The following is a 115343-nucleotide window of genomic DNA, read 5'->3' on the forward strand; positions in this document are numbered from 1 at the left end:
TCGTGAAGGGGCTGGGCATTTCCTTTGCGGTGCCGCTGCGGGGGCCATTGTACAACCGGCATGTCAGGTTTGCCGGGGAAAGCGGCATATTCAGCGAATCGCCGAAGCCCCTGCATACCCGCCGTACGAAGGGAAGGTATAAGGAGCTGTACATCACCCAGACAGATGGCGGCGCCGTGCAGTTTGATCCGGAAGAGGACGCCTATTTCCTTCGCTTATTGGATGATTCGGCCGCCTGGGACAGCTACAAGCTTGTGCAGGACAGCCCGGAGCATTATCGGATTTCCAAGCGTACGGCGGAAGGGTGCAGCTGGGTCAAGGTAACGGAGGGGGAACAGGCCGGAGGGCTCGGTTATGTTGGCGGCGAAGGCGGCGGGTTTGCGGCCGGGCTGAAGGACTTCTGGCAGAAGTCTCCCTCAGGCATGGAAATTCATGCAGCGACTGAGAATGAGGCCAGGTTCATCGTATGGCTCTGGTCGCCTGATGCGGAGGCGATGGATCTCAGGCATTACGATACGAAGACCCATGTGGAATCGGCTTATGAGGGCGCCGAGGAGCTGCGGGCAACGCCTTACGGGATCGCGAACACGAGCGAGCTGATGATTTGGGGCACGGAGGGAACGCCGGATTTGACTCAGCTTAGGAGCATGGCGGAGGAGACGGCTGCTCCCGCCCGGCTTGTCTGTGAGCCGGCCTATTATTATGAAGCGGACGCATTCGGCATTTGGAGCCTGCCCGACCGAAGCACGCCTGCGAAAGCTTATTTGGAGGATCGGCTGGATGGCATTATCGCCTTCTACCAGGCCGAGGTGGAGCAGCGGAAGTGGTACGGCTTCTGGGATTATGGCGATTTTATGCATAGCTATGACCCGGTTAGGCATGTATGGAACTATGACATGGGCGGCTGCGCATGGCAAAATACGGAGCTTGCCCCGAACATATGGCTCTGGCTGATGTTCCTCCGCTCTGGGCGGGCCGACATATTCCGCATGGCTGAAGCGATGACCCGGCATACGAGTGAGGTCGACGTCTATCATTTCGGTGAATACGCGGGACTTGGCTCGCGGCATAATGTGATGCACTGGGGCTGCGGCTGCAAGGAAGCCCGGATTGCGATGGCTGGCCTGCATCGCTATTACTATTATTTGACCGGTGACGAGCGAATCGGAGACATTCTGGACGAGGTGAGGGATGCCGATTATTCCACAGTTACGTTAGATCCGATGAGGGCCTATTTTCCAAAGGATGAACATCCAACGCATATTCGGGTCGGGCCAGACTGGGCGGCATTCTGCTCCAATTGGATGACCCGCTGGGAACGCTTTGAGGACACCGCATACCGGGATAAAATTGTGACGGGCCTGAACTGTATCAAAGCTGCTAATTTCCGGCTTATCTCGGGTCCGACTTATGGATATGATCCGAAATCCGGAGTGCTGACGAGTATGGGGGATGACAACTGGGGGCGTCATTTGGCGATATGCATGGGCGGGCCGCAAATTTGGTTCGAGCTGGCGGAGATGCTTGAGGATCCCGAATGGGAGGATATGCTGGCCGAGTTCGGCGTGTTCTACAACTTGCCCGATGAGCAGAAGCTCGCGCTGACAAATGGAGCGATTGGCCGCAATAAGCTGAGATTCGAGCACCCGGTGCTCAGCGTGGCAATTGCCGCCTATGGCGCTTATTACCGCCAGGATGCTGGGGCAGCGGCCCAGTGCTGGGCGATTCTGCTTGGCAACAGCTTTGCACGTATCCGCCTGCAGGAGGAGGCAGTGCCTGTTACTCATATGGACGGCCTGCTGGAGATTGATTGGATAAATACAAACGAGGCTTCGCAATGGTCTATCAATACGATTATCAGTTTAGAACTGATCGCCGACAAATTGCCGTCACACATGCCGGGGCTAGAGGCAGAGAATGAGGGGCAGAGACAAACATAGAAATAGGAGTACAAGCAGCAGAAGGAGCTGAAGCAGGCATAGGCGCAGGTGCACAGTCAATCAGAGGAAAAATAGAAGCCGTGGCGGGGAGGCGGGTTTAGTGAATAGCAGCAGGAGCGGCTTGATTCCGCAGCAGTGGGAGCTGCTGTACTCCAATCCGCTGAATTCTGCAGAGGATGTGGCGGAATTTCGAATGGAAGGGGAGGGAGAAGTCACATTTCCTAGAGGATGGATGCGTCTGGAGAGCACCCGCAGCGCGGCCGAGGGTCAGAAGGCTAATATAGTATTTTGGTGTCCAGAGGAGCTGCCCGCGGATGTCGCCATTTCCTGGCGTTTTCGGCCGATCCGGGAACCTGGGCTGGCTATATTGTTTTTCAGCGCCAAGGGAGCGGATGGGCAGGATTTATTCGATCCGACGCTGCCGCGCCGCACGGGCGAATACGAGCAGTACCATCATGGACGGATAAACGCTTTTCATATCTCATATTTTCGCCGCATGTGGGCGGAGGAACGGCAGTTTCATACTTGCAATTTAAGAAAGAGCTATGGTTTTCATATGGTGGCCCAGGGTGCTGATCCTTTGCCGGGAGTGCTCGATGCCGCTGATTATTATCACCTGCTGGTTGTAAAAAAGGGTTCATTGATCACGTTCGCCATCAATGATCTGCAAGTGCTGTCCTGGAAGGACGACGGTGCGGCTTATGGGCCGCTGCTTGGCGGAGGGAAGCTGGGCTTCCGGCAGATGGCGCCGTTGATCGCGGAGTATGCCGAGCTCAGCGTATACGGGGCTCCGGCCGAGAAAGGAGGCAGTCAATAATGACGCTGCCGCATATTTATTTTTGTTATCCCCAAGGAAAGCACAAGGCGCTTACGATGAGCTATGATGATGGGCGGAGAGCGGATGAAAGGCTTGTCGGGATATTTAATCGCTACGGTGTGCGCGGCACATTTCATATTAATTCCGGGCTGCTGGGAGGTGAGGATCGCCTCACGGCGGAGGAGGCCGTCGCGCTGTATCAGGGCCATGAGGCGTCTGTACATACTGTCCGGCACCCCACTTTGGCTCGCTGCCCTATGGAACTGGTCGTAGAGGAAGTGCTCGAAGACCGCAAAAATCTGGAGCGGCTGTTCAACGTAACGGTGCGGGGGATGTCTTATCCTAACGGCTCGTACAATGAGCAGATCAAAGAGCTGCTGCCGCAGCTGGGGATTGAATATGCACGGACGGTGCAATCGACCCGGGGCGGCTTCGGACTGCCTGAGGATTGGCTGGAATGGCGGGCTACCTGCCATCATAACGACCGTCTGCTGGAGCATGCGGAGACTTTTGTAAGGCTGCATAAGCGGCAGTATCTCTATTTAATGTATGTATGGGGCCATAGCTATGAATTCGATAACGATAACAATTGGGAGCTGATTGAGCAGTTTTGTGAAATGGTTGGCGGGCGGGATGATATTTGGTATGCGACGAACATTGAAATCGTGGACTATATGAAGGCTTGTCAATGGCTTAAGGTTGCCGCGACTCGGGAATTTGTACATAATCCGGGGGCGTCGCCGATTTGGCTGGATGTGGACGGAAGGATCGTTGAGGTTCCCGGTGGAAGCCGGGTGAGCTTGATGATCTGATGGATTGAGGCAGAGCGTTCAGAGCGAAAGTACAAAAATGCCGAAGAGAACTGGAAGGAAGGGGAAAAGTTATGGAACTTTCAGCTAACACGGGAGGAAATCGTCAAACTTTTCAACTGGCATGTATCGATATTAGCGCCTCCGGCCCAAGATGCAAAATGCTGCTCGGCGACCTGAACGGAGATGGACGTGCAGAACTGCTGCTCGTTCAGCCCGATGACCGTCAGGATGTGCGTTACATCCCCCATCAGGTGCAGTGTCTGACGGCATATGATCTAACTGGTAAAATACTGTGGCAGCAGGGCAAGCCTAGTCTGGAGGCAGGAAGCCAGGGCTCTGATTATCCGGCGCAAATTTATGACATTGACGGCGACGGCCGTCTGGAAGTGCTGTGCGTTATGAATGACCGATTCCATATTATTGATGGATCGACAGGGGAAATTAAAGAGGTGCATGACTTGCCGGACCCGCATGCGCATGACTGCATCATGATCGCCAACTTATCCGGCGGCGAGTATGCTTCGGATATTATTCTCAAGGACCGCTACCATCGTATGTGGGCGCTAAACCGGCACTTTGAGCTGCTCTGGACGCATGCGGGGAATGTCGGGCATTTTCCCTGGGCGAGTGACTTGAATGGCGATGGTTTCGACGAAGTAATGGCCGGCTACGATTTGCTCGACCATCGAGGCCAGGTACTGTGGAGCTGCCACGGTCTTGATGATCATGCCGACTGCATATGGATCGGAGATGTGGACGGCGACGGAATACCGGAGCTGGTCATCGGCGGCAGCGTTACGGTGATGTATGACAGAGACGGGCGTGAACGATGGAGATATGAAGGATCGATTGAGTCGCAGCATATTGCATTGGGCAGATTCAGGCCCGAGTTGCCGGGGCTTCAGGTCGCCGGACTCGATCGGATGGTTCGCGAGGATGACGGTAAAGATCTAAAGGGAAAAGACGCGTTATTCTTAGTCGATAACGAAGGCAACGAACTGTGGAAGGAGGAACGTACGACGAGCGGCTGGCTAACCATTGCCGAAACGTTAAGCAACTGGCGTCCAGGAGCGCCGGATTACATTCTTGCCTACCGCCGGGGAGGGGGAGTGTACCCAGCCCTGTACGACGGTTACCAGAACATCGTGGCCGAGTTTCCTCATGAGGGCTATGCGGTTCATGGCGACCTTCTCGGACTTGGGACCGAGCAGGTTGTCATCTATGATGATGAGCTGGCGGTGATTTACTCCAGCGAGGAAGCAGACTTATCCGCTTCGCCATCCGGTGTGTCCTTACCTCATCCAAAACGGTGGTACAATTCCACTCTTTATCCGGGAGGAGAAATAAATGCAGGCCTATTTTCCCGCACATGATGCGATAGCAAGGCATACTGCAGGAGGGCATACGAAGCGCGTGCTCGCTGCTGTGGCCAGCCGCCATATTGGCGCTCATCCGCCGGAGCCCCTTATGTACCGGGTTCATTCCCGCCGGGGCTTCCGCCGTTTGGAGGATTGCCGTTACGACATGGACTTGATGCAGCGCTGGCCGGAGCTGTCTGCCGGGCAATTTGTCTATGTATGGGCCATGCTGTGGGCGGAGCAGGACGGGGAGACCCCATTTGCGGTCAGCTGTTATAGCCCGGTTAAAATTTATATCAATGGAAGCCTGGCCTTCCAATCGAATTTGAATGATGACGTATTTCCGGATAGGCGCGCCTTTTTCCGCGCCAAAACGAGGAAAGGGCGCAACGATATCGTCCTGGAATTCGTCGCGGTTGAGACCGGCTGCGGTGGAATCTTTGGGACGGGCAGTGTCAAAGGAGCGCCCATGCATTTCTTGAATCCCACCCGTGCAGGCCGGGGCTGCGAAGGCTGGGTATACAGCAGGCCGCAGCAGGCGCGCTGGCGTACATTGCCAGGCTGGAGAGGCTGCCATCCAGTGGAGAGCATGCCAGGTTCGCACGTTCTTGATCCGGGGGATGATTCTGAGCAGGGACTGCACAAGCTAAAGCTGAATCATACCGATCCCTTTGCCCCTCTTCTGCTGGATCGCGACGGTGTTCCAGCCCCTGATCGTTTGAATGAATGCGGCGAATATACCGCATGGTACCCACAGGACGAGTGGACGCCTGAGGAGCTTAGAAGCGGATGCTTCCACCGTCTGTTGGGCGTAAAGCCGGGAGCAAAAGCGTTTGCCTGGTGCAAGCTGGAGCTGCGCGGGGCATTGCGGGCCGATCTGCGGCTTGAAGGACGGTATGCAGGAAAGATTGCCGTTTACGTTGGCGGCAAGCTTGTATTTCAAGGCAAGGAGGAGAGCGGGCGGATCGATATTTCGCTGCAGGAGATCCGATTCGGGACGCAGGATCTCGTTGTAGAGTCCACTTGCGGCGGGGAAGACTGGGGTTTTGAATTTAACGAGCCTCAAATCGCTTGCGCATCTTCGCCGCAGGCTGTCCTTCGGTTGGTACGGCCTTACCCTATTGAGGGAATGAGAGATCACTGGCTGTATCTTGGAGCATTTTCAGCAGAAAATGCCCCCTCGGCTGCAGAGGTGCCGGCGATAGATCGGTTGTTCGGTCAAGGGCAGGAAGCGACTTATTGGCGGGTGGATCGGCCGGAATGCTGGGTGAGGCCTTATCTGGAAACTCCCCTTTACGGCAGATGGAATTATCCACTGGGCGTAACGCTTTATGGACTGCTGAGAACGGGAGCGGCGTTGTCAGCACCGCACTATACGGAATATGCCGCCGGGCATATCGAGCAATGCAGCAAGTGGCATGATTATGCCGAGTGGGATCGCAAACAATACGGGGCGCCGGGATTGAACCATCAGCTGAGCCTGATCGACTCTCTGGACGATTGCGGCTCCTTTGGCGCCGCGATGCTGACGGCAAATAAGCTGCGTCCCTTATTGGGAGTGGAGCGCGCGGCCGCCCACATCGCCCATTACATCACGCACGTACAGGATCGTTTGCCAGATGGGGCGTTCTACCGGACTCGCGGTACCGTTGATTTCATGAAGGGCACGATGTGGTGTGATGATTTATATATGAGCACTCCATTCCTGTCCAAATATTATGAGCTTACAGGAGACGGGCGTTATTTGGACGATGCGGCTTTACAGTTTTTGCGATATAAAGAGCGCTTATTCATTCCTGAGCTAGGCATCATGCATCATGTGTTTGATGATAAATTCGGCAAACCAAACGGTGTTCCCTGGGGGCGGGGGAACGGCTGGGTCATTTTCTCGCTGACCGAGCTGCTGACGATTATGCCGTCAGAGCATAAACTGCGGCCAGAGCTGCTGAAATTTTACCGCGAGCTTAGCGAGGGCTACCGCAAGCTGCAAAGCGAAAACGGGATGTGGCATCAGGTGCTGACAGACAGTGAGTCCTATGCCGAGGCTTCCTGTACGGCGATGTTCATCTACGCTTTTGCTCACGGGGTTCGGCATGGCTGGCTGGAAGAGCAGGACTTATATTTGGAGGCGGCCGTAAGAGGCTGGGAGGGACTAACCGAGACATGCATTGATAAGCACGGCAACGTATACGGCGTATGCCGCGGATCAGGGTATTCGTTTAATAAGCTGTACTATAAAGAAGAGCTCGACTGGCAGCTGAATGATACGCACGGGATCGGCATTGTGCTTCTGGCGGGCATAGAAATTGTCCAATTGGAGTCCGAGCTTGTTGAATAATGATAATTGCTTGCAAATATGGTACCATATTTATTGGCTGTTTATTTACGCATGCTCAAGCCTTTAGGTGTGGAGGGATCATTATGCAAGACGAATATACGCGCAAGCTGGAGGACCAGAAAGGCCTGTTCAAGCAGCTCGGCATCAAGCTGGACGCCCTGACGATCCATGAGAAAGATTTCGACGTGAAGATGCGCGGGTATGAGAAAGAGGAAGTAGACCGTTTCCTGGATGATATTATCGTTGATTATGAAAGATTTTACGATATCATCACGGATTTGTTGGATAAATATAAGGAGCTCCAGCGCCGCCAGGCTTATCTTGAAGAAGAGAAGAAGGCGTTGTCGATCCGCAAGGTGAATACCGATTCCGGCAGCGTGATTGAGCGTCAGCTCGTAGAGGACGGCATCCGGCAAATGGAGCGCAGCCTGGAGCAATTCAAACTGCATATTCGCAAGGAATTTGATGTATAAGAGGGACTGGTGCTCGAAGCGCCGGTTCTTTTTTTGTATAAAAAAAGCCCGCTTTGCGCAACATTTCACTAAAGGGTCGTTCCATTCACAGGATGTTCATGCATTCTTCATTGCACAAAATGGGGGGATATGGTATTATATATTTAAGATTTAGATCTAGTCTAAATTTAAAATAATTTAAAAATGAAATTTTTAGGGCTAGGCTGACGAGAATCAATCCTATTTTGATGATTGAATGGAGGAATTACTAATGTCAAACCAAGTGCTGACTGAAACTAACCAAACTCTGCATCAACAATTGAACCTGCAAATCGCTAACTGGACGGTGTTGTATACCAAGCTGCATCATTTCCACTGGTACGTGAAAGGTCCTCAATTTTTTACGCTGCATGAGAAGTTCGAGGAGCTGTACAATGAAGCGGCTGGCTACGTCGATGAAATTGCTGAGCGGCTGTTGGCAATTGGCGGCGAACCGATTAGTACGCTAAAGGATGCTTTGGCGCACACGACGATTTCCGAAGCGGCAGGCAGGCAGTCCGCAGAAGAGATGGTTGCGGCTGTGATCACTGATTTCGAATCGATTAGCCAAGAGCTGAAGAGTGGAATGGAAGCCGCAGAGCAGGCTGAAGATGAAGCGACTGGGGATCTGCTGCTTGGCATGCTGTCGGCTTTAGACAAGCACAGATGGATGCTGAACGCATATTTGGGTAAGTAAGTTCATAGGCACCTAGATGGAACCTGTTCGATTAGGATCATATCCTAGCCGGACAGGTTTCTTCAGGTGCTCTATAAAGGGGGAATATACCGTGCTCAAAATCAAAAGAATCTATGAGGATCCCGCTTTCGAGGATGGCAAGCGCATACTAGTGGACAGAATATGGCCTCGCGGCATCAGCAAAGCCGAAGCTAAGCTCGACTTATGGATGAAGGAGGTTGCCCCGAGTACCGGGCTGCGGAAATGGTTTGCCCACAAGCCTGAACGGTATGCCGAATTTTCCAAGCGTTATGAGCAGGAGCTGGCTGCGCAAGAAGCTAAAGTGTATATCGAGCAATTGCGTTCCTGGATGGAGAGCGAAACGGTCACTTTACTGTATGCAGCTAAGGATCAGAAGCATAACCATGCACTTGTGCTGCAGGAAGTGCTGGAACGCAAATAATGTGCAGCGATCACACAGCCCCTGGCTATCCTAAGTAGGCTATTACTGGTTATTGTGCGGCCAAACGCCGCATGTCCCGAAGCTGGACATTCGAGCTGTAAGTTGCCGATTTGCTCCTTAATTTGAAGGCAGGATAGCTCTCTTCTGCATCAAGCCACAGTGTATCCTCATAGAAAATTTGGTGCTGTTGATCGACGACAAAGGACAAGGCTCCGGCATCAATCGGAAGATCAAACTGACCTTTCTCGTCTTGGATTAGCAGTGTATTTATGCCGTCACATCCGCAGCCTTCCGTGTCATAGTATAGCTTGATCACACCGGGCTGCTCCCCTAATTTCTCCTGAAGTCTGCGTTCCGCCAACGGCGATATTTCCAATTTAATCATTATTACTGCTCCTTTCTTTATTTTAAATATATAAGATGTACTCTACTGGGAACAACAGCGATCATAGGAACATTTTACGTACTGCTTACATCCCTTTTTATAGTTTAACTCATAATCCATTCCCTTTTCCCTTGTTTTGATTATAGATATTATTTTTTATTCCATCAAATCCCCACTTTTTACAATGTTAAATTATAATAGTAAGCAGATTGGATTTATCCCCTATGGGGCGAATTTTTGGAATGGATGGTGATTGTAATGGACGTATTGTCAGCAATTGAGAAACGGAGAGAGATTACAGCGTATAAGGATATTCCGATTTCCGAGGAGGATTTGAGCAAGCTCAAGACGGTCTTGTATCAATCTCCTACCGGAAACAATTTGCCCTCAAGGGAATTTATTCTGATTACGAATAAATCACTGCTGGCGCAATTGAGCAAGACAACGCCTTATATGCGGTGGCTGGAGCAGGCTGCTGCTGGTGTAGCTATTATCGGCCGCGAGGAAGTGAGCAAGTATTGGCTGCAGGACGCCTCCATCGCTGGAGGATACTTGTGGCTGGCCGCGACATCGCTTGGACTTGGGGCTGCCTGGGGAGCGGTCTATCATGCAGAGGATCAGCAAGAATCTGCCCAGCGGGAAAGCTATGTGCGAAACTTGCTGGGTATCCCGGAGAAGTATCGTGTAGTAGCCATCCTGGGATTGGGTTATCCGGCCAGCGATCCGCCGCCGAAAGAAATGTACGCTGAGGATGCGGTGTTCCATTTGAATGGCTTCATTGTACGGTAATTGTAGGCGCACATAGGAGTACAGCTCCCAGCATGCGGTGCTTTACTGCATGACGGCGGCTAATGCGCAGGGCTACTCATTTTTTTCTAGGTCGACTACATTGTCGCGTAAGCTTTCCATGGGGAGTGATGTATGGGAAGCTTACGCTTTTTTGTTGATTTCTTAAACTGCCCTCATGTCCAACAAAATTAACTGGATTTTTGGTATTTAAAATATGCGATCTAGCGAAAAGTGTACAATTAGCTGGATTTTGTGTCATTAATACCAGGTTTTTTAGTCAGATGATGTTATTGAATTGTTTTTTAGTACATGAAATCCATCTAACTCTATAAATTGTTCCATTACACTATAATTAAGTACACAAAACGCAACTAAATCCGATCCAGGCTACACAGAGGGCACAGGCTGCAGTAGGGTGATTCTAATCCTTTTTTTAATTTGTGACGAAAATCACAAGCTGAACATATAAATCCTCTACAATAAAAATAAGCTGTAGTTCAAATGAAGAAACGAGGTGCTTGTATGGGGAGCGTGAATACTTTACAGGAATTCTCTTATGACGATATGAAGAAGATTTCAAGGACAGCATTGGGAGACGCGGTGCCGATCGAGCTCTACAGAGCTATTCGCCTCATCGGCATGTACCAAGGCCTACCGATGAAAGGGAAGGGAACGACATTGACGGTTGGCCGGAAAATCGGTGAAAGCCTGCCCGTACAGTCCGTGCAAGAGCTGCTTGATTTATTCCGAGAGCTGAAGGTGGGAGATCCGCAAATTGTTCTTGAAGAAGAGAACAAACTTCATATTGCGGTGAAGGATTGTTTTTGCGTAGGACTGCCTGAGATCGAAGGGAATCTGGTTTGCGATTTGGAAGGAGCGATTATGGAGGGTGCGCTTAGCAAAATGATGGACAAAAGAGTGTCCGTCAGGGAAATCAAGTGCAATGTCAATGGCGACGATTGCTGCGAGTATGAGGTGCGCCTCTAGAAATGATACAAGCAGCGCCTAACACAGCATCAAATGCAGCATTAAATGCAGCTTCATAATTATAAGGAGGAGAGTCACGATGGAGAAGAAAAATCTTGCTCAATATCTAGAATATGTGGACAACAAATTTACGAAGCGTATTGTTTTTAAGGAAGAGGACAACGTTATTTTCGTATTGAACTTTGCTCCAGGAGTGGAGCTGCCGACACATAAGCACCCGGGGGCCAACGTGTATATATTGGTACTTGAAGGTGCTGGTGAAGTAACGTGCAATGGACAGCCATCAGCGGTTGCCAAAGGGGATGTCCTTCATATTACCGGGGACAAGGATTTCTCTTATCGCAGCGGGGAGTCAAATTCCAGCCTGTATGTTGTGTTGACGAAGACTCCGAACGAAGACTACGCCAAGAATGTTTAAGGCAGTGCCAGCCTACTTGAACTGATATGAATAGAGCTGGTTCCAAAAAAATGGTGAACACGAGGTTGTCCTCTGTTCACCATTTTTTATTTTTTTGCCGAGTGAACAACAGCATCAGGAATGAAATGAAAATGATCGTAATGGTCCAGGCCCAGGCTAAATCGGTATTCCCCGTATCGACCGCGACATAGATGGCTGTGGGAAGCGTCTGGGTTTTGCCTGGAATATTGCCAGCGAACATGACGGTGGCTCCAAATTCCCCTAATCCCCGGGCAAACCCAAGAATATAGGCCGTAATCAGAGATTGCTTGCTAAGCGGCAGTGTAATATAGCGGAATACTTGCCACTCGCTGGCTCCGCTGGATCGCCCCGCATCCTCCAGCTCTCGATCGACCGAAGCGAACGCAGATTTCATCGTCTGGTAAACGAGCGGAAACGAGACGACGATGGAGGCAATGACCGCTGCCCACCAAGAAAATATGAGCGGTGAGGAGAATAGCCATTCAACGGCACGGCCGATCCCGCTCCTTCTGCCCAGGAGGACGAGCAGCAAAAAACCTATCACCGTCGGGGGCAGAACCAGCGGAAGCATAAGTATGGTCTCCAGTGCAATTTTGCCCTTCCATGTCCGGCTGGCCATCCAGCGGGCTATGGCTGTGCCGAGAATCGTGACCAGCACGCTGGACAGCAGGGCGACTTGCAGGGATAGGCGGATCGGCTGCCAAAATTCATGCCATGGTATTTGCATGCTTATAAGGACTGTGCCGGAGTGAAGCCGTACCTAACAAAAACATCCAGCGCTTCTTGGGAGTGAAGATAGTTGTACAGCTCCGCCGCCTCCTTGCCATGTTTAGTGGACTTGATGACGCCAACTGGATACTCGACAGGAGTATAAATCGCAGGATCAACGGGAAAGGCGATCTTTACCTTTGCAGAGGTCAGCGCGTCAGACTCGTAGACAAAACCTGCATCGGCATTGCCGGTCTCTACATATTGCAGAACCTGCCGAACATCCTTGGCTTGAACCACTTTAGGCTGAAGGATGTCCCACAGCCCGGCGGATATTAGAGCTTCTCTAGCATAGCTTCCGGCAGGAACGCTTTCTGGAATTCCTACTGCGATCATTTTAATGCGGGTGTCCTTCAAGTCTTCCATTCCCTGAACCTCGTCTAATTGGTCATCAGGTATGACCACGACAAGCTTATTTGTCAGCAGATTCATGTGCTGCTTGGCATCAATGATGTTTTGATCCAGAAGAAGATTCATATTGTTAGCTGCTGCCGAGAGAAATAAATCGACAGGCGCACCTTGCTCGATTTGTTTCTGCAAGGCGCCGGAGCCCCCGAAATTAAACGTGAGCTTAACGGCAGGATGCTGTGCTTCATAGGAGGCTTGGATTTGTTTCATAGCGTCGGTAAGGCTTGCTGCCGCTGAAATGGTTAATTCCACCTGCTCATCGGAAACGGTGCTGCAGCCGGTAAATACGAGGGATATGAATAGGAAGGCGGGAAAGATTCGCAGGCTTCTCATACGTACAAACTCCCTTTCAAATAATGATCCAGTATCGTTAGACGATTTGCGTTTCATTATAAGTGGTTGCGGCCCGGGGAGTAAACCCTTTATGCCCCAGAAAAGCCGATTCCAGAGAGAAAGAGGGATTTCCCCGAAACGATATCAGGACTTCCCCTTATAGGAATGAGAATGGCTCCCTTTCATAATGAATGTATAAGAATAGACAAATTATTGGTTCCCGCCTATCTTTGTCATTCTGCAGAAGGAGTGATTCATCCAGTGAAACGTAAATTCGGACTGAGATTTTTCAAACCGATAGAAAGCTACTCCGAGAATTGGTCGATTCTTGAAGAGAAGGATCGCACTTGGGAGAATATGTACCGCGGGCGTTGGGCGCATGACAAGGTCGTCCGCACGACGCACGGCGTTAATTGCACCGGCTCCTGCAGCTGGAAGGTATTCGTGAAGAATGGAATCATTACCTGGGAGAACCAGCAAATCGATTATCCGTCATGCGGCCCGGATATGCCGGAGTTTGAACCGCGCGGCTGCCCTCGCGGCGCTTCATTTTCCTGGTATGAATACAGTCCGCTGCGTGTGAAGTATCCATATATGCGGGGCCGGCTCTTGAGAATGTGGAAGCAAGCCCTGAAGGAAACGACCGATCCGGTAGCCGCTTGGGCAAGCATTGTGGAAAATCCCGAAAAGGCAAGATCCTACAAGCAGGCCCGGGGTAAAGGGGGCCATGTCCGTGTATCCTGGGAGGATGCAACGCAACTGATTTCGGCGCAGCTCATTTACACGATCCGCAAGTATGGCCCGGATCGGATTGCCGGCTTTACGCCGATTCCTGCGATGTCGATGATCAGCTACGCATCGGGAGCCCGATTCATCTCTTTATTGGGCGGCGAAATGCTTAGCTTCTATGACTGGTATGCCGACCTTCCGCCCGCCTCTCCGCAAATATGGGGCGAGCAGACGGATGTACCGGAATCTAGCGATTGGTACAACTCAGGTTACCTGATTATGTGGGGCTCTAACGTACCGCTTACGCGTACACCAGACGCTCATTTTATGACTGAGGTTCGCTATAAAGGCACCAAAGTGGTGTCCGTGGCGCCGGACTATGCCGAAAACGTCAAGTTTGCAGACAACTGGCTGGCCCCGAATCCAGGGACGGACGCGGCGATTGCCCAAGCGATGACCCATGTTATTTTGAGCGAGTTCTATCATGAACGTCAGGAGCCGATGTTCCTTGATTATGCCAAACAATATACAGACATGCCGTTCCTTATTCTTCTGGATCCACATGAAGGCAGCTACAAAGCAGGGCGCTTCCTGCGGGCCAGTGATTTAGGGGATGCATCGCAGCATGCGGAGTGGAAGCCGGTCATTCTCGACGAAGCCACAGATGAGATTACGGTTCCTAATGGAACGATGGGGCAGCGGTGGGAGAAGGACAAGAAGTGGAACCTGATTCTGGAGCGCGAAGACGGAACGAGGGTCAAGCCGGCGCTGTCCGTAGAGGCTCATGGCGCACAGTGGGAAGAGATGGTGTTCCCGTTCTTTGATCAGTCCGGAAATGGAACGTTCAAGCGTTCGATCCCAGCCCGGAAAATCCAGCTGGCCGATGGCACAGAACGTCTAGTTGTTACCGTATATGACCTAATGCTGAGCCAATATGGCGTGCGGCGCAGCGGCAGTGAACATGAGGCAACCGGATATGATGACGCATCCACACACTATACGCCCGCATGGCAGGAAGCGATCACAGGGGTCAAGTCATCCATCGTCATTCAAATTGCCCGTGAATTCGCCCAGAATTCATTGGATACAGGGGGACGCTCTATGATTATTATGGGCGCCGGGATTAATCACTGGTTTAACAGTGATACGATCTACCGTTCCATTCTGAATCTGGTCATACTGACCGCATCACAAGGTGTGAACGGCGGCGGTTGGGCGCATTATGTAGGCCAGGAGAAATGCCGTCCGATCGAAGGCTGGTCCACGGTTGCCTTTGCCAAGGACTGGCAGGGCGCTTCGCGCCAGCAGAATGCTACATCTTTCTTCTATTTTGCAACGGATCAATGGAAATACGAGGAGACGGGTACGAATTCATTGAAATCGCCTACCGGGGGAGAGGTTCGTTACCAGCATCCTGCGGACTACAACGTGCTTGCTGCTCGTTTGGGCTGGCTGCCGTCCTATCCGCAGTTTAACAAGAGCAGCCTCGCCTTTGCCGAAGAAGCTGGAACAACAGATCACGGCAGCATTATTCAACACACCTTGGATCAAATCATATCCGGAGACACCAAGTTTGCTATTGAAGATCCGGATGCACCGGAGAATTTCCCGCGCACCTTATTTGTGTGGCGTTCGAATCTGATATCCAGCTCGGCGAAGGGGCAGGAGTATTTCATGAAGCACTTGCTCGGTGCCGCAGATGGGCTGTTGTCTACGCCGAATGAGGAGGAGAAACCTGAAGAGATCACCTGGCGTGAAGATGTTGAAGGAAAGCTGGATTTGCTCGTCGCCTTGGATTTCCGGATGACATCGACGCCGATGTATGCCGATATTGTGCTGCCTGCGGCGACCTGGTATGAGAAGACAGATTTGTCTTCTACAGATATGCATCCGTTCGTGCACCCGTTCAACCCGGCGGTCGATCCGTTATGGGAATCCCGTTCGGACTGGGATATTTACCGGACGATTGCCAAAGTTTTCTCGGACATGGCGAAGGAGCAACTTCCCGGCGTATATAAGGATGTCGTAACTACGCCGCTTGTCCATGACTCTGTGAATGAAATTGCCCAGCCATACGGAGTCATCAAGGATTGGCATAAAGGGGAGATTGAACCGATCCCCGGCAAGACCATGCCGAACCTGACCATTGTCGAACGCGACTACACGAAAATTTATGACAAATATATTACCCTTGGACCGAATTTAAGTACGGGCAAGGTGGGGGCGCACGGTGTCAGCTTCTCTGTTGCCGAGGAATATGAGGAATTGAAACGCATCAACGGCACTTATCATGACGCTTCGATCAAAAATGGGCTGCCAAAGCTCCAGACCGCTCGCCACGCCGCAGACGCCATCCTGAATCTGTCGTCCGCGACGAATGGCAGGGTATCCCAGCGCGCATGGGAATCGGCGGAGCAGGATACGGGCGTCGCGCTTAAAGATATTTCCGCCGACCGGGCAGCTGAGCGAATTACGTTCCAGAGCATTACGGTACAGCCGCGCGAAGTCATTCCTACCCCGGTATTCAGCGGATCCAATAAAATGGGGCGGCGTTATTCCCCATTCACCACGAATATCGAGCGCCTTGTTCCATTCCGCACGCTTACAGGCAGACAGCATTTCTATATCGATCATGAGCTGTTCCTGCAATTTGGCGAAGCATTGCCGGTCTATAAGCCGACCTTGCCGCCCATGGTGTTCGGCCCTCGGGACAAGCAAATTACCGGCGGCACGGATTCGCTTGTGCTGCGCTATTTAACGCCGCATGGCAAATGGAATATTCACAGCATGTATCAGGATAATCTCCATATGCTGACCTTGTTCCGCGGCGGCCCGACGGTCTGGATCAACGACGAGGATGCGGCTGCCCATCAGATTCAAGATAATGATTGGCTTGAAGTGTACAATCGCAACGGCGTTGTTACAGCGCGGGCTGTCGTTAGCCATCGCATGCCGAAAGGCACGATGTTCATGTATCACGCGCAGGATAAGCATATTAACGTTCCAGGCTCCGAGATTACGAAAGAACGCGGCGGAAGCCACAATGCGCCGACGCGAATTCACGTTAAGCCAACGCAAATGGTAGGCGGCTACGCCCAACTCAGCTATGGCTTCAACTATTACGGACCGATCGGAAACCAGCGGGATGTCTATGTTGCGGTCCGTAAGATGAAGGAGGTTGACTGGCTTGAAGATTAAAGCGCAAATCGCCATGGTCATGAATTTGGATAAATGCATAGGGTGCCATACCTGCAGCGTGACCTGTAAGAGCACTTGGACGAACCGTCCAGGCGCGGAATACATGTGGTTCAACAACGTGGAGACGAAGCCGGGCATCGGCTATCCGAAGCGCTGGGAGGATCAGGAGCAATATAAGGGCGGCTGGACGCTGAAGAACGGCAAGCTTGAATTGAAATCCGGGAACAAGCTGTCCAAGATCGCCCTCGGCAAAATCTTTCACAACCCGGATATGCCTGAAATGAAGGATTATTACGAGCCGTGGAACTACAACTATGAGCATCTCACTACTGCGGGCGAGAAGAAGCACCAGCCGGTGGCCCGTCCGAAGTCGGCCATTACGGGCGACCACATGGAGCTGGAATGGGGCCCCAACTGGGAAGACGATCTGGCGGGCGCCCATGTTACAGGGCCGAGGGATCCGAACATCGAGAAGATCGAAGAAGAGATTAAGTTCACTTTCGAGCAGGCCTTCATGATGTATTTGCCGCGTCTTTGCGAGCATTGCCTGAATCCGAGCTGCGTGGCGTCCTGCCCCTCGGGAGCGATGTACAAGCGCGATGAGGACGGCATCGTCCTTGTCGATCAGGAGGCCTGCCGCGGCTGGCGTTATTGCATGACAGGCTGCCCGTACAAAAAAGTGTATTTCAACTGGCAGACAAATAAGGCGGAGAAGTGCACCTTCTGCTTCCCGCGGATCGAAGCCGGGCTTCCGACGGTATGCTCCGAGACATGTACAGGACGTATCCGCTACCTCGGCGTATTGCTGTACGATGCCGACCGTGTGCAGGAGGCGGCTTCTATGCCGGACGAGAGAGATTTGTATCAAGCTCAATGCGACTTGTTCCTTGATCCGAATGATCCCGCCGTCATCGCGCAGGCCCGTGCAGACGGCTTAACGGAGGAGTGGATCGAGGCGGCGCAGAACTCACCGGTTTACAAGCTTGCGATCGAATATAAGCTGGCCTTCCCATTGCATCCGGAATACCGGACATTGCCGATGGTATGGTACGTTCCACCGCTGAGCCCGATCATGAATTACTTTGAAGGCAAGGATTCGATTCAGAACCCGGATATGATTTTCCCGGCGATTGAAGAAATGAGAATGCCTATACAGTATTTAGCGAATATGTTAACCGCCGGCGATCCTGAGCCTGTAAAAGAATCGCTGCAGCGTCTGGCGATGATGCGTTCATATATGAGATCCGCGCAGACGGACAAAGCCTTTGACGAGGGACGGCTGAATCGACTGGGATTAACCGCGCACCAGACCGAGCAAATCTACCGTTTGTTAGCTATTGCCAAATATGAGGACCGGTTCGTAATCCCGACATCACATAAAGAAACGTATTTGGACACTTACCACGCCCAGGGCTCTGCGGGCTTTGGGATGGATTGCGGGGGCTGCGGAATTAGCGGATCATCTGGAACGAACAGTGCGAAACAAGAAGATCATTTCTATGGGGGAATATGGCGTGATTAATATCGAGAAGCTGTATGAATACAAGCATATATTCGGTTTTTTCGCCCAGCAGTTAACGTACCCGGAGAAACTGCATTACCATCCGTCCATCGTCGAAGAGCTGCTAACCCCCAATGACCCGGCTTATGAGCCTGTGAGGAGATTTTGGGATTTGATACATGGCTTCAGTATGGAGCAAATGGAAGAGCTGTACGTACAGACCTTTGATTTTCAGAAGGATTCAACCTTATATATGACTTATTTTAAATTTGAAGATACCAAGGAACGCGGGCAGATGCTGGCCAAACTGAAAATCCTGTATCAGATGTTCGGGCTGGAAATGCCGGATCATGAGCTGCCCGATTATTTGCCGCTGATGTGTGAATTTATTTACGCTGCGAATTGGCAAGCTAACGCGCAAGCCGAGAAGGATTTTAGCGTGTTGGCAGGCGTTATTGAGGATGGCACCTATCATTTGCTGAAATCGCTGGAAAAGAGTGAGAACCCCTATTATCACCTGATCAAGGGCTTGCGGGAAACGCTTAAGGCTTGCGTCAGACAGGAGGTGCAAAACGAGCAATGAGCTTATGGGATCAATTTCTGTGGGTGATTTTCCCGTATCTTTGCCTCGTAATATTCGTTGTGGGCCATATCTACCGTTACCGCCATGATCAATTCCACTGGACAGCCAAGTCCAGCGAATTTATCGAGAAGAAGCATCTGAGGCTCGGCAGCTTGATGTTCCATCTTAGCATTATTCCCGTTGCCTTCGGACATATCGCCGGCTTGGGAATCCCTAAAGAGTGGGTACAATCTCTCGGGATTAATGATCATCTGTATCACCTCGGCGCGACATATATCGGGGGATTATTCGGATTCATCACATTGGGAGGAATGCTGCTGCTGACCGCCAGGCGCCTGACGATTAAAAGTGTGAGAAGACTAAGCTCCGCATCGGACATTATCGTAAATCTGGTATTGTTATTTATTGTCATCATGGGCATGTACAGTACAATCGTTACGAATGCCGTCCAGCCTGACTTCGATTATCGCTCGACAATATCCGTGTGGTTCCGGAATTTGTTCATCCTTCGTCCTGAAGCTGGCTTAATGGCAGATGTGCCGCTTTCGTTTAAAATTCACATTTTGGCCGCCTTCTTCATTTTGGGGATGTGGCCATTTACTAGGCTCGTTCACGTCTGGAGCGTTCCATTGAATTATGTGGGGAGAAGTTATATTCTATACAGAAAGAACCGTAAACAAGGAATGTAGAGAGAAGGCTTGATGCCTTCTTTCTTTTCAATAAGCAGGGGTGTAAACAGGATGAAGGATGAACCTAATTTTGATTGTCAGCAAGCGATTGATTCCCTTCGGGAACGATTTGCTTTTGATTTTGTCTCGATTGCGCTAGTCCAGTCTGCAGCCGATCAATTTGTGCTGACCTGGCAGTACGCATCAGGCAATTTGAACGAACGCTACAAACGGATTGTACTGCATTCGGGCAAGGGAATCGCTGGTATGGTGTTCAAGACGGGAAAGCCGATGATCATTCAAAATATAGCCGAAGAACTCGATCCTAACGATTTATTCAATTATCCGATTATCGTCGCGGAGCAGCTTCAAACCGTATGCGCTGTCCCTCTATGGAAGGAAAGCCGCGTGGATGGCGTGTTGTTGGTAGGCTTTCGTGAAGGAAACCGTTTAACATCTGCCTTGCTCGATGAATTCAGGCAATATATAGACCCGTCATTCGGCCCCTATTTCACCAGAGAGCTGATAGAGGAGTGAGTCCTTTGCCCGATATCTCCATGTCCGATCTGCTAGGGAGCATGTATAAGAACAGCAGCGAGGCCATATTTTTCGTTAATTCAGAGGGAGAAATCCTCCATATGAACCCGGCCGCGGAGAATATCCTGGATCTGGATGTGATCGAACAGATGCATAAGGGAGAGGCGGTCTCGATTTGCAATTCCTGTGCCGGATATATGAGTGAAGAGGCGATGATCTCCTGTGTAAATTGTTTTTTGAGAAATACGAAGGAAGACTTCTCCTCCTTTCAAGTGTATTTGAATACGCGGGGCAAAGGGCTCGTTCCCTATGCAGCAAGCTTCCATGTGATCGATGAAAAGGAAGGCATCCGCGTCTTCATGCTGCTTAACTTAACGAAGCAATACCGGACTCAGGAAATGCTGTACCAGACCAATATGACCAAATATGTGATCAAAGCGCAGGAGGACGAGCGCAAGCGGATTTCGCGCGAGCTGCATGATAGTGTTGCGCAGGAGCTGTTAAGCTCCCTCGTCGATTTGCGCGTTCTCAAATATATGAATGCCGATGAGGTCGTACTGAACAAATTACAGCAGACAGAAGCCTCATTAACCCGGCTGCTCGATGATATCCGGCGGCTGGCTGTGGAATTGCGTCCGGCGTCATTGGATGATTTCGGACTGGAGGCGGCTTTTCGCTCCCATTTCAAATGGCTGGAGAAAAACTACGGGCTGCTGATCGATTTTAAGGCTGAGCTATCCGCTGCTAGATACAGTAATGAGATGGAGACCGTCGTTTACCGGATTTGTCAGGAAGCGGTACTGAACGCGCTAAAATACGCGAATACAGATGAAATCCAGGTCAGGCTGTTTGAAGAGGACCGCGAGCTGCAGCTCATTGTACAGGATGCAGGCTCAGGCTTCCAGATGAACACGAGGGACCCTAAAGGAACAGGGCTCGGCTTGTTCGGTATGCGGGAGCGTGCTGAGCTTGTGCATGGCCAATTGATTATTTTATCGGAGGTGGGCGTAGGTACGACGATCCATCTGCGTATTCCATTGTCGCCAAACGAAGGAGGGGATACGGAATGAAAATTGTCATCGCCGACGATCACGCCGTCGTTCGGAGCGGCTTCTCCATGATTCTGAATTATCAGCCCGACATGGAGGTCGTGGCTACCGCTGCGGATGGGATCGAGGCGTATCAAATGGTTGCCAAGCATAATCCTGATGTCTTATTGATGGATTTGAGCATGCCGCCGGGTGAAAGCGGATTGATCGCGACAGGTAAGATCAGCAGCGATTATCCCGACACGAGAATATTGATTCTCACCATGTACGACGATGAGGAGTACTTGTTCCATGTGCTCAAGAACGGGGCCGCAGGCTATGTATTGAAGAATGCGCCGGATGAGGAGCTGCTGACAGCGATTCGCACCGTTCATCAGGGGGAAACGTATATTCATTCCAAGATGGCGACCTCCCTTGTCAGGGAGTTCATTAAGAAGGATCAGGAGTCCAGCGACTCCGACCCTTTTAATCTGTTAACCAAGCGGGAGATAGAAGTGCTGCCACTGGTTGCCAAGGGCTACGGCAATAAGGAAATCGCCGAGAAATTGTTCATTTCAGTCAAGACGGTGGAGGTGCACAAGGCGAAAATCATGGAGAAGCTGGGCTTAAAGAGCCGCCCGGAATTAGTGGAGTACGCCCTCAAGAAGAAGCTGCTCGATTTTTAATCCTATATAAGAGGAACTAAAAAATAGGATGCAGGCAAGGGAGGAAAATGATTCCGGAGAAACTGAAAGCTTTCTGAAAGAAAGCTGCATCGAGAGCATACGCTTGTGGTCGCCTTTGTGACTGGATTTTTACCTTTTATGAATCTGTATAAGACATTATCCGTACTTGCCCCACCATCATTCAATAGTTCAACTTATATAAAAGCGCACAAATATAGGGAATTCCTCCGAAGGATCAGGGGATTTCCCTATTATTTTTCTCCGCGTACTGCATTTACAATAGAGATGGGAATCAATAATTCAGTACGCAGGAATTAGGTGATCTGATGATTAGAAAAATGCAGCTGCCCTTGCAAACGATGAATTTAGTGCTTGGCTTTATGGTGTGGGTGATTATTTCGGCGCTCATTCCATTTATTAAAGAAGATATTCAAATTCCAGCGGAAAAGCTGGCAATTCTCACGGCGATCCCCGTTGTACTAGGGTCGGTTCTACGAATCCCTTTCGGGTATTACGCCAATGTATTCGGAGCCCGTATCGTCTTCTCGGTCAGCTTCGTTCTGCTGCTGTTCCCGGTATTCTATATTAGTGCAGCCTCTACGTTTACCGATTTAGTCATCGGCGGTTTGTTTCTGGGGATTGGCGGCGCCGTATTCTCAGTGGGTGTAACGTCTTTGCCGAAGTACTATCCGAAGGAACGGCATGGGCTGGTCAACGGCGTGTACGGGATTGGCAATCTGGGTACGGCGATTACTACGTTCGCTGCGCCGGTCATCGCAACACAAGTAGGCTGGTCTTTGACGGTAAAGCTCTATCTCGTTCTGCTATTGATTTTTATCGCATTGAATATATTGTTTGGTGATCGCAAAGAAGTCAAAGTGAAGACCCCGATTATGGATGAAATCAAGGCCGTCTATAAAAGCGATAAGCTATGGTTGTTCTCGCTCTTTTATTTCCTCACATTTGGTTCGTTTGTGGCCTTCACTGTATACTTGCCTAATTTTCTGGTCTCGCATTTTGCATTGGAGAAAGTGGATGCAGGGATGCGGACGGCCGGATTTATCGCTCTGGCTACGTTTATGCGTCCGGTCGGCGGATGGCTTGGCGACAAGTTCAAACCGTTAATTCTATTGATGGGTATTTTTCTGGGGCTGACCCTTTCCGGAATATTGTTGGCATTCTCGCCTTCAATCGGGCTATATACCGTAGGCAGCTTAACTATAGCGGTTTGTGCAGGGCTGGGAAATGGCGTTATATTTAAGCTTGTTCCGCAATACTTCAACAAGCAGGCGGGAACCGTGAATGGTATCGTATCGATGATGGGTGGTCTAGGAGGCTTCTTCCCGCCGCTCATGCTCTCTATGATTTATTCCATGACCGGACAGTACTCGATCGGGTTTATGGCTTTATCCCAAGTTGCTCTGGCAAGCTTGATTCTGGTCATATGGATGTATTATCAGGATCGGCTAGTCATGTCCAGCAAAGTGTTCCGCTATACAGGGCAAGGCATTCTAGTTACCGATTCAAGGGGAACGATTAGAAGTGTTAATCCTGCCTTTACCAAGCTGACGGGTTATGCCGAGGAAGAGGTTGTCGGCCATAAGCCGAGTATTTTAAAATCAGGAAGGCAATCCAAACCATTTTACGAGGAAATGTGGAGTACAATTAGAGCAACGGGCCAATGGCAAGGAGAGATTTGGAACCGCCGGAAGAACGGAGAAGAATACCTGGAGTTTCTGACTATCAATGCAGTTAAAGACGACTCAGGCGAAGTCGTTCACTACGTTGGGTTGTTTAGCGATATTAGTGTACAGTGAAATAAGGGCGACTGGTCATTCGGCCGGTTGCTCTTCCCTATTTTGGCGTATAAGGTGGCTGTATAATGAAACGGTATGAGATTGCCGAGGGGCCTATAAATATTCAGAAAGCTATAGATTTGGTACTACATCCAGGTGCAGGCGCGGTAACGACGTTTACGGGGCATGTAAGGGAATGGACACACGGCGTCAGAACGATATACTTGGCTTATGAGGCTTATATTCCGATGGCGGAGAGGAAGCTGGCGCAAATCGGTTCTGAAATTGAAGAGAAATGGCCGGGTGCACGTGTGGCGATAGCCCATCGCATCGGTGAACTGCATATTTCCGATATTGCCGTTGTCATTGCGGTATCGTCACCGCATCGGAAGGCAGCTTACGAGGCCAATGAGTATGCGATTGAACGCATCAAAGAAATGGTGCCGATCTGGAAGAAGGAAATATGGGAAGACGGCGAGGAATGGATCGGAGATCAGAGGAAGAAGCCTGAACAAGGGGGGAATAGAGAATGATACGAGTGCTCTATTTTGCGGGTCTGCGCGATTTGACAGGAAAGTCAGAGGAACTCATTGACCGTCCGGGGTGGACGGTTCGGGAGCTTACGGACTGGGTTGAAGCAGCTTATCCGGAATTTAAGCATAAAAACGTATTTGTCGCTGTGAATGAAGAATATGCTCGTCCAGATGATGTCATTCAGGCCGGGGACACGGTGGCTATGATACCTCCGGTGAGCGGCGGTTAACCGCTGCGGCAATGTAGGACTTGCAGGGAGAATAGAGAGGGGCAAATGTGAAATGACTACTGAACCTATCCGCGATCAACTGAATCGGCCTATCCGCGATTTGCGCATCTCAGTAACGGATCGCTGCAATTTTCGCTGCACCTACTGTATGCCCAAGGAAATTTTCGGAGACGATTATCCATTTCTGCCGAAAAGCGAGCTGCTGACGCTGGAAGAAATCTGTGATGTTGCGCAGTTGTTTGCTTCGCTTGGTGTGAAGAAGATTCGGTTAACAGGCGGGGAACCTTTGCTGCGCAGAAATTTACCGGAACTCGTTGGCAGGCTGGTGAACATGGAAGGGATTGAGGATATCGGTCTGACTACAAACGGCCTGCTTCTGAAGCAGTATGGCCAAGAATTGTATGATCAAGGTCTCCGAAGAGTGAATATTAGTCTGGATGCCCTAAATCCGGAGCTGTTTGCATATATGAATGGGCGCGGAATTAAACCGGCTGCTATTCTTGACAATATCGAGCATGCTAGACAGCTAGGCTTTCAAATCAAGGTGAATATGGTAGTGCAAAAAGGCGTAAACGATCAGGAGATTCTCCCTATGGCCGCCTACTTCAAAGAGAAGGGGATTACGCTATGCTTCATCGAATTTATGGATGTCGGCAACGATAACGACTGGAGTCTGGAACGCGTTGTAACCAAAAGAGACATCTATGACATATTGACCAGGGTGTACGAGCTGGAAGCCTTGGAGCCGCATTATTTCGGCGAGGTGGCGCAGAGATATCGATATAAGGACGGCGAAGCCGAGATCGGCTTTATTACCTCGGTGTCGGAGTCGTTCTGTTCGACCTGCACCCGTGCAAGACTGTCATCGGAAGGGAAGTTCTATACCTGTCTGTTCGCCTCACAGGGGTTTGATTTGCGTGAGCTATTACGGGGAGGCGCATCCAAGGACGAGCTGCTGACAGCTATTCGGAGTGTCTGGGAGCAGCGGAGCGACCGTTATTCGGATGAACGAACGGACCAGCGGGTCCGGCAGCGTAAGAAAATCAATATGTCCTATATTGGCGGTTAAAAGAAATGCAGTGAGGAGAAGAGGTCTAGGCGTGTGAAGAAGCAGGGGATCGTAATCCCCCATGAACATGGGGGCTGGGCCATGGTCAGCGTTCCATTCGTGATTGGAATGATGGCGGGGCGGCCGCAGTGGATGCATCTGCCATTATTTCTGGCATGGCTCTTTCTATACTTATCGTCGTATCCGTTTCTGCAATCGGTCAAGCGCAAAAAAGAACGCAGGCGCTTGATCATTTGGGGCGTGATTTATAGCGCTATTGCGCTGGTGTGTCTGATACCGGTTCTGCTCAGCTTCCCGAAGCTGCTCTATTTCGGGCCGATATTGCTTGTCCTGCTGATGATCAATTTATGGCATGTGAAGCAAAAGTCAGAGAGGGCTGTGATGAATGATCTGTGCGCTGTTCTGATCTTCTCGATCGGCGGGGCTGCCGCCTATTGGTTTGGCGGGGGCGGATGGGATCGCACTATGCTGCTGGTCGTTGTGTTCAACGTGCTTTTTTTTATGGGCAGCGTATTCTTTGTGAAGTCAGTATTCCGCGAGCGATTGAATGGGCGCTGGATCGCATGGGCCAAAGGATTTCACGTACTGTTGCTGATCATTCCCTGGCTGCTGGGTTTGCCGTGGATGACGATCGCCTATTTGTTTCCTTTGGCCCGTACTATTGCTTATGCAGGAAAAACTTTGCGGCCCATGAAAGTGGGAATCATAGAAATTATCAGTTCTGTCCAATATTTGCTGCTTACGATTGCTGTGCTTTAGGCATGCTTGCTGTTTCGATAATCTCTCGGCGGGTTAATTTGTACCGTCAACGCAAATCGTATCGATAGATAAGGAGAGAACGCGAAATGAAACCCAATTTGCAAACAAAAGAACTGGATCATAAATTTAAAAAAATTACGGTGACCGTAAATGGAGAATCTCTAGGTTACGACATCTTGCTGGATAATGTCACCTATGTTCCGGTTGCCAAATCGTATATCATCCGCCGCTGATGTTTTGATTTCTTTAGAGCGGGTAATACAATACCGTACCCGATGCGGTACCTTACAAATACGATAAGGAGTGAACCAAACATGGCTAACAACAATCGTGACGGTAAGATGAGCTTGGAAGAAGCAGGACGCAAAGGCGGCGAGGCTACAGCCCGCAATCATGACAAGGAGTTCTATCAGGAGATTGGCAAGAAGGGTGGCGAAGCTACCGCTAAGAACCATGATAAGGAGTTCTATCAGGAGATCGGACGCAAAGGCGGTGAAGCTACCGCTAAAAATCACGACAGAGAATTCTATCAGGAAATCGGGAAAAAAGGCGGAGAAGCCCGCAGTAATTCCGATAATGATGATGGAAAGATGAGCCGTGAGGAAGCGGGCCGTAAAGGCGGGGAAGCCCGCGCTCGTCAGCGCAGAGACAAATAATAGCGTGCAATTTTTAGATCGAAAGATAGTTTATATATGAGTACGCCATTGGCCTAAGGCCAAACAAGATGGCCTCTGAATGGTTCAGAGGTCATCTTGTTGTTTTTAGCACAAAATTATATTTTGAAGCGTTCGATCATGCGGGGATCGATGAGCCCCGTCGTAATGTTGGCGCAGCCCAGCACCTCAATGCCGGCCGATGTTTGGATTTGGCGGTAGGCGGTCTGGTAGCTGAATACGCCGATCAGTGACCCGATCATAAGAAGCAGGCCGATGACCGCTAATGTGATTTTGCGAGCTAATCCTATGCTGTAGTAGTTCTCCTATCATTAAATTGTATGATTGATATACATAAGTACATTATAAATCTGAAATGTTTGTTGAATAATAACGGCAAGTATGCAAATGTGACAAAAAAACAAATATTGAGAATAAATTCACAAGGAGGATGAGCATGTCTGTGGAAGAAGAGAAATGGCGCCTGTTTGTTGCTGTGGCATTGCCGGAATCTGTCAAAAACCAGCTGCATGCCTGGTGCCTGGAGCGCCGCAAAGACTGGAAATTCCGTAAATGGGTGCATCCGGCGGATTATCATATTACCTTGCAATTTTTAGGAGATACTCCCGTTACTCGTGTTCAGGCCCTATTGGACGGTTTGCGGGAGGCTGCTGCTGAAGCCCGGCCTTTCCGGCTGGAAGCAGCCGGGATTGGAGCCTTCGGGCGTCCTGATCAGCCTCGGGTACTGTGGTGCGGCGTAGATGGCGACGTAGACGCTCTCCGCCATCTTCACAGCCGCGTTATTGCGGTGAATGCCAGGCTGGGATATGTGCCAGAGGAGCGGCCATATGCCCCGCATATTACACTGGCCCGCAAATTTTCAGAAGGAGAAAAACTGCGGGATCCCCTGGCAAATAAAGGATTATCCTTTGGGGATTGGACAAATGACACCATTATGTTGTATCGTACTAGGGTAACCGTAAGTCCGATGTATGAGGTAGTAGGGATCGTATCCATGCGGAAATGATTCCCATGTTTCTCCGTTAGCCGTAGAACTTTAATAAGGAGAGCCTTCCCTTTCGGAAGGCTCTTTATGTCGAATAATTAAGAGATATTATTCAAAACCTCTTTTTTCGGTTACATAGTTGAAGGAGTCATTTCAGAGATATTGTAATTGTAGGAGGCCATATGTATATTTTCAGACAGAATCGTTACGTCGCGCTTTTAATTAGTGCTATTCTAGTATGTTCAGGGTCGATTTCTTTATTATGGGGCCGCATGGATAATAGTGAGAATCGTGCTCGGCCGATCGAGCTTTCATCAAATAGTATTTCCGTAATTGTAAAGCAGCAGGATCGGAATCTCTCTGCCGCAACAATTGACGCATCCCTATCTCAGGAGAGGCGTATTTATCGACCCATTGTGCCGTTAATTTCCATGCTGCCGATGAAGAAGCAAGGCGAAACCAAGGCAAGTCAGCCATATCAGCTTTTGTTTACACGCAATTGGACTGCAGCGGAGCAGGCTCTGGTGCAAGAGAAGACGGCGAAGGCCGAGGCGTCTGCACAAGCAGCAGAAGCAATAGATATGTCTCATCCCCCCAACCAAATATACTTCACCCGGACAGAACTACTTAGTCAGGCAGACAAGGATCAGGCAACCAGGCACTACGTTCTGACGGATGAAGAGCTGCATCTCCTTCACAAAATTGTGATGGCAGAGGCAGAGGGCGAACCGTACGAAGGCAAGGTGGCAGTTGCCAACGTTGTCTTAAACCGGCTGCGGTCCGCCAATTACCCCGACACGATTAAGGAAGTTATATATCAAAAATCGCAATTTAGTCCTGTGCAGAACGGAAGAATGGACCGTGTTACTCCGAACGAGGATTCTATTCGTGCTGTAACGGAAGCTTTGCATGGACGGAAGGAGGTGTCCGACGACACCTATTATTTCCTGGCGTTATCTTTGGCTACGGATTTAACGGTTGCTCATACGAAGAGTAAATCGAAGGAAATCGGGAATCATACTTTCTATAAATAAGCGTATCCGAGCTCGGGTTGAATGGAATTCTCCCGGAGCAGCTTAATCACGTTCTTGGCGCAGCAATCCGGCTCATAGGCTTGGGGGCGCAGCTGGCTAATTTTATCATGAAGCATTGTATTGCGCGAAGGATTCGTAATCGCAGAGAACCATTGATCGATAATCTCCGGAGAGGACATATCCATGCCGTATCCGTGGCTGACGAAATATTCGCGGTTCTTCTCCTCCTGTCCAGGAATCGATTCAAAGAACAGCATCGGTATGCCTTTAGCCAATCCCTCGGTACATGTCATGCCGCCCGGCTTCGTAATCAGGATATCGGAGGCGTCCATCCATTTGCTGACTTCATGGGTGTGTCCGATGATTGTAATATTCTCGTGCATCATCTCCGGGCAAGCGCGCAGCTTCTCTGTCAGCTTGCCGTTGCTGCCAGTGCAGCAAATGATTTGTACCTTGTCGCGCCAGGCGATGAGCTTGTCGATAAGCTCTTCCTTGAAATGCAGCCCCCATCCGCCGCCCATAACGAGAACGGTAGGCATTTGCTTGATGCCAAGATCTTTTCTGGCGGACGCTTTGTCCTGAATGCTCCAGAAGTTGGGATGAACGGGAATCCCGGTGACCTGGATGGTATCCGGGTTGACCCCACGCTGCTGAAGCAATGTTTTAACTTCCAGTGTGGATACGAGATATTGATTCACCTCAGGACTAATCCAGGCGCCGTGGGCATCGTAGTCCGTAATTAGGGTATACAATGGTATGCGAAGGCCTGACGCACGGAGTCTCGCGACGACGGCATTTGGAATCGGATGTGTGCAGACGATGACATCCGGCTGAAGCTGTCCGATTACATCGGATGCATGCTGATAGAACATTTTATGCAGGGCCAGCCGGGTTAACCGCCCGACTGGCTTTTCGTATTTTTTCCGGTAGAGCATTCCGACCAGGGAAGGGCTCGTATTTACGGTAACCCGGTAAGCAGACAAAATCCACGGGGCGATAATCGGATTAAGGAACGAGCCGAGCTCCATCACCTTCGTCTTTGCGTCCGGCCACAGCTTTCGGATGCCAGCAGCCAGAGCATGACCGGCTTGGGTATGGCCGCTTCCGAACCCCTCCGATAGAATCAGCACTCGTTTTTTGGACATGTTATCACCTGCTTTAAGAATAGATCCGTCCCGAGCGGGGCGGTTATTTGCGTGTCTAAATAGCTTCGTAATGTTAATACCTGGTTATAGTTTATAAGGTTGCGGCTGGAAACAAAAGAGTCCGCAGACTGGCCGGCAGCTGGACTTAAGTCGGGGAAAAAGCTGGTGCCAAAAAAAATGTTGCAAAGCAATAATCGAAGTGCTAAAGTGAAAAATGACCGAATGACCGGAAATGACTTTTAGTCAGTTTTGAATCAATGACCGGTATAAACATTACTTTAAAGGAGGTGATGATCATGGCAATAGACCGTAGACAGCAGGTGATCGAGGCGGCGGAGAAGTCCTTTGCCTTGTTCGGCTACAAGGCAACAACGATGGATCAAGTAGCTAAAATCGCGAATGTGGGGAAAGGGACGATTTATACTTTTTTTACGAATAAGGAAGAGCTCTTTGATGAAATACTGCGATCCGTCATTATGGAAATGAAACGGATCACCGAGACAGAGGTGAGCGAGAATAAATCCTTCTTCGAGAACGTGTACCACTCCATGGACCTGCTCCTGGAATTCAGGAGGGAGCATGAACTGCTGATCAAGCTGTTCCAGGAGGTGCGCGATTTCGGCACGCCGCAGGCTCGTGAAGGTTTGCAGCGGATCGAGGATGAAATACTCCGCTATCTGGAGGGCAAAGTGGCGCGCGCTGCTCAGCGCGGGGAAATCCGGGCGCTCGATCCGAAGGTTGTCTCCTTCGTGATGTTCAAGCTGTATATTGCGCTCACCTCGGAATGGAACAAGCGGGAGGAGCCGTTAAGCAAGGAGCAAATTAAAGAATTTGTCCGCATGTTCCTGGCAGGAGGGCTATCCCCGGAGTAAACGATAGAGCCACGCATAGACAAATAAATATTAAATAGAGATAGAGATATAAAGGAGAGAAGCTAAAGTGAAATCGATGTCGGTGTTTTTTAAGGATTTGGGAGCTTCTTTCAAGAAACCAAAAGTGATTATTCCTATATTGGTCGTCCTGTTCATTCCTGTGTTATACAGCGGAATGTTCCTGACGGCATTCTGGGATCCTTACGGTAAAATGAACGAGCTGCCCGTAGCTGTTGTAAACGAAGATGCTGGTGCCGAATATGAAGGCAAATCGCTGCAGGTTGGCCACGACCTGGTCGATGAGCTGAAGAAAAATGATGACTTCTCTTGGAGATTTGTCACCCGAGAGCAGGCGGACAAAGGAATGAAAAATAACGAATATTATATGAAGATCGTCATTCCAGAGGACTTCTCGTCCAAGGCGACGACCTTGATGGATGAGCAGCCTCAGCCTGCCAAGCTCATATTCGAGCCGAATGAAGGCTATAATTTCCTGGCTTCGCAAATCGGCGGCACCGCCGTAAAGGAAATCAAATCGAAGGTGTCGGCTAAAGTTACGGAAGCTTATACGGAAACTTTGTTTGACCAGGTTGAGAAAATTTCCGGCGGCTTAAGCGATGCCGGTTCTGGAGCAAGCACAATTAGCGACGGTGCTGTACAGCTGGATGAGGGAGCATTGAAGCTCAAAGAGAACTTGGCCAAGCTGGTCCAGGGCACAAGCCAGCTGCAAAACGGCGTAACGCCCTTGGAGGAAGGCGCCGTCACGCTGAGCAAAGGCGCCAAGGATCTTCAAGGCGGAGCCTCCAGCCTCGCCAGCGGCCTGAGCCAGCTGTCTGCCGCGCAGAAGCAGCTGGAGGACGGCGCGGTGAAGGCACAGGAAGGCGGGGCGCAGCTGAATACGGGCCTGCAGGCTTCTCTGCAAGGCGCCGAGAAGCTGCAAGCGGGCCTGACAGCCGCCGAGCAGGGCAGCGCGAAGCTGCAAACGGGGCTCGAAGCCTCGCTGCAAGGCAGCGGCCAAGTGGCCGAAGGCGCCAAAGGCGTAGCGCAGGGCCTTGAGCAGCTCGCGAAGGCAAGCCCCGATTTGGCCGCCAGCCCTGAGCTGCAGAAGCTGATCGCGGCGAGCAAAGCGGTGGCTGAAGGCAGCCAGCAGGTTGCTGCCGGACAGCAGGAGCTGGTGCAGGGCGCGCGTGAATTGCACGGCGCCCACGGCCAGCTGCTGCAGGGCAGCGGAGAGCTGGTGCAAGGCCAGCAGCAGCTCGCTCAGGGCGCTAGCCAGCTGGCCAGCGGGCAAGAGCAGCTGGCGAGCGGGCTGAAGCAATTCGGCGCGAAGCTATCGGAGGCTGCGACGGGCGGCCAAAGCCTGGCGAGCGGCGCTGCACAGCTAAGCGGCGGGGCCGAGAAGCTGCAGGGCGGCGTCGGCCAATTGTCCGGCGGCGTCAGCACGATAGCGAGCGGCTCCAAGCAGCTGGCGGGTGGCGCTGGAGAGCTGAAGGACGGCATGGATAAACTGGCCTCCGGCTCCGGTGAGCTGGCAAGCAAGCTGAACGAAGCCGCCGAGCAAACCTCCGGCGTGAAGAAAAGTGATGAGCTGGTCAATATGTACGCGAAGCCAATCGAGATCGAGGAGCATAAAATCAATGAGGTTCCGAACTATGGCACCGGCTTCTCGCCTTACTTCCTGTCGCTGGGCCTGTTCGTCGGAGCATTGATCTCTACGCTTGTTGTACCGACCAGAGGTTCTTCCGTATCGGAGGCGACGGGTTGGAACCGGTTCGTGAGCCGGGCACTCGCCTTCACGGGCATGAGCTTGATCCAATCGCTCCTGTCCGCGGCGCTCATGCTTTACGTACTCAAGCTTGAGGTGCAGAGCGTGCCGCTGTTCTATGTCTTTACTTTTGCGACCAGCCTAAGCTTCATGTTTATTATTCAGGCTCTGGTGACCTGGCTGGATAATCCGGGGCGCTTCCTGGCCATTCTGATGCTGATCTTCCAGTTGACGACTAGCGCAGGCACGTTCCCGCTAGAGCTGATTCCAGACTGGATGAAGGTTCTTAACCCGCTCTTGCCAATGACTTATAGCGTTACCGGCTACAAAGCGGTTATTTCCAGCGGGGAGCTCGGGGTTGCTTGGGAGAATATCGGCGTCCTGGCGGGCTTTGGTGTTGCGTTCCTGATTCTCACCATGCTGTATTTCCTGCGCCGTGAGCAGCCGAGCGCTGCGAGCATGACAACCGCCGAGGCTTAAGCGGATCAGGCCGCGCTAGACTAACTAATTTTATTCACTTATATACGATGAAAAGACAGCCCAAAGCGGGGGATTCACCCTGCTTCGGGCTGTGCTGCTTTTTTGGACTTCTTGTTCGAGCTCGGAACGGGCACTGTTACAGCAGTGGGCTGCTCCATCTGGCTCGAGCCGTTCAGCAGGCCGCCTTCTACAATAACAAGCTTGGCTACGTGCACGTTGCCTTCCACCAGCCCGCTGCTCGTAATCGTCAGCCGCCCTTGCGAGGCGATATCTCCGACGACCTTGCCGGCTACGATAATGTCCGCGCCTTTAATATTGGAATGCGCCTCCCCGGTTTCGCCGATGACGACCTGCCCCTGGCAGTGAATTTCCCCGCGGAACGAGCCTTCGATCCGGAGGCTCGCCTCGCACTCCAGCTTTCCCTCGGCAACGCTGCCCTGGCCGATCAAAGTACCCTGCCAGCCGGCTACTTTTTTATGATCCTTCAACATATTTTATCCTCCGTTCATGAATGGGATGTATTATTGCAAATAAGACAGCGGGTTGACTTTCTTGTCCCCTTTAACGATCTCAAAGTGCAGATGGGGGCCCGTGCTTCGGCCCGAGTTGCCCATCTTGGCAATAGTCTGCCCTTTCTTGACCGTATCTCCCTCGGATACCTTGATCTCGCTGAGATGCATATACCAGCTTTGCAGTCCGTTCGGATGTTGAATTATAATGTATTTGCCCCTTGAGCGGTTGCTTTCCGCGGCAATGACTTTACCGGCCGCCACAGCATAGACCGGGTCGCCGATTTTACCGGCAATATCGATCCCGGCATGAAAGGCAGCCTTTCCCGTAAAGGGGTCGGTCCGGTAGCCGAAATTCGAAGTGAGGCGGGTAGACAATGTCGGCCACTCGGAAGGGGTTCCCGAAATGGAATACTGAGTTTGCTTGGCCTTTTGCAGTGTTGTAGGCACATTTTTCTCGATTTCATCCAGCATCGCGCTGATCTCCAGGAAATCGTCGCTCGTCTCCTGAGCCAATTCTTCAATTTCCTGATCGTGTACGGCAATGAACTCGCCGCCCCTGCCTAAGGATTCATCCAAGGACAAGGAGGAGAGGGAGGACAGCTTGCCGGCATCACCCTTACTTCCATACTTATCTATAAAACTTTGCAGCTCTGCTTCCAGCTCGCTTACCCGTTCCATGCGGTCCATCAGTTCTTTGGATTGTCCGGACAAGGTAATGACCTGACTTTGCAGCCGCTGGATCGCTTCGTTTTTGTCGGTGACGATGGCTTCGAATTTAAGATTTTGCAGCCTTAGCGTATCCTCCAGGCGTGAAATGGTGTGCCCTGACTGCATTTGCAGGCTGATAATCAAACCGGAGATGGATAACAGAGCAGCGATCGGCACAGCAATCACAAACGGTTTCGATACCTGGATTTGCTTGACAGGCTGATTCGCTTCCCGCAGAACAAGCAGTGTCATGCGATGGGGTAAACTAGCACTTCTCATGGCATCTCCTTCCCGTAGATTTGATAGCTTCTATTACTTTATCTATTCCCGCGTCTCTTAAAACATGTCAAAAAAGTCATCTTGTCTCATATAGTTAGTGTTTATTGTCAATGCTGAGTGGAGGAAGGTGAAGTGAATGTGGTGGCTGGCTTTCGTACTTATCGCGTTTATTTTTCAAATCGCTACGATTCTAATTCTTGAATTTCGCAACCCGAGCAAAGCTGTAGCCTGGATGGTGATTCTGTTCCTGTTCCCGGTCATCGGCTTCATCCTGTATTATTTCGTGGCTCAGGATTATAAGAAGCGGCGAAAGCTGCGGCGCCGCGGGTCCAGAGTGTTTCAGGAAATCAGGGCCAAGCTATGGCAGCAAGCCGCCATCGTCGAAAGCATAGAGGAGATGAGCAATCCGGAGTATCGCCATCAGGAACGGTTATTCGGTCTTCTTACGCATATTTCGGAGAGTCCTATTACGGGCTGCAACAAAACCAAGGTATTGACGGATGGCGAGAAGACTTTTGCGGCGATGCTGGCAGCGATGGAGCAGGCGCAGGATCACATACATATGGAGTCTTATATTTTTCGTGCGGATGGTATAGGACAATCGTTCAAGAGGATGATGCTCAGGAAGGCCGGGGAGGGTGTAAAAGTCAGGCTGATTTGCGACGGACTCGGCAGTTATCAATTGAACAGCTCTTTTGTCAAAGAGCTTCAGGACGGCGGAGTGGAAGTGTACTTTTTTCTGCCTCCGCTGATTGCCACGCTGGATCGGAGGGTTAATTACCGGAATCATCGAAAAATACTTGTCGTCGACGGGACGGTCGGCTTCATCGGCGGGCTTAACGTCGGGGACGAATATTTGGGACTGGACGGCAAGCTGGGCTATTGGCGCGATACGCATTTGCAAATCAGCGGAGACGCAGTGTATTTTTTGCAAAATGCATTTCTGGCCGATTGGCGGCTGGCCTCGGGACAGCGGGTCAATCATCCTGAGCTGTATCCGCAGCATCACTGCAGGGGCAGTGAGCAGGTGCAGATCCTGACTAGCGGCCCTGATCAGCATTGGGATGCGATACAGGAAATGTGCTTTGGTGCAATCGCCGTCGCTAAACGCCGCATTTGGATTACGTCGCCTTATTTCATTCCCGACCCCAGCATCTACAATGCGATTAAGACCGCAGCGGTTAGCGGTGTTGAGGTGAACATTATTATTCCGCACGAATCCGACAGTCGAATCGTGAAGCTGGCATCGCTCTCTTACGTCGAGGAACTGCTTCAATCGGGAGTAAAGTTCTATCAATACGAGAAAGGGTTCATACATGCGAAGGTGATGATCGTGGATGATTTGCTGGCCACAGTGGGAACGGCGAATATGGACATGCGCAGCTTTTTCTACAATTTCGAAATGACGGCAATTCTGTTCGATCAAGCGCCGATTTCCCGTTTAAGCGAGGATTTCTTGAGGGATCTTGCCGAGAGCCGGGCTATCGATTTGAAGGCATTTGCCCGCCGGCCGAAGCTGCAAAGGGGGCTGGAGCTGCTGTGCAGGCTGCTCTCCCCGCTGCTCTGACCGGGGCCGGAGAGCGGGAAGCAAACCTCTGAAGCGCCTTTACCGCAGATGCTGAAGGATCAGCTGGACGGATTGCGGCGGGACGTCTGCAAGCAAATCGCCTTTTTGCTTCAAACGCTCCCCAATATTGTGCAGGTTGAAATCGGAGGGCAGCGGATTGCTGCGCACCTCGTCCCAGGTTAAAGGCGTCGATACGTTGGCCGTAGGACGTGCCCGGGGTGTATACGGCGCAGCTAGCGTCTTTCCGCCATAATGCTGCAAATAATCGAAATAAATTTTGTCTCCCCGATCCTTCTTGAGCCGTTCGATGGTGAATAGTTCCGGATATTTCTCCGTAGCATAGCGGGCTACGAACTGTCCGATCAGCCGCAGCTCGTCAAACGTTACGCCGTATTCGACCGGCACGATGATTTGCACGCCGGTAGCCCCGGAGGTCTTCGGCACCGACTGAAGACCCAAGGAGGCCAGAATGTCTCCGACATAGGCCGCGGCCTCCATAATGCGAGGCTCCTCCTCCCGCGACGGGTCCAAATCGATCATCCATTCGCACGGCAGCTGTTCGTGAACATAATGCAGCGACGGATGGAATTCAATGCACGCTAAATTGCCGAGCCACAACAGTACCGGCAGGCTGTCCAGTACGACGTAGTCTACTCCCTCATGCATCGATGTGCGGACGAACGACGGCAGCGGTTCAGGGGCATTTTTCTGGTAAAAAAACTTGCGCCCCACCCCGTCCGGATACCGGATCGTCGTAAGCAGACGGTTCCGGCAGTAACGGAGCAGATAGGGAGAGATTTCAGCAAGCTTCTCCAGATAGAGCTTCTTCGTAATTCCCGCCTCGGGCCACAGCAGCTTATCGGGATTGGATATAGTGACCTCCTCACCCTCTACGACAATCGTACCTTTCGTCGTTCTGGACATGAGCATGCTCCTTGTCATGAATGGATTTCCTTATTTTCTATTAGGCTTACCCAATTTAAGCGAACTTAACACCACTAGAAGCGGCACCCTTTACATAAGAATGGAAGTAACCCGGCATGGGCAGACTTGGACAATGAAGCATAGAAATGGCGGTACGCTGCCGCCGGTTTGTATTAGTGACCGGATCGCAGAACAAGGGCAGGGAGGAATGGAGGATGGAGCTGAAGCCGGTAGTCCCTTTTGAACCGGTACGTACGGAAACCCTTCCGGCAGGGCCGGAATGGATAGCGCAGGTGAAATGGGATGGGGTGCGTATACTCACCTACTACGACGGAGATATGACGCGCCTGATTAACCGCAAGGGCAATGAACGGAGCAAGCAGTATCCCGAGTTTATGAATGTCTCATCCTATTGCCGCGCGGATTCGGTCATTCTGGACGGAGAAATGATTGCGCTTGCCGGAGACAAGCCGTCCTTCCACGAGGTCATGAGGCGGGACAGTCTGCGTCGCGAAGCGGAAATACGCTTTGCCCTCAAGCAGATTCCTGCCATATATATGATTTTTGATGTGCTGTATCACAACGGAGAGTGGGTGACAGGACGTTCTCTGGCCGACCGGCAGGAGCTGCTGCAAGAGATTATTATTCCCAGCGGAACGGTTCAGCTTGTTCCGAGCTACACCGATGGAGAGCGGCTGTTTGCTGTCATGAAGGAGCGGGGCTGGGAAGGAGTCGTCAGCAAACGCCTGGATAGCACCTATGCCTTGGGCGGCAAAGACGGGCGCTGGCAAAAGCTGAAGCTCGGCTATGATTTATATGCGGTGATCGGCGGCGTAACCTATCGGGATGGTGTGATGAATGCACTGCTGCTGGGTTTGTATGATGAAAGCGGGCAATTTGTGTATATAGGTCATACGGGCAGCGGCAAGCTGAATCAGCCGGCATGGCGCAGCCTGGCGGAGCAAATATCCGCCCTGACGGTGAAGGAGCGCTTCTTTCACAACATCCCGCAGCGGATAAAGGGAGCGGTCTGGACCCGGCCGCTGCTTACGGTGAAGGTGCAGTTCATGGAGTGGACTCCCGGCGGAACGATGCGCCACCCCGTATTGCAGGGGATGGCCGACGTGCCGCCGGAGAGCTGTACGGTTACGCAGGGGATATAGTGTTCAGGAGATGGTTTTCTTCGCTTTGCTTGTTGTTCTCTTCTTCGGCTTTGGAGCAAGCTCGTCGTTTTGCGGAGCATCTTCACCGCCTGCCCCCGCGGCTGGTTTCTTAGCCGCCGTTTTGCGGGTGCGCTTGGCCGGTCCAGGATCGGTGACGACGGGCTTGACCGCCTCGATGCTCGCCTGCAGTGCCGCCATCAGGTCGATGACATTGGTTTGCGGTTTGGCTGGGGCCAGGCTGATCTCTTCTCCGGCAATCTTTTGCTCGATGAGATGCAGCAGGGATTCGCGATAATCGTCGGTATATTTCGCCGGCTCAAAAGGTGTGGACAACTGTTCAATCAGCAGCTTGGCCATGGACAGCTCTTTATCGTTTACACTGATGTTCTCCGGCAGATTGGGCACTTGCGCGATCGGCCGGATTTCATCCGGGTAGAAGATTGTCTCCACGGCCAGGCAGCCTTCCATGACGCGAATAGCTGCCAGACTGCTTTTGGAGCGGATCGCGATTTTGGCAATGCCGATTTTCCCGGACTGGTGCATCGCTTCCAGCAGCAGCTGATAGGCGTTCGACCCCGCTTGATCCGGGGAGAGATAGTAGGTTTTCTGGAAATAGATCGGATCGATTTCGGTCAAATCTACAAAGTCCAGAATCGTGATCGTTTTTTCGGTCTGGGCCGACAGCTGATCCAGCTCCTCTTTTTCAAACAGGACGTACTTGCCCTTCTCGTATTCATAGCCCCGGGAAATCTCCTCCCAGGTTGTATCCTTGTCGCAGGTTGGACAACGCCTTACATAAGAGATCGGGCTGCCGCAGGCGGTATGAATATATTTCATGGAGATGTCCTTGTCCTCCGTGGCGGAGAACATTTTGACCGGGACATGTACAAGCCCGAAGCTGATCGCACCCTTCCATACGGTATGCATTTTGAGTTTGCTCCTTTCCGTGTTCCATATTTATTTTTTGGCGGGCTGGCTGTGTATGATGATGACGAGTTCGACGCGAAATATGCGCGTAGTACCAAGGAAACTGACGAACTATCTCTATCATAGTATGGTCCAGTTTGGCTTCTCATAACCGGGCGCCCCCGGCCTAAGTTGTTGCGGGTCATGCGGCAGACCGATATAATGGGGACATACATTTTGCGTATGTAAAGGTGGTTGTATCGTAGTGGGATTGGATCAAGCTTCGGCCGAATGGGTGTACGAGGCGAAGGATTTGGAAGGGACCGGGCAGCTCGCAGCATTTCTTGCCGCGCGGGCGACGCCGGGAACGGTCATTGCCCTGGACGGTGATTTGGGTGCGGGGAAGACGGCTTTTTCCCAGCTGTTCGCGAAGCATTTGAAGGTTCGGGATACGGTAAACAGTCCGACTTTTACCATCATTAAAGAATATGAGGGCAGATTGCCTTTTTATCATATGGATGTGTACCGGCTATCGCTGGAGGAAGCGGAGGAGCTGGGACTGGACGAATATTTCTACGGCAGCGGCGTGACGCTGGTGGAGTGGGCTAGCATTATCGACGAAATTATGCCGGAACAGCTGCTGCGCATATATATAGAAACCGGACCGGGCTCGGAGCGTAAAATGCGTTTGACGGCCCAGGGAGAACCTTATGGGCAATGGATCAAGACCTTGAGACAGAATGGAGCTGCACCTAAATGAAGCATACAATAGAGCCGCGCCAGCGGTTATTGGCGCTGGATACGTCGACGTCGACGCTGGCCGTCGCCGTGATGGAGGGCGGCAAGCTGCTGGCTGAACGGAATATTAAGGCGGAGCGGAATCATTCCGCTTATTTAGTGACGGCGATTGAGGAAGCGATCGCCGCAGCGGGAGTGGGCAAGCAGCAACTGGACGGCATCGCCGTCGGAGTGGGGCCGGGCTCCTATACTGGAGTCCGTATCGCCGTTACGACGGCCAAGACGCTGGCCTGGTCCTTGGGTTTGCCGGTATCCGCCGTCTCGAGTCTGGCGGCGATTGCGTTTGGCGCTTTGGCCAGGGGAACAGGCCAGGCTCCAGAGCAATTTGCTGAGGTTATTGCTCAGACAGCCGATGATGCGTCAGCCTGCAGCGAAAATAACTTAGCGTATGGGCGCGATGACGATAAAGATCTTTCGGCAGGAGCAGAGGCGGCGGAGTATTCTGCCCAGCACTGGATTGTTCCGCTGATCGATGCCCGGCGCGGACAGGCTTATACTGCGCTGTTTAGCGCAGCAATCGGGCAAATACCGCGCCGGCTGGAACCGGACGCGATCCGGCTCGTGGCCGATTGGCGGGACGAGCTTGCCGCCCGGCTTCAGGAGCTGCCTTCTGGTCAAAGGCCGGCTGGCGTATGGTTTGTTGGCGACATTGAGGTCCATGAGGCCGCGGTTGAGGAGCTCCGGCCTTTTTTGGGAGCCGAGCTGCATATCGTCGGCTATGAGCTGGAAGGGGCCTGGCTTGGCCTTATCGGTTCGGAGCAGCTTCTCTGCGGAGCCCATGACGATGTTCATGCGCTGGAGCCGAATTATACCCAGTTAGCGGAAGCGGAAGCGAAGAAGCTTCGTTAGCATTTCATGAGGGGGCCGGATATGGAGTCAGCAAAGTCGATACAAATGGATAAGGTGACCTTTCGTCAGATGACGCTTGAGGATATTCCCGATGTTATGGTCATCGAGCACGAATCCTTCACCTTGCCCTGGAGCGAGGAGGCATTTCGCAGCGAAATGACTCTCAATCATTTCGCCAAATATCTGGTGTTGGAATACGAGGGGAGCCCGATCGGGTATGCCGGCATGTGGACGGTTCTTGACGAGGCGCATATTACTAATATCGCCGTGAGAACGGCCTACCGCGGTAATCATTTGGGCGAGCTGCTGTTCCGCAGGATGATTGATTGGGCGGGCGAGCTAGGCATGCGCCGGATGACGCTGGAGGTGCGCGTTACGAATCATTCCGCCCAGTCTTTATATAGGAAGCTTGGATTTCATTCTGTCGGCACCCGCAAAGGGTATTATTCCGACAATCAGGAGGATGCGCTCATTATGTGGTGCGAGCTGCCTGAGCGGGAGCCGCAGGCAGGCGAAGAGGAAGGAAGCGAAGAAGATTGGATTTGAAGCAGGATTGTTATATATTGGCGGTCGAAACAAGCTGTGACGAGACATCCGTAGCCGTCGTGAAAAATGGGACCGAGGTGCTCTCGAATTTAATTGCGAGCCAGATCGAGACGCATCAGGCATTCGGCGGAGTCGTGCCGGAGGTGGCGTCCCGGAAGCATGTGGAGAGTATCACGCTCATGCTGGAGGGAGCCGTCCGGGAGGCCGGCATTTCCCTCCAGGACTTATCAGCCGTGGCTGTGACGGAAGGTCCCGGACTTGTCGGCGCTTTGCTGGTAGGCATTATGGCAGCCAAGAGTCTGGCCTTTGCCATCGATAGGCCGCTGATCGGAACGCACCACATTGCCGGGCATATTTACGCGAACCGGCTGGTGCAGGAAATTCAATATCCTTCGATTGCGCTTGTCGTGTCCGGCGGGCATACCGAACTTGTACTGATGGAGCGGGAAGGCAGCTTCAAGCTCATCGGCCGCACAAGAGACGATGCTGTCGGGGAGGCTTATGACAAGGTGGCGAGAGCGCTTGGCTTTCCTTACCCCGGCGGCCCGCATGTCGACAAGCTGGCGCTTGAGTCGGAGACCGTCGAGGTGCTTCCGCGGGCCTGGCTGGAGCCGGATTCCTACGATTTCAGCTTCAGCGGGCTGAAGTCGGCTGTGCTGAACGCGGTTAATCAGCATAAAATGCGCGGGGAGGAAGGATATGGCCCAGCCATAGCCCGCGGTTTTCAAGAGTCGGTCATCGAGGTGCTGGTGGAGAAAGCAATTCGCGCGGTACATTCGACAGGAGCGGTACAGTTATTGCTCTGCGGCGGGGTTGCCGCGAACCGGGGGCTGCGGACGGCATTAGCCGAGAGGTGCGGGAAGGAGCGGATCGATCTGGTCATCCCTCCTTTGAAATACTGCACAGACAACGCCGCCATGATTGGGGCCGCAGCCTACTTGAAATGGACAAGCGGCGAGTTCTCCAGCTGGGAGCTTAAGGCGGAGCCGTCAATTACACTGGAGTCCTGGTCTGTGAGCGCCAGCCCCGGGGAAGGCAATGTTTAGCCTGATGGAGGAGCACAAATTAAATGAAGAAACACAAAAGGGCTGTCCTTTTTGAATGGGACAACCCTTTTTTTTACGCCGAACGAATATTAAGATTTCTTCTCTGATTTCTTTTCTGAAGTGGCAGCGGCCTCCTTGCTGGCGCTTGGTGCGGTTTCCGGCTGGCTGCTCATGCGGCTGCTGCCTTCAAAAACGCTGCCTTCCTCGATAGACAAGCTGGCGACCTCGATGTTGCCGAACAGTTTTCCCGTCGCCGTAATGGAAAGCTTGCTCTTCGTCTGAATGTCCCCGGTCACAGTACCGGCAATAATAACGTTGCGCGCGGAAATATTAGACTTCACTTGTCCTTTCTCTCCGATCGTCACATCGCCTTTGCACTCAATATCCCCCGTTACCTTTCCTTCGATCCGGATGCTCGCATCCGATTTAATATTGCCTTCGAAGCTGCTGCCCTCGCCTACCAGTGTATCGGTCGTATCGGGATCTAATTTCACGGGAACGGCCTTGCTTTTGAACATTATTCATCCTCATCCTTTTCCGGTTTGATTAAATATATTTCAGGGTCGACCATCACACCGTTTTTCACCACTTCAAAATGCAGATGGGGACCTGTGCTGCGCCCGGTCGAACCTAGTGTGCCGATCACATCGCCTTGCTTCACCTTTTTTCCTTTTTCCGTTGAAATTTCATTAAGATGCAAGTAATTTGTTGATAAGCCAGACGGGTGGCTAATGGTGACGTAATTGCCGCGCGAGGTGCTGTATCCGGCTTCGGCGACGGTTCCGTCAGCCGCGGCGTAAATCAAATCGCCGATGTTTCCTTTGATGTCCAGGCCGTTATGCAGCGTCAGCTTGCCAGTAAACGGATCGAGCCGCTTGCCGAACGGCGAGGTGGTTGTCAACGAGTCCGCAGGCCAGAACGTCGGTAATATGCGCATCATTTTTTTGTACTCTGTTACAGCTTCTTTGGTTTGTTCCAGCCTTGCCTGCAGAGCGGGCATTTCCTCCAAAGATGCGGATATGCTCTCTCGCGTCTCTTCAATAAGGGAGTCGACATCCTCTTCGCTCAGAGGGATGAGCTCGCCGCCCATGCCTTCCGTACTCCATCCGCCGTCGGAATTTTGCGATGACGAAGCCGAAGCGGACTGGATTCCGCTCCCTGCGCGTTCTCCGTTCGTAATGGATTTCAACTCGGCCTCCAATAGCTCAAGCTCCGTCATTTTCGTTTCCAATGTTTTGGATTTCTCGGAGAGCTCCACCAGTTGAAGCAGCAAGCGGTCGATTTCCTGTTCCTTATCGCTGACGGTCGCTTGAAGCTGCTCCGAGGACGCCGTAAGCTTGGCTTCCAAAGCGGCGATCTTAAAGGCATGGCTCCGGTTCAGCGTGAAGAGGACGAGCGCTGTAACGAGCAGCACGGCGGCGGCGACTAAGCCGGCAAGCAAATATGTAGAAGTCATTTTCAGACGAAAGACCGGCTGTGAGCCTTCAGGAACGACGAGAACAGTATAACGTTGGTTCTTGCGTTTAAATCCGAACTTCATAGCTTCCTCCTGAATCTTGTACATTATGTTTCATGTAACATAACATAAAATCACAATCTCAAAAGAACGAGAGACGGTCCTCTTCGTTCACCAAAAGGTACTATTCGGCAAATCATTCCAATAATCCTGTCGGTAAGGAAAATATTATCGAAAATTTTTGCGAAACTGTGAAATTTGTCGAAAATGCCGCGAGTGAACCTGGAAAATGGGCAGGTTTGCAACTTTTTAGGTGAAAGGACTGTTTAATAAAGTAGATTTTGCTGGAATACATACGGAGCCAGGGAGGGAAGGCAGAATGAGTGAAGCGTTGAAGCCTGTAAGACGATCTAAGCTGCGGGTCTGGCTTGGCACGCGATATTATCGGTTTAGGCGGTATATGGAATGGTATCTGGGCAAAGACAAAATAGCCGGCACCCGCAGCCGTAATTTGCTGCCGCATGTCATTTCCGAGCATCAAAGCCCCTTGCTGAGACAGCTGAAGGATGTCGATATGTGGCTGCAGCACAATAAAATTACGAATCTTAAATTGGCGGTATCCCGGATCGACGGCTTGATTTTGCAGCCAGGGGAGACGTTCTCCTTTTGGAGGCAGGTAGGCAAACCAACCCGGCGAAAAGGCTACGTTGACGGGATGGTCCTCCATTATGGTAAATTTAAGCATGGGGTAGGCGGAGGGCTGTGCCAGCTTACGAATTTGCTGTACTGGATGGCGCTTCATTCTCCTCTAGAAATACGGGAGCGGCACCGCCACAGCTATGATGTATTCCCGGACTCCGGCCGCACCCAGCCTTTTGGCAGCGGGGCGACATGCTCGTACAATTATTTGGACTTGAAGCTTTATAATCCTGGCGATGAGCCAGTACAATTGCATGTATATTTGAATGCTGAGAATCTCGTGGGAGAGCTACGCGCAGTAAGTCCTTCCTTGTACCGGTATGAAGTCTACGAGCGGGAGCATCGGATTACGCGCGAATACTGGGGCGGCCATATAAGGCATAATTTGATCTATCGCCGTGTCTACAACTTGGACGCCGAACTGATCGAAGATTGTTATATTACCGAGAACCATGCACTGATGATGTATGAACCGCTGCTTGAAGCCGGGGATATCCCCAAAAGCGAAGAGAGCGATGGCGTGAAGTGCTAAATTGCTATTGGCGGATATTACTCTAAACTATGGATGCTAATGCGTCAAAAAAGGAGCGATTGAAAAACGATGAGCTATAAAAATACTTTCATCAAAGTATCGCCGGATTGCCCTGTAACCAGCAGCGTCGTTCCACAGTATAAAACGAGCAATAAGCCGATTCACGTTATCCAGTATGAGCTCTTGATCCGTTATCCTTACCGGTATACGCATGAGCAGCTGTTGTTCGAAATTCATATTAGGCATAAAAACATCCCGGCCGATGAGCTTGAAACGAACCGCCAGCAAATTTGGGATGCGCTGTTCAGCAAATCGCATGCCTGCCTAAGGGCTTCCCAGCTTCCGAAAAAATACGGCTTTGGCGTCCATTATGACGCTGAAGGCCGGATTGCCATCTATGGCATGGAGACGCCTGAATACGAACGTTTCATACAATCCGGCGATGAGATTACGCTGCTGAACGGGATGAGAAGCCGGCGCGAATAGGCTGCGAAAATATCATTCCGGGGCTGTTCGAACGGAGCTAGCTATTGAATTGGGGAAAGGTGACCATACAATGGAAGAAATCAAAGGAACATTAATTACAGTTGAAACGCTGCTGCAGGATTTAAAACAGCTAGGCGTGCAAGAGGGGATGACGCTGATCGTGCATTCCTCGTTCAAATCCCTGGGGCAATGGGTGCTCGGGGGACCGGTATCCGTCATTCTCGCTTTGGAGAAGGCGGTAGGGGTGGATGGCACGTTGGTTATGCCGACGCATACTCCGGATTTAAGCGATCCTTCAGGGTGGGGGAATCCGCCGGTCCCAGAGTCTTGGTGGGAGACGATTCGGGCAGAAATGCCTCCTTTTGACGAAGACATGACGCCATGCGAATGGATGGGCGTGATTCCGGATACCTTTCGCAAGCAAAGGGGTGTCATGCGCAGCAGCCATCCTCAGGTGTCTTTTGCGGCCTGGGGAGCAAATGCTGGCGATATTGTGACAGGGCATGATCTTGACAACGGACTTGGCGAGCATTCGCCGCTGGCCAGGATCTATGACCGCCATGGCTGGGTGCTGCTGCTGGGCGTTGGACATGGAAGAAACACATCTCTTCATCTATCAGAGCACCGGGCAAGCTATTCCGGCAAAAAAATAGTGGAATGCAAGGCTCCTATTACGAAGGAAGGCGTAAGAGAATGGATTCGCTACATGGATCTGGACTATGAATCGGCTGACTTTGACCGGCTGGGGGCAGATTTTGCGCGTTCAGGCGGGCGGATCATCCGCGGACAAATCGCCAGTGCCAGCGTGATGCTAATGCCGCAGAGAGAGCTTGTGGACTACGGCGTCCAGTGGCTGGAGCAGCATCGTCGCTAGCGCGGTATGGCAAGGCTGCTTGCAAGCTTGCAGGAGGAAACTCGGAGTAGTGGGCACAGTTCGGATTGGCGGAAGCGCATAGCGGGTGTCTGCTGAAGCGCCGCGGATTGGCTAGCGAGCAATGTGCTCATTTGTGGGCGGGCCTGTAGTAGGCAGGGTGAGTAGTGTGTGCACAGGTGTGGGGGAGCCGAGGGTCGGTGAGCGATGTACCCCTGAGCCAGTTGTGGTTAGGTGAGCAATGTGCTCATGCCGGGTGAGTGTGCAGTTGTGCTGGCTGCGGATTACTAACGGACACAGGTTCCGCTATTTCAGATAAATTGCCCAAAATAAAGGATTAACGGACGCAGAGGACCTTATTTGCTTATAAGCAATCCAATTTTAGCTGATTATTGCTTAATAAGGCTCCCTGGGTCCGTAATAGGATGAAAATCGCCGAAATGATCGAAATAACGCCTTCTGTGTCCGTTAGCAATTTGACCACCGTCAAGTAACGCCGGCCAGCGCTAGCTTGATCATTACTCAGCCTACTACACTAGGCGAAGGTGAAAAGACGCCGATAGGGAAAAGTACCGAAAATCGTGGAGCAATATCAATCTGGACCCGATACCTTCGAGGAAAGGGAACCAATCGTCGATCCCAGACCATTCATTAAACCAATTAACCATTATGCTTAAATCACAAATAGCTGCCGGGGATCCCGGCAGCTATTTTCTCTTCAAGCCTATATAAGAAAATTAAAGAATCCAGTTCGAGCAGTGCGTCCGCGTGATGCCGTCATAAGTTACGGCAAGCTTCAGCTTGTAGCGGGAAGCTGCATGGCAATCCCCGGCTTCGTCGCCGTTTAGTGCATCGCCATGATCAAAGGCTCCGGTGCTGCTCATCACCTGACCACTATAGCCAGGGGACTCATTCCCCAACCGTGAACCGGCTAGGCAGACGCGCTGCACTTCTTCGCCGCCGCGCGGTACAATGCCCGTTACGGTCGCCTCGTCCAGCAGGTGATCGTCTTCACTGTAGAGCGAGATGGTCAGCGCATAGCGGCAGCTGCAGCGCCCGTCGATGCCGAGCAAGCCGACCTGGGCGACTAGCGGCTTCTCCGGCAGCAGCCCGCCGCGCTGCAGAGATGGGCGAATGCGCAGCCGATCCGGCGCAGCGAGCTCCAGCTGCATCTCCCCGTTCAGGGCGCGGCAGCGCTCGGCCGTAAACTGCAGCGAATGCCGGCCCGCCTCGAGCGGGATATTCTCTGCGGCATAGCGCAGGGATCCGCTCCCGTTCTCGGCCGGCGTCAAGCAGATCGGCCCTGGCAGCTCGCGCCCGTCGATGCTGAGCCGAAGCATCGGCTTATCGCCCGGCTTCACGATGGCCGCAAGCTTCAGCGTATACAGGCCGCTCTGCTGCACAAAAATATCCAGCTTCTCTTCGGGGGAGGTGCAGCAGCAGCCTAGAACGCCGGGCACAACGAACGGATCGAAGCCATCCCGGTCGGCCTCCTGCGCGGACCATGGCGCCGTTCCAGCGGTCAGCCCGTTGTAATAGCTCTCCGGCGGGCCGAGCAGGCTTGGCTTCTGACCGCCGGTGTCGATTACGAGCTTCTGCAAGACGACGATCGGATCGACCATCCAAAGGCGCAGCGTATGATAGCCCGGCTGCTCGATAAGGTGCCGCGTTGTGCCGGTACGGATGTTATAAATGACGCTTTGCTCCCAGTCGCGTTCATCGAATCCCCCGTCAGGCAGCTTCGCGATCAGTTCGGCAATGTGCACGGGTCCGTCATCGAAGGAGACGCCGATCCGCAGCCCCTGACCAGGTACAAAATCAATGGATGGAGCAGCATACAGCGTGACGCTAACCTCCCCCGTACTCGTCATGTACACGGGATATTCCAGGCTCGGCGAGTTCCCAGTATCCGGCTGCTCTGCACTAGACCCGGTTACCGGTAATACGGCAACCGAGGATAAGGTGCGTCCGTAGCCTGCAATCGGTTGCCACTCCGCACCGTTTGCACTGCGGCTTGCGGAGTAATGTTCCGCCTCGATAGCGATAACGCCGCCCGTTTCGATATGGCCGATCAGCGAGTCGCGGGTTGGCTCGGCAGGATGGAAGACGACGACTTGCACCGCGACTTCTTCCCCCGTTGGGCCGCTGATCATGATTTCGCTTTGCACATCATTACCGACTGGCGCAGCAGTCCAGTCGATATCGACCCAAATCCGCTTCTGCGAGACGACTTCTGCTGCGGTCAGGGACAGCCTGATCCAGGGAGCTCCTGCCGCCGCGCGGAAAGTGAACGGCTCTGTGCCCTTATTGAAGACCTCGATGTACCGCGCCTCCCTGGTAAAGCTATCGAATGCGGGCAGCCGGCATACCGTATTGGCCTGCGGCCATACGTCGGCCGAGCCCTCTACAGCAACTCCCATCTCAAAGTATTCCTTTCCTTCGACCGTGCCTGTATCCGGGATAGTGTTCACCGGCGGCTGGTTCCAGTAGGTGTATCCGATATGGGTCTGATCCATCAGGTGATCCCATTTGCCCTGCGAGAGCATTTTATTGTAGGCCAAAGTCAGCTCGCGATCGGCTTCAAAGATCAGCTCCGCCTCCCGGGCGGCGATGTTGGCCGCCCTTCTTCCTTGACGGGCATACAAGCGGCTTCGCGCGGCCTGCAGATGCAGCTCCAGCATTTGCGCGGAAGCCTTGGCCGGATAGAGGGCTAATTGGAAAAAGGCGTTCCGCAGCGGTTCCGGCAGCTCTTCATGCAGCTGCTCTGCTTGGCTGGAAATGGCCTTCAGCTCTGTAACCGCCAGCTCCGCTTCCCTGTAATCCGTCAGACTGTACAGCTCTACAGCGTTCAACAGCTCGGGTTTGATTCTACCATTGAACTTGGCATAGCCTGTCAAAATCTCTGCTACGGCTTCGCCATACTTGGCGCCGAATTGTTGTTTTGCCCAATGGACGGTACATTCCCAGGCATTGTCCTTTGTAAATTGCGAAATATCCCAGGCCATGCGGAGAAAATATTCCATCGGAAATTCCAGCGGTTTCAGGTCGCCTACATTGACGATCCAGATGCGATCTGCACCGTATTCGTAGGCTTTGTGCATTTGCTCCCAAATTTTTGGAGCCGGCACGGTGTTGATCCATTTATAGGAGCGAGGTCCACCGACATAATCGAGATGATAATAAATGCCAGCTCCCCCCGAGCGTTCCCGTTCCTCTGAAGTAGGGACGCGCCGCAGGTTGCCGTGATTGTCATCGGACCAGAGCAGTGTAACATCATTGGGCACGCGCATGCCGTGCTCGTAATAATCCTGTACTTCCTTGTACAGCGCCCACAGCTGCGGAACTTCAGACGCGTCGCGGCCGGTTTGTTCGGCAATGATCTCCCGCTGGTCGCTGACGATTTTCTCCAGCAGGGCGATTTTTTCCTCAAAGGTCAACTGCCCGCTCATCGCTTCGTCCCCATCGCCGCGCATGCCGAGCGTGACGATGCTCTCGTAGTCCCGGCTGCGGCGGATGCCTTCCTCCCAAAAGCGGTAAAGCACCTCTTCGTTGATTGAATAATCCCAAGGGCCCTGCTTATGCTTCTTCCAGTCCCCGTGCGGGCGCAGCATCGGCTCGTGATGGGAAGTTCCGATGATGATGCCGTACCGGTCGGCCATTTCGGCGTTCAGAGGGTCATCCTCATAAAACGTGTTGTCCCACATCGCTGGCCATAAATAATTCGCTTTCAATCTAAGGAGCAGTTCGAATATTTTCTCATAGAATTCATGGGTAAAGTCACGGAAATTCGCTCGTACCCAAGCCATGAGGGACGGCCCCTCGTCATTGAGGAATATTCCTCTGTATTTTACGGATGGTTCTCCCTGTTTATAGGTGCCGGGTTGGATGTAAAGACTGCCGCGCCGGGCGACAGGAACATCAGCCCACCAGTACCAGGGCGACACTCCGATTTTTTCAGACACATCGTAAATGCCAAAGATGGTTCCCCTCTTGTCACTGCCGGCGATGACCAGCCCTTGCTCGATGCCTGGCAGGGGGCTGGCTACCGTCTGGATGACGAAGGATTCCCACTTCCCGGCAACCTCGCCTGCATCCAGCTTGCCTTCCGCGATCAGCGCGTCAATGACCGGGCTTTTGCCGATCGTACCTATTAGGACGGCGTGCCCAGCCAGCAGCTTGTGATCATGCATGAGCATGGGGCTGCGGCCGGACACCCGTTCCATATCCGCCTGAAGATCCTTCGCTGCCCGGACGACACCGGCATGATCCTCATCGGACACGTAGATGTCTGCGGACGCTCCCTCGTGAACGAGCTGAAAGGCGCCGTCGCCGCTAGATTGCTGAATAACATAATTTTCGCTGAACATGATATCCCTGCATACAAAATGGTATTCATCCGAGTCCGGAATGTGATTCAGTATATAAGATCCCCGCATGGGTCCGGGAGGTTTAAGAACAACATGTTTAATTGCATGGGGAAAGTACTAAAGTTTTCAAAGCTTGATTATACTCCCGAATAAGCCATGAAGCCGCCGTCCACCGGAATGACCGTTCCGGTAACGAAGCCGGACGTGTCCGCATCGGCGAGCCAGAGCAGCGTGCCCAGCAGATCCTCCGGTACGCCGAAGCGCCGCATCGGCGTGTGCGTGATAATTTTGTGAGAACGCTCGGTTAGCGAGCCATCCTCATTGGTAAGCAGATTGCGGTTCTGTTCCGTCAGGAAAAATCCGGGCGCAATCGCATTGACGCGGATGCCCGATTCCGCCAAATGTACGGCGAGCCACTGCGTGAAGTTATTGATCGCCGCTTTCGCTGCACTGTAAGCCGGCACTTTAGTCATTGGGCAAGGTGCGCTCATTGAAGAAATGTTCAGCACGACTGCTCCTGGACGGCCGAGCATGGTTTTGGCGAACACCTGCGTAGGAATGAGGGTGCCGACGAAGTTCAAGTCGAATACCGTTCTTACTCCAGGAATGCTCAGGTCGAAGAAGGTCGTGATGTCGGGATTTTCCAAATCCTCGGAGCGGAAAATTTCGTTAGTCGTGTTGGCGCTAGGCTGATTGCCGCCGGCTCCATTGATCAGAATATCGCAAGGGCCCAGCTGCTCCCGGACAATCTTCTCCGCTTCGCGGACACTGGCCTCGTCGGTAACGTCGCAAGCGACGGCGATCGCCTGGCCGCCGCTCGCATGAATCGCTGCTGCAACCTCTTCTCCCTTCTCCTTCGTCCGGTTAAGAATCGCGACCTTGACTCCCTGCCGGGCGAGCTCCTGCGCCATGGCCCGGCAGAGCACGCCGGAGCCGCCGGTAATGACCGCAGTTTTCCCCTCAAGGGAAGAATGCTTAGGCAATGCACACATGTTAATTCCCCTCCCCAGCGCTTGCGTTAGAGGATTGCGCCTGCTGTCTCGAATAGGCGTCCCATAGTCCCCATAAGTACATGATTCCGAGGGCGCGGTCATACAGTCCGTATCCCGGACGGCATTGCTCACCCCAAATATGTCTGCCATGGTCAGGACGGCAGTAGCCTGTGAAATCGGTGTCATAATACGCTTTCACAACGCCGCTGATATCGACCGTGCCGTCAGAGGTTTTATGGGAGGTCTCGATGAAATCCCCATTATCCATGACGCGAACGTTACGGATATGCGTAAACGGAATCCGCCCCTGGAATTCGTGGATCATGGAAATGATGTCGTTGCTTGGCTTGGCTCCGAGCGACCCTGTGCATAGCGTAATACCGTTGGCCGGGCTGTCATGGAGCGACAGCAGGCGGCGGAAGCCGGCTTGGTCGTTCAGGATTCGCGGCAATCCGAAAATTGCAAACGGCGGATCGTCCGGATGAACCGCCATCAGGATGCCGTTTTTCTCGGCGACGGGAACGATTCTGTCTAGGAAATATTTGAGATTGTCCCATAAATCCTCTTCCGTAACGTCCCGGTATGCTTCAAACAAGGAAGTGAGATGTGCGAGACGTTCCGGCTCCCAGCCTGGCATCGTAAGATCACTGTTCTGATTGATGATTTTTACGAGTTCGAATGGATCTACACCGTCTATTTTCTCCTTCTCGAAGAATAGAGCGGTTGAGCCGTCTTCCAGCTCTTTGAACAAATCCGTTCTGGCCCAGTCGAATACTGGCATGAAATTGTAGCAAATGACCTTAACGCCGATTTGGGCCAGATTCTCGATTGTGCGAATGTAATTTTCGATATATTGATCCCGGGTCGGAAGCCCGAGCTTAATATCCTCGTGGACGTTTACGCTCTCGACGACTTCCGTATGCAAGCCATGCTTGCCGGCTAAGTCGCGGATTTCCTGAATCCGCTCGAGCGGCCATACTTCTCCGGCGGGCACATCATGAAGTGCCCACACGATACCCTCTGTTCCAGGGATTTGTCTAATTTGATCCAGCGTAACTGTGTCATTGTTCTCGCCGAACCAGCGAAATACCATACGCATGCCTTCACCGCCTAATGAATTTTTGTTTGGTTATTAAAATAATCGGGAAATTTCTCCTGCAGCAGGCCGAGATTATAAATGCTAAGAGCCAGATGGGTCTGCATCAGGCGCTCTGCCAAGGCTTCATCCTTTCGGCAAATCGCTTCATATATATCGCGATGCTGCTCGAATAAATGATTCCAATGGGGATCGGTTCTCATCCACAGGATACGGCTCCGGTTCAAATGAGCGTTCATTTGTTGAATGACACCCCAGGTCCCGAGCTTGTTCACCCCTTCGAACAAGATACGGTGAAATTGCTCATCCAACTCGAACATGGCCATCCCGTCGTGCTTCATGAGGGATTCCCGCTGCAGGGACAAGTTGTTGCCGAGTTCTTCGAGCAGCTTCTCGGGGAATTGCTTGCAAGCTAGCCCGACCACGGCCCGCTCCAGCTGCTCCCGCATAAATTGGGCTTCCATAACGAGGTCCGGATCAATCAGGGACACCCGCGTGCCGCGCTGCGGAAGCACTACCACCAGTCCTTCCTGGGCAAGCCGGACAAAACTCTCCCGCACGGGAGTACGGCTCACATTAAAAGTGATCGACATTTCCTTCTCCGACAACGTAGTTCCCGGAGCCAGCTCCATATTGACGATTTGCTTCTTTAATTCGTTGTACACGGTATTCCCGGCCGATTCTTGCATAGGGGGATTCCATCCTCTCAATCGATCACCTCCTTACTCCTTCCATACTACCACACTTGTATGGTAGTATGGAACTGGTATTAATCAATAATTATCATAGTGAATAGGATGCAACGAATATATTCTGTCAGGGGGATGGAAATGACACATTTTCACACGGAAAACTTGCTGCTTACGAGCAATAGTGCAAAAAAGTTGTACTTTGAATATGTAGCAGGAATGCCAATTTACGATTATCACAATCATTTGAATCCGGCAGATGTGGCGGCGAACAAGCAGTTTCGCAATTTGACGGAGCTATGGCTGGATGGCGATCATTATAAATGGCGGGCGATGCGCTGGCTGGGCATTGATGAATCGCTCATTACGGGAGAGGCAGGGGACCAGGAGAAGTTCATGGCTTGGGCCCGTGCTGTTCCACGTCTTGTCGGCAATCCGCTCTACCATTGGAGCCATTTGGAGCTCGCCCGTTATTTTGGCATTGAGGAGCGGCTGAGCGAAGAGAATGCCGAGGAAATCTGGCATCGCTGCAACGAGCGTCTGCAGGAGAAGTCACTTCGCGCGGCAGGCATACTAGAGCAGTTCGATGTACGGGTGGCGTGTACGACGGATGATCCAGCCGACAGTTTGGCGGCGCATGGGCAAATTGCAAACAACGGGGAGATTACAGCCAAGGTTCTGCCGACCTTTAGACCGGACCGGGCTTTGAATATTACGGCTCCGGGATTCCAGGAATATATGACAGAGCTAGGTCAGGCGGCCGGCTGCGCGGTTGAGAGCTACGAGGATTTGTTAGAAGCGCTGAAGAACCGAATCGATTATTTTCATGCGAAAGGCTGCCGCTTGTCAGATCATGGATTTGGGGCTTTCCCTTTTGAGCGAACGACGGAACGGGAGGCTGGACAAATTTTTGCCAAAGCGCTCCGCGGAGAAATGTTGACGGAATCGGAAGAAAATCGCTATCGGACGTTTACGCTGCTTCGTTTGGGTGAAATGTATTATGACCGCGGCTGGGCTATGCAGCTGCATATTGGCGCCATCCGCAACAATAATGAGCGTATGCTGAAGACGATCGGCAAGGATAGCGGGTACGATTCCATCCTCGATTATCATTTGGCGGCATCTTTGAACGCATTTTTGAATGAATTGGAAACGGGCAACCGCTTGCCTAAGACGATTGTTTATAGTCTTTACCCTTATCATTATGAAATGCTTGCGACAACGATCGGCAATTTCCAATCCGGCGAGAGCGCTGGCAAGCTTCAGCTTGGCTCAGCCTGGTGGTTTAATGACCAGAAAGAGGGAATGCTGCAGCAGTTGAAAGCGTTGTCCTCCATTGGGGTCATCAGTACCTTCGTCGGCATGCTGACAGATTCGCGCAGCTTCATGTCCCTGCCAAGACATGAATATTTCCGGCGTGTCCTATGCCGGTTATTCGGGGAGTGGATCGAAGAGGGAGAGTTGCCGGCGGATTATGATTATATTGGCAGCATCGTTCAGGACATCTGCTATCATAACGCAGTCCGATATTTTGGAATTTCCTTATCATAACGTTGACAGCACCACCAACATCATGTGCCGGCTGTATGAATTGCAGCCGGCAGAGAGGAGGCAAACCGATGGAACTTCATCGTGTCATTCTTGTGGATGATGAGGTGTTTACGAGGAAGGGATTAATCAAGTTAATCGATTGGGAGGCTAGCGGATTTCAGATATCCGGTGAAGCTGACAACGGGGAGGACGCGCTGGAGCTGATCCGGTCCCGGCGTCCCGATCTGGTTATCACCGATATTCGCATGCCGGTATTGGATGGACTGGGGCTGATCCGTCAACTGATCGAAGAGGATGAGGAGCCGCCTGCGTTTGTCATTATTAGCGGTTTTGACGATTTTAGCTATGCCCAGCAGGCGGTTCGCTACGGAGTTCATGATTTCATTCTCAAGCCGATCGATGAGGGCGAATTCACCGAAATGCTGCGCAGGCTGAGCGGCCGGCTTCAAGAGGAGCGGGAAGGGAAGGAGCGGGAGCTGCGGCTGGAGAATCAGGCGATGATCGAGTCGATTATCAGGAATGAAGCCGGGGAGCAATTCATCTCGAATTGGGAGGAGCAGCTGAACCTGACTAGCGGCGATTGCCTGTATTATATGTTCGTGGAACTGAATGATCTGCATCCGTGGCGGCAGGAAGGAGAAGAGCTGCCTCTTTACCGTTTTATGGAGCAGGTGGAGGAAGCGCTGCAGGATATCGTAGGCGGAGAGCAGTCGCTTTACCTTCATGAGCACCGCAGCCGTGTCGGGGTGATCGTGCCTGAACGCCTGCTAAAGCCGTTCCATAACAACATCCGTTCGTTTGCAGAAGCGCTTCACACCAGGATAAAGGTCCGGGAGGGGCGCATCTTTATATATACCAGCTGCCCGGTTCAGGGGTTGGCTGGCCTTCGCCGTGCGTATGAAAGCGCCAAAGAGGCATTGTTATATAAATATGTTCACGACCATGACGGCATCGTGGTTCATAACCAAACAAGCGAATGCACTGTGCAGTATGTGCCGGTCGATCAGGAGCTATACCATCGCTTGATTGAGCAGATTGAGGAATATCGTCTGGAGGAGCTTGGACGTTCGATTAAGCAGATGTTCCGGCGTTTTCAAGAGAAGCGATATGCTCCTGAGGCCGTGAAGATGAATATTCACCAATGCGTCCTCGGCGTAATCGACATTATTCGCGGCATGGACGGAGACGAGCGGTCGCTTGTCTCGCTCGACCCGATTGTCGGCTGGCATGATTTGAACTTGTCCCTGCAGGAGCTCCAGCGTCTTTTTACCGCTTTTGCCGAGGAGAGCGGCCAGTATATCAGCGTACTGCGCAAGGAGCAGCAAAAGGGCGGTATCCATAAAATCCGCGCTTATATCGAGGAGCATTACCACGAGAATATTAGCTTGAAATCGATTGCCGCCAAATTTTACATGAACCCTGTTTATTTAGGACAATTGTTCCGCAAAACCTATGGCGTGTATTTCAATGATTTTTTGCTGCAATTAAGAATAGGCGAGGCGAAGCGGCTGCTCCGCCAGACAGATATGCGCATATATGAGGTCGCCGACCGCGTAGGCTTCAGCAATCCCGATTATTTCGTGACACAGTTCGAGAAGCTGGAGAAGCTGACGCCGAGCGAATACCGTTCGCGGCTGGTGAAGGGAGGGGCGTCCGTCAGGACGGGACGATGATACCCAATTTGAATAATGTCCGGCTGCGGGACAAGATGCTGCTGCTCTATTTTCTATGCGTGTTCGTGCCGATACTGCTTACGAATTTCATTTTCTATAACGTGACTACAACGAGCGTAAAAAATCAGCGGATGCAGGACATTTCCCGGGCACTGGAACAAGTCAAGAACGAGTTTCTTCAAGAAGTGGAAGATACCCTGCAGGTATCTTCCGTTTTTTATACCGATCATCTCCTGAACGAGATCATTGAGACGGAATACGAGCATCCTGCCGAGTATGTGGAGGCCTATGACTCTTACTTGCGGCGGATTATCAACACCTCCAGCCCGGCTTATAATTCCGTGGAGGCAATCACCGTATATGTCGATAATCCCACGCTGCTGTACTCGGGCGGCATTGTCTACATTGATCAGAACGTCAAGGAGCAGGATTGGTACAAAAAAATATCCACAGCCAAGCAGTCCGCGCCGGTTTTTATGCGAACGGGTCGGGATGGCCAGCTGGATACGTTTAGCGTCATCCGCCGGATGGATTACTATTATTTTTCGCGGCAAAAGAACGGGCATTTCCTGAAAATCGATCTGCGCATGCCGGTTATCCGGCAAATATTTAATAATTTGAATTTACAGGGGCGCATTTACCTGCTGAATGAGCGGGGGGAGGTTGAATATTCGAACGACGCCAACCTCGATTTGCATGCAGGCGCCATCCCTTTCAATCAGGTCGTCGCCCCGGAGAGAACGATCGAATTTCTCAAAGATTACGGGCAGAGCAATAATTTGAACGGCTGGAGCATTGTGGGGAGAATTTCCGAGGATGAAGTATTCCAGGAAGTCAGGCAAAACCGAAATTTCATCGTGCTGCTAACCTGCCTCAATATTCTGCTGCCGACCTTGATCATCGTTTGGATCACCCGATCGCTCAATGTAAGGCTTATCCGTATTTTGAAGCATATGAAGAAGGTTAAAAACCAGCATTTCGAAACGATCCAGGATGAAGGCTCCCGCGATGAAATCGGGCAATTAACGGGCGAGTTCAACCGGATGACCCTGCAGATCCAGAGTCTGATCAATAACGTGTACGTAGCCGACATTCAGAAGAAGAATCTGGAGCTGGAACGCCGTCATGCCCAATTGAATGCGCTGCAGAGCCAGATTAATCCTCATTTTTTATTTAATGCCCTAGAGACGATCCGCATGCGGAGCTTGATGAAGGACGAGGAGGAGACCGCGAGGATCATTCACAATATGGCGAAGATTTTCCGCAATTCTCTCGTATGGCGGAAGGATATGGTTACTTTGAAGGAAGAGCTGGAATTCATTTATTGCTTCCTGGAAATCCAGAAATACCGGTTTGGCGAGAAAATTGAATATACGGTCGTGGCGAACGAAGCTGATTCTTCGATATTGATTCCCAAAATGTCCATCGTTACCTTCGTAGAGAACGCAAGTATCCATGGAATCGAACCTTTGAAGCAAGGCGGAAAAATCGAGGTGGAAATCAAGCAATCCGGCGACGAGTTGATCTGCGCGATACGGGATAACGGCGTTGGCATGTCCGAGCAGCAGGTCGAGAAACTGTACCGCTACCTGGAGGGCGAGGAAGAGATGGGGGAGCGCATCGGCATTCAGAACGTCATCTATCGCCTCAGAATGTTCTACAAAGACCAGTTGACTTTGAATATTCGCAGTAAGCTGGGTGAGGGAACGGAGATTCTATTCATCATTCCGGTGGAGAAGCGGCTGATGTAAAAAATCTTAGAAATCTAAACGGGCTCCTATAGTTTTCAAAGTATCAACTTTAGATTGACGGGTAAAAGTCGCCGTCGGGCTCTCTTATAATGAAAGTGCTTACAAAAATGAAAGTCTGAAAGGGGAAGTCACAAGCATGAAGAAAAGACGGTTTTGGCTAAGTTGTCTGACCATCGTAATGCTGGCATCGCTGCTGTCCGCTTGCTCTGGCGGCAAAGACAATGGCAAAGCGGGAAGCAATACGTCAGCGGGCAGCGGCAATGGAGCCCAAGAAGAGAAGCTGGATAAAGTAACTTTTACTTATTTTAACGCAGTAGCAGGCAAGGACATTAATACGAATGAAACGACAATTGGAAAAATCTTCGAAGAGCAAACCGGCGTGAACTTTAAAATCGAGCATCTTGTTGGCGATGAGAATACAAAGGTAGGCACGTTTATAGCAAGCAACAGTTACCCGGATGTTCTTGTGCCAGGCGGCTCGATCGATAAGCTGCTGAGCTCAGGCTCTTTTATTCCGCTAAACGATTTGATCGATCAATACGGCCCGAATATCAAACGGGTATATGAGCCTTACTACAACTTGATGAAGGCTGAAGACGGCAACATTTATTTCCTCCCGATGAGCGCCGTAGTGGGCGAATACATTTCCGCTCCGAATATCGAGCAGGGAGCCTTTTGGATTCAGCGCCGCGTGCTGAAGGAAGCGGGATATCCAAAGATCAAGACGTTTGATGATTATTTAAATCTGATCCGCGATTATGTGAAGAAGCATCCGGGTGAAGACTTGACGGGGTATATCGCGTTGACTACGCAAGATCAGTTTTTTGCCCTTACGAATCCGCCGATGCACCTTGCAGGGTATCCGAATGACGGCGGCGTCATCATTGACATGGAATCTCACGAAGCGAATGACTATGCTGATGACGAGATTACCAAACGGTATTTGCAGGAGCTGAACCAGCTGAATGCAGACGGATTGTTCGACAAGTCATCCTTTGTTGACAACCGTGATCAATATCTGGCCAAAATCGCGTCCGGTAAAGTGCTTGGCTTCTTTGACTACAGATGGCAGGTCGGCCAAGCGATGAACAACCTGCGTGAAGCGGCACAGCAAACCGGCAACGATGATTTGGAATACATGGCACTGCCGATCGTTTTTGACGAAAACACCAAAGACCAGTATCTCGATCCGCCATCCTTTGTTAACAACCGTGGGGTAGGTATCTCGGTCAGCGCGAAAGACCCTGTACGCATTATCAAATATTTCGACAACCTGCTTACAGATGAGAATCAGATCTTATCGAACTGGGGCATTGAAGGCGAGACCTATTCGGTAGATGAGAACGGCCGTTTCTATCGTACCGAGGAACAAATCAAGCAGACGAATACGGAATCCTTCCGCGAGTCCTTCGGCTTCAAGTACTTCGAATACAACTGGCCGCGTTATGGTAACGGTTCTTCGCTGCCGGACGGCAATTCCGTGGGGGCGGGCCGTCAGCCTGAGGTAGCACAAATGTCTTACTCTGACAGCGATAAGAAGCTGCTGGAAGCATACGGCATCCAGTCGTTCTCGCAATTGTTTGCAGCACCTGACGTGCGTCCTTGGTACCCGGCTTGGAGTATTCAGATCGAGCAAGGTTCACCGGCGCAAATCTTTACGCAGAAGAAGGGGGATTTGCAGCGTAAATACTTCCCAAAACTCGTACTTGCCAATCCGGCAGAGTTCGACAAAATCTGGGATGAATACGTAAAAGAGTTCAACAAACTTGGCGTGAAAGATTATGAGCAGCTCATGACAGACGAAGTTGCGAAGAAAGTCGATCTGGTTCAAGGAAAATAATAAACCGAGAATTTGAAATGGAAGGGCCGGCTGATCTGGGCAATGAGAGGATTTCCGGCCCTTCTGTTATCTAAATTCCCCATTACTGGATAGGGAGGAGAAGAAACCGTGGACAATGTGACACAATTAAGACCGGCAGAGTCGCCCGAGGTTCAGAAAACGGACGGCGGCTTGAAAGGTTTCTTCCATAAACTAAGCAAGCAAAGAACGCTCGTCTTCATGTCGGTGCCTTTTCTGATTTGGCTGATCATCTTCAAATATTTGCCTCTGTGGGGCTGGAGCATTGCGTTCCAGGACTATAAGCCGGCAAAAGGAATGTTCGACCAGACCTGGGCAGGTCTGAAGCACTTTAAGTTCCTGTTCCAGGACGAGCATTTCGTCCGGGTTATGCGCAATACACTTGCCATGAGCTTTATCAATCTTGTTCTGGGTTTTGTTACAGCTATTACTTTGGCGATTCTTCTCAATGAGCTCCGTAAAGTCGCCTTCAAGCGCGTTGTGCAAACGATCAGTTATTTACCGCACTTTATTTCATGGGTTGTAGCCTCCAGCATTATCTCGACGGCGTTGTCTGCGGACGGCGGCATCATTAACGATGTGCTGATGTGGCTCGGCCTTATCAAAGAGCCGATTCTCTGGCTCGGGGAAGGGAAATATTTCTGGGGAATACTCGGTGTTTCGGAAGTCTGGAAAAACGTAGGTTGGAACACCATTATATATTTGGCGGCGATGACCAGTATTGATCCGTCTCAGTATGAAGCCGCGGAAATCGACGGAGCAGGACGGTTCCAGCGCATTTGGAATATTACGCTGCCGGGCATTAAGTCTGTTGTCGTCATATTGCTGATTATGAACATCGGAAACCTGCTGGAGACCGGCTTCGAACCACAATACCTGCTCGGCAACGGCATGAACGTCGACTATTCCGAGAACCTGGATATCTTTGTGCTTAAATACGGGATTCAGATGGGGAACTTCTCCCTCTCGATCGCGGCGGGTATGTTCAAGACGGTGGTCAGCTTCATTCTGTTGTTTACAGCTAACCATATCGCGAAGAGACTGGGCGAGGACCGGCTGTTCTAAGGTCGTATTTCTGAAGGAGGATTCAATATGGCTAAGTCGCTATCGAAAGCGCCTAAGATGCATGCCCGGTTCAAATCGCCATCGGACCGGCTGTTCGATACGTTTAATATCATCTTCATGATTTGTCTTATGATCGTTACACTGTATCCGTTTCTTAACACGCTCGCCGTGTCGCTTAACACGGCCAACGACTCCATCAAGGGCGGCATTTATTTATTGCCGCGGGAATTTACGTGGGAGAACTACAAATATGTATTTGAAGAAGCGACGATTTTCCATGCAACGCTGATTTCGGCGCTGCGTACCGTGATCGGTACGGTGCTGTCCGTGTTCTGCTGTACGATGGTCGCCTATACGATCGCCCGGCCGGAATATGTGCTGCGCAAGTTCATTTCGATCGCGTTTATTCTGACGATGTATTTCAGCGGGGGGCTTATTCCTAATTTTCTCCTTATCCGGGAGCTCGGCATGATGAACAGCTTCTGGGTCTATATCATTCCGGGTCTGATCGGTGTGTTTAACGTCATTATCATCCGTTCTTTCATCGAGAAGCTGCCGGAAGGCATTCTGGAATCTGCCCGTATCGACGGCGCAGGCGAGTTCACGACGTTTCTGCGGGTAGTCCTGCCGCTCTGTTTGCCGGTCATCGCTACCGTCTCCCTGTTCTCGGCCGTAGCACAGTGGAATTCCTGGTTTGATGTGTTCTTATACAACTCATCCAATGTGAACCTGAGCACCCTTCAGTATGAGCTCATGAAAATACTGCAGAACTCGAATACTTCGCTGAACAGCGGCAACGACTATGCAAGCATGTTCTCTGGCTCGGAAGCCGCCATCAACCGGGTAACACCGACATCCATCCGCGCAACGATGACAATCGTTGCGAGTGTGCCTATTATTTTGGTATATCCGTTCCTGCAGAAATACTTCGTACAAGGGATGACATTAGGAGGGGTTAAAGGATAATGAGCAGCGTTATAAACCGAAACGAACCGAAGCTGAAGGAAGTTTTCGCGGACTGCTTCCAAATTGGGGCCGCAGTGAACCCGCGGACAATTCAAACACAGGAGGAATTGCTCGCTTATCACTTCAACAGCATTACTGCGGAAAATGAGATGAAGTTCGTCAGTCTGCAGCCGGAGGAAGGGAAGTTCACGTTCGGGGATGCGGATGCTATCGTGGACTTCGCCAAACGATACGGCATGCAGGTCAGAGGGCATACGCTGGTCTGGCATAACCAGACGACGGATTGGCTGTTCGAGGACCGGTCTGGAGGCCTGGTCAGCAAAGAGACACTGTACGCGCGGATGAAGGAGCATATTCACACGGTGGTAGGGCGGTATAAAGAGCATATCTATGCCTGGGACGTGGTGAATGAGGTCATCGCCGACGAAGGGCAGGCGCTGCTCCGGGAATCGAAATGGACGGAAATCGCCGGGATTGAATTTATCGCCAAAGCGTTTGAACTTGCGCATGAAGCCGATCCCAACGCCCTGTTATTTTACAATGACTACAATGAATCGAATCCGCTAAAAAGAGAAAAGATCTACAGGCTCGTCCAGCTTCTGGTGGAGCAGGGCGCCCCTATTCATGGCATCGGCCTGCAGGCCCACTGGAATCTGTACGGGCCATCGCTGGACGATATCCGCGCAGCGATCGAAAAGTACGCTTCACTCGGGCTTCAGCTGCAATTAACCGAGCTCGACGTATCGATGTTCGCCTTCGACGACAAGCGAACGGATTTGAAGGAGGCGCCGGCCGAGCTCATTGAGCTTCAAGCGCAGCGGTATGAGCAGATGTTCAAGCTGCTCAAGGAATACAAAGACGTGATCGGCGCGGTGACGTTCTGGGGAGCGGCCGACGATTATACGTGGCTTGACAATTTCCCGGTACACGGGCGCAAAAATTGGCCGTTCCTATTCGATGACCGTCATCAGCCGAAGCCCGCTTATTACCGGGTGGCTGAGGTAGCCGGCTCATAAATGAGAACGGCAGGGTTGATGGATTCATTAGAGCTTAATAGGATGTAACCGGGGCTGTCCAATAAGTTCCCAAAATTAAAAGTTGGGCGGGAAGACGTAAGTTTTCCGCCCAACTTTTTTCATACACCTGCTTTTATAGACACGTAGTGAGGAGGCGGCCTGCTATTTTCAGTAGATTGTGGGCGGGGAGAAGCGACGAAACGAGCGGTTGCCCTTGATGTGACCTGCCCTTATCTAATGGATTTATAGTAGTTATTTTCTGCGGTTAAAAATGAAATGTAAATTTAAATGGATTTCATGTCGTTAGAGGAAGGGTGAGGACCAGCATGGACGGGATTCTTGACTTTAGGCGCATCAAATCCATCTAATTCTAATAGGTGTTTCGTATAGAGTAGAATTAGATACATAAATCCATTAGTTTACGTCATAGCGTAGTGTTCGACAGTTTTTATAGAGGAGCTAAAGAATGAGGGTGTCCCTCTGTTATTTAGGATCATTCTAGGGACAGCCCTATGCTAATTAGGGCACAAAAAAGCAGCTTGGCTGAAAATGAGGAAGTACAGGATGTGCCAGATGCGTGGGGGCGCACGATTTATTATAATCAAGGAACAGGAGGACGAATATGAAGCAGATATACAGCAACCCGGTATTGCCGGGTTTTTATCCCGATCCCAGCGTAATTAGGGTGGACAGCGATTATTATATGGCGGCGAGTTCGTTTGAGTATGTTCCCGGCTTGCCGATTTTCCGCAGCAAGGATCTGATTCATTGGCAGCAGATCGGGCATGCGCTGACACGCAAGAGCCAGATCGATTTGTCCGGCCGCAGAAGCTCGGAGGGGATTTATGCGCCGACCTTAAGACATCATGAGGGCGTCTTCTATATCATTACGACGGATGTGATGGGCATCGGCAATTTCTACATGACGGCTGCCGATCCTGCTGGACCGTGGAGCGATCCAATACGTATCCCTTACGGGAACATCGATCCATCGTTAATGTTCGACGATGATGGAACCGTGTACGTGACCGCGCAAATGGGGGCGGACAAGGACTCGCATATTATCCAGTATGAGATCGATATTGCAACGGGCGCGGCGCTAAGCGAGCCTGTCGTCGTGGCCCGTGGCGACGGAGGAGTATGGACGGAAGGGCCGCATCTCTATAAAATCAAAGGCCGCTATTATTTGACTTGTGCCTGTGGAGGCACAGGCCGGGATCATCGCGTCCTGGTCTACCGGGGCGATGCGCCTTACGGGCCGTTCGAGATGATGCCTTATCCGATGCTGACTCATAACCGCCTTGCTGATGATCCGATACAGAACGTCGGTCATGCCGACCTGGTCGAGGATTCGGAAGGAAGATGGTGGGCAATGTTCCTTGGCGTCCGTCCCGTAGACGGGCAGTACAGTGTTCTCGGGCGGGAAACCTTCCTGGCTCCCGTGCAATGGACCGAGGATGGCTGGCCTGTGGTAGACAATAATGAAGGAACAGTCAGATTGGAAATGACAGCGGAAGGAACATTCATCCCGTTGCCATCCTTGGCATCGGCGGCTGAGCCGTACTGGCGGGATGATTTTACGGATGACCAGCTAGGGCCCCGCTGGGCATTTCTTCTGGCCCCGCAGGAGGAACAGGTACTGCTGGGCACGCGGCCTGGTTACGTGATGTTGATGGGGAACAGTCTTGCTTTGCGGGATACAGGTCCTGCCTTGTTCCTCGGCGTCCGTCAGCAGCACCGAATTGTTGCGGTGTCTACGGAGCTTCATTTCGTTCCAGAGAACGAAGGCGAAGAGGCTGGAATTGCTGTCAGGCTCAATGAGCGGGGAAATCTGACGCTCGGAATCCGCCGGGAGGGAGAAGCTCAGCTTCTGATCGCTATGATGACGGATCAGGGAGAGACGACTGTCTTGGCAGAGAAGCCGGTTCCTGCGGAACGTGTGTGGCTTCGCGTAATCGCCAGGGAAAGAGAGTATGCGCTGCTGTACTCATTGGACGGGGAGGCATGGCACGTAACGGGAGCGGCGCCAGCCCGGGCATTGTCCCCGGAGAGCAACGGCGGCTTTACCGGGGCATTGCTCGGGATGTACGCGACCGGGAACGGCCGGGATTCCAAGACGCCAGCGTACTTTGACTATTTCAGCTATCAGGCGGAATAGAATAGTAAAAGAAAATCTCTCCTTCGAGGAAGGAGAGATTTGTTATTAAATACTTCATATTAATCATCGCAAAGGCAACGCTTCGCATTATCTCTCAAGCTTCTTGGGATCCAAAGGCTGCTCAATGACGTTCTCTAGGCCCGTGGCCATTTCCCCGTCCCAATCAAGCATGCCTCCGGCATAATTATGCACTGCGTCGAATCCATTCTGCTGAAAATATTTAGCTACATTAAAGCTCCGCTGCCCGCTCCGGCATATGAATACGTATTCCCGCTCCGGGTCCAAATCGTCCATATAGCCGATAATCTCTCCCATAGGAATGAGCGGTACGCCCGGAATATGAGCCTGAATATACTCCTCTGGCTCTCTCACGTCGATAATAATAGTTCGGTTGCCGGGGTCCTGCAGTATATCGCTCAGTTCTTTCGTGTCGATATGGGATACTCCCTGAATGACTTCGCTCATGATTGGGCACCTACCTCATGTTTTGTACTTAGTTGGTTTATTATACCTCTTTAATTGAAGATGTCCATGCTTAAATATCGTTCACCCGTATCCGGCGCAATGCATAATATGCGCTTGCCCGCCCCAAGCTGGTGTGCGAACTGAATCGCCGTCCAGACGGAGGCTCCCGCAGAAGGGCCAACCAGAATGCCTTCCAAGGCGGCTAGGCGGCGAGTCGTCTCCAGCGCATCCTCGTCGGACACCTGAACGATCTCGTCATAAACGCCGGTATTGAGAATAGGCGGAACAAAACCCGGACTCGTGCCGACAAGCTTATGCGGTCCCGGCTCTCCGCCGGACAGCACCGGCGAGCCCATTGGTTCAACGACGGCGATCCGGATGCCGGGAATATGCTCTCGCAAATATTCGCCAGTTCCCGTAATCGTACCGCCGGTTCCGGACGTGGCGACGAAAACATCGAGCCTGCCGTCCATTTGCTGCATGATCTCTGGCCCGGTGGTCAGGCGATGGATTTCCGGATTCGCCTCGTTCTGGAATTGCTGCGGCATGAAGCTGCCGGGAATTTCGGCAAGGAGCTGCTTCGCTTTTTCGATAGCCCCGGGCATCCGTTTGGCTGCGGGCGTGAGTACCACCTGAGCGCCATAAGCCTTCAAAATGTTAATGCGCTCTTTGGTCATATTATCGGGCATGACAAGGATCGTCCTGTAGCCTTTGGCCGCGGCGTTCATCGCAAGTCCGATGCCGGTGTTGCCGCTGGTCGGCTCGATGATAGTTGCCCCCGGCTTCAACATGCCGGTCTTTTCCGCCTCGCGGATCATATGGGAAGCCGCGCGGTCCTTGACGCTGCCGCTCGGGTTGAAATATTCCAGCTTGACGAAGACCTCAGCGTCCTGCATGCCGACCAGACGGTTCAGCTTCACGGCTGGAGTGTCTCCGACGAGCTCGGAGATGTTGTTGACGACTTTGCGGATCATGGCGCTCCCCTTTCTTTAGCCCTGTATGACAATATATTGTAGCGGTTGGAAGGCCCGACTTCAAGTTGCGGACAACAGGAAGAACCTTGGCAAGAGGTACTGAGCGCCTCTTTGGCCAAGGTTTGAATGCTGCTTTTTTTTGAGATATAGGAAGTATAAGCATGTCTGGTGGCCAGCCGTTACCAGGACGAGAGCTCTGTCCGTTTCCAGGTATCCTTGGCGACACAGACGTAAATGTAATTTTCGTCCCAAGCAATGTCTCCCTTATTGCCCGGAGCGCTGGAGGAGGCGGGAGTCTTCGCTTCGCGAATGGATATGCCGTCGCCGTTCACATCCAGCTTGCTCTGGGGTTCACTCGTCCCCACGCCGATCTTGCCGTCGCTTCTTTTCATGAATAATGCGCTATCGATCGCCTCGCCATCGTCTGAATAGCGCACGACGTTGAAATCCCCTCCTGTGTTATTGCCGGCAAGTTCGGAGCTGTCGGCTCTCAGGCTCCAGAGCGGAGTCGTTTCGTTTTCTTCCCCCGTCTTGGCAAACTGCAAGTCGCGGTGTCCTTCGCCTGCCACTCTTAAAATGCCATCCATCACGTTAAAGTTGGAGGAATGGGTGCGAATTTCCGATACGTCGGTATCGTAAGGAATTTCAAGGCGCGTGAATAACTCGTCCTTATGCTCCCCGTCCGGGGACATCGTTGTTTCGATCGAAATATGTTTATGGTCATGCTGCTCAGGATTGTTGGCTTTGTCATGGGATACGATGGCCGTCTTGTCCATACCCTTCTCATCGGCCCAGGCAATGGCTGGCTTGGCGCGTTCGGCTGTCCACTGCAGGCGGATCAGATCCGATAAGTGCCCTTCGCTGGCCACCCATTTCTGGTCCGTTGACAGATGTATCCGTTCATTATGCGGAAATGCGATGCCTCCTCCCGGAAGGGTAGAGGACTGGAATGCCGGCGTCTGTGCTCCCGTGGAAGCTTGCTTGGAAGCGCTGCTGGCCTGGCAGCCTCCTAAATAAATCAAACTTAGACTTAAAATGAAGAGTGCGGCGGTTTTTAAGGTTTTCATTTGACTCTCTCCTTTCATGATTAACACAAGATCATGATCCCGTCCAAAATGGTGTTTTTTTTCTCTCTTTATTTAATTCTAAGCTGCCATATTGCGACAATTGCTGTCGGAAAGATGGACGCGAAGGCTATTAAAGATGATAAAGAGTGTCGTCTGGTTCTAGCAATAGGCTGTTAGGTGGGTTTGGACTTGGCCAGGAATGACTGCGTACTTGCAAGATTAGGCAGATAGGAGCAGGAGCGAAGGTTATTGTGTCGCTAGAGCAGGACCCGGTGGAGAACGAACTGGGGTATCATTTTTAATTGATACATCGGTAGTTATGCCGAACACAGTTCTTCTGGAAATCAATTTTGGAATTCATGGGACGGGGGAGAGGATAGCAAACGTGAAATTAGGGAACGAAGCACTAGAAAAAGAAAGTGAATACTTCTACAATAAAACAGAGCTCCTTGTCAAGATGTGGACAAAGTTATCCACAGCTTGTAGACTAACTTCATGAAAAATAGATGAAAGCTTATGTACCAAGAGATTGATCGTTTTACGAAAATGAGGAATGTTTTTTTCTGAAAACTGTGGATAATGTGGATAGTTCAGTGGATAATCAGCGTTATTTTACAAAAACACGATTTTTAAAGGGAAAAAACGGCCTGTGCGGCCGTTTTTTATGGTTAGTCAGCAGTGGAATTGTGGATAAGCCTGTGCACAACTAGTGTCGTTTGTAAATGCCATGTAAAAAAATATTTTTAAGCTTCAGCCAGCGTTTCCCATTCCTCATAGGCTGCTGTCAATTGCAGCTTGCGCTCGTCGATGAGAAGCTGCCGCTCTTGCACGGCCGTATAGTCCTGATAAACCTCGGGCAGAGTTAATTCCGCCTCAATGGCCGCAATCTGCTCCTCCAGCTCGGCAATCGACTGTTCGAGCTGCTCCAGACGGCGCTGCCTCATGCGTTCCTCGCGCTTTGCTTGTTTCTCCGCCTCGAATGTTGCTGCTCCATTTTTGGCTGCGGCAGCGTCGGCTCCGGAGGAGCTGTCGTCTGCTGGTGCGGGAGTGGGTGTTTGGCTTGTGGCGTTTTCGTCAGCCAGCTCCGCAAGCTCTTGTAATTTCGCTAAATAGTCGTCATAATTCCCCAGGAAATGATTGGCCCCGCCAGGGTGCAGTTCGACGATCCGTTCCGCCATTTTATTAAGGAAATAACGGTCGTGGGAAATGAACAACAGCGTTCCGTCGTAATCGAGCAGAGCAGATTCAAGCACCTCTTTGCTGAATAAATCCAGATGGTTGGTCGGCTCGTCGAGAATGAGGACGTTGGCCTTTTGCAGCATCAGCTTGGCTAAAGCAACCCTGGCTTTTTCGCCGCCGCTCAGCGCGGCTATTCTCTTCTGAACATCTTCGCCGCTGAACAAAAAATTGCCCAGCACCGTGCGGATTCTTGCCTCCTCCATATGGGGAAAGGCGCTCCAAACTTCCTCGAGCACGGTGTTTGCGGCATTGAGGTGGGTCTGCTCCTGATCATAATACCCGATTTTTACTTTGCTGCCCCACACGATCGACCCGGAAGAAGCCTTCAGGTCGCCGGTTAAAATTTTGAGCAAGGTTGACTTGCCAATACCGTTCGGTCCGATCAGGGCAACAGTCTCGCCGCGCCGCAAATAGAAAGATACGTTACGAAACAGCGGATGCTTATCGTCGGCAAAGGAATAGGACAGGCCGTCAACCTGCAGCACATCTTTGCCGGTCATGTACTCTGCTTCAAAGGAAAAGCTCGCCCGCTTCAAATCCCCTGTCGGCCTTTCCATGATGTCCATCTTCTCTAGCGCTTTGCGGCGGCTTTGCGCCCGCTTTGTCGTCGATGCCCGGACAATGTTACGCTGAATAAAGGTTTCCATACGGGCAATTTCGTCCTGCTGTTTCTCGTACATTTTCATCTGGCTTTCGTATTCGGCCGCCTTCAGCGCGATGTAGCGCGTATAATTTCCTGTGTATCTTTTCGATTGATGACGTTCGATTTCGACGATGGCCGTGACGAGCCGATCGAGGAAATAACGGTCATGGGACACGATCAGCAGCGCCCCGGAATAGTTGCGGAGGTAGTCCTCCAGCCAGGTTAACGTCTCAATGTCCAAGTGGTTCGTTGGTTCGTCAAGCATGAGCAGGTCGGGAGCCTGGAGCAAAATCCGGGCCAAAGCGAGCCGGGTTCTCTGCCCGCCGCTGAGCGTGGAAATGAGCGTATCCGGCGGGAAGCTGCCGAAGCCCATACCGTGAAGCACACTGCGAATGCGAGTTTCGATTTCATAACCGCCATTATCCTTGAACCAGTCTTGTTTCCGGGCGTACCGCTCCAGTAATTCCTCGTAGGCCTTGTCATCGTCATGATGTTCGGCCAGCGCGGCGATTTCTTGCTCCATGCTGCGCAGCTCGCGCTCCGCATCCAGCAGGGAGGCGAAGACGTTCAGCATTTCCTCCCAAATCGTGAGCTCCGACTGCAGCCCGCTATTTTGAGCGAGATAACCGATCGTAGTTTCCTTCGCTTTATAAATCTGACCTTCATCATATGACAATTCCTGAGCCAATATTTGCAAAAGCGTCGACTTTCCGGCCCCGTTGACGCCAACCAAGCCGATGCGGTCCCGCTCTAAAACTTGCAGATTAATGCCATGAAGTATTTCAGTAACACCATATCGTTTCGTAATATTAGTCGCTTGAAGTAGCATAACTTCCGAATCCTCCGCTTATTCTTTCTACATTAAGTGTACATGAAACGGCAGCGCTTTGCATCGCTCTTTATGCAAGCCCCCTGTCTTGTAAAATCATAGAATTTCCGATGCTATGAAAATGTGAGTATTTATGATACTTTTTCAGAAATCGCTTTAGTTTTCATTTTGCTTCAACAATGATAAACTAGATGAGAATATATCATTCTATGAGGGATTTATATGATGAATATCCCAGATATTAAACATCATTTGCGCCGTACGATGAGAGAACGCCGATCCCAAATTCCGGAACTATTGCGGCAAGAGCAGTCGCTGGCAGCCAGCTTGCTGGCGGAACGGGAAGTACTGGGACCCCTGCGGCACGAACGGAACAAACGGCTTACGGTATTCATTTATGCTTCCTTTCGGGATGAGCCCGATACAAGCGAGTTGATGAACAACTGCTGGAAGCAGGGGGATCGCGTATTGGTTCCAAAAGTCGCCGGAGCCGGGCGGTTTGAGCTGCATGAATTGAAGGAAGCCGGCGAACTGCTGCCTGGTGCTTGGGGTATTCCCGAGCCGGCTGAGCATACGGGCATTTGGCCCGAGAACCGCTGGCCTGAAATCGATCTCGTTGTGGTTCCTGGCCTTGCCTATGACAGGACAGGAGGCCGGATCGGCTTCGGGGGAGGATTTTACGACCGTTTCATGGACGCTTTGCAGCGTTCAGAGGGCGGCGGGGCAGGCGCTATTATCGCAGCGCTCGCTTTTCAAGAGCAAATATTGACGGACTGTATTCCGATGGAGCCCCATGATTTTAGGGTAGATCTGCTGTTTACAGCCTCCGGTCCGATATATATCAATGAAAGTAGTGAAAATTTATGTCTTCGGAATCCCAGGAAGGGAAATTGACTCATTTTAATGAACAGGGCAGAGCAAATATGGTCGATATTTCAGGGAAGCAGGCAACAGCCCGGACGGCGGTTGCCGTATCGACAATTACGATGCATCCGGACACGCTTCGCGCCATCAAGAAAGGCCAGGTTGGCAAAGGGGACGTGCTTGCCGTGGCGCAAATTGCCGGAATTCAGGGAGCTAAGAGAACCTCTGACTGGATTCCCATGTGCCACCCACTGCCATTAACCGGAGTTAACCTCATTTTTACAGATAACGGGCATAATGAGCTGCATATTGAGGCAACCGTGAAAACAGAAGGCAAAACGGGCGTGGAAATGGAGGCGCTCACCGCTGTTTCAGCCGCGGCGTTAACCGTGTACGACATGTGCAAAGCGCTGCAAAAGGATATGGTTATCGGCCCGACCCTGCTCCGCAGTAAGACGGGCGGAAAAAGCGGAAACTATCTTTCTGGGGTTTAATTATTGCTTTTATAAATAATGAACATAAGTCGTCAATTTAAAAGGATTTAATTCAGACATTAAAAACGGAGTTCCTATGTGGATGAGGAGGGTGACTTCATGGTTTGGAAAACGGCGATCCTGACGGCAAGCGATAAAGGCTCCCGTGGAGAGCGCGAGGATACGAGTGCCCAGGTTATCCGGGAACTTGTAGAGGAAGAGCTCGGCGGAGAAATTATAGAATACCGCATCGTTCCTGATGAACCGGATGAAATTATTGCGGCTTTAATTGAAATGACAGATTATTTTCAGGCAGATTTAGTGCTTACTACCGGAGGTACGGAGCTGGCTATCCGGGACGTGACCCCAGAGGCGACGCGGCGAGTGATTGAACGCGAAGTACCGGGGATGGCGGAAGCGATGCGCTATTCGGTTATGCAGAAGAATCCTGCAGGTATGCTGTTTCGCGGGATCGTCGGCATTCGCGGCCGGACGCTGATCGTGAACCTGCCGGGCACGCCAAAAGGAGTTCACGAAAATTTGGCCGCCATTATGGATCAACTGCCTGAGGCGCTGCTGATGGTTACGGGGCAATTTCGGCTGTAGGCGAAAGAAGGGAAGGAGTGCCGCTAATTTGACTTAGAGCGGCACTGTTACTGTGATTTTAGTTATGGTATGATGTGGGCGTATGAATGAAACGGGCGGGTTGTGCAAGCCTATATTTTTTAAGTGCATTTGGAAGGGGAATCAGCATGAGTGCAGGCGGATTGTTACTGATCATTATCGCAGCGCTATTAATATTCGGGCCGAATAAACTGCCAGAGCTTGGACGCGTCGTAGGCCGCACCTTCAAAGAATTCAAGGATGCGACGCAGGGCATTATGGAGGATCAGCCTCAAGGGGATAAGTCTCAGCCCCAGGAGCTCTCAACACCTGTACAAGAGTCGTCCAAACCAGACGAAAAACGGCTGCCGGAGTAAGCGTGGTAGTTTGTATGCTCACCAGTAATTTAGAAGTCAGGGAGGACGGCATATGGCTGAAGAGACGCAGCAAAGCGTGGTCGAACATTTAACGGAACTTCGCCGCCGGTTATTTTGGGTACTGTTCGTATTTGTGTTCGTGCTGGTCGCGGCTTTCTTCGTAGTCAAACCAATATACAATTACGTCACGGTCAATGCCCTTTCAGGCGTGAAGATTAACCTGAATGCCTTCTCTTTCTGGGACGGCGTTGGCGTATATATGAAAATAGCAATGATGGTAGCGCTAGGCGTTACCCTGCCCTTCACACTGTATCAAATATGGGCTTTCGTAAGTCCCGGACTTAAGCCTGCGGAACGGAAGGCTACGCTTAAATATATTCCTTACGTATTCCTGTGCTTCTTGATCGGGATTTCTTTCGGTTACTATGTCGTATTTCCGCTGGCCATGGCGTTTACCGGAGAGCTCAATGCGGAGCTTGGACTGATTGAAACCTATGGAATGGCGGATTATTTCAAGTTTTTATTTAATATCATCATTCCGATATCGCTGCTTTTTGAGCTGCCGATCGTTATATTGTTTCTCACTCAGCTGCGGATTCTGACCCCAAGGCTGCTGCGGAAAATGAGAAGGGTAGCGTATTTTGCCCTTGTAGTGATTTCCGTAATGATTACGCCTGCAGATTTTCTTTCCGCGTTTCTGGTGCTGATTCCGCTTATAATTCTGTATGAAATCAGCGTGCTCCTTTCCTCGCGTATCCATCGCAAGCTGATTGCGGCCGATGCCGAGCGGGAAGCCCAGTATAATTCATAGAGGCATTCTGCCATGACAAACACATCTTCAACAAGGAAGATGTGTTTGTTGCTTTTTAGGAACCGTTTCTAAAAATGGGAAGCAATCCATAGATTCGAAAGAGCTAATTGGAATATTTATAGATATATAAGGATATCATGAAAAGGGCCCATGGAACGATTCCGCCAAACTTACGAAAAAAATGCAGCAGGGAACTTGAAATCTGGATTCATTTTGAGTATCATAAAAAGTGGTTGTTAGCACTAATGTGTATCGAGTGCTAACACATCAATGACGTTATTAAATTCAACAAAACATATTTAAAGGAGGACATTTTCATGATCAAACCTTTAGGTGAGCGCGTACTGGTAGAACCGATTGAGCAAGAGGAAACGACTGCATTTGGCATCGTACTTCCAGATAATGCGAAGGAGAAGCCGCAAGAAGGTAAAGTCGTTGCTGTTGGCAGCGGAACACTGAAGGACGGGGTACGTGTTCCATTGGAAGTGAAGGAAGGCGACCGCGTACTGTTCTCCAAATATGCGGGAACTGAAGTTAAATATGAAGGCAAAGAATACTTAATTATGAAGGAAAGCGACATCCACGCGATTGTGGGTTAAGCGTACATCAGCCTGACCTTATGAATAAAGAGCAAATTAACAATCATTCAGGGAGGTAATTGAATTATGGCAAAAGAGATTAAATTCAATGAAGACGCTCGCCGTGCGATGCTGCGCGGGGTAGATGCTTTGGCAGATGCGGTAAAAGTTACTCTTGGACCAAAAGGCCGCAATGTGGTATTGGAGAAAAAATTCGGCAGCCCGCTGATTACTAACGATGGCGTAACGATTGCTAAGGAAATCGAACTGGAAGATGCATTCGAGAACATGGGTGCTCAACTAGTTAAAGAAGTTGCAACGAAGACGAACGATGTAGCCGGAGACGGTACAACAACAGCTACTGTATTGGCTCAAGCGTTGATCCGCGAAGGATTGAAGAACGTTACAGCTGGTGCAAGCCCAATCGGTCTGCGTAAAGGGATCGACAAAGCGGTTCGCGCTGCGGTAGAAGAGCTCCAGAAAATTTCCAAATCGATCGAAGGCAAGCAATCGATCGCTCAAGTTGCAGCAATTTCGGCTGGCGACGAAGAAGTAGGCGAACTGATCGCTGAAGCTATGGAGAAAGTCGGCAAAGACGGCGTAATCACCGTGGAAGAATCCCGCGGCTTCTATACTGAGCTAGAGGTTGTAGAAGGTATGCAGTTCGACCGCGGTTATATCTCCCCGTACATGATTACGGATACAGATAAGATGGAAGCGGTTCTGGATAACCCGTACATCTTGATTACTGATAAGAAAATCAGCAGCACGCAAGAGATTCTGCCAATCCTGGAGAAAATCGTACAGCAAAGCAGACCGCTTCTGATCATTGCTGAGGATATCGAAGGTGAAGCGCAAGCAATGCTGATCTTGAACAAACTGCGCGGTACATTTAACGCAGTTGCGGTAAAAGCACCAGGCTTCGGCGACCGTCGCGAAGCAATGCTGCAGGACATCGCTGCGTTGACTGGCGGACAAGTGATTACCGAGAAGCTCGGACTGGATCTGAAGGGAACCAGCGTAGAGCAGCTGGGTAACGCTCGCCAAGTTATCGTTACGAAAGAGAACACAACCATCGTTGACGGAAGCGGAGACAAAGCTGACATTACAGCTCGTGTGAACCAAATCCGTACGCAATTGGAAGAAACCACTTCTGAATTCGATAAAGAGAAGCTGCAAGAGCGTCTGGCTAAACTGGCTGGCGGCGTAGCCGTAGTCAAAGTTGGTGCGGCTACCGAGACTGAATTGAAAGAACGCAAACTGCGCATCGAAGACGCATTGAACGCTACTCGTGCGGCTGTCGAAGAAGGTATCGTATCCGGCGGCGGCGTAGCCCTCGTGAACGTATACAGTGCCGTAGCTGCGCTTCAAGTAGAAGGCGACGAGAAAACAGGTGTGAACATCGTGCTGCGCGCTCTGGAAGAGCCAATCCGTACGATTTCCGCGAACGCAGGCGAAGAAGGCTCCGTTATCGTTGAGCGCCTGAAGAAAGAGCAAGCAGGCATCGGTTTCAACGCGGCTACCGGCGAATGGGTGAACATGATCGAAGCAGGTATCGTCGACCCTGCTAAGGTTACTCGTTCCGCGCTGCAACACGCTGCATCCGTAGCTGGATTGTTCCTGACTACTGAAGTGGTTATCGCAGACAAACCAGAACCAGAAAAACCAGCTATGCCAGACATGGGCGGTATGGGCGGAATGATGTAATAAAGGGGGATGAAACCCTGTAATAGCGCATAGTTAAAGGCTCCCGAGAGGGAGCCTTTTATAATAAATCACATAAATTCTTAGTGGCATCTTTTTAGAAGTCTCTCTATACGTGCCCCCCTTGCTCTCTAATTATGGTAGAATAATAGGAAAATATTAGGGGGGCTTTTGTTGAAAAAATTTATATCCGGCTGCATTGTAGGTGCCTGTCTCATGGTGGGAACAACGGTTTATGCAGAACAAATTAAGCAGTTCATATTGACTCCTGTCACTTACCCAATAGTTGTCGATGGCGTAGAGTATAAGGACGCTGAACGGCCAGTGTTAAATTATGAAGGCAGCACTTATGTTCCTCTTGCTAAGCTAGGCGACATTACTGGTGTAGACTATGTTTGGAATGATCAACTTGGAAGAGTGGAAATCAACACTGGAAAGGGACAATTTTACTCTGAATACAATGGTGATATTCCTAATTATGCAAGTGTAAATGGTATCTCATCCGGAAAAAGAATAGAGCTATCAGACGGAAAAACTGTGATGTATGCATATGATGTTACTGATGCGACTGATGGAAATATCCAAAAGTATGTTAATGAATTGGAAAAGCAGGGGTATGTTTATGAGAGTGACACATCCGATGATGAGGTTTCCTATTACTCCAAAGGGGATATCTTTGTAGCACTTACTGTAATGGGATACGACTTCAATGTTATTATTTCTAAGGAATAATATATTTATATTTATGGAAAAGCGCTCTTTTTAGAGTGCTTTTTTCTATGCCAAAAAAAGGTGAGTTTGTGGCCACTGTTCCAACGGGCTAGCAATATTTGGTCAAATGTCTAATGTTCTTAATAAAGAACTCGCAGCTCGCGTGGGAATTGAGGTTATTGAAGTAAACTTTCACGGGGGATTTAAAATAACAACCGGCCAGAAGGAAATGATGCCAACTGGACCGGCTACCATATTCGGATAGTAACACTGAGATAGATTACCCCACGAATTTGGATAACGAGATCAGCGCCGTTACGGTTATGACGTTCAGCAGCGTAGAAATGAGCACGGTTTGGGACGCGAAGTCTGGCTCGTTATCATACTCTTCAGCGAGAATCGTACTATTGACGCCTGTCGGCATACCGGAGGCGATGAGCAGCGCTTGAGCCGGGATGCCTTTCAGGCCGAGCGCGAGAATAAGCAGCAGCCCGATAGCCGGACCGACTAGCAGCCTTAAGAAGGCGCTGATGTATACATCTAACCGGTCCAGGCGAAGCGGATATTGGATAATTTGCGCCCCTAACGTCAGTAAAGCGATGCTGACCATGGAATCTGCGATATAGCCCAACGGCTTTGCTGCGAAATCTGGCAGCGGCCAGTGAAAGACGTGAAAGACCAGGCCAAGCACGAGCGCGTACGGAACCGGCATTTTTAGAAACCCGATTAATGCTGCCTTCAATGTTCCTCCTGATTTAGCGCGTTGAACCGAGATTACGCCATAAGTAAAGGTGACGAGGCTTTGAAAGGTCATGACCAGCGCCTGGATCGAAGTCGCTAGCGGATCGCCCTTAAATGCGAGCTGATTGATAGGAAGTCCGTAGTTCCCCGAGTTGTCGAGAATGAGGCTGTTCGTGAATGCGGCCTTCATACCCGGCTTGAATCCCCTTTTCCAGCTGACAATAGAGCTGACAATATATTGGAGTGAAATATATAAAGCGTAGAACAGGGTAACGCTGCCCAATAATAGGGGGGACATTTCCGAATTGTACATGCTCAGGAACACAACAGCGGGAGTGATATAATAAAAGTTGATTTTTGCCAGTGTATATAAGTTGAGCTGAAACGCACGATGCATCAATGCTCCAAGTCCAATCAGCACAAAGATGGGCAGGACCACATCCGTTACGATTTCGATAATCATCTTGATGTCCAACTTCCTTCTAAATAATGAAATCCGAATTGACAAGCAGTGTTATTATACCATGTTTACGGCACTAAATTACTAATGCAGATTGCATACGAAAACCTCGCCGTTAGGGCGAGGCTCATTTAAGGGCATATTATTTATTCTTAATGCTCTCTAAATCAGCTTCCAGCTTGAGCTGGCGACGATTAATAATATCAATGCTGTATTCGTGGGTGTTGAGCTGGTTGGTCGTTTTTCTCTCAAATGATTTTTGGGACAGATCAAGGCGCTTGGTAATTTCCAGCGTCTCCAGGACAGCTTGTCTAATTAACGGAATATCCGCAGTGTTCGCTTTGATCTCCTTTAGCTCGGCCTCGAAGCTAACCTGCCTAGTTTCCAGAGCTTCTAGTCTGGTAAGTAAAGCCTGCTGTCCATTTTCCAGAGCCTCTTGTCTGGTGAGTAAAGCCTGCTGTCCATTTTCCAGAGCTTCTTGTCTGGTGAGTAAAGCCTGCTGTCCATTTTCCAGAGCTTCTTGTCTGGTGAGTAAAGCCTGCTGTCCATTTGCCAAAGTCTCTTGCTTGTCTTCCAAATTGCCCATGCGATTGTTCAGTGATTTGAGTTCACCTAGAATTTGCGTTAGAATCTGATCGCTCATCTGGATGCATCCCTCCTTTTTTGAAAATGTGATGGTGTAGTGCTATATATTGATTCGTTTCTAGTTGTCCATAATTTAGGTAATAAGGCATGAGAGCGGCTATGATACTTGCCTTTGAATAAGTATAGCTTAATGGGTAGGAGGCCGCAATTGAAATGTAAAATATGTCGATTTAAGGAATTCATCGAGGTGTGGTTATGTATGAAACAAAAAAGGCCGAGCAGGGATCGATATGATTCCCTTGCCCGGTCTTTTAATCTTACAGGCTGCCTTGCGGCTGCTCTGTTCCTTGTTCATGTTCATTACTTTGTTTCTTATCCTGCCCGCTTCCGTGCAGGACAGGCTTTAATTCATCTTCAATCGTTGAATCCGCCAGCTTGACGTTGGAGCGATAGGCAGCGCGAATAATGAGATGCCCGGACACAGGAGCCGTAATGAATACAAACAAAATTCCCAGGATAACCCTTACGCTGATAAAAGCATCGCTGAACCATATATATAGAAAGGTTCCGATAAGGGTCAGCAGAACGGCCAGCGTAGAGCTTTTGGTAGCGGCGTGCGCTCGTGTATATACGTCCGGAAAACGGATGATACCGATGGCGCTGATCACACTAATAATGCTGCCGATAAGAATCAAGGCGGCTCCCACGAATTCACCCACTGCGTTTACGTTCAATAATAACACCTCTCTCGATAAATCTGGAGAGCGAAATCGTACTGATAAAAGCCAGTAAGCCTAGGACGAGTATAACCTCTAAATACGCTTTGGTTCTCAGCAGTATAGATACCGCGGCGATCCCCGAGATCAGGTTCACGCCGATCATGTCCATCGCGATAACGCGATCGGGAAGGGAAGGCCCCTTGATAATGCGAAACAGGGAAATAGCAATCGCTACGCTGAACAGGGTAAGGGAAACCCCCAGCATTATTTTGATCATTATCGAGTCACCTCCATGATTGCTTTTTCAAACCGGCCTAAAGAACGGATCAAATCGTTTTTGTAGCGTTCAATATCGAGTGCATGGATATAGAACGTATCTCCCTCGGGTGAAACCTCCATAACAACCGAACCTGGAGTAAGCGTGAGCAGCAGCGCCAGCGTGGTTACTTCCCAATCGCTTTTCAGGGCAGTTTTGTAAGTGAAAATCCCCGGCTTGATATCTATCTTTGGACTGATAATATGTTTCATTACGACAAAAGCCGACTGGAACAATTCAGAAATGAAAATCAGGATTAGCTTGACGACCCGGTAGAAGCGATGCAAATAAAATTGTTTTCCGAAAAAACGCTGCATCACAAAGATGATCGCGACCCCAACAAGGAAGCCGGCAAAAAACGTCGTAAATCTCAGCTCGTCTTCATCATTGAGAACCATCCACAAAAAAGCAATAAATAAATTCAGCAGAAACTGAGCAGGCACCTATTTCACCCCTTTTTTTCATATCGTGCATTCTGATTTCATTATTTGTTTAGGACCGCATCAATATAGATGTAGGGATTCGTTAAAGTTGCCGCTGCGTCAGCGATATAAGGCGATATATATTCCGCCCCGAATCCAAGAGCGATAGAGGCGGCCGTCAGCAGAACGCAAGGGATGATCCAGCCTTTGCTTAGAGGAGCCGCATCTTCCTCGCTGGTCGTAGATTCTCCCCAGAAGCAGTTCAGGAAAATACGCAGCAGGGAATATAGCACGAATATGCTGGAAATCAGGGAAAGCGCGAGCAGGATATACGACCCGCTTTCAATCGCCCCTTGACCAATGAGGATTTTCCCCATAAAACCGCTTAGCGGCGGAATACCAGCAAGAGCCAGCATAATGATGAAGAACGACCAGCCTAATATCGGATAGTGGCGAATCAATCCGCTCATCCGGTCGATCATCGTCGTACCGGCAAGAGCCGCCATGGAACCCGCAATCAGGAACAAGGCTGCTTTGACAAGCATGTCATGCACCAGATAATAAATCGACCCTTCGATCGCTGCCGGAGTGGCGGCGGCAAGACCGACCAGGATAAAGCCTACCGCGATGACTACGTTAAAGGATACGATTTGGCGGATATCCCTATAAGCTATTGCTCCGAAAGAGCCCCCGATCAGCGTAATGCCAGCCATGATGCCAATGATCGTATGTGTAATTGAAGGCTCATGATAGAAGAGCAAGGTGAACATCCGAAACATTGCATATATGCCGACCTTCGTTAGAAGCCCTCCGAATAATGCGGCTACGGCTGTCGGCGGGACGCTGTATGAGCCAGGCAGCCAGAAATAGAGCAGCAGTCCGGCCTTTAATCCGAATACAAGCAGGAACAAAATGCTAATGACGGTGAGCAGCGGAGTTTGTCCCGCTTCCGCAATCCGTTCGGATAAATGAGCCATGTTCAACGTGCCTACCGTTCCGTACAAGTAAGCGATGGCTACAAGAAAGAACCAGGAAGAGAGCACATTAATGGCTACGTATTTAATGGACTCTTTCAACTGGGCTTTGGTGCCCCCAAGTGTAATAAGCGCATAAGAAGCTAACAGCATAACTTCAAAGCACACATACAGATTGAACAAATCTCCTGTCAGGAAGGAGCCGTTAACGCCTGCAACCATGAGCAGGACAAAAGGATAGAAGAACATTCGCTCCCGCTGCTCCCCGATGGAGTAGAAGGCGTAAACCAAGCAAATGGCGGCAACGAGGCTTGTCGTTAGCACCAGTAGCAGGGAGAAGGAATCACCGACAAAAAGGATGCCGAACGGGGGCTGCCAATTCCCAAAGTCGAGGCGGATGATTCCCGCATTTTGAATCATGTTTAGAATATAGATGCTGATGCCTGTAACCGACAGTATCGCAGCCAGGCTAAGCCATCTTTGAATCTGAATATGCGACCGGAAGAACACAAGCATAATACCGGCCAGTACCGGAATAACGACGGGGAGTACAAGGATATTATTCATTCAGCATACTCCTTAACTCGTTCAGGTTATCGCTTCTGCTCTCCTGGTACAACCGGTAAGCAAGCACGAGAAGAAAGGCGGTAACCGCAAAGCTGATCACGATGGAAGTCAGGATCAGGGCTTGCGGCAGTGCATCGGTAAAGGTAGTCGTTTCTTCTCCGAGCACGGGCACGCCGCCGGTCTTCAGCCCGCCCATCGTCATAATCAGCAAATGTGCCGCATGCGTCAGCACGGCAGTTCCTAGAATGATCCGAATAACATTCCTGGAGAGAAACAAGTAAGTCGCAACGGACACCAGTACTCCCGTCAGGATGATGATCAACGTTTCCATACACTTACACATCCTCGCTAATACTTAGAATAATCGTGACGACCACGCCGACTACGCCCAGGGCTACGCCGAGTTCAAAGATCGTGACCGTAGCGAGCCCGGTTTTGCCAAAGACGGGAAGATTGAAATAAGAATAAGCGTGGCTCAAAAAAGGAATATCCAAAAACAAAGAAGCGGCTCCCGTTGCTACGGCAATGAAGGCTCCCACGGCAGCGACCATTTTGAAGTCCAAAGGGATTCTTTTCATGATGGTTTCCGTATCGAAGGCGAGGAATAACAGCACCAGGGCGGAAGCGAGCACAAGTCCCCCGATAAAACCGCCGCCGGGGCTGTTATGTCCAGACACGAACAGATAGACCGCCATCGTTAGAATAATAAAAACTACGATTTTCGTAACGGTTTGTAAAATGACGTCATTGATCTTCAAGGTTCTGCTCCTCCTTCGTCGACTTTAGTTTGATCAATGTGTATACGCTCAGGCCACCGATGAAGAGGACGATGACCTCAAGCATCGTATCGAACGCGCGGAAGTCGCCGAGGATGGCGTTAACGATGTTCTTTCCGCCCGCCAGCTCATAGGCGTTTTCAAAGTAGCCGGAGATCGTATCGAACAGTTTGCCTCCCCGTACAGAGAGAGCAACCAAAACGAAAATGATTCCTACAGCTATGGAAATGACAAGGTTGGTGCGCTTCGTGCGGCGTGGCGTCTCCTCTTTCTTCCACTTTGGAAGGAAATAGAAGCAGAGCAGGAACAAAGCTGTCGATACCGTCTCCACCACGAGCTGGGTTAACGCCAAGTCAGGCGCACGGAATACGACGAAGAACAGAGCCATGGAATAGCCAAGCGCTCCATTGAGCAGAACGGCGTTTACGCGCGATTTCGCCAAAGGGATGGCAAGCGCGGCAGCGACCATGACGAGCACCAGAACGATTTCATACACGCTGATCGGAGCATCGCCCGTAAAATCAAAGGCGAAAGCTCCTGTGAACAGCAGCGTGCCTCCGACAGCGGCGATGAAGAACAGGAAAATATAAATCGAATAACTTCGCAAATAGCCTGTCATATAGAAGGAAGTGATCCGGTTTGAGATTTTCTCTATTTGGATCAGACTATTGTTATACAAGTTATCCAGCGTCCAGTTCTCGGGCAGAAGCGAATAGATTCCTTTCCACCGCCGAATTGACAGATACATCAAGGTGCCGACAGCAATGACTCCGAGCGTCATCCATAAAGCGGGATTGAATCCATGCCAGGCCGAAATAGGTTCAATCATGCCTTCGAGTTCTATCGAAGGGAGGATGCTGGCCATCGCCGGACGCAGCAGATAATCGCCCAGCACGTTAGGGAAGAAGAAAATCCCTACAACCAGAACTGCCAGAATGATCGGTGAAATCAACATGCCTGCCGGAGCTTCATGGGCTTCATGATCCAGCTTCTCCGGCTGGTATGGCCCCAGAAACGTCTTGAATACGATGATCATGCAGTATATGAATGTGAATACACTGGCAATCCAGGCGACGACAGGGAATAGTACCTTGGATACATGCAGGGAGAAAATCCCGGACTCACTTACATTAACAACGGCTTGAAAGAACATTTCCTTGCTCAGGAAGCCGTTAAATGGCGGCAAGCCTGCCATGGAAAAGCTGCCGATTAAAGCGATGGTGAATGAAATCGGCATTAAAGACATCAGTCCGCCAAGGCGGCGGATGTCACGAGTGCCTGCTCCGTGGTTCACGATACCGATAACCATAAATAAAGCGCCTTTGAACGTGGAGTGATTAACCAAATGGAACAGGGCCGCAAAGGTCGCTTGCGTATAAATCACGGTCTCTTCACCAGCTCCCATGGACAGCGCCGCCGAACCAATACCGAACAGGGTCATGATGAGACCGAGCTGACTAATGGTCGAGTAGGCGAGCAGCGCTTTAAGATCCGTTTGGCGAACCGCGTTGAAGGAGCCCCAGAAAAGCGTGATGATGCCGACGCTGCTGACGAGCCAGAACCAGATTTCATGGCTGCCGAAAATGGGCGTAAACCGGGCCACCAAATAAATGCCCGCTTTGACCATCGTTGCCGAATGCAGATATGCACTGATTGGCGTCGGCGCTTCCATCGCGTCAGGCAGCCAGATATGGAACGGGAATTGGGCAGATTTAGTGAAAGCGCCGAGCAGCAGAAGGAGCATTGCCGGAATAAATAGCGCATGGCCGTAATCAATGGTTGCAATAATTTCCCGGATGCTCATTGTGCCAGTCATGACATAGATCATAATGAAGCTGGTCAGCATGGCGATGCCGCCGGTAACCGTAGTTAAAAGAGCTTTTTTTGCGCCGTATCTGGATCTTTTCCGGTGGTACCAAAATGCAATCAGGAGGAAGGACGAAATGCTGGTCAATTCCCAGAAAGCATAGAACACCATCAGATTGTCGGAGAAGACAACGCCAAGCATAGCCCCCATAAACAGCAGCAGGTAAATATAAAAGTGGCCCAGCGACTCTTCTGCGGATAAATAATAAATGGAATAAATGATGACCAGGCTGCCAATCCCGGTTATCAATAGGCCGAAGATGATGCTCAGCCCGTCAAGATACGTGGTAAAATGGATGCCGTAGGAGGGAATCCACGCGATCGTGCTCAAGTAAGTCTCGCCCCCCGCGACTGACGGAATGTAGCGAGCTAGAGAAACAAACAGGACAACCGGCACGATCAGGACGAACCAGCCGATATGTTTGCGTGAAACTTTGGCGTATAAGAATGGTACGAGTATAGCAGCAAGAAAAGGGATCAATATGGCTAAGTTCACGGATAACAAAGTCAAACCTCCATTTTCATGATGATGGTGATCTTCTTTATTTGTGCAAAAAACAGCCTTATAAAGAAGGATTCCCGCAGGACTTGACTCCTATGTCAATAAGCGGGATAATAAGAAGCCATAAGTCTTATGATCGCCTATGGCGTAAGAAGTGAGGACTTCGCTTAGGAAGTGAATTGGGAGTTCTGGAAAAGCAGCCGGCAGCTTTAAAGATGGCTGTTCGAAACAACCCTGTTGGCGTATTGCGTATATCGGCCAAACGATAAGGAAAAATTATAATAATAATCTAATTATACAATATAAATAGTGCCGATGTACAATAAATACATTCCATGTATAAGCTTTTCTTATAGAGAATGATGTAAATACAATGAATTATTTAATGAGGTGAATTTTCGACATGAAGAAGGTAAAGGGTCGTATGGATGAGAGTATTCTCGTTTGCGTATATTACGGTCCCAATGGTGAGCGGTTGATCAGACGCGGTCATAAAATGGCGAGTATGTTGAATTGCCCGCTATATATCCTGACGGTGGATCCGCTCCCGTACGATGAGTTTGATGCCGAAAAATCGGGATACATCGAACGCTGGAAGGAACTGGCTGAGGAATGCGATGTTGAGGAGTTTATTCTCCTAGATAATGAAAAGCGGCCCACAGCTAAAATGATTGCCGAGGTTGCCCATAAATACAACGTCACGCAAATCATTATCGGACAAACCGCCCAGAACCGCTGGGAGGAAATCACGAAGGGTTCCTTCGTCAACGTGCTTCTTCGCGAAATCACTTTCGTTGACCTTCATATTGTATCGCTGGATCGCACCATCAAGAGCGAGGACGAAATTGAGTATGAAGCCGGCGTCCGCGGTTATCTGCTGAAGGAAGGGGACAGCTACAGACTATGCTTCTCCTGCCAGAAGAACATGAGTTATGAAGGCATCTTCTATAAAGAGATCGGTACGGATTTTAACAACGGCATGTTCAAATTCGTTTGCAATGGCATAACCTACCAGGTCCATGTCGCCGATGACAAAGTGACCGAACCGATCGATGCGCCTTCCAACGTGAAGTATGAGCATAAGGCCCATGATTTAATCTAAAATATAGATAGCGAATAAGCCCCAGTGCCTGTAAAGCACTGGGGCTGTTGTGTTTGGCCAGGGGTCTTTTGCAACGGGGGAAATGTCCTGATTTTGCTTCATGCTGATGATTCCTTCCTGATTATTCGTTAGGTTATAATACCTATAAATAGTTACAAGTAACTTCCTTGTAATAGATAGATTGGACAAATCTGTTTAGAAAATGTATAGAACGTCCTGATATATTATTGGACGATTCAGGAGTTTCGTAAACAGGTATTCTATTATTTGGTAAAAAAAGGGGTAGAACATGAAGAGCAATGACAGGTTTAATAGAGAACGAGCGCTGGTCCGAGTTACGGCTCTGTTCATGAGCCTGGTTTTGTTGGCCAGCTGCGGAATATTTGGCTCCGGCGGCAGCCCGGCAGATCCTGCGGAGGGCCAGATGCAAGGCGAGCAGGCCATCGAGCGCTTTAATGGGGAGAAGAGCAGGGTAATCACCTCTGTGTATACGGCCCGAAAAGAGCTGAGCCTTACCTTTAACGGTATGGGGGATGCGGAAACGATGGAACGGCTGCTGAACGAGCTGGACAAGTATGGTATCAAAGCGACGTTTTTTCTTCCGGGAATACGGGTAGCGGAGGAGCCGGATATTGCGAAAAGCATTATCGAACGGGGGCATGAAATCGAAAATAACACGTTGAATCACCTGGATTTAACCAAGCTTGGCTATGAGCAAATCTATAAGGAAATCGAGTTGGCCAACGAAGTGATCGAAAAAGAAACGGGCGTAACTCCAAAATATATACGAACGAAGTCTGGCGACTACTCGGACGATATTCGGCTTGTAGCCGCGCAGCTAGGAATGGAGGCCGTCGTCAATTACAACATCAACCCGAAGGACCGCGATATGAAGAACGCGAAAGAAATTGGCGATTATGTGGCCAGATACATGTCAAGGGGAGGCGTCATCTCGCTGAACACCGACATTAATCCGGAAGTCGTGCCGGCGATTGGTTTTATCGGCGAGGCAGCAGAGGAGCTCGGCTATAAACTGATTACGCTGAGCGAGCTGGTCAAGAACGGTGGAGTTCGAAAACCGCTGGAGGAAATCCCCGGGTACGATGCAGCAAAACTGAATCCCGACTACAAAGGCACTCCTTATGAGCTTGTATATAAGGCCAATACGAGGAAAAAGGAAATCGCTCTTACCTTTGACGATTGGGCGACGGACAAGACGGTTACGCGAATTTTGGACATATTGGCCGAGCATGATGTCAAGGCAACGTTTTTCTTGCGGGCGCAGGGCGTGGAGCAGAATCCGAATCTGGCAAGGGCCATGATTGAAGAGGGGCATGACGTAGCCAATCATTCCTATGCCCATCAGGTTGTAACTACGCTGACTCCGGAGGAACTGCAGGAGGATGTTGTTAAAGCCCATCAAGTAATTACGGAAGCGATCCAGCAGCAGCCGTTAATGCTGTACAGGCCGCCAACGGGCGTGGTGGATGAGAAGACGGCAGAAATTATCGCGGCTACGGGGTATCCGCAAATTGCGATGTACGACGTGACCACGCTCGATTGGGATGTAAAGAACAGCGCCGACGATATTATAAATGGGGTTCTGAAGCAGACGCAGAACGGAAGTGTTATCCTGCTTCATATTCTTGACGGCATTCATACGGCAGAGGCGCTGCCAACCGTTTTGGAGCGATTGAAGGAGAAGGGTTACACCTTTGTGAAAATGAAGGATTTGATTCAATAAAGAGGCGGAACATTTTGACGGACGGGGATGGAGAAATGGGATTGTACGAAGATATCGTTAATCGGCGCGAAGGAATTGCCGTCATTGGACTCGGGTATGTCGGCCTGCCGATCGCAGTCGCTTTTTCGAGAAAAACCAATGTGATTGGATTTGATGTGAACCGCAGGAAAATAGATAGTTACCTGACGGGAATCGATGTGACAGGCGATGTGGGCGACGACGTCATTCGGAAATGCAGCGTGAAGTTTACCTCCGAGGAGGAGATGCTGGAAGGAACTCGTTTCTTTCTCGTGGCCGTACCAACCCCGATTCAAAGCGGAAATGTGCCGGATTTGAAGTATGTGCAGAGCGCCAGCCGAATCGTCGGAAAGAAGCTGACCCAGGGGGCGGTCGTCGTATATGAATCCACGGTATATCCCGGCGTCACGGAGGACGTATGCATACCTATTCTCGAAGAGGAATCGGGTTTGAGGTGCGGAGTCGATTTTAAGGTAGGCTATTCGCCTGAACGGATCAATCCGGGCGATAAAGTCCACCGTCTGGAGAATATTGTGAAGATCGTATCCGGCATTGACGATGATGCGCGGGAGTTGATCGCACGGGTATACGAGCTTGTAATTGAAGCCGGCGTATACCGGGCGGAGAGCATCAAGGTCGCCGAGGCAGCCAAGGTTATTGAAAATGCGCAGAGGGACATCAATATCGCCTTCATGAACGAACTATCGATGGTGTTTCATCGCATGGGTATCGACACGAAGTCCGTGCTGGAGGCGGCGGGGACGAAGTGGAATTTTCTGCATTTCACCCCTGGTTTGGTAGGCGGGCACTGTATTGGCATAGATCCTTATTATTTAACTTATAAAGCAGAGGATACGGGCTACCATTCGAAAATCATCTTGGCAGGGCGGCATATCAACGACAGCATGGGAGCCTACATTGCGGACAGTATTATTAAAATATTGGTCCGGCAGCAGCTCGATATCCGGAATACGAGAATCGGCCTGCTGGGCCTGGCTTTCAAGGAAAATTGCGCGGACATCCGGAACACAAAGGTCACGGACATTATTAACGAACTGAAGGATTATGGGGTGACGACATTAGTCGCCGACCCGCTGGTAGATCCGCAGGAGGCTTACGAGGAATACGGCCTCGAATTAGCGGATATGTCCTCCTTCAAGGACTTGAACGTTGTCATTGTCGCGGTTCCGCATACGCCTTTTGCCGAAATGGGAATTGAGGATTTTAAGAAAATGTACAATGGCAGCCAGACGAAGATCATGATTGATGTCAAAGGGATATACTCCAAAGCGGAGTATGAACACAGCGGTTTCTACTACTGGAGGCTGTAGGCTGCAGGTATACCAATAATGATTGGGGACGCAAATAGTGATTAAAAGTAAGAAGAAAAAGGAAGAAGTACTGACAATACCTAAAGTTGACAGGCGTACATTGTCGCATGTGCCTGATCCTGAGAATATTCGGGGACGGCTCGACCGCAGAGGACTGAGGGGCGATGGGCTGGAGCCGGAGCTGGACGGCAATGATTCGGATTCCCGGGAGAAGCTGCGGCTGCTCAGCCTTCGTTATATCGCGGATTTCGACGTTCTGCTAATTCCCGAGGGAGAAAAGAAAAAGGCAGGCATTCAGGCCCGGGCCGTCGATATATCGTCAACGGGTATATTGATTGAATTGGGTACTGAAGCGGGCAAGTTTGAGGTAGGCGACCGTTATGAGCTTCGCTGCCATATCCCGCCGGGAACGATGCCAGAGGGCTTCGAGTCTTCCGTCAGGCTAGGCACGGACGTTGTCCGCCTGTTTACGCAGGAGGCGGAGGGACAGATTAAACAGAGGGTTGCCCTGCAATTTGCAAAGCCGCTGACCGAGTATTTCCAGAAGAAACGCTGGGGGTATTCGATTTATACGGCGAGCGGAATGTTGTTCATCGCCGTCGCCATCATTATGCTGATGCGCGTGGAGAGCGTCATTTATTTTAAATACAATTTCTGGCTGTATTTATATAGTTTGATCGCGGCGATCTTTTTGCTGAGCCGGTATTTGTTTGGGGCGTTTTACCGGGACGTGCCGGTCAATCCGGATTATACGCCGGGCGTGAGCATCATTATCCCGTGCTTCAATGAAGCTGAGTGGATTCACCGGACGATACTAAGCTGCATCAACCAGGATTATCCGGTCGATAAGCTGGAGGTGATCGTCGTCGATGACCGGTCGACCGATCATTCCGCCGAGGAAATCCGCAGGACGATAGAGATGGTTCACCAGGAAGCAGAGCGCTACGCCACCAAGGAAAGGCTGAAGATGGTCGTGTTGCCGGAGAACGGGGGCAAGCGGGTCGCATTGGTGAAGGGCGTGGAAATGGCGAAGCATGATCTCGTCGTCTTCGTGGATTCTGACAGCTTCCTGGAGCCGACGGCCATCAAGCATTTAGTACAGCCGTTCCAGGACCCGCGTATGGGCGGCGTCGCCGGTCGTACGGATGTCGAGAACAAATATACGAATTCGATCACGAAGCTGCAAACCGTACGTTATTATATCGCGTTTCGCATTATGAAGGCAGCGGAATCGTATTTCGATAGCGTCACCTGCCTGTCCGGCCCGCTGTCCTGTTATCGCAAGGACCTTGTACTGCAGCATTCCGAAGCGTGGCTGAACCAGAAGTTCCTGGGACAGCCGGCGACCTTTGGCGATGACCGGAGCATGACGAATTTTATTTTAAAGACGCATCGTACTGGCTACCAGGATAGTGCGATTTGCTCCACGATTGTGCCGTCGAAGATGAGCGTGTTCCTGAAGCAGCAAATGCGCTGGAAGCGTTCATGGCTGCGCGAGTCGCTGCGGGCCTCGGGGTTTATTTGGCGTAAAGAGCCTTTTATGTCGCTATTTTTCTACGTCGGGGTTATCGTGCCGATCGCGGCGCCGGTTGTCGTGCTGTACAACCTGGTTTATGTCCCGCTAGCTTATCAGATTTTCCCGGGCACGTTTCTGATGGGGCTGCTTCTCATGGGACTGCTGATGAGTCTGGCCCATCTATTGTTCCGCAAGAGCAGGCTGTGGGTTTACGGACTGATATTCTGCGTATTTTACGAGGCTGTGCTGCTGTGGCAGATGCCGGTGGCTTGGGTGACGTTCTGGAAGTCTACCTGGGGGACAAGGGAGACGCCGCAGGATATTGAAGCTAGAGAGAAGAAGGAAGCGCGAAAACAAAAAAATAAAAAAAGAATCGGATTGCCGTTCTAAAGCAATCGCCTGAAGATTCATAGAGTGAGGATGGCAGAAATGTTAAAGAAGAACCGGAACTCTGCCCTGGATTATCGCAAGAAAAATCGCAGAAAATGGATCAGGACCATCGTGCAAAGTGCGATTTTGCTGGTCGTGGGCGTATTGCTGTTCAACGCCTTGTTCGGAATCCGGCGATATGAGGAGCCTGACAAATCCGAATGGCGCAATAGCAAAGGCTTTATCGCCATATCTTATTTCGGGGTAGGACGTTCAGCCACGCCGAAGCTGGTGGCCAAGAGCGAGCTTGATCAGCATTTGAAGGCTCTATATGACCAGGGCTACGTTACGATATCGCAGCAGGATATTTTGGATTTCTATTTTCATCATAAGCCGCTGCCTGACAAAGCGCTGTACTTATCGTTTGAGGATGGACGAAACGACTCCAGCCTGTACTCCCAACCGCTGTTGGAGAAATATAATTACAAGGCGACGTTTTTCTCTTATGCGAACAAAATGGGAAAGAGCGAGCGCAAGTTCGTGCAGCCAAAAGAGATGCTGAACATGATGAAATCAGGCTACTGGGAGCTGGGGACCAATGGAAACCGGCTGACGTACATCAATATTTTTGATGATCAGGGCAGCTTCATTGGAATGAAGGAAGAGAACGAATTAACCAATAAGGAGCATATCGAGTACTATAACCATTATTTGATGGATTTCATTCGGGACGAGAACATGATCCCGGCGGAGAATCGAACGGAGATGGAAGCGCGGATTCATAGCGATTATGCCGCGATGAAGGACATCTATACCAGCAAGCTGGGGTTCGTGCCTCAAGTATATATGATCATGCACGCAAACGCCTTGAACAACGGCATGAACCCGCTGGTCGCTCACGCAAACAACACGAACATCGAGCAGCTGTTCAGTATTCATTTCAATCGGGAAGGCGAGGCCTTTAACTCTGCTGATGCAGATGTGTATGATTTGACGCGGGTACAGGCGGCTCCGTACTGGTACACCAATCATTTGCTGATGAAAATACAGAAGGATACGGGAGAGAAGATGCAGTTTGTCCGCGGCGACGCACGGCTTGCCGAACCTTGGCAGCTCGTTGGCGGAGCGGCGCAGTTTGCTGACAATCGGATTATTCTGACTTCCCCTCCGGCAGCCCCAGGCATGCTGTACTTGAGCAATAGCGAGAGCAGCGAGAATACGGTAATCTCCTACAAATTAGCGGGGAATGTCGTCGGCAAGCAGACCGTATATGTCCGCTATGACCGGCGGGCGGGAGCTTTTCTAAGGGTGGTCCTCGAGAACAACCAGCTGCATGTCGAACAGCAGAAAGCTGGCGGTAAGGCCGAACGCGTATTCTCCAGCCCGCTGCAGCCGATTGCTTGGAGTGAAGAGGATCTCGCTTTTTCTAAGGCTTCGGTATACACGAAGGAACAAATTGCCGCAAGCGCCGGGCCGCAGGAGGAAGAGTACCCGACGAATATTCGGCAGATAAGGCAATTGCAGGTGGAGCTGAGCGGGGACCAGCTGACCATCGTAGTCGACGGCGATCGCATTGCTGGCGGACTGGCGCTTGACGGTGTGGTGAAATACGGCGGCATTGCCCTTGAAGCGGAATACAGCGGGCAAAATAAGAAGGACGATATTTACGACGGTGTATTCGAGGATTTCGAAGTGGCGCGGATGACGAAGGAGGACGGCAGTCCTGATGTCGTGTTCAGCCATAGAATCACTGGCTTTCAGGGTATCGTGCACGGCCTCAAAAAAGGGTTGGACGCTTCCATAACTTGGGTGATGGACACCTTCTAATACCGGGACTAGAAAGAAGAGAAAGGTGTCAGAGAATAGATGACGAGACGATGGGTATATATTATGGCTGCTGTAATTATAGTCATTATCGCGGGTATTATATGGTTTTACAGGCAGGAGAATGAGGAGCAAACGATCCGGGCGGTGACCGTGGAGCATGATTTGGAAATGTCCGCTTGGGTCGTTGATTGGAAATGGGAATCCGGTGTGGCTGATTTACAGCAGATGAGCAGGAATCTCGATCGTCTGCAGGCGTTTGCCGCTTACTTCGACAGCGAGAACCGTCTCTATTTTACCGACGACATGCATAAGGCGCTTCCGCATATATTCGAGACGGCGCGGAAAGGCGGCGTAAAGTACGTGGATTTGACGATCGTCAATGACCGCTGGAACCCGGATGGAACGGCAGTGCAGAAGGATCCGGGCATTGTCTCTCGTATTTTGGCCACGCGGGAAAGTCAGGAGCAGCATATCGAAGAGATTATCGACACCGTAGAACGGTACGGATTTGACGGGGTTGAGATGGACTTTGAGAAGATCGGGGACGCGGACTGGGAGAAGCTCTGCATTTTTTATGCAAAGTTGTATGAACGCCTGCACGCCAAAGAGAAGTCGCTCCGCGTTATATTGGAGCCGCGTACCCCAATAGAGCGGCTGGCGCTGCCTGAAGGTCCGGTGTATGTGATGATGGCTTACAATTTGTTCGGCAGCCATAGCGGTCCAGGTCCGAAAGCGGATCATGCGTTTATTAGGAAGCTGGCTTCCCGCATGAAAGTGCTGCCAGGCGAAGCGGCGATCGCTTTCTCGGTTGGCGGCTTTGACTGGACGGATGGCGGGAAGGTGACCTCCTTGACGGAGAAGCAGGCGGCAGAGCTGCTGCGGCAGAGCAGTACGGCCGTACCGATGAGGGATAAGGCTAGCGGAAGCCTCTATTTTTCTTATAAGGATGAAGAGGGTCTGAAGCATACCGTCTGGTATGCGGATGGGGAGACGATATCGCAATGGATTCACATAGCCCAGCAGTCGGGGTATGATAATATCGTTTTATGGAGGCTGGGCGAGTTCGAACAGGGTACGCTCAATAAGCTGAAAAAAAACCATTTTTAATTTCTTTTTCAGGTTATGATAATGTGGCATTAAGGAAGGGCAGTTAAAGTATAGGTACTCCCTTTTTTATAAAGGAACCCATCCCGCTTCAGCGGGATGGGTTCTATGCCGTTAGGCCAAATGAATGGCCGCAAGATTGAGTTGTATTTTTACATAATGAGAATTATTTCAAGTCTTCGATGGAGTTGGCTTCTACATAGGACGGAACGACAAGTCCGGTACGGACTCCGGTCATATTTGCGCCAAGATCCTCTACCTGGTCCTTGTACTTATCCCAGTAATCAGCATGGGTCAGCGGCAGCCAAGCTGCAGCCGTCGCATCCACATCGCCGTTGGCTACGCCAGTCCACATAGGGCCTGCTTCTACCTGAAGCGCAGTTACCTTATATCCAAGGCGGCTCTCCAAAACGTATTGAATCAGATTTGTGCTGGCGATTTCGGAATCCCAAGCTACATAGCTGAGCTTAAAGGTGTCGCCGTTTACCGGCTGAATATCCGCCGTCCAAGCGTCAACACGGTCGCTATGGCTTTCGGCCCAGGCTTTGGCCGCTTCCGCTGGATCCTGTCCTTCCTGGATGGCCGTCATGATTTCGCCCATCTCGTCCGAAGTCCACTCGAAGCGATCCAGGAATTCATAGGCTTCCGGATGAGCTTCCTTCAGCCCTTTGCGAACGACGGTATGGATTTCCTCCGCCTCTCCAAATACTTTCTTTGGATCCTCCAAATATTTCAGATCATATTTAGCGAACATCCAGTGCGGCGTCCAGCCTGTAATAATGATTGGCTGCTCGGATTTGATCGCCTTGGCCAATGTTGCCGTCATGGCCGCGCTGGAGCCTTCGATCAGTGTCCAGTCGGAAAGGCCGTATTCCTCGATGGCCGCGCTAGCCGCCTTCATGATGCCGGCACCAGGATCAATGCCGATAATTTCATGCTTCACTTGGTCACCCAATGACTTGCCTCCGGCATTTCCAGCAGCATTGCCGGCGTTACTCCCAGCATTTCCTGAATTTCCGCAGGCGGACAGCAGCAGTACGGCTGCCAAGCTTAGCAACATCCATATATTTGTTTTCCTGTTCCTCATAAATTATGCACCTCTTTTTTTGGATTTGAATAAATTTTGCGAAAAGCGGTCCAGCACAATAGCAAGTACGACGACAGCCAATCCGGCTTCGAAGCCCTGCCCGATCTTGAGCTGGGTCACCGCGCGGTATACCGTTGCTCCAATTCCTTGCGCACCGATCATCGAAGCGATAACGACCATCGAAAGCGACAGCATGATCGTCTGATTTATGCCGGCCATCATCGTAGGCATTGCCAGAGGCAACTCCACTTTAAACAGCTTCTGCCACGAGGTCGAACCGAAGGCATCGGCCGCTTCGGTAAGCTCGCCGGATACCTGCTTGATACCGAGATAGGTCAAGCGGATTGTCGGCGGAATCGCGAAGATGACAGATGCGATTACTCCCGGCACTACCCCGAGACTAAAGAAAGTCACGGCAGGCAGAAGGTAGACAAATGCAGGCATCGTTTGCATGAAATCAAGCAAAGGTGAAATAATGCGGTGAGTAGTTTTACTATAGGCACTCCATATTCCGATAGGGATACCTAAGACCACTGAAATAATGCCGGAAGTGACTACGAGGCCTAACGTATTCATCGTTTCCGTCCAATAGCCGAGATTGTCGATCAGCAGGAAGCCGATCACTGTAAATAACGTAAGCGGTACTCTTCCGATCAGGTAGGCCAGGACACCGAATATAGCGATGAATAGTAGCGGGTGCGGTAAAAGAAATAACCACGAGAAGAACTCGACAACACTTTCAATGATCTTGGACAGCCCCTCGAAAAAGCCCCCCAGATTGGATTCCATCCAATCTACGATTAATTCGATCCAATCCGCGAGAGGAATTTTAGGAATGAAGTTCATGCTGCTTCACCTCCATATCGCGGACATCTCCTGCAAGCGCGCCTAACACGGCACCCCGTACAATAACGCCCAGCAGCCGTCTCTGCTCATCGACAACAGCCAGCGGCACCTTAGTGGAGCTGGTCGCTTCGAATAAGTCACTAAGAACAGTATCCGGCGGTACTTGCGGGCTATCGCTGATCAGAATATCCGAAAGCGTTTTGCCTGTCTTGTTCGCGTCGGACGCATCCTCTGCGGTAATGACGCCAAGCAAACGCATGGAGCGATCGACGACGAAGAGATTCGATATTCCCCGTTCCCGCATCAACTGCAAGGCTACCCGCGGACCACGATCCAGCGTAATGGTCTCGGGTCTGCGCATTACATGCGAAGCGGTCAGCACCTTCGAGAGATCCACATCTTCAATAAATCGTTCGACATAATGGTTAGCCGGCTGAGTGAGCATTTCTTCAGGCGTGCCAATTTGGATGAGCGAGCCATCTTTCATCAAGGCGATCCGATCCCCGATCCGCAAGGCCTCATCAAGGTCATGCGTAATAAAGACGATCGTCTTCTTCATTTTTTCCTGCAGCTCGATCAGCTCATCCTGCATATCCCGGCGTATTAAGGGGTCGAGAGCGCTGAATGCTTCATCCATCAGCAGCACCTCTGGGTCATTGGCCAAGGCTCTGGCGAGGCCAACTCTTTGCTGCATGCCGCCGCTGAGTTCATCCGGCATTTTGTCACCCCAGCCCTTTAGCCCGACAAGTTCCAGTGCTTGTTCTGCTTTCTGCTTTCGGGTATTTGCGTCGATTTTTTGGATTTCCAGGCCATACTCAACGTTTTGCAGCACTGTTCTGTGTGGAAACAGCGCAAATTTCTGAAACACCATACTGATGCTCTTTTGACGTATTTTCCGCAGCTGGGCTTTGTTCATTTTCAGCAAATCCTGACCGTGAATGAGAATTTGACCTGAGGTCGGTTCGATTAGCCGGTTCAGCATCCGGACGAGGGTCGACTTACCGCTTCCCGATAGTCCCATAATGACGAAGATTTCTCCCTGACGAATGTCCAGGCTGACCCGATTCACGCCAACGGTAATGCCGCGGCTAGCCAACTGCTCCTTCGTTTGTCCCTGCTCAAGCAGCTGAAGTCCCTGCTCTGCATTCGGGCCAAACAGTTTGGTAACTTGCTTTACTTCTAGAATGGGTTCATCCAAATTATCCACTCCTTTTCTAATGGAATTCTAAGGTTGCACGGGCCTGCAGCCTCACATGGTACTTAGTCTAACAAAAAAAGGGGAATCTAAACAACCGTTAATACGGTTCATATAGAACGTACAGAAAAAACTGTACAGAGTGAATGGTGTATATGCTCCCTTATCCTTACAAATGCTCGCTAAGCCGCCACTTTACTTTTATCTGGCCTTTTTTTAAGATATAAGAAGTATCGTGATAGGAGGTTGCAAGCATGGGCTTGGACCAGCTCACCCCAGAGCAGCAGGCGGATATAATGAAAGTACGTAAACGGGTTATTGAAGCCATTGGCAGAAACATGGATTTATACGGGATTTCGTTGTCGACAGGTCATCTTTACGGTCTGCTTTTTTTTGCAGATAAACCGATGACACTCGATGAAATGGGTCTGGAGATGAAGATGAGCAAGACAAGCATGAGCACGGGCGTGCGGACTCTGCTTGATCTTAAAATGGTGAACAAAGTGTGGGAGAAAGGCTCCCGCAAAGATTTATATGAGGTCGAGTACGACTGGCATCAGACGTTTACAGATTACTTCGCGATCAAGTGGAGAAAAGCAGTGGAATCCAACATCCTCATCCTGCGCAGGTCGATCGAGGAGATAAATAAATGGCTGGCCTCTGAACCAGAAGGAGTCATTACGGCTATCCTTGAGGAGGATCGCAAGAAAATGATTGATGCCGTTAAGTACTACGAGTGGCTTGACCGTTTGATTGATGCAATGGAAAGCGGCGAGATATACCAGTTAGTTCCAAAAGAGTAGGGCACATAGTTAAAAGCTGGCTATCAGCCGCAACAAAACCGCCATCCCCGGCACCGGTGCTGCAGGGATGGCGGTTTTTCTCGTGTTATCTCCGCATTGTTGCTTAGTATATACCGATATCATCGAGCATGATCTTGCCCGGACCTTCGGAAAAGTAGAAGGTAATCCCCTTAAGCGCAGACAAATCCAGCTCGGGATTGATTTTGGCGAACTCTGCCAAGTCCAGCATTACCGTCTGAAATACCGCCTCCTGCGGATATTTGTATTTGCCGTCGGATAGGCGTTTCTCCACCCAAGGAAGGATTGTAAAGGCAACATCCGGCGGCGATGCAATTTTTATATAGTCGGCTAGCGATATACGGGCCGTTTCGCCGTTTGTGCTCTGCAGTTCCACTTCAGCCTGCAGCCCGGCCGAGGATGCCGCCGGATCAGTGAGCTCGAAGCTGCGGTCAGCTATTGAAAACGAAAGGATTTCGGGCGGTGTGCTCATCTTCCTTGGCAGGAAGGAGGAGTTCCATGATAACGAATAGGAAGCAGGCTCCTCGTTGTTTGCTCTATCTGCCCATTCCAAGGTTATGCCCCGGGTTCCTTTGTTTACGGATTTGCGGTTTTTGACCTCTTCTTCTACCCAGGTCAAATGATTGCCTTGGGCCAAACCGCCGTATGGAAGCGTGCCCCGGTTCAAATCTTCATCATACCAGGCCACATTGTGGAAAAGAGCGCCCTCAAAGCGGCCGAAATATCCGGTATCCGCGGGAAGCCAGTGAATTCCTGTCCTGTAATCCTGGAATAAAGGCAAGTAGCTCTCATTCCCGTGAAGCGTTGACTCCAGGAAGGCTGAGACGTATATCTTGGCAATCTCCCGCTGTTCTTTGGGACCGATGATCGCCTGCTGGTTCAAGAAGATTCCCTTCGGAAAGCTGATATCCCGAAAGCCCCATTCGGTGTTGAATTGGCTGTGATTGGCGTCCGCGATATATATGGAAGACTTGAAGTGAGCGGATGGTTTCGTGAAGGAAGTCCTAATATACTGACGATCGCCGTCAAAATCATTCACATCCGCGTCCCGCGCCCCTTGCAGAGCCAAGTAACTGACGTCCTTGATTCTGGCAAACTCTCCGTCCACCTTCTTGTCCGTAGGCGAAATCGCTATGATGGCTTGAATGTTGAAACGCTCCAAGTCGCCCAGCGTCTCATCCGCACTGAACCAGCGTCCCGCATCCTTCGCCATGGCTACCGCCTGGCCGCCCCGGGAATGTCCGATTAATCCGATTTGCTTAAAACTCACCTTCTGGTAAAAAGGGGTTGCTGCATCGCCTGCATAGCTTTCGATCTGTTGCAGATGCTTAAGCAAGATCCATGCTCGGACTTTCATGTCGTTGTCCGGAATCCCGGTCCAGACGGAGTAATTCAGATAATTCTCATCGACCGATACAGCGATGAAGCCCCGACTGGCCAGGAGTTCGCCTAAATAGCCATAGCCCTCATCGGAGAAATCCTCCATCAGGTGGTTGCCGTGGACCATGAGCACCAGCGGAAAGGGACCGTTCCCTTCGGGCATCCAAACTCTGCCGTTCAGGGGAAGCGAGCTTTGATCGAATCCCCAGTAGCGCGTACGGAAAGCAGGCCATTTCTTAATATATAGGGAGGCGTCTACTGAAGTCGAAACAAGATCGACCTCCTTGCCGTATTCCGTTCGCCAATAATCGTTTCCGCTTCCGTAGTCGAACGCAATATAGCTGTAATGTCCCGGTCTGGCAGGATTCTCCGCTTCGATTGGCGCTGCGTGTTTTGATATGCCCGGGTATGCCGCCGGATTGTCTGCAGGCCATACCGCCGCGGACACGCATAGAACCCCAAGCACGGCGGCAGCATAGAATCTCAGCCGTCGGCTAAATCGGGTACGAAGCATTCCGGCGCCGATTCCCAGCGCGATGCCCGTCAGCGTGAGGACAATTGCAGTAACAGCGGAGATAACCGCATCATGATCCTGCCAAAAAATAAAGAAAATGACCGTAAGCGTATATATCACTGTTCCGGCATAAAGCCGGGGAAGCGGCAGGCCGATTAGCGCGAGCAGTACGGCAGCCAAATGGGCGGCGATAAACAGCCCTGTCGTCCCCACGGAGATAAAGGCCAGAATATCCGTCAGAGCGCCGAAGCCGGTAGGCATGCCCAGCGCAGCCAAAGCAAAGACGAACATCGCCGCTCCCCATGGGCCGACGACAGCCATTCGCCAAAAAACGTTATCATAGCGGTAGGTTTCGCGGATTCTACGGCCAAGCCGCGCGCGCAGCGGCGGCTTTAAGGGAATGTATTCGGTTTGAATCTGCTGAAGTTCCATGGTTTCTCCCACCCGGTTATTGATCTCTATTCATTGTAACATGCTTCACCCAGCTGGAAAGCTAGTAGTCGCTGGATTGACCCGGATGTTAGAGGAATGTTGGATTTAGTTCAATATATATGTATTCCGCCATAAACGTGGCATAGCCCCTTTAGCTGCCGATGGATCAACCTGGAGGTTGTTGATCGGCAGTTAAAAGGGGCGAGGCTGCTTCAGCTATATCATGCCGGATCAGTCATCCGGTTCTACTTCAAAAGCCATAAGGCTGGCGTATTGTCTGGTTCCCATCCTTGCAGGGAAGTATGGGCCTGGCGGCATTCATATACCGAGCCATTATACGTTACAAGCGTTCCTGCTGTGTAAGCCGTATTCGGCTCCCATGCCTGGGCTGCCGGTGCTTCGGCCGTCTTGGCGCTGACCGAATTGCTTGCAGCGGATTGGTTGCCAGCAACGTCGAAGGCTCGAACTGTGAAAGTATATGTCGAATTTGCGCTAAGTCCTGTAACGACATGATCGGTGGTCGTACCGGACACCGTCGCAACCAGAGCCGTACCGTTGTAGATGCGGTAACCTGCTACGCCCACGTTATCCGTGGAGGGACTCCACATCAAAGAGACGCTGGAAGAAGTAGGCGTACCCATGACATGCAGATTGCCGGGAGCTGTAGGGGCTTCAGTGTCCGCAATAACTCCTTCCGTCCTTACGGTCACCGGATTACTGGCATTCGACAGGTTGCCAGCGGCGTCTTTAGCTTTCACGGTGAAGGTATATGAAGTATTTGCGGTTAATCCTGTAACGGTATAGCTCAATGCAGAGCCGGGAACCGTTGCGACACGCGAGCTGCCGTTGTAAATTTCATATCCGGTAACGCCAATGTTATCCGTAGATGCATTCCAAGCCAAGGACACACTTGTTGAAGTAGCGCCAGTAGATGTTAGAGCTCCAGGCACGCTTGGAGCAATCGTATCGGAAGGGGGATTACTACCGCCGAAATTGACATCGATGACATTGTAGAAGGCATTCGCCGTATCAGCGACTTCCCAAACTGCCAGGATGACATGGTATCCGCTGCGCTGCGGAACATTGCAGGTATTCGAATATTCGAATGGAGGGCGTGCACCACCATAGTCTACGGAGCAAAATGGAGTCAGATCAAAGGAGTTTCTGGAAAGAGGTGCATTCGGATCCCAGTTATCTTTCGTGATATAGTATTTCCAGCTGGCGGTTGCATGAGCAGCGGTAAGCTTCCAATTGAACGTATTCGTACCCGCATTGATGTTCACCTTTGTCCAGCGTGTAGCGGACTGCTCGTCCAATTTAGGAAAAGCTCCGTTTGCACTGGCGATCTTGCCATCCGCAGGGCCAGCCTGAGGGAAACCCTTCGGTGCTTCCAAGCTTTGCGGCTCATAAATAATCGCACCGCAGTCGGTGTTTTGCCCATTTTTACATAGAATCGCCCGGCTGCCCGGACTGTCTACATAACCGTGTGCCGATGCTTGTTCAGCAAACAAAATCATTAAAAAAGACAATAAAATCATTACGCCAAAAGAAGTAATCGCTTTCATAATAACCGAGTGTGATATACGAATAGCTGACATTACGTTAGCCCCCTTCTCAAATTGAATGATAGCGTCTGTATAGCTGTGCTTCAGTATGGTTGACAATGCAGGACTACCTCCTTATACAATGAATTTGCAGGTCGTCTTTACCTAAGAGCACCTCCTTGCGAAGTTGATTTTATATATAAACTCTAGTCTAGGTACTGTTCCAAGGAGCTCCGATTGGCAACAGTTTGTGACAGAGTTCATATCTAGGTTAGTGGCAAAGTATGATGAAAATCAGCATAAATCACCAAAAAGGACCAAAAAACCACTATGTAGAATTATGGTTTTAATTCCGAATATAAACAGTTATTACAAATCGTTAACAAATTTAAGTAACATAGTAACGTTCTGGATGCTGCTCGTCAAGCCTATTTTTTTTGCGGAATTTTTACGGAAGCATACAAGCCCCTTATTTATCAAGAACGGGAACCCGACAACAGGAGGTAAAAAAATTGAAGCCGTCATCCATTTCCATTCAGCGAGATCAAATTAATCTGCCCCCGCAATTTCCGCTGCATGTCTCGAAAACAGAAGGAGTATCCCCGCTATTCCAGCGGCTTCATTGGCACCGGGCGCTCGAGATCAACTGGATTACCTGCGGCAGTGGAATTTATGTCATCAATGGGCAGGAATATCCGTTCAGCGCGGGCGATATTTTCCTGATCAATTCGGAGGATCTGCATCGTGCCTACGAAGGGAATGACCTGGAGATGGTCATCCTGATGATGGAGCCGGCTTTGCTTGCCACCGAGCAAAGGTATGATCCGGAAATTTTGCTGCCGTTCCGCGACACCGGGTCTCACTTTTCAAATCATATTTCACATGAATTTCCAGGAAGCAAGCGGCTGGCCGGATACATCGAGACGATCTATGCCGAATTTGCGGCCCAAAAGCCGTCGCATGCCTCAATCATTCGCGGTTTATTACTGCAGCTGCTGGGCGAGGTGAACCGCAGCTTCAGGCTTCAAGACATCATTGCCGGCGGAGCCACAGGAATGGGGGAAACTACAAGCCTAACTACTAGCGCAAAAACAAACCGCTCTGCTTCCGGCCGCAGACAGTTGGAGCAGATGAGAGCGGTCATTTTGGCGTTGGAGGCCGAAGTTTCCCGTCCATGGACGCTGAAGGAGATGGCGGAGATCGCTCACTTGAGCCCGTCCCGCTTCAGCGCGCTGTTTAACCAGGTGGTCGGAACCTCGCCGCTGCACTATCTCGTTCAGCTTCGGCTTGATCATGCGGTCGATCTGCTGGGGCAGGGAGAACGAAGCGTACTGGAAATCGCCGAGCAGTGCGGATTCAGAAATCTCTCGAATTTTAACCGGCTGTTTCTGAATTATTTGGGCGCAACTCCGACCGCCATGAGAAGGCGGCTGCAGGGGGAACAGGTCGCCAAATCTTCTGCGGGCGATCCAAAACAGTAAGATTGTATCAGCTTTGAGCTTGATTACAGAAGAAATCGGCAGGTTATCCTCGTATCCTAAAGGAGAAGGAGAGATGACCTATGAACATCTTTTTGGGTGTCGACGCTGGCGGCAGCAAGACATATAGCCTTATCGTCAACGAGAAGGGCGAGACACTCGGCCGCGGTGCAAGCGGGAATGGAAATCATCAGACTAACCCGGTCCACGCGGAGAGCCATATTGCTTCAGCCTGCCATCAGGCGCTCCGGCAAGCAGGGTTATCCACGGAAAATATTACGCATGCTTATTTCGGTCTCGCCGGAGCGGACCGCGAGCCCGATTATGCGGTGCTGCGTCCGATGATTCGAAGGCTAGGCTTCCCGCAGCATTCCATCGCCTGCGATACGATGATTGCGATGCGTTCAGGCACGGCACGACCCTACGGGGCTGTTGTCATCAGCGGTACGGGATTCAATGCCGCCGCCCGTAATCTTGCCGGCGAAGAGTTGCAGTATGGCGGGTTCGGATATATTTATGGCGATGGCCAGGGCTCAGGGAGGGATCTCGCGAATTTCGCGTTTCGTTCTGCGGTGAAGGCCTGGGATTTGCGGGGCAAACCCACGGCTCTCCATGATCTCGTACTGAAGGCTACAGGCTTCCAAAGCGTCCCGCAAATGCTGGACGCGGCGCTGGATCAAGGCTATGTTCCTCCGCTATCTCTGGCGGAGGTTGTATTTGCCGCGGCTGAGCAAGGCGACGAGCTTGCTGCCAGTCATTTGGCAGAGCAGGGCAGCGAACTGGGAAATGCAGCCGCAGCGCTGATTCGCCGGCTGGGCATGGAGAAGGATGAATTCGAAGTCGTGCTCGGCGGCAGCATCCTTGCCAAGGGCCGGAGCACAATTATGACCGAAGCGCTGGCCAGAACCGTACGCCAGACGGCTCCCCGGGCGAAGGTGGCCCGCATTACGATGGAGCCGGTGGCAGGCGCGGTATTAAGTGCAATGGATAAAGCGGGACATGTGGCGAGTGAGGAAATCATGAGCCGTTTGCGTAATACAAGCTTCAGCGATCTGAAGGGAGTGGCAGAGAATGAAGGATACACGCGGTCTTAAAATAGCTGTAATCGGCGGGGGCTCCTCGTATACCCCTGAGCTGGTAGAAGGTCTGATAAATGGCTATGGTGAAATGCCTATAGCTGAAATCTGGCTGGTCGATATCGAGGCCGGAAAACGCAAGCTGGATATCGTCGGCAATCTCGCCAAACGGATGGTCCACAAGGCCGGGCTGCCTATTCAGGTGCACCTGACCCTGAACCGGAGGGAAGCGATTAAAGACGCGGACTTCGTATCGACGCAGATGCGCGTTGGCATGCTGGAAGCGAGAAAGCTCGATGAGCATATCCCGATCCAGCATGGCGTGATCGGCCAGGAGACGACCGGCCCCGGAGGGATGTTCAAGGCGCTGCGCACGATTCCTGTTATTTTGGACATCTGCCGCGATATCGAGGAGCTGGCTCCGCATGCATGGATGCTGAACTTTACTAACCCGGCGGGCATGATCACCGAGGCGGTTCAGAAATATTCTCGCGTTCGGACGATCGGTCTGTGCAACTCGCCGATCAATTTCAAAAAATCTCTGGCCGCGGCCTATCACGTGCCGGAGGAGAAGGTGCTGCCGGAATTTGTCGGCATTAACCATCTGCACTGGGTAACCTCCGCCCTTGTGAACGGCAAGGAGGTTCTGTCCGAGCTCCTCGCGGGGGAGGGCGGCGAGTATACCGCATCGAACGTTCCTACTTTCGGCTGGGACCCTGAGTTCCTGCAATCGCTGGCCGCCGTGCCCACCTATTATCTCAAATATTTTTACATGCAAAATGAGATGTTTGCGGAAATGAAGGAGTCGCTGCGGCAGAACGGAACACGCGCCGATATCGTCAGCCGGGTAGAGAAGGAATTGTTCGAGCTGTACGAGGACGAGACCCTGGAAGAGAAGCCGAAACAGCTGGAGCAGCGCGGCGGAGCTTATTATTCCGAGGCGGCCGTAAGACTGATGCAGTCGCTCTATCTGGGGCGCAACGACATTCAGACGCTGAATGTGGCCAATGGGGGAATCTATAATTTCTTGCCTGAAGATGCCTCCATCGAGGTAAACTGCGTGGTGACCTCTGGCGGACCGATTCCGCTCGTTCCAGGACATGTGCCGCCGCATATCAAGGGCCTATTGCATGCGGTGAAGACCTATGAGAGCTTAACGATAGAAGCAGCGGTTACCGGTAATCGGGAGCTGGCGCTTCAGGCATTGGTTCATCACCCGCTCGTGCCATCCGTCTCTACGGCCAAAATACTCCTGGATGAAATGCTGGAAGCACATCGCCATTATTTGCCGAACTTTTTTGCCTAAACCATACGATAATCAGGGGGTGTCCCAATAGTCATCAACGATGGCAAAAGGGATCTCCCTTTTTTTATAATTACAGATTTTATAAAGACGGTGATTTTTATCAGATTTAGTTGATTAGGCAAGTAGTTAATACCCTCCGGCTTTTTTAAGATATAAGTGTGGATTACTTCAGTGACGTTGGAAAACGGAGTAGGAGGGAACAACATATGTCACAGCTTTCCGTTGAAAAAAGTATGCAGCCAAGCCTGCCGCAGACCAAAAAAAAGAAGAGTGGGCTGATGCGCTTTTTGAAACAATGGGATTTGCAGTTAATGGTCATCCCGGCTTTGGCGCTCGTTTTTGTCTTTTCGTACATTCCGATGTACGGAATTTTAATCTCTTTTCAGGACTATAAAATCGGCAGCAGCTTCACGAGCAGTCCCTGGGTAGGATTCAAGCATTTTAATTATTTTTTTAACTCGCCGGAATTCGGTGTGGTGATGCGCAACACGATCGTCATCAGCTTTCTTAAATTTCTAATTGGATTTCCGGCGCCAATCATCCTGGCCTTAATGCTGAATGAAGTCCGGAATATGGCATTTAAAAGAACCGTCCAAACCGTGACTTACTTGCCATACTTTATGTCCTGGGTTATTGTTGGCGGTCTGGTGAGCTCCTTGCTGTCCGTAGACAGCGGTGCCGTCAATATGCTGCTGGAGCGCTTTAACCTGATCTCCCAGCCGATTAATTTCTTGTCCTTACCGGAGTATTTTTGGGGAATTCTCATCACTACGAATGTGTGGAAAGAGATTGGTTTCGGTTCGATCGTGTATTTGGCAGCGATTGCCGGAGTTGACCCGCATACTTATGAGGCAGCCTCCATCGATGGGGCAAGCCGCTTTAAACAAATTTATTTGATAACGCTTCCTTCGATCATGCCCGTTGTTACGATCTTCATGATTTTGGCTATCGGCAATCTGCTCAGTGCAGGCTTTGAAGATATCCTGATCCTCGCTGCAGATAAATCGCTTAGGGACGTCTCCGATGTTATCGACACTTATGTCGTGCGGGTGGGTATTGAAAACTACCGTTACTCTTTCGCTACGGCGGTCGGTTTGTTCAAAGCAGTGGTAAGTGTTGGACTTTTGACATTGGCGAACCTAATAGCTAGAAGATCTGGTAACAGTCTATGGTAATTCTGACACAATTGGAGGAATGCGGAAATGGTACGTGAAAGCTTCGGCGATCGGCTCATGGTAATGATCATTTATGTTTTCTTGAGTTTACTGGCGATTACAACCTTGTATCCATTCCTGAATGCGCTGGCGATATCCTTTAACGAAGGAATGGATACTTCAAGAGGCGGAATTACACTTTGGCCCAGAGTGTTCACATTGGAGAATTATGGCGTGGTGTTTAAGGACGAGAGGCTGATTAACGGTTTTGTTGTCTCGGTTCTTCGTACAGTGATCGGTACATTCTCATCGATTTTATGTACAGCCATCTTTGCATATGGCATGTCAAAAAAAGAATTAATCGGCCGCAAATATTACATGATTATATGTATTATTACGTTGTACTTCGGGGGCGGCCTCATTCCTACATTCCTGCTCATTCGTAATCTTGGATTGATGAATTCCTTCTGGGTATTTATCATCCCTTCCCTGATTGGAGTCTGGAATATGATTATTTTCCGTACTTTCTTCCAGGGGCTTCCGGCAGGGCTCGAGGAATCGGCACAAATAGACGGTTGCGGAAACTGGGGGACTTTCTTTCGTATCGTAATCCCGCTGTCGGGTCCGGTCATAGCGACTTTGTGCTTATTTACGGCGGTTACGCATTGGAATGAATGGTTCCTGGCGGGGATTTATATTTCGGATGTAGAAAAATATCCGATCCAGACCATCCTCCGGCAGATTCTTCTTTCGAATATTGTATCGGATCAGGGAGGGCTTGATTCCTCGGCTCTGGCACATATGGCCAAAGTGAGAACGATTACAAGCAAATCCTTGTCCATGGCAACGATGATGGTAGCCACGCTTCCGATCATTACGGTATATCCATTCGTACAGAAGCATTTCGTTAAAGGGGTTCTTGTAGGTTCGCTAAAAGAGTAGATCGGGCTGCTCGTATGCATAGCGTTTAGAGCATCATGCTTTAAACATAAATTAAGAATTTGAAAGGGGAAAGCAGCAGGATGAAAAAAAGAAATTGGCTGATCAGTATCTTGTCTGTGATGATGGTCTTCTCACTCATGGTGGGTTGCTCCTCAGGCAGTGGGGGCAACAAAGGAGCCGCACCGAGCAACACTGGAGGAGAGCAGCAGCAGGAGGGGAATACACCTTCTGAGGAATCCAACCTGTATGAGCTTGGCAAAGAGCCTCTTGAAATCTCAATCTTCGGTAACTATGAGTGGTACACGATGCCGAAGTGGGGAGCAGATCCCATGACAAAGTGGGTTCAAGACAACAAAAAAATCACAATTAAGGAAATTCCGAACGGTGGCAATAATGCTCAAAAGCTCAACACGATGATTGCTTCCGGTGACTTGCCGGACATCGTTTGGGGAGAACGTGGTGCAGACGTAGAGCGTCTTCGGGAAGCTGGGCTTCTTGTGCCGCTTGATGATTACCTGGATAAATATCCGAATCTGAAAAAATGGCTTGACCCTGTAGCATTAAATATGCTGCGTTCACCGGACGGGAAGCTATATCAATTCCCGAATTGGTATACGAACCGTCCGAATGGTAATGCGGGCTGGGTAGTGAACAAGAAAATCTACGAGGAACTCGGATCTCCTAAGCTTGAGACGACTGACGATTTATACAACTATTTGAAAATGGTTAAAGAGAAATATCCGAACGTCATTCCACTGGAAACAGATCTGGCCGCAGAGGGACATGGTCTAAGCCAAATTTATTCTGCATTTAAAGAAAATAATTTAAGTGCCGAAAGATATTACGCCGTTCCTGTCGGCGATAAGATGGAATCGATTTATAAAGACGAGGCGTTCCGTGAATCTGTGGTCTATACGGCTAAATTATTCCGTGAGGGTCTGATCACACAGGATGCTATGACACAAACCCGTGACCAGGTTCAAGAGAAGCTCGTATCCGGCCGAGTAGCTGTGTATGCTTCCGGGAACCCGACGGTATTCGCCATGGAAGCTGACGTAGCGTTAAGAAAGAAAGATCCCAATGATGGTTACTTTATGATTTGGCCGATTCACAAGGAAGGCCTGGATAAGAACAAAATTTATCCGGGCACTTATAATAAACTGGGCTGGAATGCTGCGGTGATTACAACGAGCGCGAAGGACCCTGAAGCTGTATTTGCGTTCCTTGACTGGTGGACGGGACCAGAGGGTATGGTCCTGCAATATTACGGAGTTGAGGGAGAGTACTGGCAAGGCTGGCAGGAGGATGGAATTACGCCGATATTTACGGAAAAATATGTCACGCAACGAGATCAGCTGGCCGAGTATCAAAAAAGCACAGATCCGTTCCAGTGGGTGGGTAATACAGTATACCTGGATGATATGAAAGGGAAATACGAAGAGACCTTGAAGGAAGAGGACCGCAACTGGGCCACTTACTGGCAATATAAAATCACATGGAAAACTCAAGGTGACTATACGGAGTTTGTAAATATGCACCCGATGCCGGATACCGAGGAAGGAATTGCCTTCCAGCGGGTTAAGGATATATGGCTGAAGGCAAGACCGCAGTCCATGTATGCTAAGACGGATGCAGAAGCGTTAGCAATACTGGATAAGGCCCATGAAGATTCGATGAAAGCTGGATTCCAAAAGGTGCTCGACTATTATACAATGAAGTGGGAAGAGAACAAGGCAATGATTAATAGAAATTAATAGTTGTGTTTGAGGGGGCCTGCGGGACCCCTCATTGTGTTGCCTATTTGCTGAGAGGATTATCCTAGAACCCAAGACGATGACTCGGAGGAGGGGCATCATGTATAAAGTACTGTTAGCCGATGACGAAATGCTGGATCTTGAAGGCATGAAGCGGTTCATTCCTTGGTCTGAGCTGGGGCTTGAAGTGGTTGATGCCGTGAGTAATGGATTCGCTGCCTGCGATGTTATCAAGCATCGGCCAGTGGATATATTGGTGACGGATATCAATATGCCCAACATGTCAGGGCTGGAGCTGGCACGAAAGGCCATCGAGAAGAAGCCGGACATTCGCATTGTATTTGTAAGCGGTTACCAGGATTTCCACTATGTAAAGCAGGCGTTATCGATGAAGGCCTGCAGCTATGTGCTTAAGCCGGTGGATGACGATGAACTGATCGCATCTCTCCAGACGATCAAGCAGGAGCTCGAGCTCGAAGGTAAACGAAAGGAAGCCGAGAAGCATTACCAAAGCATGATTCCGATGGCCAAAAATGAGCTGCTCATTCGATTGCTGGAGGGCGAGCTGCAGGGGGAGGAGTCTGAGGCTTTGACCAAGCTAGCTGCAGCCAATGGGTTATTTGCGCTTCAAGGACCGCTGCGGGCGGCCGTTATTGAAACGGATGAGTTGAGTTGGAAACAGCAGAGCATGCCAGAAGAGGCTGGATACTCGGATCATTTGCTGCAGAAAATCAATAAGCTGCTGCAGGAGTGCGGCATGGAGCATGCCTGCAAGCTGTCGAAACGGCGGTTAGCCGTCATTATGCAGGGAGATCGAGTGAATGAAAGTTTTACGGCATTATATGAAGCGGTTAACTCGAAACTGGACGTTTCCGTGACGATAGGTCTTGGAGAGCCGGTTCAGGAAATATCTCTGCTCCCCCAATCCTATAGGCAGGCGCTTGAAGCGCTGGATGGCAAAATGTTTATTGGCCGGGGGCATCTCATTAAATATGAAGAAGTTCGCCGTACTACGGAAATGAGGGATGCAAAAACGCTGGACATTCGTCTCGATGCTTTGTTCAAGGCCATGTCCAATTACGAGCTCGTTAAAATACATGATGAAATCGATAATTTGTTCCAATCCGTATCGACGCTGCGCTCCAAATTTACGATTTACAATCTGGCGATGTATATCGTCTTCAAGCTGGAGCATTATTTGAGCACGCTGGATGAGGATCTGTCCAAAATGCTTGGTTTCGAGCTTTCTAGTCTGGATATTGTATTGAAATTCGAAATGATGGACGATATTCGCTCCTGGCTTGTTCGTAAAGCATTCGAAATCTCCGAAACCTTGCGGCAAAGGGAGAACTCCCAGTGCAGCAGGCTGATCCGCGATATATTGAGCACGATGCAGGAGCAGATGCATGAGAATATGACGTTGAAGGATATCGCTCACAAGTTTTCCTTCTCGCCGAATTATTTGGGCCATCTATTTAAGGAAGAGGTAGGAAAGACCTTTAGCGAAATGCTGGTTCAGCTCAGAATGGAAAAAGCCTGCGAGCTGCTGCGGAATCCGACGCTCAAAATTTATGAAGTGGCCGATCAGGTTGGATATCGTTATATCCCTTATTTCAGCAAGCAATTTAAAGAAACCTACGGGATGACGCCAATGGAGTTTCGCAAACGAGAGTAATGCGGGGAGGGAAGACATGCTGGTCCCTATGAAAGAGAAAAAAAGACAGAGGCCGTATATTCCGTTCGGCTATAAGCTGATGCTTACATATATGTTCTTTATCGTCATTCCTGTCATTGCCATCGGCTATTTCTCGAATGCCATGTATCAGGAGTCGATCCGCAAGCATGCCCGGACGAATACGCAGGCCACGCTGCTGCAAATTCGGGATAATATCGAATACAAACTGGAGGATGTGGAACGAGTTTCTTCTATTATATATGATGATTATTCCCTGGTTTTTCAGCTGCGCCATTTTGACAACGGATGGGATACCTATGACAGAACGATGAGAATTCTCAGGCCCAAGTTCCAGAATGCGATGCAGGCGGCACGGATCAATATTGCCATGTTCATTTTTTTGCAGAATCAGCATTTTAACGAAACCTATTATGGCTCTTTTGAACATGAGAACCTAGATATGCTGGAACGCAAATACAATATATATCATTTGGACCGGCTAGTTGATCAAGAGTGGTACAGGACCTATCCCGAAGAGGAATACGGGAAAACGATGGTCTGGAAAAAAGTGCAGCGCGACGAGGAATTCGGGCGGATATCTCTGTTGCGGCGTATGGTTGATGTATTCCCGCTGGAAGTCAAGGAAGTCGGATTTATGCGTGTTAGCGCTCGAATTCAGGAGCTGTTTGAAGCGATGGACTATTTAAAAATCGGGGAGGGCAGCGTGCTGCTCTTGAGGGATGAGCAGGGGAAGATTCTATATCAGTCGGGCGAATTCCCCGCAGGCCGGAGAGTAGAAGAACTGTCGGAGAAGGATTATTTAACCATTACCGAAACCTTGAATGACGGGAATTGGAAGCTGCATGCCTATGTGCCAATGACAATTATGGAGCGGGATTCTGTGCGGGTCAGCATGTTTATATTAGGGACATGTGCTGTTTTACTGATCGTATTCTCGGTCGCGGGCATGTTCATTTCGCGGTATTTCTCGGTACGCGTCATGAAAATCGTCTCTGTATTAAATGCTTTTCGCGAAGGCGACCTGCATAAACGGATGCGCTACAAGGGCAAGGATGAATTTTCGCAAATCGCCTCCGCGCTGAATGAGATGGGACAGAACATCGATCATCTTATCGAACAGGTGTATCTGACGCAAATCGAAAAGAAGGAGGCGGAGCTGGAATCCTTGCAGGCGCAGATCAATCCGCATTTTCTGTATAATACGCTGTCTTCCATCAGCCGGCTGGCCAAATTTGGCGAAATCGACAAGCTGCAGAAGATGGTGCTTGATCTCGCCAAGTTCTATCGTCTTTCTTTAAATGAAGGAAGGACGGTGATCCCGATTCGCCATGAGCTGGAGCAGGCTGAAGCCTATCTCAATATTCAGAGGACAAAATACGGGGACAAGGTGACGATTTCCTATGACCTCGACCCGGAGATAGCAAGGTACGTTACGATTAAATTGATATTGCAGCCTTTTATTGAAAATGCGCTGGAGCATGCGTGGTTTGGCGATGCTCTACATATTCGGATCGAGGCGAGAAAGAACGGCGACAATATCGTCTTCAAGGTGATCGATAATGGCCTGGGCCTTCCACCTGCACTCATTCGCCGCATCTTCGACCCGGTGGAAGGCCAGAACGTCGGCTTCGGCATCCGCAACGTAAATAGCCGCATCCAGCTCCACTTTGGCGCTGAATACGGCGTAACGATCGGCAGCAGGCCGGGGATGGGGACGACGGTGCAGATCGTCATCCCGGCCACTCCTTACTTCCCGGAGGAAGGGGTATGATGCAGGAATCTCGCTCCGGCAATTCCAGGCGAGGTCATCTCATGGGGATCGAGGATTTCATCGAGCTCCTCTGGGGTCAACACTTTATATTCGAGGCATAGCTCACGCACGGAACGGCCCGTCGCAATGGCTTCGGCGGCGATTTTGCTGACCGTTTCGTAACCCAGATGCGGGTTAAGCGCGGTAATGATGCCGACGCTCCGATCCACGTAATCTTTGGCTTGCTCCACATTCGCCGTGATTCCTTCTAGGCAGTATTTCTGGAACGATTGGAAGGCATTGTTCATGATGCTGATGGACTGCATCAGGTTGAACACGAGCACGGGCTCCATCACGTTCAGCTCGAATTGGCCGGCTTCGGCCGCCATGCCGATAGTGGTGTCGTTACCGATGACTTGGAAGGCCACCTGATTAATCAGCTCGGCCATGACCGGATTGACTTTGCCCGGCATGATCGAGGAGCCGGGCTGGCGGGCAGGCAGGGAAATTTCCCTGAACCCCGCTCTAGGTCCAGAGGCCATCAGCCGTAAATCGTTGGCGATTTTGGACATGTTGATCATGCAAAGCTTAAGCGCCGCCGACGTCTCCGTATACGCGTCGCAGTTCTGGGTAGCATCAACGAGCTGGGCTGCCGAGAACATCGGATAACCGCTTAGCTCGGCCAGCAGCTTGACGACCCGTTTGATATATTTCGGATCTGCGTTTAGTCCGGTGCCGACTGCTGTAGCCCCCATATTGATTTCGAACAAAGCTTGTCTTGTCTGGTCCATTCTGCGAATGTCCCTTTCCAGCACGCGCCGGTAGGCCTCGAACTCTTGTCCAAGACGGATTGGCACGGCATCCTGCAGATGAGTCCGTCCCATTTTGATGACGCTGTCGAACTCCTGCGCTTTCTTCTTGAACGTATCGGCCAGCGACCGCGTTGTCTTAATTAGCCGGTCGAGCAGGTTCAGAATGGCGATATGGTTCGCGGTAGGGAAGACGTCATTTGTCGATTGGGACATATTGACGTGGCTGTTCGGGCTAACCGCGGCATAATCGCCCTTCTCTTTGCCGAGAATCTCCAGCGCGCGGTTTGCAATCACTTCGTTGGCGTTCATGTTGATCGAAGTGCCTGCGCCGCCCTGAATCGGATCGGTAATGAACTGATCGTGATAATGTCCGCCCATAATTTCGTCTGCTGCCTGGATAATCGCATGGCCGATCGCAGGGTCGAGCTGGCCGATGTCCATGTTCGCCTGAGCGGCCGCTTTCTTTACCAGGGCGAGCGCATGGATGAGCTCGGAATATATTCTGTATCCGGTTATGGGAAAATTCTCTACCGCACGCATCGTTTGGACGCCGTAATAAGCCTCTTTGGGAACTTCCAAAGAACCGAGGAAATCCTTTTCGATTCGGAATGAATGGTTTGGCATGATTCTTCCACCTCTCCTTATGTCTACAACTATATTGTAACCTTTTTCAACAGCAGGATATCCAGTCAAGAGCCTGTTTTGTATCCAATGGCTCGGATCAGAATTTATCCGTTAAATAAAATACGGAATTTTGAAACGGAAACATAACCTGCAGCAGCTCGTTCACCGGAGGGTGCGCTCCCGGTTCCAATTGCACTACCGGGCAATAGTCGACCGTTATGTCGCTATTGTAGCCATGAAGCAGCATAGTCACCAGCCCCGGCTGCTGGAACTCCAGGGTGGCAGCCTTGCCGGAATCGTAATTCGCAACAATCGCTAAATGCTCCTCTTCATAAATGAGCAGGGCGGACTGCTCTGCGCAGCGCAGGGCTAATCTGAAGCTGCCAACTGACTCTTCACGCAGTCTTCGCTCCAATACCGGCTTCATGATCTGCAAGGTTTCGGTCAAGCGGATCATTTTCCACATCATCAGATCCGAGGCAGTCTGCTCCGCATCCCATTCCTTCAGAAGCGGCAGCAAAGCGTGATCAGGCGGCAGCCTGAACTTCCAAGTTTTTATATCCGGGTGCTGTGCAGCCAAATGGGATAGAATCGGCAGGATGGCAGACTCATGTCCTGGCAAATAGCAGAGTTCCTCAAGGGTGATGGCTTCGTTATCCCACGGATTTCGCCGCCCCAGACGGCCGTAGGCAGCAACGGCCCCATCCAGCAGAGCTGCGGACCAGGTGCCTTCCAGCCATTCCGCCGACTGCCGCACGTCCTGCCAGTAGACGGAATCCCGCACCCGTGATAAGGTTCGTTCCTGATTGGTTTGCTCATAAATGGCGGCAACCTGCTTCAGATCGCCGGACAGCT

The 115343-nt window shown here is 50.8% G+C and carries 105 protein-coding genes (2 of these 105 cut by a window edge); 70 read left to right on the forward strand and 35 right to left on the reverse strand.

The genetic code is table 11. The annotated features are described in order from the left end of the window. The 8 genes from GNP95_RS13335 to GNP95_RS13370 form a co-directional block, all read left to right on the forward strand. Positions 1-1940 carry the 3' portion of an exo-rhamnogalacturonan lyase family protein gene (locus tag GNP95_RS13335; protein ID WP_330163414.1) on the forward strand. Its footprint begins 850 nt before the window's first position, so only the last 1940 of its 2790 coding nucleotides appear in the window; its start codon lies off the left edge, out of view; its stop codon occupies positions 1938-1940. Positions 1941-2040: 100 nt separating this feature from the next. Next, positions 2041-2757 (forward strand): DUF1961 family protein, encoded by a 717-nt coding sequence (locus tag GNP95_RS13340; RefSeq protein ID WP_330163415.1) that lies wholly within the window; start codon positions 2041-2043, stop codon positions 2755-2757. Next, positions 2757-3569 (forward strand): polysaccharide deacetylase family protein, encoded by an 813-nt coding sequence (locus GNP95_RS13345; protein WP_155611371.1) that lies wholly within the window; start codon positions 2757-2759, stop codon positions 3567-3569. Before GNP95_RS13340 ends, GNP95_RS13345 begins: the two co-directional genes overlap by 1 nt. Before the next feature lie 71 nt (positions 3570-3640). Next, positions 3641-4942: a hypothetical protein gene (locus GNP95_RS13350; protein ID WP_155611372.1), complete on the forward strand. Its 1302-nt coding sequence runs from the start codon at positions 3641-3643 to the stop codon at positions 4940-4942. Beyond that, on the forward strand, positions 4917-7265 hold the full coding sequence (locus tag GNP95_RS13355) for a glycoside hydrolase family 88/105 protein (RefSeq protein WP_155611373.1): 2349 nt from the start codon (positions 4917-4919) through the stop codon (positions 7263-7265). The genes GNP95_RS13350 and GNP95_RS13355 overlap by 26 nt, the downstream gene beginning before the upstream one ends. Positions 7266-7348: 83 nt before the next feature. After that, the gene (locus GNP95_RS13360) at positions 7349-7738 is read left to right on the forward strand and encodes a DivIVA domain-containing protein (RefSeq protein WP_155611374.1); all 390 of its coding nucleotides are present in this window, start codon (positions 7349-7351) and stop codon (positions 7736-7738) included. A 250-nt stretch (positions 7739-7988) separates the two neighbouring features. Beyond that, on the forward strand, positions 7989-8453 hold the full coding sequence (locus GNP95_RS13365) for a Dps family protein (RefSeq protein ID WP_155611375.1): 465 nt from the start codon (positions 7989-7991) through the stop codon (positions 8451-8453). Between the two features lie 91 nt (positions 8454-8544). Further along, the gene (locus tag GNP95_RS13370; RefSeq protein WP_330163417.1) at positions 8545-8895 is read left to right on the forward strand and encodes a DUF488 domain-containing protein; all 351 of its coding nucleotides are present in this window, start codon (positions 8545-8547) and stop codon (positions 8893-8895) included. 49 nt (positions 8896-8944) lie between these two features. Here the strand turns inward: GNP95_RS13370 and GNP95_RS13375 are convergent, their stop codons facing one another. After that, positions 8945-9280, reverse strand: a complete 336-nt coding sequence (locus GNP95_RS13375) for an iron-sulfur cluster biosynthesis family protein (protein ID WP_155611377.1) — start codon at positions 9278-9280, stop codon at positions 8945-8947. 246 nt (positions 9281-9526) lie between these two features. On the opposite strand from GNP95_RS13375, the gene GNP95_RS13380 reads away from it, so the two are divergent. The 3 genes from GNP95_RS13380 (at position 9527) to GNP95_RS13390 (ending at position 11474) form a co-directional block, all read left to right on the forward strand. Next, complete coding sequence (locus GNP95_RS13380) at positions 9527-10069, forward strand: nitroreductase family protein (protein ID WP_330163446.1); 543 nt, start codon at positions 9527-9529, stop codon at positions 10067-10069. Between the two features lie 522 nt (positions 10070-10591). Next, positions 10592-11056, forward strand: coding sequence for a V4R domain-containing protein (locus tag GNP95_RS13385; protein WP_155611379.1), 465 nt, complete (start codon positions 10592-10594; stop codon positions 11054-11056). Positions 11057-11135: 79 nt separating this feature from the next. Then, positions 11136-11474 carry a cupin domain-containing protein gene (locus GNP95_RS13390; protein ID WP_155611380.1) on the forward strand — a complete coding sequence of 113 codons (339 nt, stop codon included), beginning with the start codon at positions 11136-11138 and terminating at the stop codon, positions 11472-11474. 76 nt (positions 11475-11550) lie between these two features. Here GNP95_RS13390 and modB read toward each other — a convergent pair whose 3' ends face one another. Both modB and modA read right to left on the reverse strand, forming a co-directional pair. Beyond that, positions 11551-12222 (reverse strand): molybdate ABC transporter permease subunit, encoded by a 672-nt coding sequence (gene modB / locus GNP95_RS13395; RefSeq protein ID WP_155611381.1) that lies wholly within the window; start codon positions 12220-12222, stop codon positions 11551-11553. Between the two features lie 2 nt (positions 12223-12224). Further along, positions 12225-13004, reverse strand: a complete 780-nt coding sequence (gene modA, locus GNP95_RS13400; RefSeq protein WP_155611382.1) for a molybdate ABC transporter substrate-binding protein — start codon at positions 13002-13004, stop codon at positions 12225-12227. 261 nt (positions 13005-13265) lie between these two features. Here modA and GNP95_RS13405 point away from each other — a divergent pair, with 261 nt between their 5' ends. The 14 genes from GNP95_RS13405 to GNP95_RS13465 all read left to right on the forward strand — a co-directional run bounded on the left by GNP95_RS13405 (position 13266) and on the right by GNP95_RS13465 (position 26977). After that, positions 13266-16931: a nitrate reductase subunit alpha gene (locus tag GNP95_RS13405; protein WP_330163419.1), complete on the forward strand. Its 3666-nt coding sequence runs from the start codon at positions 13266-13268 to the stop codon at positions 16929-16931. After that, positions 16921-18453, forward strand: coding sequence for a nitrate reductase subunit beta (gene narH, locus GNP95_RS13410; protein ID WP_155611384.1), 1533 nt, complete (start codon positions 16921-16923; stop codon positions 18451-18453). Before GNP95_RS13405 ends, narH begins: the two co-directional genes overlap by 11 nt. Next, the gene (gene narJ / locus GNP95_RS13415) at positions 18446-19015 is read left to right on the forward strand and encodes a nitrate reductase molybdenum cofactor assembly chaperone (protein WP_330163420.1); all 570 of its coding nucleotides are present in this window, start codon (positions 18446-18448) and stop codon (positions 19013-19015) included. Before narH ends, narJ begins: the two co-directional genes overlap by 8 nt. Continuing rightward, the gene (gene narI / locus GNP95_RS13420) at positions 19012-19704 is read left to right on the forward strand and encodes a respiratory nitrate reductase subunit gamma (RefSeq protein WP_155611385.1); all 693 of its coding nucleotides are present in this window, start codon (positions 19012-19014) and stop codon (positions 19702-19704) included. Before narJ ends, narI begins: the two co-directional genes overlap by 4 nt. A gap of 51 nt (positions 19705-19755) precedes the next feature. After that, on the forward strand, positions 19756-20220 hold the full coding sequence (locus tag GNP95_RS13425) for a GAF domain-containing protein (RefSeq protein ID WP_155611386.1): 465 nt from the start codon (positions 19756-19758) through the stop codon (positions 20218-20220). A gap of 20 nt (positions 20221-20240) precedes the next feature. Then, positions 20241-21290 (forward strand): sensor histidine kinase, encoded by a 1050-nt coding sequence (locus GNP95_RS13430; protein ID WP_155611542.1) that lies wholly within the window; start codon positions 20241-20243, stop codon positions 21288-21290. Then, positions 21287-21934: a response regulator transcription factor gene (locus GNP95_RS13435; protein ID WP_155611387.1), complete on the forward strand. Its 648-nt coding sequence runs from the start codon at positions 21287-21289 to the stop codon at positions 21932-21934. The genes GNP95_RS13430 and GNP95_RS13435 overlap by 4 nt, the downstream gene beginning before the upstream one ends. Before the next feature lie 326 nt (positions 21935-22260). Further along, on the forward strand, positions 22261-23751 hold the full coding sequence (locus tag GNP95_RS13440) for a nitrate/nitrite transporter (protein WP_155611388.1): 1491 nt from the start codon (positions 22261-22263) through the stop codon (positions 23749-23751). Positions 23752-23816: 65 nt separating this feature from the next. Further along, a complete protein-coding gene (locus tag GNP95_RS13445; protein WP_155611389.1) occupies positions 23817-24263 on the forward strand; it encodes a molybdenum cofactor biosynthesis protein MoaE in 447 nt (148 codons plus the stop codon). Continuing rightward, positions 24260-24493 (forward strand): molybdopterin converting factor subunit 1, encoded by a 234-nt coding sequence (moaD, locus tag GNP95_RS13450; protein ID WP_155611390.1) that lies wholly within the window; start codon positions 24260-24262, stop codon positions 24491-24493. Before GNP95_RS13445 ends, moaD begins: the two co-directional genes overlap by 4 nt. 52 nt (positions 24494-24545) lie before the next feature. Next, positions 24546-25562, forward strand: coding sequence for a GTP 3',8-cyclase MoaA (gene moaA / locus GNP95_RS13455; protein WP_155611391.1), 1017 nt, complete (start codon positions 24546-24548; stop codon positions 25560-25562). Positions 25563-25595: 33 nt separating this feature from the next. Continuing rightward, the gene (locus GNP95_RS13460) at positions 25596-26321 is read left to right on the forward strand and encodes a YwiC-like family protein (protein WP_330163422.1); all 726 of its coding nucleotides are present in this window, start codon (positions 25596-25598) and stop codon (positions 26319-26321) included. Between the two features lie 86 nt (positions 26322-26407). Continuing rightward, positions 26408-26554 carry a hypothetical protein gene (locus GNP95_RS25790; RefSeq protein WP_196427174.1) on the forward strand — a complete coding sequence of 49 codons (147 nt, stop codon included), beginning with the start codon at positions 26408-26410 and terminating at the stop codon, positions 26552-26554. A gap of 81 nt (positions 26555-26635) precedes the next feature. Further along, complete coding sequence (locus tag GNP95_RS13465) at positions 26636-26977, forward strand: KGG domain-containing protein (RefSeq protein WP_155611392.1); 342 nt, start codon at positions 26636-26638, stop codon at positions 26975-26977. 116 nt (positions 26978-27093) lie between these two features. Here the strand turns inward: GNP95_RS13465 and GNP95_RS13470 are convergent, their stop codons facing one another. Then, a complete protein-coding gene (locus GNP95_RS13470; RefSeq protein WP_155611393.1) occupies positions 27094-27237 on the reverse strand; it encodes a hypothetical protein in 144 nt (47 codons plus the stop codon). Positions 27238-27431: 194 nt separating this feature from the next. On the opposite strand from GNP95_RS13470, the gene thpR reads away from it, so the two are divergent. Further along, positions 27432-28001 carry an RNA 2',3'-cyclic phosphodiesterase gene (gene thpR, locus GNP95_RS13475; RefSeq protein WP_155611394.1) on the forward strand — a complete coding sequence of 190 codons (570 nt, stop codon included), beginning with the start codon at positions 27432-27434 and terminating at the stop codon, positions 27999-28001. A gap of 410 nt (positions 28002-28411) precedes the next feature. Next, positions 28412-29014 carry a cell wall hydrolase gene (locus tag GNP95_RS13480; RefSeq protein WP_196427175.1) on the forward strand — a complete coding sequence of 201 codons (603 nt, stop codon included), beginning with the start codon at positions 28412-28414 and terminating at the stop codon, positions 29012-29014. Here the strand turns inward: GNP95_RS13480 and GNP95_RS13485 are convergent. Then, on the reverse strand, positions 29005-30159 hold the full coding sequence (locus GNP95_RS13485; protein ID WP_155611396.1) for an MGDG synthase family glycosyltransferase: 1155 nt from the start codon (positions 30157-30159) through the stop codon (positions 29005-29007). The genes GNP95_RS13480 and GNP95_RS13485 overlap by 10 nt on opposite strands. A 296-nt stretch (positions 30160-30455) precedes the next feature. Here GNP95_RS13485 and GNP95_RS13490 point away from each other — a divergent pair, with 296 nt between their 5' ends. Together GNP95_RS13490 and GNP95_RS13495 are read left to right on the forward strand one after the other, a co-directional pair. Next, entirely contained in the window at positions 30456-31031 is a 576-nt protein-coding gene (locus GNP95_RS13490; protein ID WP_155611397.1) for a TetR/AcrR family transcriptional regulator, read from the forward strand. Positions 31032-31098: 67 nt separating this feature from the next. Next, positions 31099-33276, forward strand: coding sequence for a YhgE/Pip domain-containing protein (locus tag GNP95_RS13495; protein ID WP_330163423.1), 2178 nt, complete (start codon positions 31099-31101; stop codon positions 33274-33276). A 74-nt stretch (positions 33277-33350) separates the two neighbouring features. Here the strand turns inward: GNP95_RS13495 and GNP95_RS13500 are convergent, their stop codons facing one another. Continuing rightward, positions 33351-33767, reverse strand: coding sequence for a bactofilin family protein (locus GNP95_RS13500; RefSeq protein WP_155611398.1), 417 nt, complete (start codon positions 33765-33767; stop codon positions 33351-33353). Between the two features lie 30 nt (positions 33768-33797). Further along, a complete protein-coding gene (locus GNP95_RS13505) occupies positions 33798-34775 on the reverse strand; it encodes a M23 family metallopeptidase (protein WP_155611399.1) in 978 nt (325 codons plus the stop codon). Between the two features lie 136 nt (positions 34776-34911). Here GNP95_RS13505 and cls point away from each other — a divergent pair, with 136 nt between their 5' ends. Next, positions 34912-36342, forward strand: coding sequence for a cardiolipin synthase (gene cls, locus GNP95_RS13510; RefSeq protein WP_155611400.1), 1431 nt, complete (start codon positions 34912-34914; stop codon positions 36340-36342). 39 nt (positions 36343-36381) lie between these two features. Here the strand turns inward: cls and ligD are convergent, their stop codons facing one another. Further along, positions 36382-37266, reverse strand: coding sequence for a non-homologous end-joining DNA ligase (gene ligD / locus GNP95_RS13515; RefSeq protein WP_155611401.1), 885 nt, complete (start codon positions 37264-37266; stop codon positions 36382-36384). Positions 37267-37481: 215 nt separating this feature from the next. Here ligD and GNP95_RS13520 point away from each other — a divergent pair, with 215 nt between their 5' ends. Continuing rightward, complete coding sequence (locus GNP95_RS13520) at positions 37482-38429, forward strand: ATP-dependent DNA ligase (RefSeq protein WP_155611402.1); 948 nt, start codon at positions 37482-37484, stop codon at positions 38427-38429. A gap of 3 nt (positions 38430-38432) precedes the next feature. Here GNP95_RS13520 and ku read toward each other — a convergent pair whose 3' ends face one another. Beyond that, positions 38433-39356 (reverse strand): non-homologous end joining protein Ku, encoded by a 924-nt coding sequence (ku, locus tag GNP95_RS13525; RefSeq protein WP_155611403.1) that lies wholly within the window; start codon positions 39354-39356, stop codon positions 38433-38435. Between the two features lie 250 nt (positions 39357-39606). On the opposite strand from ku, the gene tsaE reads away from it, so the two are divergent. Genes tsaE through tsaD form a run of 4 tightly spaced genes read left to right on the forward strand, consistent with a single transcriptional unit; the run spans position 39607 to position 42574 of the window. Continuing rightward, positions 39607-40095 carry a tRNA (adenosine(37)-N6)-threonylcarbamoyltransferase complex ATPase subunit type 1 TsaE gene (tsaE, locus tag GNP95_RS13530; protein WP_155611545.1) on the forward strand — a complete coding sequence of 163 codons (489 nt, stop codon included), beginning with the start codon at positions 39607-39609 and terminating at the stop codon, positions 40093-40095. After that, positions 40092-40982 (forward strand): tRNA (adenosine(37)-N6)-threonylcarbamoyltransferase complex dimerization subunit type 1 TsaB, encoded by an 891-nt coding sequence (tsaB, locus tag GNP95_RS13535; protein WP_155611404.1) that lies wholly within the window; start codon positions 40092-40094, stop codon positions 40980-40982. The genes tsaE and tsaB overlap by 4 nt, the downstream gene beginning before the upstream one ends. A 21-nt stretch (positions 40983-41003) precedes the next feature. Then, a complete protein-coding gene (gene rimI / locus GNP95_RS13540) occupies positions 41004-41528 on the forward strand; it encodes a ribosomal protein S18-alanine N-acetyltransferase (protein ID WP_155611405.1) in 525 nt (174 codons plus the stop codon). Continuing rightward, the gene (tsaD, locus tag GNP95_RS13545) at positions 41519-42574 is read left to right on the forward strand and encodes a tRNA (adenosine(37)-N6)-threonylcarbamoyltransferase complex transferase subunit TsaD (protein WP_155611406.1); all 1056 of its coding nucleotides are present in this window, start codon (positions 41519-41521) and stop codon (positions 42572-42574) included. Before rimI ends, tsaD begins: the two co-directional genes overlap by 10 nt. Before the next feature lie 89 nt (positions 42575-42663). Here tsaD and GNP95_RS13550 read toward each other — a convergent pair whose 3' ends face one another. Together GNP95_RS13550 and GNP95_RS13555 are read right to left on the reverse strand one after the other, a co-directional pair. Next, positions 42664-43092 carry a bactofilin family protein gene (locus GNP95_RS13550; RefSeq protein WP_155611407.1) on the reverse strand — a complete coding sequence of 143 codons (429 nt, stop codon included), beginning with the start codon at positions 43090-43092 and terminating at the stop codon, positions 42664-42666. Then, complete coding sequence (locus tag GNP95_RS13555; protein ID WP_155611408.1) at positions 43092-44114, reverse strand: peptidoglycan DD-metalloendopeptidase family protein; 1023 nt, start codon at positions 44112-44114, stop codon at positions 43092-43094. Before GNP95_RS13555 ends, GNP95_RS13550 begins: the two co-directional genes overlap by 1 nt. 295 nt (positions 44115-44409) lie before the next feature. On the opposite strand from GNP95_RS13555, the gene GNP95_RS13560 reads away from it, so the two are divergent. The 3 genes from GNP95_RS13560 (at position 44410) to GNP95_RS13570 (ending at position 46621) form a co-directional block, all read left to right on the forward strand. Then, positions 44410-45261, forward strand: coding sequence for a VanW family protein (locus GNP95_RS13560; RefSeq protein ID WP_155611409.1), 852 nt, complete (start codon positions 44410-44412; stop codon positions 45259-45261). Positions 45262-45330: 69 nt separating this feature from the next. After that, complete coding sequence (locus GNP95_RS13565; protein ID WP_155611410.1) at positions 45331-45747, forward strand: DUF6157 family protein; 417 nt, start codon at positions 45331-45333, stop codon at positions 45745-45747. A 70-nt stretch (positions 45748-45817) separates the two neighbouring features. Then, positions 45818-46621, forward strand: a complete 804-nt coding sequence (locus tag GNP95_RS13570; RefSeq protein ID WP_155611411.1) for an AAC(3) family N-acetyltransferase — start codon at positions 45818-45820, stop codon at positions 46619-46621. 734 nt (positions 46622-47355) lie between these two features. Here GNP95_RS13570 and GNP95_RS13575 read toward each other — a convergent pair. From GNP95_RS13575 to GNP95_RS13590, 4 genes are all read right to left on the reverse strand, one after another. Then, positions 47356-50985 (reverse strand): glycosyl hydrolase 115 family protein, encoded by a 3630-nt coding sequence (locus GNP95_RS13575; RefSeq protein ID WP_155611412.1) that lies wholly within the window; start codon positions 50983-50985, stop codon positions 47356-47358. A gap of 137 nt (positions 50986-51122) precedes the next feature. Further along, complete coding sequence (locus tag GNP95_RS13580) at positions 51123-51977, reverse strand: SDR family oxidoreductase (RefSeq protein ID WP_155611413.1); 855 nt, start codon at positions 51975-51977, stop codon at positions 51123-51125. 1 nt (position 51978) lies between these two features. Next, positions 51979-53076, reverse strand: a complete 1098-nt coding sequence (gene uxuA / locus GNP95_RS13585) for a mannonate dehydratase (RefSeq protein ID WP_155611414.1) — start codon at positions 53074-53076, stop codon at positions 51979-51981. An 11-nt stretch (positions 53077-53087) separates the two neighbouring features. Next, positions 53088-53762, reverse strand: a complete 675-nt coding sequence (locus tag GNP95_RS13590; protein WP_155611546.1) for a GntR family transcriptional regulator — start codon at positions 53760-53762, stop codon at positions 53088-53090. A 141-nt stretch (positions 53763-53903) separates the two neighbouring features. Between GNP95_RS13590 and uxaC the strand changes: the two genes are divergently transcribed. From uxaC to GNP95_RS13630, 8 genes are all read left to right on the forward strand, one after another. Next, entirely contained in the window at positions 53904-55313 is a 1410-nt protein-coding gene (gene uxaC / locus GNP95_RS13595; RefSeq protein WP_155611415.1) for a glucuronate isomerase, read from the forward strand. A gap of 68 nt (positions 55314-55381) precedes the next feature. After that, the gene (locus tag GNP95_RS13600; protein ID WP_155611416.1) at positions 55382-56986 is read left to right on the forward strand and encodes a response regulator; all 1605 of its coding nucleotides are present in this window, start codon (positions 55382-55384) and stop codon (positions 56984-56986) included. Further along, complete coding sequence (locus tag GNP95_RS13605) at positions 56983-58737, forward strand: sensor histidine kinase (protein WP_155611417.1); 1755 nt, start codon at positions 56983-56985, stop codon at positions 58735-58737. Before GNP95_RS13600 ends, GNP95_RS13605 begins: the two co-directional genes overlap by 4 nt. A 136-nt stretch (positions 58738-58873) precedes the next feature. Further along, positions 58874-60577 carry an ABC transporter substrate-binding protein gene (locus tag GNP95_RS13610; protein WP_155611418.1) on the forward strand — a complete coding sequence of 568 codons (1704 nt, stop codon included), beginning with the start codon at positions 58874-58876 and terminating at the stop codon, positions 60575-60577. 219 nt (positions 60578-60796) lie between these two features. Continuing rightward, positions 60797-61660, forward strand: a complete 864-nt coding sequence (locus GNP95_RS13615) for an ABC transporter permease (RefSeq protein WP_155611547.1) — start codon at positions 60797-60799, stop codon at positions 61658-61660. Positions 61661-61687: 27 nt separating this feature from the next. Beyond that, positions 61688-62626: a carbohydrate ABC transporter permease gene (locus GNP95_RS13620; RefSeq protein WP_155611419.1), complete on the forward strand. Its 939-nt coding sequence runs from the start codon at positions 61688-61690 to the stop codon at positions 62624-62626. Beyond that, complete coding sequence (locus GNP95_RS13625; protein WP_155611420.1) at positions 62626-63642, forward strand: endo-1,4-beta-xylanase; 1017 nt, start codon at positions 62626-62628, stop codon at positions 63640-63642. The genes GNP95_RS13620 and GNP95_RS13625 overlap by 1 nt, the downstream gene beginning before the upstream one ends. A gap of 622 nt (positions 63643-64264) precedes the next feature. Next, positions 64265-65800, forward strand: a complete 1536-nt coding sequence (locus tag GNP95_RS13630) for a glycoside hydrolase family 43 protein (RefSeq protein ID WP_155611421.1) — start codon at positions 64265-64267, stop codon at positions 65798-65800. An 87-nt stretch (positions 65801-65887) separates the two neighbouring features. Here the strand turns inward: GNP95_RS13630 and GNP95_RS13635 are convergent, their stop codons facing one another. From GNP95_RS13635 to GNP95_RS13650, 4 genes are all read right to left on the reverse strand, one after another. Continuing rightward, entirely contained in the window at positions 65888-66265 is a 378-nt protein-coding gene (locus GNP95_RS13635; protein WP_155611422.1) for a rhodanese-like domain-containing protein, read from the reverse strand. A 50-nt stretch (positions 66266-66315) separates the two neighbouring features. Continuing rightward, positions 66316-67239 carry a cysteine synthase A gene (cysK, locus tag GNP95_RS13640; protein WP_155611423.1) on the reverse strand — a complete coding sequence of 308 codons (924 nt, stop codon included), beginning with the start codon at positions 67237-67239 and terminating at the stop codon, positions 66316-66318. A 179-nt stretch (positions 67240-67418) separates the two neighbouring features. Next, positions 67419-68306, reverse strand: a complete 888-nt coding sequence (locus GNP95_RS13645; protein ID WP_155611424.1) for a hypothetical protein — start codon at positions 68304-68306, stop codon at positions 67419-67421. Positions 68307-69049: 743 nt separating this feature from the next. After that, on the reverse strand, positions 69050-71017 hold the full coding sequence (locus GNP95_RS13650; RefSeq protein WP_155611425.1) for an ABC-F family ATP-binding cassette domain-containing protein: 1968 nt from the start codon (positions 71015-71017) through the stop codon (positions 69050-69052). A 222-nt stretch (positions 71018-71239) separates the two neighbouring features. Between GNP95_RS13650 and GNP95_RS13655 the strand changes: the two genes are divergently transcribed. From GNP95_RS13655 to GNP95_RS26745, 9 genes are all read left to right on the forward strand, one after another. Continuing rightward, positions 71240-71911: a 5-formyltetrahydrofolate cyclo-ligase gene (locus tag GNP95_RS13655; RefSeq protein ID WP_155611426.1), complete on the forward strand. Its 672-nt coding sequence runs from the start codon at positions 71240-71242 to the stop codon at positions 71909-71911. After that, positions 71881-72375, forward strand: a complete 495-nt coding sequence (moaC, locus tag GNP95_RS13660) for a cyclic pyranopterin monophosphate synthase MoaC (protein WP_155611427.1) — start codon at positions 71881-71883, stop codon at positions 72373-72375. Before GNP95_RS13655 ends, moaC begins: the two co-directional genes overlap by 31 nt. Positions 72376-72474: 99 nt before the next feature. After that, positions 72475-72960, forward strand: coding sequence for a MogA/MoaB family molybdenum cofactor biosynthesis protein (locus GNP95_RS13665; RefSeq protein ID WP_055105663.1), 486 nt, complete (start codon positions 72475-72477; stop codon positions 72958-72960). A 146-nt stretch (positions 72961-73106) separates the two neighbouring features. Then, the gene (locus GNP95_RS13670) at positions 73107-73334 is read left to right on the forward strand and encodes a twin-arginine translocase TatA/TatE family subunit (protein WP_155611428.1); all 228 of its coding nucleotides are present in this window, start codon (positions 73107-73109) and stop codon (positions 73332-73334) included. A 52-nt stretch (positions 73335-73386) separates the two neighbouring features. Continuing rightward, positions 73387-74145: a twin-arginine translocase subunit TatC gene (gene tatC, locus GNP95_RS13675; RefSeq protein WP_155611429.1), complete on the forward strand. Its 759-nt coding sequence runs from the start codon at positions 73387-73389 to the stop codon at positions 74143-74145. A 317-nt stretch (positions 74146-74462) separates the two neighbouring features. Then, the gene (gene groES / locus GNP95_RS13680) at positions 74463-74744 is read left to right on the forward strand and encodes a co-chaperone GroES (protein WP_155611430.1); all 282 of its coding nucleotides are present in this window, start codon (positions 74463-74465) and stop codon (positions 74742-74744) included. A 66-nt stretch (positions 74745-74810) separates the two neighbouring features. After that, positions 74811-76430 (forward strand): chaperonin GroEL, encoded by a 1620-nt coding sequence (groL, locus tag GNP95_RS13685; RefSeq protein WP_155611431.1) that lies wholly within the window; start codon positions 74811-74813, stop codon positions 76428-76430. A gap of 171 nt (positions 76431-76601) precedes the next feature. Next, positions 76602-77159, forward strand: a complete 558-nt coding sequence (locus GNP95_RS13690) for a hypothetical protein (protein WP_155611432.1) — start codon at positions 76602-76604, stop codon at positions 77157-77159. Positions 77160-77265: 106 nt separating this feature from the next. Continuing rightward, a complete protein-coding gene (locus tag GNP95_RS26745; RefSeq protein ID WP_155611433.1) occupies positions 77266-77403 on the forward strand; it encodes a BC1881 family protein in 138 nt (45 codons plus the stop codon). A gap of 15 nt (positions 77404-77418) precedes the next feature. Here GNP95_RS26745 and GNP95_RS13700 read toward each other — a convergent pair whose 3' ends face one another. The 9 genes from GNP95_RS13700 to GNP95_RS13740 form a co-directional block, all read right to left on the reverse strand. After that, complete coding sequence (locus GNP95_RS13700; protein WP_155611434.1) at positions 77419-78342, reverse strand: AEC family transporter; 924 nt, start codon at positions 78340-78342, stop codon at positions 77419-77421. Positions 78343-78481: 139 nt separating this feature from the next. Further along, on the reverse strand, positions 78482-78982 hold the full coding sequence (locus GNP95_RS13705) for a hypothetical protein (RefSeq protein ID WP_155611435.1): 501 nt from the start codon (positions 78980-78982) through the stop codon (positions 78482-78484). A gap of 259 nt (positions 78983-79241) precedes the next feature. Further along, positions 79242-79658, reverse strand: a complete 417-nt coding sequence (locus tag GNP95_RS13710; protein ID WP_155611436.1) for a Na+/H+ antiporter subunit G — start codon at positions 79656-79658, stop codon at positions 79242-79244. Continuing rightward, entirely contained in the window at positions 79636-79920 is a 285-nt protein-coding gene (locus GNP95_RS13715; RefSeq protein WP_155611437.1) for a Na(+)/H(+) antiporter subunit F1, read from the reverse strand. Before GNP95_RS13715 ends, GNP95_RS13710 begins: the two co-directional genes overlap by 23 nt. Continuing rightward, entirely contained in the window at positions 79920-80402 is a 483-nt protein-coding gene (locus GNP95_RS13720; RefSeq protein WP_213594381.1) for a Na+/H+ antiporter subunit E, read from the reverse strand. Before GNP95_RS13720 ends, GNP95_RS13715 begins: the two co-directional genes overlap by 1 nt. A gap of 41 nt (positions 80403-80443) precedes the next feature. Beyond that, positions 80444-81922, reverse strand: a complete 1479-nt coding sequence (locus tag GNP95_RS13725) for a Na+/H+ antiporter subunit D (protein WP_155611438.1) — start codon at positions 81920-81922, stop codon at positions 80444-80446. Then, the gene (locus tag GNP95_RS13730; RefSeq protein WP_155611439.1) at positions 81915-82253 is read right to left on the reverse strand and encodes a Na(+)/H(+) antiporter subunit C; all 339 of its coding nucleotides are present in this window, start codon (positions 82251-82253) and stop codon (positions 81915-81917) included. Before GNP95_RS13730 ends, GNP95_RS13725 begins: the two co-directional genes overlap by 8 nt. Before the next feature lie 4 nt (positions 82254-82257). Then, positions 82258-82680, reverse strand: a complete 423-nt coding sequence (locus tag GNP95_RS13735) for a Na(+)/H(+) antiporter subunit B (RefSeq protein WP_155611440.1) — start codon at positions 82678-82680, stop codon at positions 82258-82260. Beyond that, a complete protein-coding gene (locus GNP95_RS13740) occupies positions 82667-85069 on the reverse strand; it encodes a Na+/H+ antiporter subunit A (protein ID WP_155611441.1) in 2403 nt (800 codons plus the stop codon). The genes GNP95_RS13735 and GNP95_RS13740 overlap by 14 nt, the downstream gene beginning before the upstream one ends. A gap of 400 nt (positions 85070-85469) precedes the next feature. On the opposite strand from GNP95_RS13740, the gene GNP95_RS13745 reads away from it, so the two are divergent. The 6 genes from GNP95_RS13745 (at position 85470) to GNP95_RS13770 (ending at position 94080) form a co-directional block, all read left to right on the forward strand. Continuing rightward, positions 85470-86168, forward strand: coding sequence for a universal stress protein (locus GNP95_RS13745; RefSeq protein ID WP_155611442.1), 699 nt, complete (start codon positions 85470-85472; stop codon positions 86166-86168). A gap of 289 nt (positions 86169-86457) precedes the next feature. Further along, a complete protein-coding gene (locus tag GNP95_RS13750) occupies positions 86458-87912 on the forward strand; it encodes a polysaccharide deacetylase family protein (RefSeq protein ID WP_155611443.1) in 1455 nt (484 codons plus the stop codon). A 35-nt stretch (positions 87913-87947) separates the two neighbouring features. Beyond that, the gene (locus tag GNP95_RS13755) at positions 87948-89261 is read left to right on the forward strand and encodes a nucleotide sugar dehydrogenase (protein ID WP_155611549.1); all 1314 of its coding nucleotides are present in this window, start codon (positions 87948-87950) and stop codon (positions 89259-89261) included. Between the two features lie 37 nt (positions 89262-89298). Then, positions 89299-91167, forward strand: coding sequence for a glycosyltransferase family 2 protein (locus GNP95_RS13760; protein ID WP_330163430.1), 1869 nt, complete (start codon positions 89299-89301; stop codon positions 91165-91167). A 39-nt stretch (positions 91168-91206) separates the two neighbouring features. Next, positions 91207-92973 carry a polysaccharide deacetylase family protein gene (locus GNP95_RS13765; protein WP_155611445.1) on the forward strand — a complete coding sequence of 589 codons (1767 nt, stop codon included), beginning with the start codon at positions 91207-91209 and terminating at the stop codon, positions 92971-92973. 39 nt (positions 92974-93012) lie between these two features. Continuing rightward, positions 93013-94080 carry a glycosyl hydrolase family 18 protein gene (locus GNP95_RS13770; protein ID WP_155611446.1) on the forward strand — a complete coding sequence of 356 codons (1068 nt, stop codon included), beginning with the start codon at positions 93013-93015 and terminating at the stop codon, positions 94078-94080. Positions 94081-94243: 163 nt separating this feature from the next. On the opposite strand, the gene GNP95_RS13775 is transcribed toward GNP95_RS13770, so the two are convergent. The 3 genes from GNP95_RS13775 to GNP95_RS13785 are packed head-to-tail and all read right to left on the reverse strand — an operon-like array spanning position 94244 to position 97208. Beyond that, positions 94244-95164: a glycine betaine ABC transporter substrate-binding protein gene (locus GNP95_RS13775; protein ID WP_155611447.1), complete on the reverse strand. Its 921-nt coding sequence runs from the start codon at positions 95162-95164 to the stop codon at positions 94244-94246. A gap of 3 nt (positions 95165-95167) precedes the next feature. Next, positions 95168-96010 (reverse strand): ABC transporter permease, encoded by an 843-nt coding sequence (locus tag GNP95_RS13780; protein ID WP_155611448.1) that lies wholly within the window; start codon positions 96008-96010, stop codon positions 95168-95170. Beyond that, positions 95994-97208: a quaternary amine ABC transporter ATP-binding protein gene (locus GNP95_RS13785; RefSeq protein WP_155611449.1), complete on the reverse strand. Its 1215-nt coding sequence runs from the start codon at positions 97206-97208 to the stop codon at positions 95994-95996. The genes GNP95_RS13780 and GNP95_RS13785 overlap by 17 nt, the downstream gene beginning before the upstream one ends. 251 nt (positions 97209-97459) lie before the next feature. On the opposite strand from GNP95_RS13785, the gene GNP95_RS13790 reads away from it, so the two are divergent. Next, positions 97460-98008, forward strand: coding sequence for a GbsR/MarR family transcriptional regulator (locus GNP95_RS13790; RefSeq protein WP_155611450.1), 549 nt, complete (start codon positions 97460-97462; stop codon positions 98006-98008). A 103-nt stretch (positions 98009-98111) separates the two neighbouring features. Here GNP95_RS13790 and GNP95_RS13795 read toward each other — a convergent pair whose 3' ends face one another. Next, a complete protein-coding gene (locus tag GNP95_RS13795) occupies positions 98112-100352 on the reverse strand; it encodes an alpha/beta hydrolase family protein (RefSeq protein WP_155611451.1) in 2241 nt (746 codons plus the stop codon). A gap of 245 nt (positions 100353-100597) precedes the next feature. Continuing rightward, positions 100598-101917 (reverse strand): lytic polysaccharide monooxygenase, encoded by a 1320-nt coding sequence (locus GNP95_RS13800; RefSeq protein WP_413773749.1) that lies wholly within the window; start codon positions 101915-101917, stop codon positions 100598-100600. Between the two features lie 491 nt (positions 101918-102408). On the opposite strand from GNP95_RS13800, the gene GNP95_RS13805 reads away from it, so the two are divergent. The 8 genes from GNP95_RS13805 (at position 102409) to GNP95_RS26835 (ending at position 113073) form a co-directional block, all read left to right on the forward strand. After that, positions 102409-103377: an AraC family transcriptional regulator gene (locus tag GNP95_RS13805; RefSeq protein WP_155611452.1), complete on the forward strand. Its 969-nt coding sequence runs from the start codon at positions 102409-102411 to the stop codon at positions 103375-103377. An 80-nt stretch (positions 103378-103457) separates the two neighbouring features. Continuing rightward, positions 103458-104468 carry an N-acetylglucosamine kinase gene (locus GNP95_RS13810; protein ID WP_155611453.1) on the forward strand — a complete coding sequence of 337 codons (1011 nt, stop codon included), beginning with the start codon at positions 103458-103460 and terminating at the stop codon, positions 104466-104468. After that, positions 104446-105756 carry a 6-phospho-beta-glucosidase gene (locus tag GNP95_RS13815; protein ID WP_155611454.1) on the forward strand — a complete coding sequence of 437 codons (1311 nt, stop codon included), beginning with the start codon at positions 104446-104448 and terminating at the stop codon, positions 105754-105756. Before GNP95_RS13810 ends, GNP95_RS13815 begins: the two co-directional genes overlap by 23 nt. A 206-nt stretch (positions 105757-105962) precedes the next feature. Then, a complete protein-coding gene (locus GNP95_RS13820) occupies positions 105963-106931 on the forward strand; it encodes an ABC transporter permease (RefSeq protein ID WP_155611455.1) in 969 nt (322 codons plus the stop codon). A 27-nt stretch (positions 106932-106958) separates the two neighbouring features. Next, complete coding sequence (locus GNP95_RS13825; RefSeq protein ID WP_155611456.1) at positions 106959-107852, forward strand: carbohydrate ABC transporter permease; 894 nt, start codon at positions 106959-106961, stop codon at positions 107850-107852. 80 nt (positions 107853-107932) lie between these two features. Then, on the forward strand, positions 107933-109606 hold the full coding sequence (locus GNP95_RS13830; protein ID WP_155611457.1) for an extracellular solute-binding protein: 1674 nt from the start codon (positions 107933-107935) through the stop codon (positions 109604-109606). 100 nt (positions 109607-109706) lie between these two features. Beyond that, positions 109707-111281 (forward strand): response regulator, encoded by a 1575-nt coding sequence (locus tag GNP95_RS13835; RefSeq protein ID WP_155611458.1) that lies wholly within the window; start codon positions 109707-109709, stop codon positions 111279-111281. 28 nt (positions 111282-111309) lie between these two features. Beyond that, complete coding sequence (locus GNP95_RS26835) at positions 111310-113073, forward strand: sensor histidine kinase (protein WP_155611459.1); 1764 nt, start codon at positions 111310-111312, stop codon at positions 113071-113073. Here GNP95_RS26835 and aspA read toward each other — a convergent pair. Together aspA and GNP95_RS13850 are read right to left on the reverse strand one after the other, a co-directional pair. Then, a complete protein-coding gene (aspA, locus tag GNP95_RS13845; RefSeq protein WP_155611460.1) occupies positions 113049-114488 on the reverse strand; it encodes an aspartate ammonia-lyase in 1440 nt (479 codons plus the stop codon). The genes GNP95_RS26835 and aspA overlap by 25 nt on opposite strands. 97 nt (positions 114489-114585) lie before the next feature. Then, positions 114586-115343, reverse strand: the 3' portion of a protein-coding gene (locus GNP95_RS13850; protein ID WP_155611461.1) for a GNAT family N-acetyltransferase. 505 nt of this gene lie beyond the right edge of the window; the window shows 758 of its 1263 coding nt (coding positions 506-1263); the start codon falls outside the window, past its right edge — the gene reads right to left on this strand; its stop codon occupies positions 114586-114588.

The sequence above is a fragment of the Paenibacillus woosongensis genome, assembly GCF_009725165.1.
Taxonomy (GTDB): Bacteria; Bacillota; Bacilli; order Paenibacillales; family Paenibacillaceae; genus Fontibacillus; species Fontibacillus woosongensis.

What these genes read in the sequence shown, in the direction of transcription:
- GNP95_RS13835 (WP_155611458.1), top strand. Translation starts at nt 109,707, where the DNA reads ATGTATAAAGTACTGTTAGCCGATGACGAAATGCTGGATCTTGAAGGC.
- GNP95_RS13665 (WP_055105663.1), top strand. Translation starts at nt 72,475, where the DNA reads ATGGTTTGGAAAACGGCGATCCTGACGGCAAGCGATAAAGGCTCCCGT.
- GNP95_RS13345 (WP_155611371.1), top strand. Translation starts at nt 2,757, where the DNA reads ATGACGCTGCCGCATATTTATTTTTGTTATCCCCAAGGAAAGCACAAG.
- aspA (WP_155611460.1), bottom strand. Translation starts at nt 114,488, where the DNA reads ATGCCAAACCATTCATTCCGAATCGAAAAGGATTTCCTCGGTTCTTTG.
- rimI (WP_155611405.1), top strand. Translation starts at nt 41,004, where the DNA reads ATGGAGTCAGCAAAGTCGATACAAATGGATAAGGTGACCTTTCGTCAG.
- moaA (WP_155611391.1), top strand. Translation starts at nt 24,546, where the DNA reads ATGACTACTGAACCTATCCGCGATCAACTGAATCGGCCTATCCGCGAT.
- uxuA (WP_155611414.1), bottom strand. Translation starts at nt 53,076, where the DNA reads ATGCGTATGGTATTTCGCTGGTTCGGCGAGAACAATGACACAGTTACG.
- GNP95_RS13705 (WP_155611435.1), bottom strand. Translation starts at nt 78,982, where the DNA reads ATGAGCGATCAGATTCTAACGCAAATTCTAGGTGAACTCAAATCACTG.
- GNP95_RS13645 (WP_155611424.1), bottom strand. Translation starts at nt 68,306, where the DNA reads ATGAAAACCTTAAAAACCGCCGCACTCTTCATTTTAAGTCTAAGTTTG.
- GNP95_RS13435 (WP_155611387.1), top strand. Translation starts at nt 21,287, where the DNA reads ATGAAAATTGTCATCGCCGACGATCACGCCGTCGTTCGGAGCGGCTTC.
- GNP95_RS13520 (WP_155611402.1), top strand. Translation starts at nt 37,482, where the DNA reads ATGGAGCTGAAGCCGGTAGTCCCTTTTGAACCGGTACGTACGGAAACC.
- GNP95_RS13360 (WP_155611374.1), top strand. Translation starts at nt 7,349, where the DNA reads ATGCAAGACGAATATACGCGCAAGCTGGAGGACCAGAAAGGCCTGTTC.
- narI (WP_155611385.1), top strand. Translation starts at nt 19,012, where the DNA reads ATGAGCTTATGGGATCAATTTCTGTGGGTGATTTTCCCGTATCTTTGC.
- GNP95_RS13750 (WP_155611443.1), top strand. Translation starts at nt 86,458, where the DNA reads ATGAAGAGCAATGACAGGTTTAATAGAGAACGAGCGCTGGTCCGAGTT.
- moaD (WP_155611390.1), top strand. Translation starts at nt 24,260, where the DNA reads ATGATACGAGTGCTCTATTTTGCGGGTCTGCGCGATTTGACAGGAAAG.
- GNP95_RS13605 (WP_155611417.1), top strand. Translation starts at nt 56,983, where the DNA reads ATGATACCCAATTTGAATAATGTCCGGCTGCGGGACAAGATGCTGCTG.
- modB (WP_155611381.1), bottom strand. Translation starts at nt 12,222, where the DNA reads ATGCAAATACCATGGCATGAATTTTGGCAGCCGATCCGCCTATCCCTG.
- GNP95_RS13470 (WP_155611393.1), bottom strand. Translation starts at nt 27,237, where the DNA reads ATGATCGGGTCACTGATCGGCGTATTCAGCTACCAGACCGCCTACCGC.
- GNP95_RS13505 (WP_155611399.1), bottom strand. Translation starts at nt 34,775, where the DNA reads ATGAGAAGTGCTAGTTTACCCCATCGCATGACACTGCTTGTTCTGCGG.
- GNP95_RS13635 (WP_155611422.1), bottom strand. Translation starts at nt 66,265, where the DNA reads ATGAGCGAAGTCATTCAGGGAGTATCCCATATCGACACGAAAGAACTG.
- tsaB (WP_155611404.1), top strand. Translation starts at nt 40,092, where the DNA reads ATGAAGCATACAATAGAGCCGCGCCAGCGGTTATTGGCGCTGGATACG.
- GNP95_RS13795 (WP_155611451.1), bottom strand. Translation starts at nt 100,352, where the DNA reads ATGGAACTTCAGCAGATTCAAACCGAATACATTCCCTTAAAGCCGCCG.
- groES (WP_155611430.1), top strand. Translation starts at nt 74,463, where the DNA reads ATGATCAAACCTTTAGGTGAGCGCGTACTGGTAGAACCGATTGAGCAA.
- GNP95_RS13655 (WP_155611426.1), top strand. Translation starts at nt 71,240, where the DNA reads ATGATGAATATCCCAGATATTAAACATCATTTGCGCCGTACGATGAGA.
- GNP95_RS13580 (WP_155611413.1), bottom strand. Translation starts at nt 51,977, where the DNA reads ATGTGTGCATTGCCTAAGCATTCTTCCCTTGAGGGGAAAACTGCGGTC.
- GNP95_RS13715 (WP_155611437.1), bottom strand. Translation starts at nt 79,920, where the DNA reads ATGATCAAAATAATGCTGGGGGTTTCCCTTACCCTGTTCAGCGTAGCG.
- GNP95_RS13670 (WP_155611428.1), top strand. Translation starts at nt 73,107, where the DNA reads ATGAGTGCAGGCGGATTGTTACTGATCATTATCGCAGCGCTATTAATA.
- GNP95_RS13820 (WP_155611455.1), top strand. Translation starts at nt 105,963, where the DNA reads ATGTCACAGCTTTCCGTTGAAAAAAGTATGCAGCCAAGCCTGCCGCAG.
- GNP95_RS13650 (WP_155611425.1), bottom strand. Translation starts at nt 71,017, where the DNA reads ATGCTACTTCAAGCGACTAATATTACGAAACGATATGGTGTTACTGAA.
- GNP95_RS13385 (WP_155611379.1), top strand. Translation starts at nt 10,592, where the DNA reads ATGGGGAGCGTGAATACTTTACAGGAATTCTCTTATGACGATATGAAG.
- uxaC (WP_155611415.1), top strand. Translation starts at nt 53,904, where the DNA reads ATGACACATTTTCACACGGAAAACTTGCTGCTTACGAGCAATAGTGCA.
- thpR (WP_155611394.1), top strand. Translation starts at nt 27,432, where the DNA reads ATGTCTGTGGAAGAAGAGAAATGGCGCCTGTTTGTTGCTGTGGCATTG.
- GNP95_RS13610 (WP_155611418.1), top strand. Translation starts at nt 58,874, where the DNA reads ATGAAGAAAAGACGGTTTTGGCTAAGTTGTCTGACCATCGTAATGCTG.
- GNP95_RS13570 (WP_155611411.1), top strand. Translation starts at nt 45,818, where the DNA reads ATGGAAGAAATCAAAGGAACATTAATTACAGTTGAAACGCTGCTGCAG.
- GNP95_RS13765 (WP_155611445.1), top strand. Translation starts at nt 91,207, where the DNA reads ATGTTAAAGAAGAACCGGAACTCTGCCCTGGATTATCGCAAGAAAAAT.
- GNP95_RS13790 (WP_155611450.1), top strand. Translation starts at nt 97,460, where the DNA reads ATGGGCTTGGACCAGCTCACCCCAGAGCAGCAGGCGGATATAATGAAA.
- ligD (WP_155611401.1), bottom strand. Translation starts at nt 37,266, where the DNA reads ATGTCCAGAACGACGAAAGGTACGATTGTCGTAGAGGGTGAGGAGGTC.
- GNP95_RS13830 (WP_155611457.1), top strand. Translation starts at nt 107,933, where the DNA reads ATGAAAAAAAGAAATTGGCTGATCAGTATCTTGTCTGTGATGATGGTC.
- GNP95_RS13550 (WP_155611407.1), bottom strand. Translation starts at nt 43,092, where the DNA reads ATGTTCAAAAGCAAGGCCGTTCCCGTGAAATTAGATCCCGATACGACC.
- GNP95_RS13780 (WP_155611448.1), bottom strand. Translation starts at nt 96,010, where the DNA reads ATGAACTTCATTCCTAAAATTCCTCTCGCGGATTGGATCGAATTAATC.
- GNP95_RS25790 (WP_196427174.1), top strand. Translation starts at nt 26,408, where the DNA reads ATGAAACCCAATTTGCAAACAAAAGAACTGGATCATAAATTTAAAAAA.
- ku (WP_155611403.1), bottom strand. Translation starts at nt 39,356, where the DNA reads ATGCATACCGTATGGAAGGGTGCGATCAGCTTCGGGCTTGTACATGTC.
- GNP95_RS13350 (WP_155611372.1), top strand. Translation starts at nt 3,641, where the DNA reads ATGGAACTTTCAGCTAACACGGGAGGAAATCGTCAAACTTTTCAACTG.
- GNP95_RS13390 (WP_155611380.1), top strand. Translation starts at nt 11,136, where the DNA reads ATGGAGAAGAAAAATCTTGCTCAATATCTAGAATATGTGGACAACAAA.
- GNP95_RS13775 (WP_155611447.1), bottom strand. Translation starts at nt 95,164, where the DNA reads ATGAGGAACAGGAAAACAAATATATGGATGTTGCTAAGCTTGGCAGCC.
- GNP95_RS13575 (WP_155611412.1), bottom strand. Translation starts at nt 50,985, where the DNA reads ATGTTCAGCGAAAATTATGTTATTCAGCAATCTAGCGGCGACGGCGCC.
- moaC (WP_155611427.1), top strand. Translation starts at nt 71,881, where the DNA reads ATGTCTTCGGAATCCCAGGAAGGGAAATTGACTCATTTTAATGAACAG.
- GNP95_RS13365 (WP_155611375.1), top strand. Translation starts at nt 7,989, where the DNA reads ATGTCAAACCAAGTGCTGACTGAAACTAACCAAACTCTGCATCAACAA.
- GNP95_RS26835 (WP_155611459.1), top strand. Translation starts at nt 111,310, where the DNA reads ATGAAAGAGAAAAAAAGACAGAGGCCGTATATTCCGTTCGGCTATAAG.
- GNP95_RS13480 (WP_196427175.1), top strand. Translation starts at nt 28,412, where the DNA reads ATGCTGCCGATGAAGAAGCAAGGCGAAACCAAGGCAAGTCAGCCATAT.
- GNP95_RS13375 (WP_155611377.1), bottom strand. Translation starts at nt 9,280, where the DNA reads ATGATTAAATTGGAAATATCGCCGTTGGCGGAACGCAGACTTCAGGAG.
- GNP95_RS13725 (WP_155611438.1), bottom strand. Translation starts at nt 81,922, where the DNA reads ATGAATAATATCCTTGTACTCCCCGTCGTTATTCCGGTACTGGCCGGT.
- GNP95_RS13380 (WP_330163446.1), top strand. Translation starts at nt 9,527, where the DNA reads ATGGTGATTGTAATGGACGTATTGTCAGCAATTGAGAAACGGAGAGAG.
- GNP95_RS13490 (WP_155611397.1), top strand. Translation starts at nt 30,456, where the DNA reads ATGGCAATAGACCGTAGACAGCAGGTGATCGAGGCGGCGGAGAAGTCC.
- GNP95_RS13815 (WP_155611454.1), top strand. Translation starts at nt 104,446, where the DNA reads ATGAAGGATACACGCGGTCTTAAAATAGCTGTAATCGGCGGGGGCTCC.
- modA (WP_155611382.1), bottom strand. Translation starts at nt 13,004, where the DNA reads ATGAGAAGCCTGCGAATCTTTCCCGCCTTCCTATTCATATCCCTCGTA.
- GNP95_RS13755 (WP_155611549.1), top strand. Translation starts at nt 87,948, where the DNA reads ATGGGATTGTACGAAGATATCGTTAATCGGCGCGAAGGAATTGCCGTC.
- GNP95_RS13465 (WP_155611392.1), top strand. Translation starts at nt 26,636, where the DNA reads ATGGCTAACAACAATCGTGACGGTAAGATGAGCTTGGAAGAAGCAGGA.
- groL (WP_155611431.1), top strand. Translation starts at nt 74,811, where the DNA reads ATGGCAAAAGAGATTAAATTCAATGAAGACGCTCGCCGTGCGATGCTG.
- GNP95_RS13800 (WP_413773749.1), bottom strand. Translation starts at nt 101,917, where the DNA reads ATGAAAGCGATTACTTCTTTTGGCGTAATGATTTTATTGTCTTTTTTA.
- GNP95_RS13485 (WP_155611396.1), bottom strand. Translation starts at nt 30,159, where the DNA reads ATGTCCAAAAAACGAGTGCTGATTCTATCGGAGGGGTTCGGAAGCGGC.
- GNP95_RS13620 (WP_155611419.1), top strand. Translation starts at nt 61,688, where the DNA reads ATGGCTAAGTCGCTATCGAAAGCGCCTAAGATGCATGCCCGGTTCAAA.
- GNP95_RS13745 (WP_155611442.1), top strand. Translation starts at nt 85,470, where the DNA reads ATGAAGAAGGTAAAGGGTCGTATGGATGAGAGTATTCTCGTTTGCGTA.
- tatC (WP_155611429.1), top strand. Translation starts at nt 73,387, where the DNA reads ATGGCTGAAGAGACGCAGCAAAGCGTGGTCGAACATTTAACGGAACTT.
- GNP95_RS13355 (WP_155611373.1), top strand. Translation starts at nt 4,917, where the DNA reads ATGCAGGCCTATTTTCCCGCACATGATGCGATAGCAAGGCATACTGCA.
- GNP95_RS13600 (WP_155611416.1), top strand. Translation starts at nt 55,382, where the DNA reads ATGGAACTTCATCGTGTCATTCTTGTGGATGATGAGGTGTTTACGAGG.
- GNP95_RS26745 (WP_155611433.1), top strand. Translation starts at nt 77,266, where the DNA reads ATGTCTAATGTTCTTAATAAAGAACTCGCAGCTCGCGTGGGAATTGAG.
- GNP95_RS13770 (WP_155611446.1), top strand. Translation starts at nt 93,013, where the DNA reads ATGACGAGACGATGGGTATATATTATGGCTGCTGTAATTATAGTCATT.
- GNP95_RS13440 (WP_155611388.1), top strand. Translation starts at nt 22,261, where the DNA reads ATGATTAGAAAAATGCAGCTGCCCTTGCAAACGATGAATTTAGTGCTT.
- GNP95_RS13630 (WP_155611421.1), top strand. Translation starts at nt 64,265, where the DNA reads ATGAAGCAGATATACAGCAACCCGGTATTGCCGGGTTTTTATCCCGAT.
- GNP95_RS13810 (WP_155611453.1), top strand. Translation starts at nt 103,458, where the DNA reads ATGAACATCTTTTTGGGTGTCGACGCTGGCGGCAGCAAGACATATAGC.
- GNP95_RS13615 (WP_155611547.1), top strand. Translation starts at nt 60,797, where the DNA reads ATGTCGGTGCCTTTTCTGATTTGGCTGATCATCTTCAAATATTTGCCT.
- GNP95_RS13560 (WP_155611409.1), top strand. Translation starts at nt 44,410, where the DNA reads ATGAGTGAAGCGTTGAAGCCTGTAAGACGATCTAAGCTGCGGGTCTGG.
- GNP95_RS13445 (WP_155611389.1), top strand. Translation starts at nt 23,817, where the DNA reads ATGAAACGGTATGAGATTGCCGAGGGGCCTATAAATATTCAGAAAGCT.
- GNP95_RS13555 (WP_155611408.1), bottom strand. Translation starts at nt 44,114, where the DNA reads ATGAAGTTCGGATTTAAACGCAAGAACCAACGTTATACTGTTCTCGTC.
- GNP95_RS13730 (WP_155611439.1), bottom strand. Translation starts at nt 82,253, where the DNA reads ATGGAAACGTTGATCATCATCCTGACGGGAGTACTGGTGTCCGTTGCG.
- GNP95_RS13590 (WP_155611546.1), bottom strand. Translation starts at nt 53,762, where the DNA reads ATGCAAGAATCGGCCGGGAATACCGTGTACAACGAATTAAAGAAGCAA.
- GNP95_RS13825 (WP_155611456.1), top strand. Translation starts at nt 106,959, where the DNA reads ATGGTACGTGAAAGCTTCGGCGATCGGCTCATGGTAATGATCATTTAT.
- GNP95_RS13425 (WP_155611386.1), top strand. Translation starts at nt 19,756, where the DNA reads ATGAAGGATGAACCTAATTTTGATTGTCAGCAAGCGATTGATTCCCTT.
- cls (WP_155611400.1), top strand. Translation starts at nt 34,912, where the DNA reads ATGTGGTGGCTGGCTTTCGTACTTATCGCGTTTATTTTTCAAATCGCT.
- GNP95_RS13565 (WP_155611410.1), top strand. Translation starts at nt 45,331, where the DNA reads ATGAGCTATAAAAATACTTTCATCAAAGTATCGCCGGATTGCCCTGTA.
- cysK (WP_155611423.1), bottom strand. Translation starts at nt 67,239, where the DNA reads ATGATCCGCAAAGTCGTCAACAACATCTCCGAGCTCGTCGGAGACACT.
- GNP95_RS13430 (WP_155611542.1), top strand. Translation starts at nt 20,241, where the DNA reads ATGTCCGATCTGCTAGGGAGCATGTATAAGAACAGCAGCGAGGCCATA.
- GNP95_RS13700 (WP_155611434.1), bottom strand. Translation starts at nt 78,342, where the DNA reads ATGATTATCGAAATCGTAACGGATGTGGTCCTGCCCATCTTTGTGCTG.
- GNP95_RS13625 (WP_155611420.1), top strand. Translation starts at nt 62,626, where the DNA reads ATGAGCAGCGTTATAAACCGAAACGAACCGAAGCTGAAGGAAGTTTTC.
- GNP95_RS13500 (WP_155611398.1), bottom strand. Translation starts at nt 33,767, where the DNA reads ATGTTGAAGGATCATAAAAAAGTAGCCGGCTGGCAGGGTACTTTGATC.